Origin of the sequence: Natrinema sp. HArc-T2, assembly GCF_041821085.1 — an archaeon.
GTDB lineage: Archaea > Halobacteriota > Halobacteria > Halobacteriales > Natrialbaceae > Natrinema.
On record NZ_JBGUAZ010000001.1, the window covers coordinates 724,999 to 837,244 of the forward strand.

A 112,246-nucleotide genomic window follows, 5' to 3' on the forward strand; every position below is an offset into this window, starting at 1 on the left:
GAGTCACGGAGCCTGTGTCATAGGGGTGTGCCAATCAGAGTATTGCCGGCTACTCAGGGTCTACGCACCGTACGTCACCTCGTCACTGGGTACGCCATGCCACACAAAGAGAGAAATCCTCACGTTTATCTATCAGGCTGGTGGTGGTTTATGTGTATGTCTGAAACCGGGACGGAGTCTCGTCCGCTGGTCCGGCAACTTCCCGATCCAGCGGCAGCGTCGAACGTCCGGTACAACCCGTCGCTTGAGGAGCTGCGTGAACTTGCCAAACCCGACGAGACGACGACCGAGTTCGGGTCGCCGTCGTACGTCAGCGAGTTTCGGTCGCGGAGTTCCGATCGGACGAAAAACGCCATCGACCACGAGTTCACCGACCACGATCAGGAACTGATCGACGACGCCGTCGATCTGGCTTCCGACGTCGAACTGGTCTGTGTCGACCGGCTGATGGGCCGCCATCCGGACGCGTCCTTCTGCTGTCGTCTGTTCGTTCCCGTCGAGCACGCTCGGATCGCCTACGCGTGGGCGAACCTCTTCGAGCCCGCCGACGGGGCGGACCCCGATCTCTACACCGTCCAGCTGCCCGACTACGACGAGACTGCGATTCGCGTCCTGCCCGACACCGGCTTTACCGCCGTGCTGGGCAGCGACTACACCGGTGAGGCCAAGAAATCGTTCCTGCGGCTGTTCATGTATCGGATCAAACAGCAGGGCGGCCTCGGTCTCCACGCGGGCAGCAAGCGCGTCCGCGTCCGCAACGAAAACGACGAGCTCCAGACCGTCGGTCAGGTGTTCATGGGCCTGTCCGCGACCGGCAAGTCCACGCTGACCTCCCACGGCTGCTGGCTCGAGGACCCCGAAGACGCGTCCATGCTCCAGGACGACGTCTGTGGGCTGCTCTCGGACGGCTCCGTCGCCGGCAGCGAGGGACAGGGACTGTTCATCAAGACGATCGGCCTCGGCGAGGACGAACAGCCCGAACTCTACGAAGCTGCAACCGACGAGTCGGCCATCCTCGAGAACGTCGCGGTCGACGACGACGGCACCGTCCACTTCGACGAGGACCGCTATACCTCGAACTCTCGGGCGATCATCCAGCGTGACGAACTCGAGAGCGCCGACGAGGAGATCGACCTCGGCAGCATGGATCAGGTCTTCTTCATTACGCGCAACCCCCTGATGCCGCCGGTCGCCAAGCTCAACGAAGAGCAGGCCGCCGTCGCATTCATGCTCGGCGAGTCGATCGAGACCAGTGCGGGCGATCCGTCGCGGGCCGGCGAGTCGATCCGCGTCGTCGGGACCAACCCCTTCATCATCGGCTCTGAAGGTGAAGAGGGCAACATCTTCCACGAACTGATCGACATTCTCGACGTCGACTGTTACGTGATCAACACGGGATATCTCGGCCAGAAGTCCCAGGACATCGGTGTCACCGAGTCCGTGACGATTCTCACCGAGACCGCTCGCGGCACCATCGAGTGGACCGACGACGAGGAGATGGGGCTGACGATCCCCGAAACCGTACCTGGCATCGACATCGAGGAGTTCTACGTGCCGGACCACGTCGAGGACTACGACGAGGCGCTTTCGGACCTCCGCGCCGAACGGCGGGAGTATCTCGAGCAGTTCGAGCAACTCCGCGACGAGATCAAAGACGCCGTGTACTGAACTGCCGGACGCTCGGTTGTCCGACCGGAGACGCGTACGTGATGTCTTCTGGCGTGCGCGATCGCATGAGCTCTGATTCCTGCTACAATTACCAAGCGCGAGCGACGGGGCTTCGCTTGCCGCACACGAATACTGTTATATGTGTCGAGTTCCCACGGGTGGGTAATGAGCGCACAGGTACGAACACCGACCGCGCGAGTCTGTGAAGTATGCGACCGCGCCGAAGTCTGGGACGAAGAGCTCGAAGCGTGGCAACTTGCCCGCGAAGACGGCGAGAAACAGGTTGGTAATCCACACTGCCTCCACGAGTGGGACATCAACGGCACGTTCAATCCGGTCGACGAATCCGATAGCTAACGATCGGGCCACGCGACGGTCGTCGCCCGCACGTCGTGGTAGTATCCTTTTTCCCGGCTCGAGCGTAGCCGCTGTTATGCCAACGGTCTACATTACAGCCCCACTCGAGGCAGCCGACGAGCTCGCCGAAACGCTCGTCGCGGAGCGACTCGCCGCCTGCGTCAACCGGGTCGAGACGACCTCGACGTACCGCTGAGAGGGTGAGGTCCACCACGATGACGAAGTGATCCTCTTCGTGAAGACGACCGACGACGTCTACGACGACCTCGTCGCATACGTCGAAGAACAGCATCCCTACGACGTGCCCTGCATCGAGCGGTTCGACGAGGACGACGTCCTCGAGTCGTTCGCGACGTGGCGAGCCGACAGCGTCGAGTAGCCGAGCGGGTACGACAGACGGTCACAGGCGATGATTGGCTGAATTAGCAACCCTTAAAACTCGCGCACGGGTTGTGACGGGTATGGCTGGAACCATCGAAGTGCTCGTTCCGGGTGGCCAGGCCAACCCTGGCCCGCCGCTCGGTCCCGAGCTCGGACCGACCCCCGTCGACGTGCAGGCTGTCGTACAGGAGATCAACGATCAGACCGAGGCGTTCGACGGGACCGAAGTCCCCGTCACCGTCGACTACGAGGACGACGGCTCCTTCGAGATCGACGTCGGTGTGCCACCGACGGCGGCGCTTGTCAAGGACGAAGCCGGCTTCGAAACCGGCAGCGGCGAGCCCCAAGAGGACTTCGTCGCGGACCTCTCCGTCGATCAAGTCAAGAAGATCGCCGAGCAGAAACACCCCGATCTGCTCGCGTACGACACGATCAACGCCGCGAAGGAAGTCGTCGGCACCTGTGCCTCGATGGGCGTCACCATCGAAGGCAACGACGCTCGCGAGTTCAAAGAGCGCGTCGACAGCGGTGAGTACGACGACGTGCTTGCAGCCGACGCATAATCTGAGATACCGTTTCGGTACGCGGGTGCCCGCGTCTTCTTTGTGATGGCACCCTCATTCGATGCCGCTATCAGCGTTGGTACCGGGACAGTTTCTTCCACCGTACTGACAATATTGTAGCCACCCCTCGTCAGTGCAGGTTCAGGGAGGCCGATCGCAGCTCGAGCGCGCCAGAACTAGATCTTGTTCGCAGGTGGAACGGTTCGCTCGTCAGGTCGTGCCGTCCCAGCGCCGCCAAACAGCACGCGAACCCCCGCACCGAGACCGAGCGCACCGGCGAGCCCAGCAATGGCGACGGTCGCCGGTAGCGCCAGCCCGGCGAGCCCGCTCACGAGCGCGCCGACGACGATGCCGACCCACAGCCGGTCGCTTCCGAGCCGTGAGGCGATCGTACAGCCGATCGCGGTGAGCCCGATCGCCAGCACCACTGGAATGACTGTCGCTCCGAGAATGACCAGCGGGATACCGAAGAACACCCCGACACTGGTGTCGACGATGAGATAGCCCGTTCCCGCGAGCGCGCTGACGACGAGCAGACTCGGGAACCCGATCCCGACCGAGATCACCGGACTCTGGCGCGATTTTCGGACCGCTTTGCTCCCATGGCTATGGAGCAATCCGAGCACGATCATCGTGACGAGCACGGCGACGACGAACTGGATACCAACCCGGACGAACGGCTCGAGTGATCGATACGCCGCGAGCGCGCCGTCGGCGACGGACAGCGTGCCGGTCGAATCCGAAGCCGGCTGCCCAACCCTAGTATATAATTCTAATGGCCACATCGACGTATATTACACGAGATCTTATAATAGAACTTTTGATAATCAGGGTGACATACCATTCGGTGTTGTGAGGAGCGACCGTGTTGTGGTGAGACGCGCGGTCACATACCAGGATCGCGGGTAGTTCGACGGGTTTAAGTCTGCGATGACACTTGGTTCAACGGAGACAGGCATCGCCTGTTTCACTGACCCGTAGGAGCACTCCTGCGTACTACGGAGGTGAACGATGGCAGATTCGGATATTGAAACAGCAGTAGCCCGCGCACTCGAGGATTCGCCCAATCGGAACTTTACCGAGACGGTCGACCTCGCGATCAATCTGCGCGACTTAGACCTGAACGAACCGTCGAACCGCGTTGACGAGTCGATCGTCCTTCCGTCCGGAACCGGACAGGAAACTCGCATCGTCGTCATCGCCGAGGGAGAAACCGCAGTCCGTGCCGAAGAGGCAGCGGACGAGGTCCTCTCGGGCGACGACGTAGCCGATCTGGACGACGACGAGGCCAAGGACATGGCCGACGAGACGGACTTCTTCATCGCCGAAGAGGCGATGATGCAAGACATCGCCCGGCACCTGGGTACCATTCTCGGTCCCCGAGGGAAGATGCCGGACCCGCTCGCACCCGACGACGACGTCGTCGAAACCGTCAACCGGCTCAAAAACACCGTGCAGCTTCGCTCCGGCGACCGACGAACATTCCACACCCTCGTCGGCGCCGAAGACATGGATGCCGAGTCGATCGCCGACAATATCGACGTCATCCTGCGTCGCCTGCACGCCGACCTCGAGAAGGGGCCCCAGAACATCGACGCCGTCTACGTGAAGACGACGATGGGGCCGTCCGTGGAGGTGGCCTAGAATGAGCGCACAGGCTGAACGCAAAACCGAGAACCTTCCCCAGTGGAAGAAAGAGGAAGTCGACGAACTCGCCGAGATCATCAGCGAGTACGAGAGCGTCGGCATCGTCGGCATCGCCGGCATTCCTTCGAAGCAGCTTCAGGACATGCGCCGCGACCTGCACGGCACCGCCGAGTTGCGCGTCAGCCGCAACACCCTGCAGACGCGCGCGCTCGAGGACGCCGGCCTCGGCGACCTCGTCGAGCACATCGAGGGACAGGTCGGCATCGTCGGCACGAACGAGAACCCGTTCTCGCTGTACAAGGAGCTCGAGGCGTCGAAGACGCCCGCTCCGATCAACGAGGGCGAGGTCGCGCCCAACGACATCGTGATCCCTGAAGGGGACACCGGTGTCGACCCGGGACCGTTCGTCGGCGAACTCCAGAGCATCGGCGCGAACGCACGCATCGAAGAGGGTTCGATCCAGGTTATGGAGGACTCGACGGTCTTAGAGGCCGGCGAGGAAGTCTCTGCGGATCTGTCGAACGTCCTCAACGAGTTGGGCATCGAGCCCAAGGAAGTCGGACTCGACCTGCGCGCCGTCATCGCTGACGGCGTCCTGTTCGACCCCGCAGACCTCGACATCGACGTCGAGGCCTACCGGAGCGACGTGTCGACGGCCGCTGCTCGCGCCCAGAACCTCTCGATCAACGCGACGTTCCCGACCGCGGCGACCGCACCGACGCTCATCGCCAAGGCCACGGGCGAGGCCAAGAGCCTCGGCCTGCAGGCCGCGATCGAGGACGAAGCCCTCATGCCCGACCTCGTCAGCAAGGCCGACGCACAGCTGCGTGCGCTCGCGACCCAGATCGACGACGAGGAGGCACTCCCTGAGGAGCTTCAGGGCGTCGAGGCGGCCGCTCCGGCGGCAGCCGACGACGAGGACGAATCGGCAGACGACCAGACCGAAGACGAGGCTGAGACCGACGAGGCCGACGCCGACGATGATGACGACGAAGACGACGGCGACGGCGCGGCAGGTCTCGGCGAAATGTTCGGATAACGACTCACGGAGGATACACCAATGGAATACGTATACGCTGCACTCATCCTGAACGAATCGGACGAAGAGATCAACGAAGACAACCTCACGAACGTGCTCGACGCCGCCGGCGTCGACGTCGAAGAGTCCCGCGTCAAGGCGCTCGTCGCCGCGCTCGAGGACGTCGACATCGACGAGGCCGTCGAAGAAGCCGCTGCCGTCCCCGCTGGCGGAGCCGCCGCAGGCGGTGCCGCAGCTGCGGAAGGTGGCGACGACGACGACGACGACGCTGAAGAGACCAGCGACGTGCCGGACACGACGGACGAAGACGAGGAAGAAGAGGAAGACGCCAGCGGTGAAGGCCTCGGCGAACTCTTCGGATAACCGCTCCGTCGATCCGGTTTCGACGAGTTGCACACCCCGATTTTTCTTGCGCTCGCGGATGAGTGGCGACGCCGCAGTGGAGCGGCGCCGACGGCTCACGCTCCACGGCGAGCCGAGAGTATATGAGTGAAGGCGCGGCCAGAGCCGCCAATGGCTGCCCCAGTGGAGGTCGTCGTTGAGCCGGCGCTGACGCTGCAGTTGCTCGCGTGGGTCCTCGCCGGCTCGCTGTGTGGGACCTGTAGCGGGCTCGTCCCGGGACTACACGCCAACAACTTCGCACTCGTGCTGGCAGGAATCGCTCCGTCAGTCCCCGGCCCGCCGCTGTTCGTCGGCTGTGCGATGCTCGCCGCCGGCGTCGTCCACACCTTCCTGAACGCCGTCCCGGCGATGGCGCTCGGCGTTCCCGACGCGGAGATGGCCGTCACCGCGTTGCCGGGTCACCGACTGGTCCTCGAGGGACGTGGCCCCGAAGCGATCAGACTCTCCGCACTCGGGAGCGTCCTCGCCGTCCTCGCTGCGGTCCCGCTTGCTGTCCCTGTGACTCGCGCCGTGACCGTCGTCTACCCGACGCTGCGGGCCCATCTATCGGTGCTCCTCGCAACGATCGTGGTCGCGTTACTCGCCTCGGAGCCGACGTGGCGAAGCCGCCTGGGTGGCCTGCTCTCGTTCGGGCTGGCCACCGGACTCGGCGCACTCACCCTGGATCTCTCGCCGGCAGCGCCGCTCGAGGTGGGCGGCACCCTCGCGCCGCTGTTTGCCGGCCTCTTCGGGGCACCGGTGTTGATCGACGCGGTTCGCGGGAGCGGGATCCCCCGGCAGGACGGCCTCGAGATCACAATGTCGCGCGGACTCCTCGGGGGGACGGCGGTCGCCGGCACGCTCGCGGGTGCTGCAGTCGGCTACCTGCCCGGTATCACGGCTGCGATCGCCGCCGTCGCGGTGCTGGTCGTCGTCCCGGCGGAAGCCAGTGACCGGGGGTACATCGTCGCGACCAGCGGCGTCGACACGGCCAACACGGTTTTCGCGCTTTTCGCGCTGGTCGCCATCGGCCAGCCCCGAACCGGCGTGCTGGTCGCCGTCGACAGTCTGGGCGTGCCACTCGAGATACCGATCCTGCTTGCTGCCGTCTTGCTCGCGGGACTCGTCGGCTTCGCGCTCATCCTGGTCGTCGGGGACGCCTATCTCGAGTTCGTCGGGCGGCTCCCCTACTGGCAGGTGTCGGCTGCCGTTCTCGCAGTGCTTCTCGTGCTCTCGTTCCTGTTTACCGGCGTGGTCGGCATTGCGATCTTTCTCGTCGCGACCGCGATCGGGCTGGTTCCGGTTCGGCTGCGAGCTCGGCGCGTCCATCTGATGGGTGTCTTGATCGGGCCGCTGATGCTTGGGATCTGACGTTTCAGTATCAGCGGTCATCCGGACCTGCCGCTCGAGCGGCTGCCACGAGGTCTGCGACGCGCTCGCTGGCGACTGGCGCGGTCGTCTCCCCGCCGTCTTTAAGCGCAGTGCCGACGATGACGCCGTCTGCACCCGCTTCGAGACAGTCGCCGACGGTCTCGGTCGTCACCCCGCTGCCGACAAACACCGGAGTCCGATCGTGGCCGTGTGCTGTCAGCTCATCGGAAACGCGCTCGACATCTGCAAGCGGCGTTTCGACGCCCGTTCCTGGTCCGGAGACGATCACGCCGTCTGCCCGACCGCGCTCGACCGTCTCGAGCGCTGTCCGGTCGATCGGTCGCTCGCCGACTGGCGTCGCGTGTTTGACGTGGACGTCCGCGAGGATTGCGACATCGGTTGCAAGCCGATCACGGAGCCGAAGCGTTTCGTGGGCGCGGCCCTCGAGCACACCCTGATCCGTCGCGGCGGTACCGACGTGGACGTTGACGCGGACGAACGCGGCATCGACGGCTGCGGCGATCGACAGCGCTGCCTCGGCGTCGTTACGAAGCACGTTGATGCCGACCGGCACGTCGACGGCGTCGGTCACGGTCGTCGCAATCGCTGTCATCTCTGCAACGACGTGTTTCGATACGTCATCCGGATAGAACGGGGAATCTCCGAAGTTCTCGAGGATGATCCCGTCGATTCCGCCGTCGGAAAGCCGGCGTGCGTCCGCGAGCGCACGAGCGCGGACGGCGTCGCGGTCGCCGTCGAATTCAGGCGCGCCGGGCAGCGCCGGGAGGTGGACCATGCCGACGACGGGCCGGTCGGCGCCGAAGCGCTCGAGCAGTGCTGTCCTCGTGGTCATACCAGTGCTGGGAGCGCGAGCGGGATAACGTGATGTGGTGGCGAGATAGGGGCTCGAGCCGGCAATCCCCTCCCCCACCAGGGCTGTTTTCTCTCTGCCGAGGGTATTTCCAGCCGATGGCCGACTTGCTCTCCCCGTTGTCGCTGCGCGAAACGGAGATTCCGAATCGCATCGCCGTCTCACCGATGTGTCAGTACTCCTGTGAGCCCGACGGCCTGGCGACCGACTGGCATCGGGTTCACCTCGGGAGCCGTGCCGTCGGCGGTGCTGGCATCGTCATGACCGAGGCAACCGCCGTTGAGCCACGCGGTCGTATCACACCCCACGACCTCGGGATCTGGAGCGACGAGCACGCGGCAGCGCTCGAGCCGATTACCGAGTTTATCCGCGAGCAGGGGTCCGTGCCGGGAATCCAACTCGCTCACGCGGGTCACAAGGCGAGCAAAACGCGGCCGTGGGACGGCAACGTGCCGAAACAGCCCGACGAAGGAGGGTGGGAAGTGCTCTCACCGTCTCCGAATGCCTATCCGCCGTTCGACGGCGACCGACCGGCACTGTGCAAGGCCGACGCGGACGACATACAGGGCGTGATCGACGCCTACCGTGCCGCGGCCGAGCGCTCGCTTGCAGCCGGCTTCGAGATTGCCGAGGTGCACGCGGCCCACGGCTATCTGCTCCACGAGTTCCTTTCGCCGGTCACGAACCGCCGGACGGACGACTACGGCGGCAGTTTCGAGGACCGCACGCGACTGCTCCGCGAGGTCGTCACCGCAGTCCGTTCGGTCTGGCCCGACGACAAGCCGCTTTTCGTCCGCATTTCCGGCACCGACTGGCTCGCAGACCGCGAATCGTGGACTATCGAACACTCCATGCGGCTGGCCGACGACCTCGCACCCCTCGGTGTCGATCTGGTCGACGTCAGCTCCGGCGGCCTCCACCCCGAACAGGCCGTCCCCGGCGGTCCGAACTTCCAGGTGCCACTGGCCGAACGCGTCCGCAGGGGGGCCGACGTCGCCGTCGGCGCGGTCGGCGGCATCACCGAACCCGAACAGGCCGACGCGCTGGTTCGCAACGGTCGCGCCGACATCGTGCTCGTCGGCCGGGAGTTCTTGCGCGATCCGTACTTCGGGCTCCGCGCTGCTGGCGAACTCGAGCGCGATCCGGACGACATCACAGCACAGTGGCCAGTTCAGTACCGCCGAGCCGCCAATCGGTAATCGAATCAGGTCAGGTTAGCCGCCCTCTCAAGCGCTCATCTACCGTCGTAGTCGTCTAACCACCCCGTCACTGCCGACTGCAACGCGCCCGTGGTCGTGCCGATGTTCAGCAACTGATACCCCTGCTGTGCCTTCTCGTTGACGTCGTCCATTCCGAATCCGAGCCCGCCGACCGGGACATCCGCCTCGAGGGCTGCCGATCGGATCGTCTCGACGGCTTCCTCGACCTCGGGATGATCGAACTCGCCTGGATGCCCCAGTGAGACCGAGAGGTCGAGCGGCCCGATGAAGACGAAACCGAGTTCCGGTACTTCGAGAATGTCCTCGAGGTCGTCGAGCGCTGATTGGGTCTCGACTGTCACGCCGACGACGACCGACTCGTCTTCGGTCGTCACGTAGTCGTCGGCGAGCCCCCAGCGGCTCGCACGGGGGTTCGCGAGCCCGCGCCGGCCGGGATCGCCGTCGTACTCGAACCGACCCGCACGGACCGCGCGCTCGAGTTCCTCGGCGCTGCCGACACGTGGAAGGAACACGTTCCGGACGCCGGCGTCCAGTGCCTTGCGGACGAGCGCCGGATCGGTGTCGGGGACGCGAACCAGTAGTTCCGTCTCGGTACCGTCGACCGCCCGAAGCAGCCCCTCGAGCCGGTCGGCGTCCCACGGACTCGGCCCGCCGTGCTCGAGGTCGATCCAGACGAAGTCGACGCCGAGCGCTGCGTAGAGTTCGACGATCGTCGGACTGTACGTGCTCTCGAGGACGCCGAGCGCGACGTCGCCGGCCTCGAGCGTCTCGCGGAGTTGGTTTCCGCGTGGCTGATGGCTCACGACTCGGGCTCCCACGGCCACCATTAAAATCGATCTGCCGACCGGTTGCCCGTCGAGACAGTCAGCTCGTCTCTACTCGTCTTTCCACTTGATCGAACAGCCCTGCGAGGGCTGCCACTCGAGATCGACCGCTTCGCCGGCCAGGACGGCGTCGATCGCCTCGCGAATGTGGAACCGGGTCGGCTCGTCGTCGGGGTTCAGCGCGTCGTCGAGGCGACCGTGATAGACCAGTCGGAACTCGCCGTCCGACCGGGCAAAGAGGAACGGATCTGGCGTGCAGACCGCACCATACGCCCGGGCAACATCCTGGCTCTCGTCGCGGAGATAGGCGTCGTACTCGATCGTTCCGTCGTCGACGTACGTCTGCATCGCCTCGAACGAGTCGTCGGGATATTCGTCGGCGTCGTTCGGATTGATCCCGACGACCGCGACATCGTCGTACTCCGCCGAGAGGTCGTTCAGCAGGTCGAACTTCGCCTGTGCGTACGGACAGTGATTGCACGTAAAGACGACTAACAGCGCCTCGTTGTCGGCAAACGACGCGAGCGAGTGGGTGTTCTCGTCGACACCCTCGAGTTCGAACTCGGGGGCGACGTCGCCGGCCTCGAGTTCCGATTCGGATTCCTTCAGGACCATGCCAGATCGTTCGGGTCGTTCGTCCTTAACGCTCCCGCTCGGTGTGGCTGGCTCGAGCGACCGCTGACGGAGAGCAGGGCGTGACTGGCTGGCTGCTCATCGCTGGTCGTGCCCGTCATCTGGTTTGGCAGCCAGATAGACAGCCTGTGCTGACAGTCAGGGTCGTCGTGACAGCGTATTTTTTGCGCTCGGCTCGTCAACCGGGATATGCAAGGGTTGCGCTGGCTCCAGATGAGCGACGACGAGATCGCAGACTTCCTCGGTCGCGGTGGGACGGGCGTCCTCTCGTTTGCCACCGGGTCAGACGAGCCGCCGGTTTCGATACCGGTGTCCTACGGCTACAACGCGGATGAGAAACTGTTGTACTATCAGCTGTCGACGCCCGAAGACAGCCGGAAGAGCGACCTCATCGACCAGCCCGTCTCGTTCGTCGTCTACGGGAGATCCGATGGCAAGTGGGAAAGCGTCATTGCAACGGGTACGCTCGATGATATCGAGGACAAACCGTACGAATCCAGTGCGGTTCAGGGGATGTGGGCGATTGAGATCCCGCACGTCGACATCTTCGAACGACCGCGAGACGAGGTCACGTTCCACTTTTTCAGCCACGATCCCGACACGCTGACGGGACGAAAAGAGGTCCCCTCTCGTTCCTGACAGTCCTGCGACATCTCCCCAACCGTAAATCGGCGCATAGCCGACGGGTCGGCGGACCTGTGCTAGCCGAACAGTTCAGCGATCGAGAGGAGAACGCTTGGAACGACGAGCAGGGCGATCCCGACGACGATCAGGACAAGCGGCAAGACGAGTATCCCCATGTCGGTCAGCAACCAGAGTCCAAGGCCGGCCACCACCGCGACCACCCCGACCAGCCGAAGCAGCCAGACGAATACGCCTTCGAGCTCCGAATCGGCGACGAGATCGACGAGTTCGAGCACATCGTCCATAGCTGACTGAATATGTCAACCCACAGCACTTGAATTCGGTGCTCGACCATTCCGGCTCGTCTCAACGGATCCATCGCCTCGAGACCGGCCTCCTGCCACCGAGCCACAGGGTGCGACGACTCACATATTTGTACCTTCAGGATCATCGACGAGGTATGAAGACGCTCGAGGTCACCGACGAACAGTACGCCTTCATCCAGCACCTCCGCGAGGAGATCTCCGAATCCGTCGTCGGCAAATACGGCTTCGTCCGCGAACGCGATGCCGTCCAGTTTCTGATCGACAATCTCGACGGCGAGGTCGAACTCGACGCCGACGAGTTCGACTCCTCGGCGACCGACGACGTCGCGGCCTCCGTCGGCGCTGCCATCGACGGCGACGACGATCCACACGAACTCGCGGAAGTCTCGTACATCGAAGACGAGACGGCAACGGCAGCGACCGACGATCGACTGGACGACGATGCCGACGCCGACCGCGAGCCAACGGTGACTGAGCCGGAGACGGCCGACGGCGAATCCGCAGGGAGCGACTCGGAGACGGATGACGTGGACGACGGATCGGCTGACGAGTCGGGCGCACCCGACGAGACCGTGCCGGGGACGGGTGGAGACGCCGATTCGGACAGTGACGACGACAGCAACAGCGGGGATGGCTCGGCCGACGACGACGACATGTTAGACGAGATGATGAGCCTGCTCGAGACCCACGACGACAAGTGGCAAGAGTCGAGTTCGGCTGACTACCGATATGCCGTCGACCTCCCCGACGGCTCGACCGAACAGGTCCAGACGAAAGACGACGTGCGGGCGTTGCTGTTCAAGAACTACCGCTGATCCCTCGGCAACGAGTACTGTCCTATTTTTGTCTCATCAAGGCGAGCAGTGACGCGGGAACGCAACCTCTCGTCGGTGCAACGAACGCGACAAGAACGTTAGACCTTTACTCGCGCTCGCGCTTCGAAGGGATATGAGCGAACGCGAGGTGCTCGAGTTGCTTCGTGAGAACGCGCGATACTCGGCGGCCGATATCGCGCGAATGACCGACCTCGAGGAAGACGAGGTCGAGGCAGCCATCGAGGAACTCGAGGCAGCAGGTCTGGTACGTGGCTACCAGGCGGTCGTCGACTGGGATCGGCTCGAGGACGAGCGCGTCCGCGCCGAGGTCGAGTTGAACGTCCGTCTCGACCGCGAGACGGGCTACGACGACATCGCAGAGCGCCTCGCACGGTTCCCGCAAGTCACGGCGTTGCGACTGGTCAGCGGTGACTACGACTTCGACATGGAAGTCGAGGGCGACTCTATCCGCGAGGTTTCCCAGTTCATCAGCGAAAAGGTCGCGCCTGTCCCCGAGATCACCCAGACGGTCACCCACTACGTGATGACTTCCTACAAGGAAAACGGGATCGAACTCGGTGACGGCGAGGACGACGACCGCCTCTCCTATTCACCCTGACAATGACGTTCGAACTGTCAGACCGGGTGCAGGCGGTCCCGCCGTCGGGCATCCGCCGGTTCTTCGAAATCGCCGAGGAACGCGACGAGGTCATTTCGCTTGGTGTCGGCGAACCCGACTTCGCGACGCCGTGGGCAGCCCGCGACGCCGCGATCACGTCCTTAGAGCAGGGTAAGACCTCGTATACGGCAAACCGGGGCAAGCGCGAACTCCGCGAGGCGATCGCCGACTACGTCGCCGACCGGTTTGACCTGGGCTACGATCCCGACGAGGAGATCATCGTCACCGCCGGCGCCAGCGAGGCTGTCGATCTGGCTTTCCGGGCGTTCGTCAACCCCGGCGACACGGTCGCGATCGCCCAGCCGGCGTACATCTCCTACGAGCCCGGCGTGATCTTCGCCGGCGGCGAGGTGTTGCCGGTCCCAACCAGAGAGGAAGACGACTTTCGGCTCACCGTCGAGGGGCTCGAGGAGGCCGGCGCGGCCGACGCCGACGTGCTCGTCCTCTGTTATCCCAACAACCCGACGGGGGCGATCATGCCCGAGGAGGACTTAGAGCCGATCGCCGAGTTCGCCCGCGAACACGACCTGACGGTCTTCTCGGACGAGATCTACGCCGAACTCACCTACGACGGCGAGCACACCTCTATCGCGAGCCTCGAGGGGATGCGCGAACGCACCATCGTCTTCAACGGCTTCTCGAAGGCCCACGCGATGACCGGCCTCCGACTGGGCTACGCACTCGGACCGGCAGACGCGATCGGTGCGATGAACAAGATCCACCAGTACACGATGCTCTCGGCCCCGACGACGGCCCAGTACGCCGCACTCGAGGCGCTCGACTCCTGTGACAACGACGTCGAAGAGATGGTCGAGGAATACGACCGCCGGCGGCGGTTCGTCCTCTCGCGGTTTCGTGAGATCGGGATGGACGTCTTCGAGGCCAAGGGTGCGTTCTACTGCTTCCCCGAGGTGCCCGAAGGGTTCACCGCCGAGGAGTTCGCCGAGGAAGTCCTTCGCGAACAGGGCGTCGCGGTCGTCCCCGGCGATGTCTTCGGCGATGTCGGCGAGGGTCACCTGCGGGTCTCCTATGCGACCGGCCTCGAAGACCTCCGGAGAGCACTGAATCGGATCGAGGCGTTCGTCGCGGACCACGCCTGATACGGTCTGCTGTCACGATGTCCCGGTGGGCCCGCAGTACGGGTCGCGGTCCCACTGGCACCCACTGACAGGAGCCCGTATGAATCGGACGCGAAGCATTCGTCGCGCCCGTTCTCAGAAAGCACAGCGCTGACTCGCTATTATATTCGAACAGACCTGTTGGACACAGTACAGAGCGCCCTGCAGCCACGACACTAAAATAGGGGGTTCACAAACAATGGGCTGACTGTCCGTCGATGGTATCAACGACTGTGGGAGAAGGGCGTCTCGAGCGCGGGACGGGGCCGAATCGAACGGGTGCCGGAGGTGTCGCGCCGTGACGACGCGCTCCGTCCCGATCGTCGATCGCGTCACCGACGCATTCTTCGCGCTCGATACCGGCTTTCGGTTCACGTATCTCAACGAGCGGGCCGAGACGCTGCTGAAACGCTCCCGCGAGGAGTTGATCGGTCGGGTCATGTGGGACGAGTTCCCCCAGACCGTCGAGACGCAGTTCCCCGACGGGTTCCACCGCGCGATGGACGAACAGGTGCCGGTTTCCTTCGAGATCTATCACACCCACCTCGAGACGTGGTTCGAAGCCCGTGCCTACCCCTCCGAGACCGGCCTCTCGGTCTATATGCGCGACGTCAGCGAGCGCAAGGCTCAAGAGACGACGCTGGCCCAACACGCCGCGGTCGTTGAGGCGATCCGCGATGCCGTCGTCACGCTCGATCGCAACCGCGAAATCGTCACCGTCAACGGCGCGACTGAATCGGTCATCGGCGCGGACCGCTCACAGCTCGTCGGCGAGCACGTCGAGACGCTGACCGAGCTGGCTGGAATCGACGACGACCACGCCGTCGAGATCGGGCGGGCGATCACCGACGTCGACATCGGCACCGCCGACCGCCGCCAGCTCGAGTTGCCCTACACCGGACCCGACGGTGACGACCGGATGGGCGAGGTTCGGTTCGTTCCCATCGAAGACAACACGGCGACCGTCGCCGCCGTCATCCGCGATATCACCGAGCAACACGAGTACGACCGCGTCGTCACGTCGCTTCACGAGGTCACCCGGTGGCTTCTCGGCTCCGACGACCCCGAGGAGATCTGTGCGATCGCCGTTCACTCGGGCAGCGACCTGCTCGATCTGCCCATCAGCGGCATCTGGCTGCTCGAGGGGGAACACGGCTATCTCGAGCCGGTCGCCGGCACTGCCGGTGCCCACGACGAGTTCGGCGGTCTCCCCCGGTTCAATCCCGGCGAGAGTGTCGTCTGGGATGTCTTCGAGGCCGGCGACATCGAACTGTTCGACGACCTCGATGCGACGGACGAACTCTACGATCCCGACACGCCGCTTCGCTCGGAGATCATCGCGCCCATCGGCACCCACGGCGTGCTCATGACCGGCTCGTTCGATCCCCACCGGTTCGACGAGACCGACGTCGATCTCATCTCAACGCTCGTCGAGAACACGCGCGCCGCCCTCGACCGGGCCGACCGGGAACGGGTTCTCAGAGACCGGACCGCCGAACTCGAGCGCCAGACCGAACGCCTCGAAGCCGTCGCGGACATCCTCTCGAGCGACCTCCAGCACCAACTCGACGCGGTCGCCGACGCGATCGAGGACGACGATGCCGACGAGTGGGAGTTTCCCCTCGCGGAGAACACCGTCGAAACCACGCTCGATCGGGCCGAACGCCTCGTCGACGACGTCCGCGAGTTCGCCCGAAACGCGACCGCCGTCGGCCCCCGAAGCCGGATCGACCTCGCGTCGGCGATCGCCGACGCCGTCAGCGACTCTCGCGTCGACGAGGACGCGCTCGTCGTCGACGCGACAGCCACGCTCCGGGCCGACTCTGACCGATTCGTCCACCTCCTCGAGACAGCCTTCGACAGCGCCGCCGCGCGGGCCGACGACGACGTGACGATTCAGATCGGGTTGGTCGGCTTCGACGACGACGGCACGCGCGGCTTTTTTATGCTCGATGACGCCGCTGAAATCCCGCCAACCGCACACGACCGTGTTCTCGATCCGACCGCCGACGACGAGACCGCGATCGACGGGCTCGGCCTCGCACTCGTCCGTGCCATCGCCGAAGCCCACGACTGGACGTCTACCGTCACGAACGGCCACAACGGCGGCACGCGGATCGAAATCCGAGATATCACGACCCTCGAGCGCCGTCTCTCGTAGCCTCTACTTGTCGACGAGAGAATCGCGGGCGATGTCCTGACAGACCTGTCGGTATCCGTCCCGTTCCAGCAGTTCCGTCACCGTCTCGTCGACCCGGGCACGGCGGACGGCCAATCGATCCGTGAGTTCGGCGTACCCCTGGCTGGACTGCCGCTCGGCCTCCGTCTTTCGCTCGTCGAGCAGCGCTTTCTTCGACGCGAGCATGAACAACTCCTGGAGCTGCTCGTCGTAAGTCGCACGAAGGCGGAGTTGCTCGATAACGTCGGTGAGTTCGCCCTGGGAGACCGGTTTGACGAGGTAGTCGTCGAACCCCAGCTCGACGATGTCGAAATCTGGCTCGATCGCCGTCACCATCGCGACCTGACAGCCGAGCGATCGCTCTCGGACGGTCTCGAGGACAGTATCGCCCGACAGATCTGGCATCCGCCGATCGAGCAAGACGATATCGATCGTGTCGTCGATCGCATCGAGCGCAGCAGTGCCACGGGTCGCAGTCTCGACATCGTACTCATCCTCGAGCCACGCGGTATAGAGGGCCGCGAGGTCGGGTTCGTCTTCGACGATCAGAATGGACGGTGTCTCAGTAGTCATCGAACGTGCTCCGGAACTGTCCGTTCGATGAACGAATCGTCCCGCCAGTATATCAATATTCCGGGCAATCGACGGAACGCCCGGGCCTGCCGATCTCGACCGTTACTCGAGTTCGCGTCCGATCGTCGCGCGTTGCTCGCTGATCTCGGTTGCGTCGGTTTCGATCGTTCGGTCGCCAACGTCGATCGTGAGTCGCCCGTCGTCGGTCGCAGCGCCGAGTTTGACGACCGGCGCGACGCCGTCGAACGCCTCGCGGACTGTCTCGACCGAGTCGGTCTGGATCAGTGCGCGACCGGGCTGCTCGTAGAAGAGTTCGCTCGCGGGGTCCTCCCCCGGAAGCGAGACCTCGAGGCCGGCGTCGTCGGTGACCATCTCGGCGAGGGAAACGGCGAGACCGCCGTGGCTGACGTCGTGGACGGCCAGCGTCGTGTCGTCGTCTGCGACTGCGGCCAGCGTTTCGACGAAGCTGGTGGGTTCGTCGGGCAGTTCGGGGAACCCGTCGCTGCCGTCGAACTGTGCGAGATACTCGGAGCCGCCGAGGCCGAGGTCGCCTGCCTCGAGTCCGAGGTCGCCGACGAGCACCAGGTCGCCGTCGGCGTCGACCGACAGCGGCGGCGCGTCGTAGCCGTCTTTGGCACCGACCATCGCCAGCGTCGGCGTCGGCGGAATCGGCCCCGCGACGGAGTCGTTGTACAGCGAGACGTTGCCGCCGACGATCGGCGTCGACAGCGTCTCACACATCTCTGCGAGGCCATCGACGATACCAGTAAAGCCACCGTAGACGTCAGGCTTCTCCGGATTACCGCCGTTGAGGCAGTTCACTGCGGCCAGTGGCGTCGCGCCTTTGGCCGCGATGTTCGTCGCGTTCTCGAGTGCGACCGCGCGGGCACCCTCGTAGGGCGCGACGTCGGTCCAGTTGGGTGCCGCACCCGAGGAGATCGCCAGGCCCTGTTCGGCTTCGCGGACGGCGATGATAGCCGCGTCGTCGCCCGGCCCCACGCTCGTGCGGACGCCGACTTCGTGGTCGTACTGGCGGTAGACCCACCGCTTCGAGGCCGTGTTCGGACTCGAGACGACGGCATCGAACGCGTCCTCGAGGTCGACATCCGGCAGCTCAGTCTCTGGCTCCTCGAGGTCCTCGGTCGGGAGGTCGTTCATCGGCGCGCCCTCGCCGAGGAAGTAGGCGTCGACGTCGACGACCGTCTCGCCCTCAAACGTACAGACGTAGTTGCCGTCGGTGACCTCGCCGATGACCGAACAGCCGAGATCGAACCGCTCGACGATCTCGCGTACGCGGTCGACGTTGTCCGGCTCGACCTCGTAGCACATTCGCTCCTGCGATTCGGCGAGCAGGATCTCCATGGCGTTCATGTTCGGCTCGCGCTGGTGGACACGCTCGAGTTCGATCCGTGCGCCGAGGTCGGCTTTGGCGACCATTTCGCTCGAGGCACCGCCGAGGCCGGCGGCACCGAGGTCGCGGGCCGATTCGATCAGGTTCTCGTCGACGAGCGCCTCGTTAGCCTCGATGAGCAGCTTCTCGGCGTAGGGGTCTCCAACCTGCACTGCAGGGCGGTCTTCAGTTTCGGCGTCTTCGGCGAGGTCCTCGCTGGCGAAGCTCGCGCCGCCGAGTCCGTCGCGACCGGTGGCGTTACCGACGAGGACGAGCTTGTTACCCGGCTCCTGTGCCTCGGCGGTGACGAGTCGCTCTTCGTTCGTCAGCCCAACACAGGCGACGTTGACTAACGGATTGCCCTCGTATTTGGAGTGGAAGTCGACGCTGCCGGCGACGGTGGGGACGCCGATACAGTTGCCGTAGTGGCTGATCCCCTCGACGACGCCCTCGAAGAGGTACTTCGAGTGGTCGTCGTCGAACTCGCCGAAGTACAGCGAGTCCGCGAGCGCGATCGGGTACGCGCCCATCGAGAGCGTGTCCCGAACGATGCCGCCGACACCGGTCGCCGCGCCGTCGAACGGGTCGACGTAGGAGGGGTGGTTGTGGCTTTCGATCCCCATCGTGATGTACGTGTCACCGGCCTCGTCGTCGCCGCTGTCGGGGAGTGCGACGACTGCCGCGTCGTCGCCCGGCCCGATGACGACGTTCTCGCCCTCGCTGTCGAAGGCCGACAGCAGCGGTCGCGAGGAGCGGTACGCACAGTGCTCGCTCCAGAGGTTCTCGAACAGCGCCGCCTCCGCCCGTGTCGGCTCCCGGTCCAGTTCGGAAACGACGAGTTCGCGGTCCGAATCGGCAAGACTCATTCATCTAGGTGATGAAAGTGGGCCGGTAAAGGGGTTTCTATATGCACGTTTGTGGATATCGGTTTCGGTCGCTCGAGCGGCTGGTTCGCAGTCGAGCGATCGACGATAGGAAAACGAAGCAGGAGCTTGCTGCTATCCGATACCGACGCGCCGCGATGTCCTTATTCGAAGTCGAGATCGAACTCGAGGGACACCTGGTTCGTCACGTTGTCGTACAGCGGCGACGTCTCGAGGACTTCCTCGTGTAACGCCTCGAGTTCCTCGTCCGACGCGTCGGCGTCGATGTGGGTCGTCGCACGAATCTCCTCGTATCCTGCCCGAACCTCGTCGCTCAGCCCGAGGAAGCCCCGGAGGTCGATGTCGCCCTCGAACTCGAAGCGCATGTCGTCGATTTCGATTCCCTTCGCCGCGGCGTGGCCCGCGTAGGTCACGCTGAGACACGAGCCGATGGCAGCCAGGAGGTGTTCGACCGCGTTCGGGCCGGTCCGTTCGCCGAGCAACGCCGCTGGTTCGTCGCCGGTTACGGTGAACTCCGGCGATTCGATCGTCGTCTCGTTCTGTTCGAAGTCGCTAATGCGTGTCTCGCTGGCGAAGCCACCCGTCCACTCCGTCTCGGCACGGAACGTGAACGACGCTTGCTCCGACTCTGCAGAGACGCCTTCGATGAGCGACTCGAGTTCGTCGACATCGAGTCCGTTTGTTCTGGTCATGAGTGATTTGTGCAATATTCCGTCCCCTGCAGACTCTGATAACCCTTTCGAAGTAGTCACAACATATGGTATCAGATTAGGAAGAACTAGCAATATTCGTATCTAATTAACACCAAATATTTTGCGTTCCTGGATAGAGTCGCAGTCGGCACTAGTTATCGAACTCCATTGAACGAACAGTACTGCCCGTATAACGTCTGTTTTCGAGACCAATATGCTCAACAGCACATCTCAGAACTAGCTGCACGTCGGGTATAGTTACCTCATCTCATTCGGAAATAATGTCTATTTCCGCCGGGTTTACAACCGGGACAGCGCTACCTGGTATTGGATAGTATCTGCATGACTCTGAAGAACGGAATCGATATGGAGAAGTTCGAACAGCTCACTGCCGCTGCCGAGGACGACCCGGAAAACGCCGACTTCCGGTTTTTTGCGGAAACGGAGTGGACCGGCGATACGACGTGTGAAACCACCGTCAGTGAGATCGAAAAAGGGGACACGCTCGTCGACTCGCCCGAGTTCACCATGGAAGGTGCGTTGTTCGGCCACCGTGACGCACCGAACGCACTCGAGCAGTTGCTGTCCTCGCTTGGGACCTGTCTGACGATCACCTACGCCGCCCACGGCGCAAAGCGGGATATCGAGATCTCCGAGATCCGCCTCGAGTTCGAGGGCCGGGCCGACATGCGCGGCCTCCTCGGGCTCGCCGACGACGTCCGCCCTGGCTTCGATCACATCGAGTGTACCGCACACGTCGAGTCACCCGCATCGACAGCCGAACTCGAGGAAGTACAGGAGGCCGCGCACGCGAGTTCACCCATCCTCGATAACCTCGAGAACGAAGTGACGGTCGACATTCACCACGCGACAGCGGAGTAACCCGACGTCGCGTTCGATCCTGCAGACACACTCTGGCCTCGACTGATCGAACGCTCGATTTTCGCTTTCACTCGGCTTCGAGACCACTCGGTTTCCGTCCCACCGTGTGACCGTGATCGCGACGCGAGTTGCACGGCTAATCGAGGCGCTTTTGATCAGGCCGTCTAAACGTACGTTCGTGCTGTCGGTCGAACTCCACACGCACTCGGCGCTGTCGTACGACGGCCGGGATCCGGTCGAGCTCATCTTGGAGCAGGCCGAGGCGATCGGTCTCGACGCGATCGCGGTGACCGATCACGACGAGATCGACGCAAGCCTCGAGGCCGCAGAGCGCGCGCCAGACTACGGTCTCGTGGGCATTCCGGGGATGGAAATCTCGAGTCAAGCGGGCCACATACTGGGACTTGGCCTCGAGGAGGCGGTACCGCCCGGCTTGTCCTTCGAGTCGACGCTCGAGGCAATCCACGATCAGGACGGGCTGGCGGTTATTCCACATCCCTTTCAGGAGGCCCGCCACGGCGTGATGGCCCGCATCTCCCGCGAGCAACTCGCGGCGGGCGACGCCATCGAGGTCTATAATTCGCGGCTGTTTACCGGTCGGGCGAACCGACAGGCAGAACGCTACGCGCGCTCTCGAGGACTGCCGATGACCGCCGGCAGCGACGCCCACATCAGCGAGATGGTCGGGCAAGCGGTCACGCGCGTCGACGCCGAGGAACGCTCCGCCGAGGCGATCCTCGCAGCGATCGCGGACGGACGAACCACAGTCGAGGGAAAGCGCACGCCCTGGCGGATCAGCGTCCAGCAGTTCGCCGGCGGCGTCACGAGACGACTGGGCCGCGTGTTGAATCTCCTCCGATGACCGAGCCAACGCTTCACGGTGCCGACCCGGCAACCGTTCGCGACGCACTCGCCGACGCTGACCCGCTCCCGGGAACGACTGGTTTCGCGGGCGAACTCGACGATCGTCTCGTTCGCGACGTCCTCGGACGAGTGCCCCTGTACGTCGACACCGACCCTGACGCCTCGAGTGCGACCCCAGCGTGGGCGTTCGAGCCGAGTGCACTCGAGGATCCGACGCTTTTCCCAGCCGGCGTGGCCGCTCCCATCGACGAGCCGCTGCCGCTGCCGGAGCCGGAATCACACTGGGCGCTGCCTGAGCCGGCCCCCGAGACGGACCACGAGGCCGCTACCGACGCCCTCGAGCGTGCTATCCGTCAAGCGACCGCAGCCGTCAAACGTGAGGATCAGGACATCGCTGTCGCCTTCTCCGGCGGGGTCGACTCGGCGCTGGTGGCCGAACTGCTCGACGCGCCGCTGTATGTCGTCGGCTTCCCCGACAGCCACGATGTCGAAGCCGCGCGGACGGCTGCCGACGCGATGGGCCGCGAGCTTACGGTCGTCGACCTCGAGCCAGCCGACCTCGAGCGGGCCGTCCCCGAGGTCGCACGGGCGATCGGGCGAACGAACGCGATGGACGTTCAAATCGCCCTGCCGCTGTATCTGGTCGGCGAACGCGTCGCCGCCGACGGATTCGACGCGCTCGCGGTCGGGCAGGGAGCCGACGAACTGTTCGGCGGCTACGAGAAGGTCGTCCGACTCGACCACCGGGTCGCAGCAGAGACGACCCGCGGGGCCGTCCGCGAGGGAATCCGGAGCCTCCCCGAGCAACTGCCGCGGGACGTGCTGACGATCGAAGCGACGGGACTCGAGCCGGTCGCGCCGCTGCTGCACGACGCCGTCGTCGCGGCGGCGCTTCGCCTGCCGGACGAGTTGCTGGCCGACGAGGACGAACGAAAACGTGGCTTCCGACGCGTGGCGGCCCGCTATCTGCCCGCCGAGGTCGCCAACAGGGACAAGAAGGCCGTCCAGTACGGCAGCCTCGTCGCCCGCGAACTGGATCGACTCGCCCGGCAGGCCGGCTACAAACGCCGGATGGACGACCACGTCACCAAGTATGTCGCGTCGTTGCTCGAGGATGCGGAGACGACGGCTGAGTAGATACGTGCCTCGTCTCAGGACGGCATCGGACAGAGACTCGCCGTAAAGACCACCGTCTCGTCGGTGTCGTTTCTCGCGCCATGGACGACGCCGCGCTGGTGGTGGACCACCCCGGGCGCATCGATCTCCTCGCGCTCATCGCCCTGGATGACTGTCACTGTCCCCTCGAGCACGTGGAAGACGTTCGTACTATCGCCGTGTTCGTGGGCCTCGAGTTCTGCGTCCGGCCCGAGGGCGAACGCTTTCACGAGGACATCGTCGCTGACGACCAGTTCCGTGGTTTCGATCTCGCCATCGGCTGGCTCGAGGGCGGCGATCGCGTCGGCGTATTCGTCGCGCATATCGAGTCGGTTCGACGGACGGGATTATAACAGCAGGGGGAGAGAAACGAGGGAGTCGGCCGCCGGTATGGGGGAGGCGCTTAGTCTTCCGTCTCGGTCGGCAGCTTGTTCGCGGGCTCTTGCGTAATGTTTTCCGAGACCGTCCGGCGGTTGGTCTCGCCTACCCGATCGGCGACCTCGCCGACGACGTCCTCGAGGTGGCTCTGGACCTCGCTGTCGTCGTTTTTGACCAGGGCCCCTTTGCTGCCGTCGGCCCCGAAGTCGGGATGGATCGGAATCCGGCCCAGCAGTGGGATGTCGTACTTGTCGACGATGGTGTCAGCGCCGCCGGTGCCGAACAGACCGTGCTGGTCACCACAGGACGGACAAATGAAGGAGCTCATGTTCTCGACGACGCCCAGGACCGGGGTGTCGTGTTTGTTGAACATCTGGATCCCCTTGCGGGTGTCGTCGAGTGCCATTTCCTGTGGCGTCGTGACGACGACGGCACCGGTGACGGGCATCGACTGCAGCAGGTTCAGCGTCGCGTCGCCCGTTCCCGGCGGCAGGTCGACGATCAGGTAGTCGAGTCGGCCCCACTCGACGCCCTCTAAGAACTTCATCATGAACTTGTTGACCATCGGCCCACGGAGGATCGCGGGGTCGTCCTCGTTTTCCATCATCATTCCCATGCTGATGATGCGGACGCCGTCCGAACGCGGCGGGACGATTTCCTCGTTGGGCGTGACGCCGGGATCGCTCTCGGCCGGGAGGATCTGGGGAACGTTCGGCCCGTGAATGTCGGCGTCGAGCAGTCCGACCATCGCGCCGCGTTTCTCGAGCCCGGCCGCAAGGTTGGCCGCAACCGTCGTCTTGCCGACCCCACCTTTTCCGGAGGAGACGGCGATGACGTTGCGAACGCGTGGCAGGACTTCGTCGTCGAAGCCGTGTTCCTCGTCGACGTGTGCTCGCAGGTCGGCCTCGAGACCGGCGTCTTCGATGACGTCGCGGATCTGGTTGCCGATCTCCATCTCGGAGGGTGCATACGGCGCGTTAAACGCAAGCGAGATGCGAGCCGTCTCGTCGTCGATCGTGACGTCGTTGACCAGTCCGAGCGAGACGATGTCCTCGCCGATGTCCGGATCCTCGACCTCCTCGAGTTTGATTTCGAGCTCGTGTGCTGTGATGGTCATAGTGTCGGTGTGCTAGCCGTATGGAGGATCCGGAACGGGATACGTGTGATGGTTCGAGCGTCGAGAGCGACACACGGAGTCGGGACTGGCGAGTTCGACTGTGGCGCTGCGAAAAATGAAATCGATCGGTTGATTGTGAGACGGCTGTCGGTTATGGCGGGCCGACGCTGCTGATCGGCTCCGGTGGGCCGCCGTAGAAGACGACGCCGATCAGGACGGTCAGGATGAACATCCCGACCCACATCGAGGTCGTCAGGCCGACGAGATAGCCGACGCCGAGCAGTCCACTCGACGTGTCACGGGGCTTCCCGAGGAACCATGCTGCGAGCATGATGTAGACCGGGACCAGGATGATCGCGAAGATGACCCAGGTCCCCTCGTTGGGGAAGCCGGTGAAGCCGCCGGTGCCGTCGTAGCCGTGATACAGGAGTTCCGACGCGAATGTTGTCAGTGCTGGACTCATGCTTCCACCTCCGGTTCGGTCGCCTCGTCACCGTGTGCGTGGTCGCCACGCATGTGTTCGACCGCGTGGAGCTCGACCACTGGGACGAGCTTCGAGACGTTGAGGAATAAAAGTGCCACCAGTCCAGCAGTCCCAGCGAGCGACAGCCACTCGATCAGGCTCGGGAAGTAGGTCCCGGGCGTGTTGGCGTAGATGTCGAACACCGGGTGCTTGAATCCTTCGACGACGAACAGGACCTTCTCGGTCAGCGTCCCCGTAAGGATGACCCCGCTGGCGAGGAGCGCTCGCTTCTTGCTGAACAGCGACGGACGGATCGCCTGCAGGAAGATGTACACGAGCGTACTGAAGATCAGGAACATCGCAAGCTGATAGAGCGGGTGAGCGAGCTTCGCTTCGGCAGAGATTGCCTTCGCATTTGGTCCGAGGAAGACGCCGTTGAGAACGAACTGGAGCTGGAACCAGAGGAACAGCAGGGTGAAGAATCCGAGCCACAGGAGCAGCCCGCGGAAGATGTCGTCAGTGATGATGTGGTCCCAGTCGTAGGCGCGGCGGAACGCATACGAGATGATGGTCACACCGCCGATCGCCGACATCAGTGCGATGCTCAGGAACATCGGGCCCTGAATGCCGCCGGTCCAGGCGGGCATCGCCGGGAGCAGTGCGAACAGCCACGGGATGACGCCACCGTGGAGCAAGAGCGGGGCCATGATGATAACTGCCGCCGCGAGCCACCAGACCATCCGCTCGATGATCTCGTCTTCTTCCTCGGTGTAGCCAAGCGTCATCAGCTTGTAGACCGGCTCGAAGCGATCGGGAAGCTGATCACGCAGTCGGCTGATGTCGTATCGGAGCGTGAGCGCGAGATAGGTCGCCGACAGCACGAAGTAGGCCGTAATGACCGTCACGTCCCACACCAGCGGCGAGTTGTTGACCGTGATATGGTAGTGACCGATGACGCTCGTGACCATCCGGTCCGGTCGACCCATGTGGACCAGAATGTAGAAGCCGGCGGCCGAGAGGCCACCGATGGTCGTCATCTCCGCGAGTCGGGCGATCGGCATGTATCGATCCATCCCGAGCAGTCGGACAGCAGCCGAGAGGATGATACCGCCGTGTGCGACACCGACCCACCAGATGAATGCGCCGATGTACAGACCCCAGGTCGAGCCACCACCGGAGCCCCAGTCACCGAGCCCGGTGACGACTAGCCCCTTCTGGAGCTGGTAGGCCCAGCCCACGAGGAAGGCCACGAGGGCCAGGGCTGCGATGCCGTACAGGATGAAGTACTTCTTCGTGAGCGTGTTGATGGGACGAAGGATGTCCGCTTCGGTTGGCTCCTTCGTGCTCATAGCGACACCCCATCAATGTGGCCGACAGTACCTTTATCGAGTTCTTCCTGCCGCTTGTCGAGGAGACCGACGTCTTCGTACTTCGTCGGGCCCTCGACCTGACGGGCGTTCGTTCCGGGCTCCGCACCGAGGTACGTGACGTTCGGGTTCGTCCCGATGTCGTCGAGCAGGTTGAACGCGCTCGACTCGCCCACGTACTGCTGGAGTTGGAACCGTGCTTCCTGCTCGCTGCCGTCGCCGAGGTCCAGCGTATCGAGGGCCTCCTCGGTCTCGAGGTTGACGTACGATTCGATGGCGTCGAGGGACTCGAGAAGGGCCGCCTCGCTCTCGATCAGAGTGGTGTTGGCGTTGCCCTCGGGCTCGAGCCCTTCGCTGATGATGTCGATCGCTTTCATCATCGACAGCACCTCCTCGTCGAAGGTATCGCTCTCGCCGGCGGTGTCGAGCGCTTCGATCGCAGACTGGAGATCGTCACCATCGCTGAGCGTGCTGTCGACCGTCTCCGGATCGGGAACGTACCGACCACTACTGACGTGGTCGCCGCTCAGGTGGGCGATCGCCCGGCTCTTGACCGGGTGCTCGCGGTGCTGGTACGAGTCGCTCTTCTCGTCGTTGACGTCACCGAACTGGATCGCATTCGGCGGACAGGCCGATTCACAGGCGGTCGTCCCGACCTTCTCCTCGCCCTGTTTGCCGTCCTGCATGGTCGGACAGAACGTACACTTGCTCATGACGCCACGTGGGGCACGACTGTCGACCCACCGCGTGCCGTGTTCGTACTCGGCGTGCGTGATCTGGTCGGGGTCTTCGGGGCTCTCGAGGCCGTCGATGTCATCGTAGGCCACGCTGGGCTCGTCCCACTGGAAGTAGTTGACGCCGTACGGGCAGGCGACCTGACAGTATCGGCAACCGATACAGACGTCGTAGTCGGTCAACACGATACCGTCCTTGTCACGGGTGTGACGGGCGGTCGTCGGGCACACCTTCTCACAGGGGGCGTCCGTGCAGTGCTGGCACGGTCGCACGAGCATGTTGAAGTCGCTCCCCATGTTGAAGTCGGTGTAGGTACCGGATTCTCTCACACCCTGGCCACCCTCGGGAGAAGTATGGTTGCGGTCCTCCCAAGCCATGACGTACATCCAGTTGACGCCCGCGTCGAGGTCGTTCTCCTGCTTGCAGGCCTGCATGCAGGTCAGACAGCCGTCACAGCGTTCCAGGTCGATCGTCATGCCCCACTGGGTATCGGGTTTCTCGTGGGTCTCTGTACTACTACCGTGGCCGCCTTCGGCAACGCTGGCCTCGGGACCGTCGTCGACGGTGCCCCACGCACCGACGCCGACGGCTGCCGCGCCGACACCCATCTTCTTCATCGTTTCGCGACGGGTCTGCTCGCCGTCACCGTCGAACTTATCGAGCATTCGGGAGACCGTTCCCTTGGTCTCTTCCTGGGCCGCTTCGTAGGCCTCCTTCGTCGGACGCTCGTCCTCGCCGAACTCCTCCATCACGTCGTCGTGATATTTCTCGTGGAATTCGGCCTCAGAAAGTTCGCCGTTGGTGACTCGCATCGCGTCGCGAGCCATGTCCATACCGAGTTGGCTATCGTACTCGGTATCGTCGAGCATCGACTCGAGTTCGCCTTCCCACTCATTTCCGAGTGGATGGAATGATTCGTCGTCCGTACTCATCAGATCAGAACACCTCTGTATATGACACTGGTGTCATGCCGAGAGTACTCGACGGCATGCACTTGAAATCGTTCATTTGTGGTTCCTCATCCCTCGCTCATAACCCGACTTGGATGAAATATAGAGCCGATTTCCAGCGCGTGAGAATCTACCCGACTATGTTCGTCTATATAAGTCACTCCTCCCAACAGTGGACCAACGCGTCCGCTCGAGCGCATCTATTTATTACGTACCCGCGGGCTGATCCTCGAGATCGGCGTGCTCGGCAACACCTGGTAGCTCCGCGACGAACCGCTTGATCATCGCCTCTTCAGCCCGGTGAAGCGTCTCACTGCACGTCGATTTGGCGATGTCGAGGCGGGCCGCGAGTTCAGTCAGTGAACAGCGCCGTGGGGTGTCGTAGTAGCCCGCTTCGACGGCGGCGACTACCACTTCGAGTTGGCGCTCCGAGAGGAGCTGGCTCTCGTGAAGTCGCTCACTGACGTTCTCGATCCGATACTGGAACCCGAACCGCTCGAGCTGTTTGGCGAGGTCTGCCAGCCGTTCGCGGGAGCCGGTGACCTCGACAGTCGCCTCGCCGTCGACGATTTCCACTGGGAGTTCGATCGGGACACCCGACTCCTGCGAGGATACCAACAGCAACGGTGCCGTCGTCTCGAAGTGAACCGTCGCTTCGCTGTCCGCTTGCTGTACGATCGTGAGTTCAGTGAGCTGTGAATGGTCGGCCATCGCTTCGATCACCGCCGTGACTGTCTGCCCGGTGATCCGAACGAGCGCAAACCCGGACTCGGGCCCGGGAACAGCCGCGAGCACCCGAAATGTCGACTCGGGATAGGCTGTCGATAGCTGCTGAATCCAGATCTCCTCGGGCATCGTAATCGTGAGTGTCGCGTGGGCCATACGAGCGAATTCCGTCTGTCCCTCGGCCCCGTGGATACGAATATGTTCGTTCCTTCTCGAGGCAGTGGACGATTGGTTGTGAACGGGGGCGACGACCCGTGTAACGGCTGACGGGCAAGCCGGAACCGCGTGACGAGTATAGTAGCCACTGAAACGGTTTACACACTAATCGCAATGCTGCCGTGCGATCAGGCGTGCACTGACTGTCAGTGACTACGATATCCTGCGTCGAGATGCCCGAGCAGGAGATCGCACAGTCGGTCGGGCGCTTCGTGGGCCACCCAGTGACTCGTCGCCGGCAGGAGCTCGAGGCGACTCGTCGCACAGAACCCCGCGCTATCGACCGCCAGCGAGGGGACGAGCGCCGCGTCGTCCTCGCCCCAGACGACGAGCGTCGGTGCATCAACCCGGTCGGTCGGGAGCTGAGGTGGATACCGCAGCGCCGCCCGGTACCAGTTTAGCATCCCGGAGACCGCCCCATCCCGGCTCCAGGCCCGCCGGTAACGGGCCAGTTCGGCGTCGGTGAACGTTCCCGGCGCGGCGGTCCCCCGGAGCGCTCGCTCGAGGAGACGATAGTCGTCGGACCGACAGGCGAGTTCGGGGATCCACGGAGGCTGAAAACAGATGGCATACCAGCTCCGACGCAGTTGCTCGGGGTTTGAAAGCAGTTGTCGCCGGTAGGCGGTCGGATGGGGCGCGTTGACGATGGCGAGCCGATCGACGACCGCGGGGAACCGACACGCCAGGTCCCAGGCGACGACGCCACCCCAGTCGTGGCCGACGACGTGTGCGGTGTCGCGGCCTTCAGTCGCGATCAGGTCGACGATATCCTGCGACAGTACGCTCGTTCGGTATGCCCGAACACCGTCGGGCTTCTCGCTGCGGTTGTAGCCGCGCTGGTCGGGAACGAGGACCCGATAGCCGGCCTCGACGAGCGGGGCGACCACGCCTCGCCAGCCATACCAGTACTCGGGAAAGCCGTGAAGCAAGACGACCAGCGGGTCGGTTTCGTCGCCAGCAGCGACGACGTGCAACTCGGTTCCGTTGACCCTTCGGCGGGACGATATCGCGTCGACGGTCGACAGAACGGCGGTCGCAAGTTCGTCGTCCGAAACGGTCGGTTCCCGATTCGATCTCATTCCTGTTGTCCTGTATCCTGGTTCGACATATAGTAGCCACTGAACGTCATTCACACCCCGCTGGCTGACCCGATTTATCCAGCAGTATGAGACTCACAGACTGTGTGACCAGCTGTCACTCGGTTCAGTTGTTACGATAGCAGTTGAATCCTGTTCTCGAGTCGCCAGGTCGACTGAGACGGGCTGCTGTCACGATGTCCCGGCCCGACCGTAGGACGGTCGCGGGTGCATCGGGACTGACTGACAGGAGTCCGTATGAACGTGGCAGCGTCACGTCCAGACCCGAAGACACTCGCTCGAGCAGAAGTGGAGGTCAACGGACGCCCCGCTGCCGGAGTCGGAGTGGGTCGTGAGCGTGTACGCGATCTCGTCGGAGTCACAGTTATCGCAGCCCATACGCTCCGTTCCGGGACAGCATGCTTGAGTATACACCTATTAATCGATGAGTTTCACGAGAGAAAAGATATTAGAACTCGAGACTGTCTCGGTGAGCGTTTCATTCCCGGCAGTGACCTGTCGCGGTGCGTTCGCAGCGAGAGCTGCCAGCCGGACACGACACCGGTATCGAAACCCTTACTCTCCGGAAGCCGGTGCGAACACGTATGAGCGACGACGCCGTCAGTCCCGAGGAGGTCCGCCACGTCGCGGATCTGGCTCGCGTCGATCTCGCCGACGACGAGGTCGACCGGTTCGCCGGACAGTTCGCGGACATCCTCGAGTACTTCGAGACGTTAGACGAGGTGCCGGAGGTCGACCGCGAGGCCGATCTCGCGAACGTGATGCGACCGGACGAGGAACACGACTCCCTCGACAGCGAGGAGGCGCTCCGGAACGCGCCGGAAACGGAGGACGGCTACTTCAAAGGGCCGAACGTCTCGTAACCATGTCGGAGAATATTTTCATCACCGAGGAGCGGATCGAGGGTGCCGACGACGGCCCGCTGGCTGGCAAAACGGTCGCGGTCAAGGACAACATTTCGACCGAGGGCGTCCGGACGACCTGTGGCTCGAAGATGCTCGAGGAGTACGTCCCGCCCTACGACGCGACGGTCGTCAGCCGGCTCAAAGAGGCTGGCGCGACCATCGTCGGCAAGGCCAACATGGACGAGTTCGGGATGGGGACGACCACCGAGACCTCCTACTTCGGGGAGACGGACAACCCCGCTGCACCCGGCCACGTCCCCGGTGGCTCCTCCGGTGGCTCGGCGGCAGCCGTCGCCGCCGGCGAGGCCGATCTCGCGCTCGGTTCCGACACCGGCGGTTCGGTCCGCTGTCCGGCTGCCTTCTGTGGCGTCGTCGGGATCAAGCCCACCTACGGGCTGGTCTCTCGGTACGGCCTCGTCGCCTACGGCAACAGCTTAGAGCAGATCGGCCCCTTCGGCGATACCGTCGAAGACGCCGCCGCGTTGCTCGACGTGATCGCCGGCAGCGACGAACGCGACGCGACCACGCGCAGCGAGGGCGACGACGCGAACTACGCCGACGCTGCGACCGGCGACGTCGACGGGCTCCAGATCGGCGTTCCCACCGAGTTGCTCGAGGGGGCCGACGAGGGCGTCGTCGAAACGTTCTGGGACGCCATCGATGCCCTCGAGGATAAAGGCGCGTCGTACCACGAAGTCAGCCTCCCGTCGGTCGAACACGCCGTCGAGGCCTACTACGTGATCGCGATGTCGGAAGCGTCGTCGAATCTCGCGCGGTTCGACGGCGTCCGCTACGGTCACTCGGGTGGCTACGACGGCAACTGGAACGAGACGTTCGCGAAAGCCCGCGAAGAAGGGTTCGGTGACGAGGTCAAGCGTCGCATCCTGCTTGGCACGTACGCGCTCTCGGCGGGCTACCACGACAAGTACTACAAGAAGGCCCAGGACGCTCGCGCGTGGGTCAAACAGGACTTCGACGAGGCGCTTACGGAAGCTGACGTGCTCGCGAGCCCGACGATGCCGGTGCCGCCGTTCGAACTCGGCGAGAGTCTCGACGACCCGCTGAAGATGTACCTCGCCGACGCCAACACCACACCGGTCAATCTCGCGGACCTGCCGGCAATTTCGGTCCCAGCGGGCGAAACCGATGGGCTCCCCGTCGGCCTCCAGCTCGTCGGCCCGGCATTCGGCGAGGAACTGTTGATTCGGGCTGCGAGCGCGCTCGCCTGAACGGAACGAGCCGTCGCGGTCGTTCGTCTTCGTCGATCGAGTCGAGTCACGGCGTATTCAAGTCCGCTCCTTATCTGTCAACGATCGGTAGAATAGGTGTGCCCATCGCTCCGGATCCCACGGACATATTCGACCGGGCCGTCGACGAAGGCGAACGGCGACTCGAGCAGTCGCCGCTCGAACTCGCAGCGACCAGCTTCATTGCGGGGTTTACGATCGTTTTCGGTATCGCTGCACTGGGAGTCGTCGACGGGCTGGTTCAACCGCGGTTCGGAGACATCGCACATATCGCGGGTGCGCTCGCCTTCGGCGTCGGCGTCGTGTTCCTGGTCGTCGGTCGAACGGAACTCTTCAATGAGAACTTCGTTGCTCCGGCCGCCAAGGCGGTCGATCAGGACGGCTCGTGGATGCTCCGATCGCTCGGCCGCCTGTGGACTGTTACCCTCGTCTTCAATCTCATCGGTGGATTCCTCTTCGCGTTCGTCTTCGCCGTCGATGGCGTCCTTCCGTCAGGATCGGCGCATGCGTTGGCGCGGACCGCCGAGGGAATCGTTCATCGACCGATAAGAGGGATGTTCGCGAGTGCTATCGTCGGGGGCGCACTCGTGAGCCTCCTGTCGTACCTCCTCGAGGCAGTCAACAGCGTCCGGAGCCGAATCACGCTGGCGTACATCGTCGGCTTCCTGCTCGCGCTCGGTCCCTTCGATCACGTCATCGTCACTGCGGTCCACGTCTTCTTTGGCTTCCTCTTCGATGCCGCGATCGGCTACGGCGCGCTGCTCGAGACGGTCGTCGTCGCTACCGCGGGGAACGTCGTCGGGGGACTCGGGTTAGTGACGTTCACCCACGTTGCGCAGGTTCGAGGTGCGAGAAAAGCGGAGTAGTTTGCCCCGGACGGTCGATCAGAGCGACTCCGCGGGGCCGAAAACGGGGTCGCGATCTCGAGCAGTGATCGCGCCGATTACTCCTCGTACGCGAGGTTCATGATCCACTGCGAGAAGGCGTCGCTGTTGGGATCGACCTCTTCTTCGCCGATAAACGGCGAGAGCATGTCGCCGGCCATCAGCAGTCTGAAATCGAGGTCGCGTGCGGTCGGCGAGATGTAGTAGGTGTTATGACCGTCGTAGACGGTCTCCTCACGATCGACCAGATCCTTTTCAACGAGTGATTCGACGATCCGACTGCCCTTTCGCGAGGAAACATCCAGTTCCTTCCAGAAGTCGCTCTGGTGAATGCCGCCGGTTTCGCGGACGAGTTCGAGGCCAGCGCGCTCGTCCTCGGTGAGCTCGGCTTCGGCTTCGGAAACGCTCACGGTGACCACCTCGCCGTGCGCGTCGCTACAGGCAGGAGTGCGTCCATACTACAGCCAAGGGAGGGCGAGCCGCTTAAATGTGCCCTTCGTCGTCGACTGTCGATTCGACCACAGTCTCGAGCCCCTCGAACCCGTCGCCGATCGCGAGATCGACCTCGTCGTAGCTCGTTCGACAGGGCGGCCCCGGCGCGAAGGCGTGGTATTCCATCTCGGGACCGAGCGCGAGCAGCGACGACGACTGGGTGCCGTATCCGTTCTCGTGGACGCAGGCCCCGTACTCGTGGTCGCCCAACACGTCGCTCGCCCGATCGAGCCAGTCCATCGTCGTCTCGTCCGGCTCGGCCGTCAGCGCCTCGCGAAGCGCGTTCGCGTCGTCGGCCTGCTCGCGTCCGATCTCGGCCCGATGCTCGGGGATGTCGACGTCGTCGTCGACGGCGACGTTGACGACGACGTGGACGCCCGGCTCGAACGCGGTCAGCGAGAGCGTGCCGTCCCACTGGTAACAGAACGCGTCCGTCGCGTCGGCGGCGACGAGGTAGAAGCCGCTGTACTCGTCGGCGTCGGTCGCCGCGTCGACGATCGCTTTCGCGTCCGCGGCGGATCGGGCCTCGAGGACGTCCGCGACGAGCTGGCCACGCGAGCGCTCGCCGGCCAGCTCGGCGTCGGTCCACTTGTTCGTCAGACCGACGAAGACGCCGAACTCGTTGTAGCCGATCCACGTGCCGCCTGCTTCGGCATCCTGTGGCGCGATGACCAGCGGTTCTTCGTTGTAGACGGCAGGCGGAATCGACTCCCGGTCGACCATTTCGTCACGGTTGGCGGCGACCGTGACCGGCGCGTCCTCGAAGACCTGCCAGGCGAGCGTGAGCGTACACACGCCTCCGGCTAGGCACGCCAGTGGCTTAACTTCGAGTCCGGCGGCAATCCGGTTCGGTCGACCGGTCTGGCAGTCTGGTCCGTCGCCGCTCGAGCGAATGGCGAGCACGACCACCCCTTGTGTGTAACTATCACTGTATCGGGTCCTGAGACAAAGAGCACTTGAGTGGCCAGAAGTGGTGTCCGAGACACATCCGATGGTGACTCACAGAACCGTGAGTAGCAACGGCGCGCGATCGAACGGCTGGGATCGAGACGACACGCTTGGTCGGTGCGAACGATGAACGGTGCGAAACTCTTCGGCCTCGAGGACGCCACACGAGCCGAACGCGTCCTCTTCGTCGTGACGATGGCCGTGATGCTCGCACTCGGTGGACTCGGACTGGCGCGGCCGTCGCTGTTGAGTAGCGCACTCACTGGCGCGAAGGGGTGGATCCTCACCTACTTCGGCTGGTGGTTCATCCTGCTTGGATTCGTCTTGCTCGCGGCCGTGTTCGCCTTCACGGCCTCGCAATACGGGCGGCTCCGGATCGGCGGGCCCGACGCCGAACCGGAGTTCGATCTGTTCTCGTGGCTGGCGATGGTGTTTACCGTCGGGTTCGGTGCCTCCGTGCTCATTTGGGGCGTCGCGGAGCCAATCTCGATCGTCCAGCATCCGCCGCCGGAGCCGGCTCCCGTTCAGGGGGCGTCACTCGAGTCGATGGCACTGGCGTTCATGTTCATTCACGAGGTGTTTCCAGGGCTGGCGATGTGGTATCTCCCCGTCGCGATTGCCTTCGGGATCGTCGTCTACACCGACGGCGTCGGTGACTACAAGATCAGCTCGATGCTCGCCGGCGTCGTCGACGAGGATCGGATCCCCGGCCTCTACTGGCTGGTCGATCTGGCGGCGCTGATCGCGACGATCGGCGGCATTTCGACCACACTCGGCTTCAGTGCACAGACGATGTCGGCGATCCTCGGTCGCGTGTTTGGGCTCGACGCGGCGCTTCTGACCTACGTCGTGTTCACACTCATCGGTATCGTCTTCCTCGGTGACGTCTGGCTCGGGTTGCGGAAGGGTATCCGCAACGCAGCCCGCGCGACGGTGGTCCTCATCGGCGTCGCGATGGCCGTGCTCGTGGTCGTCGGGCCGAGCCTCTACATGCTCGAGTTGAGCCTGGACGCGACGGGCGTCTGGCTCAGTGAGATGTTTCGGCTGACGCTGTATACAGCGCCGAACGCAGATGGCAACTGGGCAGCCAACTGGACTGGCTTCTGGTGGGCCTGGTGGGCCGCCTGGAGCATCTTCGTCGGGAGCTTCGTCGCTCGCGTCTCGAAAGGCCGGACCATACGGGAGATGTTCGCCGTGCTCGTCGTGGTCCCGACGGTCTTCACCTGGATCCAACACGGCCTCATCGGTGGCTGGGTGCTCGCGCCGGGCTACCAGGGACCGGTCGCCGAGGCGATGGCGTCGGCGGGTAATCCAGCAGCCATCGCGAAAGCGCTCCAGATCACGCCCTTTGGCACGGTGCTCGCAGTGTTGTTCGTCTTCATCATCGCCGGCTACATCATCACGTCGCTGGACTCGGCGGTCTTTATGATCTCGGCGATTACGCTCGGCGACGAGAACCCGAACCCGCGAAACCGCGCGTGGTGGGGTGGCCTGCTGGCAGTCTTCGGGATGATGTCGCTCCGACTCGAGGAGTTCAGCGCCATCGAGTCGCTCTCGGTGACGATGGCACTTCCGTTCTCGCTGTTCCTGTTGCTCGTCCTCTATGGCAGTTACGTCGTCGCTCGAGAGTACGTCCGTGACGACGAGACGGCGCAACCGGATCCCCAACCGTCTCGCCCGCAGCCGGCGACCCGGAGCGTCACTGACGACGACTAATCGAGCATTCGGGTTCCGGTCGTCCTGCGTGCGAAACGACGACCGGATTACGAAGCTTCGCTCACGTCGACCCCGTCCGCGAGCAGCCGATCCCGAACTGCCTCGCGATCGACAGTACTCGAGGCCGTCCGAGGCAACGCGTCGACGATCCCGATCGTCTTCGGCTGTTTGAATCCCGCGAGGTGGTCGTCGCAGTGGGCGAGGAGCGCTCGAGGCTCGAGCGTGCTATCGTCCGAACTCGAGTCCGTGTCTGGAACGACGAGCGCCGCGACCCGTTCGCCCCACTCCGCGTCCGCCAGCCCGACGACGGCGGCGTCCTCGACGCGAGGATGGTCCCGCAGGGCCGCGACCACCTCGCCGGGGTCGACGTTTTCGCCGCCGGTGACGATGCGGTCGCTGCGGCGATTGAGGATCCAGAGCCGGTCGTCCGCATCGCGATAGCCGACGTCGCCAGTATGGAGGCCGCGCTCGCCGAACGCCGCTTCGGTATGAGAATTATCGAGATAGCCCGGCGTCACCGTCGGCCCCGAGACGACGAGTTCGCCCTGTTCGCCCGGCTCGATCGCCGCGCCGGTCTCGTCGACGACAGTGACATCTGTGAACATGAGCGGCTGGCCAACAGTCCCCTCGTGGGCGGCGGCCTCCTCGGGCAGTGCCGTCGCGATCTGAGAGGCCGTCTCGGTCATGCCGTAGGTCGGACAGACCGGCACGTCACGCTCCCGGCAGCGCTCGAGCAACTCGCTCGAGGCCGGCGCGCCACCGAGCAAGACGAACCGCAACGCGTCTGCTGGCTCCCAGCCGGCGTCGAGTAGGCGCTTGCACATCGTCGGGACGAGCGAGACGCCGGTTATACTATAGTCTTCGAGCACGCGCGCGGTCGCATCCGGATCGAATGCGCGCTGAATCACGACCGGCGTGCCGTACAGCGCCGACCGGACGACGGGTGCCAGTCCACCCATGTGATACATCGGGAGACAACACAGCCACCGGTCATCGGGGCCGACACCGAGCCGGAACGCGGAGGCGGTCGCGCTCGCGACGAGGTTGCCGACCGTCAGTCGGACGGCCTTCGGCTCGCCGGAGGTCCCCGAGGTGAACATGACGAGTTGTGTGTCGTCGCGCTCGAGTTCGACTGGCTCGATCGAGTGGGCGCTCGTGTCGACTTTCTCGAGCGTCCCCGTCCGACCTCGCTGTGGCTCGTCGACCGAGTACACGTCGACCGAGTCGGCTTCAGCTGCGACCTCGAGCGCGGTCGCCTTGGTCTCGCGTTCGCAGACGACGGCGGTGAGGTCGGCCCGTGCGACTTTCGCGGCGAGTTCGTCGGGCGTCTCGCGGACGTTCAACGCGACCACGGTCGTCCCGGTTCGCATCGCGGCGAAAAAGAGCGTCGCGAACGCGGGGCGCGTGTCCATGAGAACGCCGATGCGCTCGCCAGCGAGGGCCGCCGACTGGAGTGCCGCCGCGAGGCGGTCGACCCGGCGGTCGTACTCGCGAAACGTCCAGTTGGTGTCCGTTTCGACGTCGATCAGTGCCGTCCGCTGGGGTGTCGCCGCGATGCGGTGGGCGACCGGGTCGCGCGTTGGCCAGTCTATCGGGGTAGTCATCACTCGGTCCACACGTCGGTGACGCCGAGCCCTTTCGCTTGCGGAACGACTGCCGACCCTTTCTCGAGCAAGACTGGATCGCGCCCCAGATCCTCCGCGAGCAGGTCGCCGGTCGCGAGCCCGCAAGCCGGGACGTCGGGGACCGCCGCTGCCAGGTGGACCGCGCCGGTCCGTGCGACGACCCCGTCGATCGTCGTCGTCACCAGCGACGTGATGTCGAGTTCGGCCAGCCACGCCGCGACCTTCCGCGCGACGTCGATCCCACCGAGCGCCATCGGTTTCAAAACGACGACGTCCGCCGCATCGGCGTCACAGATCGTGTCGACGCCGTGCTCGAGTAGACCTTCATCGAGTGCGATCGAAACGCCCGTGTTCTGAGCCCGCAGGTCGGCGTGACCCTCGAGGGCACCCGCGGGCAGCGGTTGCTCGAGCATCGAGACATCCAGGTCCGCAAAGGCTTCGAGCGCCGACTGGGCCTGTTCGTAGGTCCAGGCCTCGTTGGCGTCGGCCCGGAGTTCCACGTCGGGGCCGACAGCCTCACGCACGCGGCGAACGCGCTCGATGTCGTCCTCGACGGTTCGAAGCCCGACCTTCAGCTTGCAGCAGTCGAAACCGCGATCGGCTGCACGCTGCGCCTGACGTGTGGTTTCGGCCGGCGAGCCGTCGCCGATCGTCGCGTTGACCGGTACTCGACCGACCATCGGACCCTGTCCGAGATAGCGATACAGCGGCGTCGCCTCGCGAGTCGCCTGCAGATCGGCAAGCGCCAACGAGAGCGCATGTCTCGCCGCGACCTGGCGGTCGACGGTCTCGAGGGCCTCGCTCGGGCCACCCGTCCGAAGCGTCTCCTGAGCGCGCTCGAGGGCGCGTTCGCAGTTCGCAAGCGACTCCGTCCAGCCCGTAAGCGGCGTCGCCTCGCCGTAGCCGACGGCAGGATCGTCGCCGGCCTCGTCGACGAGTCGCACGAGAAAGCCCTCACGGGAGCTTATCGTGCCGTCGGCTGTCTCGAGTGGCTCCGCAAGCGCAAGCGAAAACGGTCGGTACGCGAGCGAGAGGTCGGCGTCGGTCATAGCACCACCAGCCCACCGGCGAAACAGACGGCATAGAGCGCAAGCAGTTTCCCCGTCTGCTCGAGTGCGGGATTGAGCGCCTCGCCGTCGGTCCGCGTCACGACGGTCCGGGCGACCATCGCGGCGTAGGGCAGCGTAAGCAGCGACAGCAACACGCCGGGGCCGTAGTCGGTCTCGAGCCAGAACCAGACGGGAACGACGTAGGCCAGTGCGAGCATGGCGACGTACTCGACGCGACTCCACCGGTAGCCGAGTCGCACTGCCAGGGTTCGTTTGCCAGTCTCGGCGTCGGTCTCGAGGTCGCGGATGTTGTTCACGACGATGATCGCCGTCGAGATCGCGGCGATCGACAGGCTCGCGACGATAGCCGCGGTCGTGATCGTTCCCGCGGGGAGCGTCGTCGTCAGCGGCTCGGCGAGGACGGCGGCGGCCTGCACGTAGTAGGTCCCCGTGACGGCGACGAGACCGAAGAAGACGAACACGAAGAGATCGCCCAGGCCGTGATAGCCGAGCGGGTAGGGGCCGCCGGTGTAGGCCCACCCGCAGACGACGCTCACGAGTCCGATGACGAGGATCGGCAGCCCGCCGACGTAGACGAGATAGGTCCCCGAGAGGATCGCCAGCCCGAAGGTCACGACGGTTGCGAGCTTGACCTGCTCGGGCGAGATCAGCCCTGACTGGGTGACCCGGGTAAAGCCCTCGCGGTCCTCGGTGTCGGCACCGTTGATCGCGTCGTAGTAGTCGTTCGCGAAATTCGTCCCGATCTGTATCAGCGCCGCCCCCACGAACGCCAACAGCGCCGGCAGCGGCGCGAACACGCCGTCGGCGACTGCCAGCCCCGTCCCAACGATCACCGGAGCCGCAGCCGCGGGCAAGGTCTGGGGACGAGCTGCCATCAGCCACGCCTTCGTCCGTGAAATGTCGACCTCGGCCGAACTCATTACTCGCATATCCGACTCGAAAGAGTGTCAACGTTGGCATTGCGAGCCGACAGCTCGACCGAGTTTCACTCCGCGGGGACTGCACACTCTATGGACTCCAGCTCGAAAAACGCCGTCTCATAGCCCTGATGGCGGGTCACTTGGGGCGGGGACTCGACCGTGATCGTTACCGAATCACCCGGCTGGACGTCCGTGAGTGAGTGGCCGTAATGGAAGCCGACCTCGCCGTCAAGCGTCCCGACGAGGTCGTGGTCGACGACCGTCGAGCCGTCGCGGTCGACGGTGGCCCGCAGCGACATGTTCGGCAGCGGCACCCGATTGTACGGCGTCCGCGGCGAGACGAGCAGATACCGGTCGTCGCCGTCGGCCAGTCGCGATCCCGACTCGAGTAGCGTGACCACGAACGCCGCGTCGCCGATCCGTGGCAGGCCGTTCCGTGATTCGGGGTCGGACTCACCTAACAGAGTGCCAGGATACTCGTCGGCAGATGGAAGCGCGGAATAGGGTATCCCGGAATGCATCCTGCCAGCTCCGTCATCGCCGTGGGTCATCGGCTCGAGTGCGCCGCGTTCGCCCCATCGTTCCCGATCGAGCAACTCGATTCCCTCGACGACCGTCTCGCGGAACGCCTGATCGTACGTGAATTCGAACGTCGCGGTTGCGCCGTCGCCGAAACGTCCCGCGAACGCCCCCGTTCGCCGCGTCGTGACCGGCGGCAGGTCGATCTCGACGATGTAGGTGCCGTCTCCCGGGAGCGTAATGTTGTCTCCGAAGTGAAGCCCCATCTCCTGGGAAAGCATCGGCCACAGCGACCGGCGTCGCTGCCAGCCGTCGTCGCCCTCGACCGTCGCTCGCGGGCTAACGTCGATGGGAAGCACATGTCCCGTCACGACGTCCCATACGACGAGCATCAGGTGGATGCCGCGACCGGCTTCCGGTTCGACGAGCTGGCTGTCGGTCCTAGTGACGAGCCAGAACGGATGTGGGTACGTGAGCATCGGTGCCAGCCGATACTCTCCGGCGGCGACTGGCTCGAGCATCCGCATCGATTTTCGGTGGCCGGGGAGATACACCGCGTCCGGCGGATTCTCGAGCATCGGGATCGGCGCAGTGCCCGTAACGTTCCCACCGCTTCCGGCCCCGCTCTCGCTTTCATTTTCGTTCCGAGCGTCGGTGCCATCCTCCGGAGCCGCACAGCCCGCGAGGGCGATCGCAGCCGGAAGCGGGGCCGTCCGATGGAGGAACGTCCGTCGGTTCATCAGTGGTGGACTCGAGTCGTGTCGCCGTCGACGTCCTGGCTCAGTAGTGCCACGGGAACTCGTCGAACTCGGGATCGCGCCCTTCGACGAAGGCGTCCCGGCCTTCCTTCGCCTCGTCGGTCATGTAGCCCAGCCGCGTCGCCTCGCCGGCAAAGACTTGCTGGCCGATCATCCCGTCGTCGGTCATATTGAAAGCGTACTTGAGCATCCGCATCGCCGTCGGGCTCTTCGAATTGATTCGCTGCCCCCACTCGAGGGCCGTCTCCTCTAACTCCTCGTGGGGGACGACCTCGTTGACCATTCCCATCTCTTCGGCTTCCGCGGCGGAGTAGGTCTTCCCGAGGAAGAACACCTCGCGGGCCTTCTTCTGGCCGATCTGCTTGGCGAGGTAGGCCGAACCGAAGCCGGCGTCGTAACTGGCCACGTCGGGGTCGGTCTGGAGGAACTTCGCGTGTTCTTCGCTCGCGAGAGTCAGATCACAGACGACGTGCAGCGAGTGACCGCCGCCGACGGCCCAGCCAGGGACGACGCAGACGACGACCTTCGGAATGTGACGGATCAACCGCTGGACCTCGAGGATATGCAGTCGGCCCTGCTCCGAGGCCCGTTCTTCGTCGCCTTCGTACTGGTAGCCATCTTCGCCGCGGATCGTCTGGTCGCCCCCCGAACAGAAGGCCCAGCCGCCGTCTTTCGAGGAGGGGCCGTTGCCGGTCAGCAGGATACAGCCCACGTCAGTCTGCCGTTTCGCGTGATCCAGGGCGTCGTACAGCTCGTCGACCGTTCCGGGCCGGAAGGCGTTGCGAACGTCAGGCCGGTCAAACGCGATCCGCACCGTTCCGGAGTCGACCGCGCGGTGGTAGGTAATGTCTCTGAACTCGTCGTTCAGGTCCGTCGGCTCCCACTGTGCCGGATCGAAGAGGTCCGAAACCATTTGCTCGAGTGTCGTCGGCGATACCAGAAATAGGTTCGCGTCGCGATCTCTCGAGTTGCATATAGCACGCTGTGATTTATTTGGTGGAGAGAAACCGCGACACGTGCTAACACGCCCGTGGTGAGGAGAGACAGTCCGCTGCGATCGTAAGGAACGAAGCGCCTCTCGGGCGACCCTCTCAACGGGCCGTCCGGTCGACACCGTCGAGATCAGTCCGACCCGTCGAGCGCATCGTCCGAGAGTGCGCTCGTCACAGCATCAGAGACGCGATCCGCGAGCGCTTCGCGTCGCCGGTGGCTCTCTTCGGACTCGAACTCGACGGCGAGAACCTGCGTGCCCGGCGTCTCGAGCGAGTCGCGATACGCGGCTGCGAAGTCAGCGGGCACAACGCGCTCGAAGGGAAGGTCGTAGAAGTCGGCGAGCGCGTCGAACTCGAGGCCGTGGGGCGTTTTGAACTGCTGAGTAAAGGGTGGGTCGAACTCCTCGATCGGGAGTTTGTGGAAGATACCACCACCGTCGTTGTCCAGCAGCACGATCGTCGCGTCCACGTCACAGCGATCGACCGCGAGCAGCCCGTTCGAATCGTGATAGAAGGCCAGATCGCCGGTGACCAGTACGAGCGGGTCGTCGGTCGCGCTGCCGGCGCCGAGCGCCGTGCTCGCGATGCCGTCGATGCCGCTGGCGCCGCGATTGGCGAGCACCGTCAGGTCGGTCGCCTGCGGCCGACCGAATCGGTCTGCGTCCCGGATCGGCATACTATTTGAAACGAACACCGTCGCCGGATCTGGCGCGTTCGCGATCACCGCGGCGAGGATCGCACCCTCGAACGGGTTGGACTCGAGTGCGTCCGCAGCCAGTGCCTCGTCGCAAAGTTCCCAGTGACAGCGTTCGGCCACGTCGAACCGGGCGCGCCACGCGTCGTCAACGGACGGAATCGTGGCCGACGCGGCGTGCTCGCGCTCGTCGAGCGCCTCGAGCAGCCCGTCGATCACGGCACCGGGTTCGGCAGCGAGCAGGTCAGTCGCGGTGAACGTCGCCTCTCGCCACGCGCCCGCAGGGTCGATCAAGAACTGCCGGGCATCGGCGTCTCGAAGCCAGTGGCGGAGCCGCTTCGACGTTGGGGACGCGCCAACCCGGAGGACGACGTCCGGCGCTGGCAGCGCGTCGATGTAGGCGTCGTAGCCGCCGTAGACCGTCCGCGGTTCGCCGCTGTCCTCATCGGGTCGTTCGACGTGTGGACCGTATCGTAGCCCCGAAAGCGGGTCCGCGAGGACCGGCGCGCCGAGCCGATCGGCAAGGTCGGTGACTGCGCCGGGTTCGAGGGAGGCGAGAGCCGTCGGATCGGCGGGACCGACGGCGATCAGCGGGCGGTCAGCGCCCTCAAGCTCCCCCAGTAGCCGTTGCTGGTCGTCGTCCGCGAGTGTCTGCGTTCCGCCAGTGGTCTCGACAAACGGCCCGTCTCGACCTGTTGCTGCCAGCGTGTCGGTGAACGATTCGGGGACGTCACCGGGCACGTCGATCGGCTCGAGGGGCTTGCGGAACGGACAATTCAGGTGGACGGGGCCGGGCGGGACGCCGGTCGTCTCCGCGAGCGCACGGGCAGCGGTCGTCCGGAGACTGCGCACCTTCCGCTCGTCGGCTTCGGGTTCGGGCAGTTCGGTGTACCACCGAACCGCATCGCCGTAGAGTTTGACCTGATCGACGGTCTGGTTCGCGCCGCTGTCGCGTAACTCGGGCGGACGGTCAGCGGTGAGCACGAGCAGCGGCACGCGAGCCTGATCGGCTTCCATCACGGCGGGATGGAAGTTCGCGGCTGCCGTCCCGGAGGTACAGACCAGCGCCGTCGGCTCCCCGGTCCGGCGGGCGCGACCGAGCGCGAAATAGGCCGCCGAGCGCTCGTCTAAGTGCGAATAAACGTCGATCTCAGGGTGCTCGGCGAACGCGACCGTCAACGGCGTCGACCGGCTGCCGGGAGCGATACAGACGGCCTCGAGGCCGCCTTTTGCGAGTTCGTCGGCAAGGACGCGACCCCAGAGGGTCGCACGGTTGGGTGCAGACATTGGATACTACCGCAGTTCGTCGAGAATCGGTCGGAACTTCAGCTGGACTTCGTCCCACTCCTCGTCGGGGTCGCTGTCGGCGACGATCCCGTTGCCCGCAAACAGCGTCACCGTTGCGTCGGTTGCGACGCCAGAGCGGAGTCCGACCGCGAACTCGCCGTCGCCGGCGGTGTCGAACCAGCCGACCGGCGCGGCGTACCAGCCACGGTCGAACGGCTCCGTGTCGCGGATTGTCTCCCAGGCTGCATCGGGTGGGACGCCGCCGACCGCGGGCGTCGGGTGCAACGCCTCGACGAGCTCGAGGACGTGACGATCACCCTCGAGCGTGGCTTCGATCGGCGTCCGCAGATGTTGAATGGTCGCCAACCGGCGGATCGTCTGCTCGCTCACGGTGAGTTCGCGTGCGAGCGGTGCGAGTTGCTCGCGGATCGCGTCGACGACGAGGCCGTGTTCCTGCTGGAATTTCGCGTCGGCGCGCATCCGTTCGACGTGTGCCTCGTCTTCGGTCGACGTGTCCCCCCGGGGAACCGACCCGGCCAGCGCCTCCGTCTCGACGTGTGCGCCGCGTTTCGAAACCAGTCGCTCGGGTGGCGCGCCGAAGAACGTGCCACCGACATCGTGATCGACCAAGAAGCGATAACAGTTCGGATACCGCCGGTGGAGCCGCTCGAGCGTCGCCGGCACGTCGATCGGCTGCTCGAGGTCGACTGAGAGTGACTGTGCGAGGACGACTTTCATGAGTCGACCGTCGTCGATCCGCTCGAGAGCGGTGTCGACCTGTTCGGTCCAGGCGGCCTGCGAGGTCGTCCGCCGTGTCGCGTCGACGCCGGGGGTCGCGTTGGCTGATCGCGTCGCCGGCTGGTTCATCAGGCGATCGTGCCAGCGCTCGAGACGGTCAGCAACCGTCTCGCTGTGTTCTCCGACGGCGGTCAGCCACGTCTCGCCGTCGCTGCGGGTCACGAACAGTTTCGGGACGACAAAGGAGGCCGCGTCGAAGCCGGTCCAGGGTGGGCCGGCTTCGTGGCCGTCGTGAAAGGAGAAGCCGCCGAACGCCCGCGGTCGCGCGTGTTCGGGGCCATCGTGTGCGAGTCCGTCGAAGGCACGGCTCGCCTGCGTTCGAATCCGATCGAATCGGTCGGTGCCGGCAGCGGTAAAGCGGGCGGCAACGCCGCGACCGACGATCTCGAGGCCGTCGGGTGTGGCCCACTGAATTCTCGACGCGGTCTCATCCTCGAGCACCGCACCGAGCGCGGCGGTCTCGAGTTCGCGACTCCGGCTGACGAGGTCGACGGTGCCGTCAACCGACTCGGTCTCCCCCGTTAGTCGACCCTCGCCCGACGATCGGTCCATCGACACAGTCTCAGGACCGGCCCGCCTTCAGCCTAACTATTCGCTCACCTGGTGTATCCGTCTAGCTGTAGCGTTCTTCCTGCCACGGGTCCGCAGTCAGCGAGTAGCCCCGCCGTTCCCAGTAGCCCCGCTGGGGTTCGGTGAGAAACTCGATGCCATCGACCCATTTCGCGCCCTTGTAGGCGTATTTGTGTGGCGTCACTACCCGAAGCGGGCCGCCGTGGTCTGCGGGCAGTTCCTCGCCGTCGAACGCCCACGTAAACAGGACCTCCTCGCGCATGCAGTCCTCGAGCGGCAGATCCGTGGTGTAGTCGTCCAGTGCGGAAAACAGCACATGGACGACATCGTCGTGGACGCCGGCCCGTTCGGCGAGCGTGGGAAAGGAGACTCCCGTGAACTCACAGTCGAACTTGCTCCAGCCAGTGACGCAGTGAAAGTCCTGGCGCTGGGTGACACTCGGCAGCGATCGGAACTCCTCCCACGAAAACGTCAGTTCCTCGTCGACCGCTCCAGTGACGGTAAACTCCCACGTCTCGGGATCCCAGTCGGGCGTCGCACTCTTCGAGAGGACGGGGAACGCGTCCGTCTCACGCTGTCCCGGCGGCAGTCGCTCGTCGCCGAACTCCTGGTAGAGGTCCGTGACGTCAGTCGTCTCCATACGCGTGAGTTCGTGCCGAGCGACGTAGGTGTGACGCCATCGCCTGCCACTCCTCGAGAAACGTCGAATTTGGCAGCGGACACAGGGGCAGAAACGAACCGAAACAGTTCCAAGACGAGCACAAGCGGCAGTTTCCATTGAAACCCTCGCTACGCCTTAGTACAGTCTCCCCAAGGCTATCGATGCATGGCGAGCAGACAACAACTCACGGAGCAGGACGTCACCGAGAAGCAACCGGAAGCGATCAGCGACGAGGCGATGGGCCCCGCCGTCCTTGCATCGGCTGCGTCAGTCGGGCTCTCGCTGTACTACTACTTCATTCGCGGCGATCGTCAGCTCGGGACGTTCGTCGGCCTCTGGCCGCCGACGATCCTCGCGTTCGCGAGTTACTTCAACCAGCGGAAAATGCGCCGGCAACTCGAGACGCTGACCCAGCCGGGAACCAAAATACGGGAGGCGTTCGACTCCATGATGGGCAACCGATAGGGCAGCGCCTACCGGTTCGACGCCACCGTTCGCAGCATCGGCAGTCGATCGGCGCTCGAGCGGCAACTGTCCTTTCGCACGACTGAATTTTTTCTTTCCACTCCGTGTAGATTCCCCGTCAAACCTAAATACCCCCTCGCCGAAAGCCGAATCAGATGCCGAAAGTAGAGATCACTATCCCGGAGCACCTCGAGATGCAGATCGCGCAGATGGTCGAACGCGGTGAGTTCGTCAACCGCGAGGAAGCGATCGAGGACCTCCTATCGACGGGTATCAAGGCCTACAAGACGAGTGGACCGATGGACGAAGACGAGGGCGCAACTGGCGGAACCGGCCTCGAAGACGACGGCATGATGGGCCACGACGACGAATACGTCTTCTAACGTCTATCTTTTCGGCAGTTCGTTCGGGCGTCCGGCAGCGCGTCTGCCCGTCTGCCGTCGATAGCAGGCGGATTCGGCCTGCCGGACGACGATCAGTGCCTACTCGAGTGTCTTCTGTAGCAACTCATCACCGACGCGGTCACGTGTGATCGGTGTATACGTTGTTAGCCGCCGGTTCACACGCCGACCGTGAGCAACGGAACCCCGAACGCGACCGCGACGCCGACGAGCATGACGACGAAGCCGATCGCCACGTCTCGTGCCGAGTACGCGCTCATCGGGGCAGTCGTTCGCTCGTCCTCGAGGTCGTGACCGACGTCGGCTCCGGATTCGTCGGAAGTTTCGGTGTCGTCTGCCATACGCGCCCGTTTTTGGCTCTGACACTTAATCTCTCCTACACCGGCGCGAGACTGCTCGAGTCCCCGGCAAGATTGGACTGTCGTGGCCCTGGCAGACACCGCCCGATCCAGACGCCTTTACTACTCGCGGTTCAAACTATCCAGTAGTTACCACATGGTCCTGACCAAACGAATTATCCCCTGTATCGACGTGGACCTCGATGACGACGGGAATCCAGCGGTCTACACCGGCGTCAACTTCGAGGATCTGAAATACACCGGCGATCCGGTCGAGATGGCGCGTGCATACAATCAGGCTGGCGCGGACGAGTTCGTCTTCCTCGACATCACCGCTTCCGCGGAGGGCCGCGAGACGATGCTCGACGTCGTCCGTGACGTCGCCGACGAGGTCTTCATCCCGCTGACGGTCGGCGGCGGCATCCGTACCACCGACGACATCAAAGAGACCCTGCGGGCCGGCGCGGACAAGGTCTCGATCACCACCGGCGCGCTCGAGCGCCCCGAACTCATCAACGAAGGCGCACAAGCCTTCGGCAACCAGTGTATCGTCATCAGCGTCGACGCCAAACGGCGCTTCGACGAACAGGGCGAACATTACGTCGAGATCGACGGCGAGTCCTGCTGGTTCGAGTGCACGAAGAAAGGTGGCCGCGAAGGGACCGGGATCGACGTCCTCGAGTGGGCCGCCGAGGCCGAGTCCCGGGGTGCGGGCGAACTCTTCGTCAACTCGATCGACAAAGACGGCACGAAAGACGGCTACGACCTGCCGCTGACGAACGCAGTCACCGACACCGTCGACACGCCGGTGATCGCCTCCTCGGGCTGTGGCAGTCCCGAAGACATGTACGACGTGTTCACCGAGGCCGGTGCCGACGCCGGCCTCGCGGCCTCGATCTTCCACTTCGACGAGTACTCGATCGAGGAGACGAAAGCCTATCTCGACGAGCACGGCGTCCCGGTGCGACGCTGAGTCCGGCAGTCGCTACGCTCCCGTCCAATACGCTTATCTCGTCGCAGTCGTGCTTTTCTAGCAGTGAAATGGCGGTGTACGTGGTGTGGCAAACCACACGCGGAGAACGACCCTCCCTGTGACAACTGTGGGCACAATACCTTCGAGAAGGCGGTCGTCCGGGCCGACGAGAACCCCGATCCCAATCGCCACCGCAACGCGGCTGGCAGCGGTGCGCCTGACAGCGATCCGACGCCAACCGGTACCGTCGACACCGGCCCCGACTACGTCTGGGCCTGCACGAACTGTGGCCGCGAGCACGTCCGGAACTCCCCGCCGTGTTCTCGCTGTGGCAATCCCGATCTCGAGAAGGTCGAACAGACCTACGAGGGGCTCGAGCGCGATCTCGAGACACCGAGCTGGCTCGCGGTCGCCAAACCCTACCTCCCGGTTCTTGCCGTAATCGGGCTCGTCATCGCGCTGTTCGCGACGGGGATCATCCCACCGTCGGTGCTGCCGGGAGTCGGACAACCGTCGCCGCCGGACGCACCCGGTGAGGGAGTCGAGGCCGCGGGCATCGATCTCGAGGCGACGGAGCAGGCGGTCCACGACCGGCTCGAGGCTGACCGGAATCAGTCCGAGTCACGAACGTACGACGACGGACTCGGGGAGTACACCGAATACATGAACCGCGCGTTCGTGGCGATCGAGTACGAGGAGTCGAGGCCCGAGCCGGTAGAGGCGAGTGACTTCGGCGTCGACTGCCGGAATGAGCCGTACGCCGGACGGCTCGCGGGGACGCTATCGATCGCCGACTACGACGACGAGGCGGCACTCGCCGACGACGTCGCCACAGCACTCAGCGAGGAGACCGGCGACAGCGATTTCGACAGGGAGGGACTCGATCTTCACGTTGTCGACGGCTCTGTCTACGTGTTTTACGCGACGTGTAACTCCACCAACTGATCCACGTGGCCACGTTACGTGGCTGCCGTCTCCGTGGATCTCCCGTGGTGTCGGTGCGACGTTCGTCACCGATCACGTCTCGACTCACGTCCGCGGCCCGCGCTGCCATCGATCGACGGTTGCGCTCCTCACGCCCGAATGCGAGAGGAAAACGAGGAGAAACGATGGAGCACAGCCCGAGACTGACGACTACCAGTGCTTATGCAGCCGCTTCGAACGCGTCGCGAAACGATGTCGCCTTCTCGCGGACGGTCACAGCCGCGTCTTCGAGACACCCGAGGGGGTCGGCCCCACTTTCGGTCTTGATCGTCAGGATGGGCTCGGTCTGGCCACCCGACTGTTCGGGGTTGACGTCGTAGGTTGCTGCGCTCACGTCGTCGTGCTCGAGCAGCGCACCCTTGAGCACGTTCATGAACGTGTGGTCCTCGCCGGCGATCTCGATCGAGAGTTCGTCCTCGGTGCTCTCGGTGACCCGCAGTTCCATGTCAATCAGTGCGGCCGTCGACCGCTTGTACCTTTCGAAGCCAGCCCTCGGTGGGGATCGGGTAGCGACCCCCCGGCGCGTCTCCACGACGGCACGGCGAGGGCGCCGAGACCGAACGGCTTCGGTGAAGGCAAATCACTATACGGCCCCGTTCGAACCACGGCATATGCGCACCCTCGGGGTCCTGCTCGCGGTCGTCGTCGCCGCGTCGCTGATCGGGTCGATCGCGGTCGTCAGGTGGGTTCATCGACCGGCGCGAGACTGGTACGACGTGGCTCGAGCGCGACTCGTCTACGGGATTCCGTGGGGCTCGCTCGTCGTGATCGCGTTCGTCCTCGCTGTCTACCTGTTCGTCCAGAGCGGGCTGGCAGACTTCGACGATCCCGTGACGATTCCCTTCCGCACCTGGTCGTACTTCTATCCGCTCGGGATGGCGACGGCGTCGTTTTCCCACGCCGGGCCGGGCCATCTCATCGGGAACCTCGCTGGAACCGCCGTCGTCGCGCCGATCGCCGAGTACGCCTGGGGCCACTATCCGGACGAGCGCGATCCGGTACGAACCGATTCGTGGGCCGTCGATCCGCGCGTCCGGGCGGTCGTCGTCTTCCCGCTTGCCGTCATCGGGGTCGGACTCGTGATGAGCCTGTTCGCGCTCGGCCCCGTGATCGGCTTTTCGGGCGTCGTCTTCGCACTCGCCGGCTTCGCGATCGTCCACTACCCGATCGCGACGATTATCGCGACGCTCGGCGTCCAGAGCGCCGTCTTGCGCCTTTACTACGCGCTGCAAGAGCCCATCCGCGTCTACACGGCAGAGCCCAGCCCACCGTCGGCACCCTCCTGGGCCGGCATCGCCATCCAGGGCCACGCGCTCGGGCTCTTCGTCGGCTTCGTCCTCGGAATCGCCCTCCTCAAGCGCCGCCACAGCCGTCCCGATCCGCTACGGCTCTGGCTCGCCGTCCTGTTGTTTGGCTTCTCGAAGGGGCTGTGGGCGATCTACTGGTTCGGTGCCGAGAACACGTTCGTGCTCTACCAGGGACCCGGCGTCGCTGTCGTCGCGGTGCTCGCACTCGTGGTCACGCTGTCGATGACCGCCTCCGACACACCCCTGCTCCCGCCGCGACTCCAGAGGCTGGTCTCGCAGTCGCCCAACGATAGCGATTTGCCATCGGTCGCCAGATCGCTCGAGCTCGCCGGCACTGCCCGCGATCGCGTCGTTACGGCCCGTATCGATCGCGTGCGCGAGCTTGTCCGCGGAACCGGCGATCACGAGCCGAGTTTGTCGAAACTAACTCGCAGGCGAGCCGCCCTTCTTGCAGTCGTCGTCGTGCTCGCGATTCTCGCCGGCATGGCTGTCCCCGCGAATTTCCTCGTCGTCGACGACGCGACGGCATCGTCGGATTCAGCCCTTCAGATCCGGGACTACACGGTCGAGTACGTCGAAGGCGTCCCGAACGAGCTCGTCACTGGGATCGGCATCGAGGCCATCGAGAGCGACGACGGCCTCGAGTCGAGCGGGGTGGTCGTCGCCAGCGAGCGCCGCGAGATCTGGCTCGAGGTGATCAGCACCCAGCGTCTCGCCTTTACCGGCGAGGAAACGGTCACTGTCGGCGGCCCCGGCTGGCGCGAGGACGTCCACGTCGAGCGCGCCGGCTGGGAGCCGGTCGGCAACGACACTGTCTATCAGGTCTGGCTGTGGGAAGACGGCGACGATCGCCAACTCGCGTACGAATCCAACGATTCGCGGGCCGAGGCGCGGATTGCCGGTCGAAACGTAACCGTCAGCTCCGACGGCGGGACGTTCGCCCTCGCGGTCACCTCGAGCGACGGGAACGAAACTGACGCTGTCGCGACGACGCCGATTCCGGCAGCAAACGAGACGGCAACGGCAGGCGGGCTGACCTTCGAGCGCGACGAGAAGACGATCTACGCGGCCGCCGACGGAACGCGGGTCGCGATCGCAAGCAAGGAGACGTACAACGGGTCGTGACCGCGACTCCGCGTCGCGGATTACGCTCGTGTCGGCCACTCGATGCGGAAGACCTCCGCCTCGAGCGTCGTCTCGGCTTCGGTATGAAAGTCGAACTGCTTGGGCAGCGGGAACGCCGCCCGGAACGCGTGGGTCACCGTCCCGCCTTCGTCGGCGGCGAACGACTCGACGAACGACTGGCTGCCCTCGTTATGGATCGTATAGGAGACCGCCCCGATCTCACGTGCCGTCTCCAGAAAGTCCCGATCCGCGTGTCGATTCCCGCGCTGTGCACCGAAGGGCGGGTTCGAGAGAACGGTGGCGTCGGTACACGAAAACGGATGGCGGGTGACATCGCCGCGGAGCCACGCGATCGGACTGCCGTTGTCCTCACTGGCGTCTTCGACGACCGACCGCTCGTTTCGCCGGGCGACCGCGAGCGCATCGGCGTCGACGTCGATCGCCGCGACGTCGTCGCTCCCGGCCAGTGTCGCTGCGATCGCGAGCATTCCCGTGCCGGTCCCGAGGTCGACGACTCGTCTCTCGAGGTCGCCCTGTAACCCTGCCAGATGGCAGAGATGGGCGGCCAGTTCCGGCGGGGTGAGATACTGCTCGAGGTGAGCCGACGGCTCCGCGAAGTCCGCGACCGACTCGAGTCGACGGGCGAGCGTGCGCCGAGAGGGACTGGACATAGTCGGTCGTCAGTGCTCGAGCGTAATGGATCCCCCGAGGTCGCCGGCGTGTTGCTGGTCGTGTTCGTGTGAAGCGGGACGTTTCCGTTTCACGATATGTTCGAATAGAGTTAAGGACACTCCGCGGAAGTTACAGGTATGGAGGAGTGTCCACGGTGTGGAGGTGCCATCGAAGAACTCTCGCTCGGCGAGGTATCGACGGTCATATGTTCTCGCTGTGGGTTCGCTGACATTCCTGTCGAACATCAGCCGACCGGCGAGGAGCACGAGTCGTGGCGCGATGCACTCAACCGATTTTACGAGCAGTCGACCGATCGCTGACCCCACTCGAGTCGCTACCGATACCTGAAAACGCGAGAAAGGACCGCTACAGCGGCGACGGCTTACTCGTTTGCAGGCGCTGCTTCCGCCTCGTCCGCTTCCTCCTCGTGGTCGACGTCCTCGTCGGAGCGAGCCGCAACGAGCCCACCGCGAGCGACGCTGTACAGTGGCTCGTTCGCGTGCGAGACGCCGCTGATCGAGAACGGAATGTTCGCCTCCTGCAGGTGGTCGCGGAACAGTGCTTCGAAGCCATTTGGACTCGAGGTCCCGCCGGTGACGACGACGGGGATGTCCAGTCCTTCTTCGACGTCTTCCTCGTCGACTTCCGTGACGATATTCTCGATGACGTAGTCCAGCAGGTTCTCGTAGTAGATCGACAGCGCACCCTCGACGCCGCCGACGTCGGTCGTGAAGTCGAGCTCGAAGTCGTCTTCCTTGATCGAGGTGACCTTGTCGACGGGCGTGCCGGTTGCGCGAGCGGCCTGTTCGTCGACCCAGTCGCCACCGCGGGCGACGGAGAACTTCATGACGGGCACTGCGTAGTAGGCCAGACAGACGTTGGTCATGCCGGCACCGAACGAGATCCCCAGGCCGGTGAAGTTGTTGTCCGCGAGTTCGGAGTAAATGACGGACATCCCCTCGTTGATCGGCTCGGCGTCGTAGCCCATGTCGTCGAGGAAGGATTCGATCGTCTTCTGGTGGTACAGCGTCGAGAGTTCAGAGTCGATCGGATCCGCTGGCGTCGAGAAATAGAGCTTCTCGTCCGGATAGGCGGGCTCGCCGACGACCTGTTCGATGATGAGCTTCATCATCGGGATCGCGCTCTGTTCATCATTTGAAAGGATCCCGTGTTTCATCGGTCGCCGGGTTTCCTTGTTGAAGATGTTCGCGAAGTTGAGTGCGTCGTCGCCGACGACGTAGACCTTGTCGTCTTTGCGAATATGCAGGACTTCGCTTCGCGAGAGCATCTGCTCGGCCATATCCGAGTACTCGATCTCGACGAATGAGTTACGCTGTTGCACGAATACCGTGTCGGTTCCATCCTGCTGTGCAGACAGGATGTTCATCGTCCCGACGTCTAGGCCTTTGGCCATGTGTGGGGAAGGAAACCGACGGATTATAAATCTATGTGCGCCACTTACAGATCTGATACTATGAAAGACGACGCTATTTCTTTCCGGCCACCTGGATTAATTTCGCTTCATCAGGTCGCGGATCCGTCCGAATAGCTTCGAGACCGGAGACGTCACCGTCTCGACGGCACTACTCTCGTCTGCCGTCGCCAGTTCTTCAGCTCGCTGTTGCTCGCGGAGCTCTTTGAGTTTCGCCGTCTGGTCGTCGACCGTCGAACTCGAGGTCGTCTGCTTCGTTTCGCCGCCTTTCAGTCCTTTGAGGCCGGCGACTTGCGCGTCGACGCCCGACGACCGCGTCGTCGTAGTGCCGGCGTTGGTGTCGACGCTGACATCGTCGAAATCGTCCTCGGAGAAGCTCAGCCGTTTGTGTTCGGTCTTCTCGACGCCGCCCCACGAGAGTTCGACGCCGTCCATCGCGTCGTCGATGTCCTGTTGGACCTCTGTATCGGTTACGTCGGGGTCGTCGTCTTCCTCGTCGGACACCACCACGTCGGCTTGCTGTGCCATATCGAGATAGTGGGCGATCAGTGCTGCACCCGTCGAGGCGGTGATGCCGGCGAGTCCGACGGCGTACACCGCAACTACCTGAACGGTGTAGTCGTTTCCGTAGCCGTTCCAGTGGTGTGGATAGACGGAGAGGAAACCGGCGACCGCAGCGAGAGTGATCGTTGCACCGCCGATCGACGTATACAGTACCCGTCGTTCCGCCGGCAGGAGCGTGACGATCCCGAGCATCAAGACGGGGACGGCCACCATCGCGAGTCCGTACGCGGGACCGACCCACGCGAAGTAGCTGGCGGATCTGGCCGGGTTCGTATTGCCCCAGAGAAAGAGCAACAGTGCGACGACTGCCAGCCCGATCCCGCCCAGGAACAGACCGAAGCCGACGTAGACGTCGGTTCGATCCTCCGGTTCACCGATGTATCGACGATAGAGGTCGAAGAGATACCCGTCAGGGGCCTGTTCCGCTGCCATTGACCACCCGTTTACGCTCCAGTACTATGACTGTTGGGACGGAAAACGAACCGAACGAGCGGCTGAATCTTACCGTGATCGAGCGGTCACGGATTCACTCCAACACACGTCTGGTGGGCTCGAGGGATCCGAGAATCCGGACCACGGCTCGTGGTCAGACAGCCGGTTCTATCGACCGACACCTGTAGCTCAAACAATATAATTCCATAGTTTGATAGTAATCGGGCCGTGAGATACTACCATCCCGAATTATGGCTGGTGATACGAACACCGTTCTCGTCGCAGACGACGACCCCGCCGTCGCTGCTCGGTTGCGATCGTGGCTCGCCGAGGACTACCGAGTTGTGACGACGACTGATGGCGACGAGACGCTCGCACTTCTCGAGGATGCTGACGCAGTGCTGGTCGACCCCGCTCTCCGGACGGAGTCGGGCTCGGTCGTCGCAGCCGAACTCGAACGCCGCGCGACAGCACAGACGGTCGCAGTGCTCCGTGACGACCAGCACCAGCACGGCTCGGACTATCAGCCCACTGCCGGCGATTCGCTCACCAAACCCGTCGACGAGACACAGCTTCTCGAGACTGTCGACAGCCTGGTTCGTCGTGCCCGATACGACGAACTGATCGCGGAGTGTACGTCGCTTGCGACCAAACACGGCGCGCTCGAAACCGGAGACGATCTCACAGACGAAGACCACGAAACGGTCCAACAGCAACTCGACGACGTGTTTTCGGAACTCGACGAACTGGTCGACTCGTTCGACAGCGACGACTTTCGGGCCGCGTTCGCGACATGTGAGTTCTCGACGACGACACAGCCACGGCGGGCAAGCGAGCAATCCTGAGGCGGTTTGAGACGGCGACACGACGGGGTCGCACGGACTATTGCTGACTGCGGTCGATATTCTCCGCTCTCGACAGCGTGCAGTATATACGTTCGTGGCAGCAAAGGCTGTCAATGAGTCAGGAGTCGGAGTACAGCGAGGGCGACCTCCGAAACACCGGGATGAGTCTCAAACACGACCGTGAGTGGGACTACGAACTCGAGCAGATCGTCGAGGAGATCGAGGAACGAGACGCAAACAAAGTCGGGCTCCAGTTTCCTGAAGGACTGAAGCGACGCGGTCCAGCCGTCGCCGACGACCTCAGAGAACTGACCGACGACGACGTGACGTTCATGCTGTCGGGCCAGCCCTGTTATGGGGCCTGTGACCTAGACACCTATCTGATGAAACGCACCGACGTGTTCGTTCACTTCGGCCACTCGCCGATGAAGAACACGGACAAGGTCATCTACGTGCCGCTGTTCTCGAACGTCGAAGTCAAACCGATCATGGAGGAAGCGCTCGAGACCCTCGAGCCGCCCGAAGAGACCGAGGGCGTCGGCCTCGTCACGACGGCCCAGCACATGAATCGCTACGAGGAGATGACGGAGTTCTTAGAGGAGCGTGGCTACGAGGTCCACAGCCGTCGCGGCGACGACCGGCTGACCCACGAGGGGCAGGTACTCGGCTGCAATTATGCGAGTGCAGACGTGCCCGCCGATCAGGTGCTCTACGTCGGCGGTGGCAAGTTCCACCCGCTCGGGTTGGCGATGGAACATCCCGACAAGCACGTGGTCATCGCGGATCCGGTCAATAACGTCGTCACCGTCGCCGATACGGAGAAGTTCATGAAACAGCGCTACGGCGCGATCCATCGCGCGATGGACGCCGAGAAGTGGGGCGTCATCTTCTGTACCAAGATCGGACAGGGTCGCTGGGAGCAGGCTCAGGAGATCTTGGACGACAACGACGACGCGTACCTCATCACGATGGACGAAGTGACGCCGGATCGCCTGCGCAACTTCGACATGGACGCGTTCGTCAACACCGGCTGTCCACGGATCACGACCGACGACGGCCCGCAGTTCCACAAGCCGATGCTCACCCCCGGCGAGTACCGGATCGCCGTCGGTGACGAGCCGCTTGATAGCCTCTCGTTCGATACCTTCCACGGCACCTGGTAACGCCCTCTTTTTTCTCGCTATCGCGTTCGGGTTGTCGTCGCCGTCACGACTCCCGTTTCGGCGATCCGTTCCGCTCGGTGACGGCTGCGGAGAACAGAACGCTCGGCGACCACCCCAAAATAGGGTGTTACTTTCTCCAGAGTATAACCGTGTAGAGTCTAGTATAGTATGGAAATTATGGACCAAGGTGGAGATTCCAACGCAATTTGGGAGTGCCCTTTTGCATACTAGTCACCGACCAGTAGTCGATGAGTAATACAGGACCGAGCGGATCGACGACCGCTGTCCGTGACGAGTTCTTCGACGCCTTCGCTGACTGCCGTCGACGAACCGTTCTCCGGGTCGTGTATCAGCGATCGCCGGACGAACTCGAGAAAGACGAGCTTGCGCGCCACCTCGCAGCAGTAACAATGGATAAACGACCCGCCGAAATGACCGACGACGACTATCGAGGGGCGCTCGTCGATGTCCATCACCGGCTGGTGCCGTCGCTGACCGACGCTGGTCTCCTCGAGCCGGTCGATGACGAGACGATCGTACTGGGCGATCATCCAGCCTTCGACGACGCCCTCCTCGAGGGCATCGTGTCGGCCCGCCACGACGCCGACGACGCCACACTCGATGCAGTGTTCCGCGCGCTCGCCGCCGACCGTCGACGGACGATCCTGTCGATACTTGCCGAGGAGGATCGCCCGCTCGAGACCGAAACGCTGGCTCGTCGCGTCGCGGCTCGCGAGGCGGAGACGACCGAGCGTGAGGTCGCCCGAGAGCGTGTCGACGAGGTGGCGACCGCGTTCGTGCACGTTCACGGACCCATGCTGGCAGATGCATCGCTCGTCGACTACGACGCCGAGGCGGGGCGGGTCGCCGACGCGGACCACCCGGTTGTCGACCCCGAGTGGATCCGGCCCGGCGACGCAGCAGCGACAGCGACCGACAAGTCGGTGACCGTCGAACGACATGTCGACGACGCCGCGCCAACGACACACCAGCTGATCTATCGCGCCCAGCCACGCTCTCCGTGATCGAGTCGGGGTCAGGCGACGGCGAAGACAAGCGCCGGTCAGGTCACGGTACCGGGCAACGCGGTAGGTCAAGCCACGACCGGCGCCGGTCCTTGTCGGGGTTCGCCCCACTTCGCGGAGACGACAACACTTACTCAGTCGGTCCCCACAGCCTCGAGTATGATCGAAAGCGACTGGGACGATTGGCTCGTCCGCGACGTCGAAGACGCGACGCCGGAGGGTGTCGCGATCTGGTATCTCGGCTGTAACGGCTTCGTCCTGAAGGGGACCGACGGAACGACGATCTACATCGATCCGTATCTCGGACTGGGCGATCCACCGCGGACGGTCCGGATGATTCCCGTGCCGTTCAACCCGGGCGACGTTGCCGAGGCCGACGCCGTCCTCGCGACCCACGAACACACCGACCACGTCCACGGGCCGAGTCAGGCCCCGATTCTCGCGAACACGGATGCGACCTTCTATGCACCCGACGACAGCGTTGCGAAAGCCCGCGACGAGGAGGCGTGGACCGACGAGTGGGACGTCACCGACGACCAGCTGACCGAAGTCGCCGAAGGAGACTCCCTCGAGATCGGCGAGTTCACCGTCCACGTCGAGCCCGCCAACGATCCCGACGCGACCCATCCCGTCAGCTACGTGTTCGAACACGACGCCGGCACCTTCTTCCACGGCGGCGATACGAAACCGACCGACGAGTTCGAACGGATCGGCAACGAGTACGATATCGATCTCGCGGTGTTTGCTTTCGGCACCGTCGGACAGATTCCCGACAAACAGACCCGCGAGCCCAAGCGAACCCGCTGGTACAACGACGAGAATCAAGCCGTCGAGTGTGCCAGCGCCCTCGAGTGTGACCGACTCTTGCCGAGTCACTGGGACATGTGGAAAGGTCTGACCGCCGATCCGACGGCACTGCACCACCACACGGCCAGTTTCGAGTATCCACAACGGCTCGAGCTCGTCGAGATCGGCGACCGCGTCGATTTGTAACGATTCCCAAACTGTCCGCACATTTTATAATAATGGTATGGTAACGTTGGTTCCATATGACCAGCACCGCCGATACGGACGACGTAATCGAGGTCAGCGCCGATGGGATCTCCGTCCAGAAGACGTTCGAAGCGGACGAGTTTCCCGTTCCAGCGATCCGATTCGAGATCGAATCGGACCGTGACGAGTCGGTCACGATCCAACTCTCAGAAGACATTCCCGACTCGTTCCCGATGGACAAAGTCGGCTTTCACCCCGACTATCACAGCGACGACTGGACCGCCTATCAGGACAACCACGTCGAGTTCACGGCGACACTCGAGGCCGGCAGCGCGCTCGAGACCGTCTACGGGATCCAGATCGACGACGACAGTCGAGCCGCGGCGTTTCTCACTGAGCCGGCGATCCTCGAACTCGAGGCCGGCGACGACGACCCGTCAGATGCCGACGAACTCGACGACGATGTCATCGGCAACATCGTCTCCGAGGACGGCAATCAGGCCGTCAAGGACATGATCTCCGGCGAATCGGACGCCGTTCCCGGCCTCGAGGAAGACGAAGACGACTCCGACGACGAAACTGACGAAGACGACACCTCGGGCCTCGATCTCGATCTCGGGGATGTCGACACCGACCCCGATCCGGTCGACGACGAGACGGCTGACGACGACGAGACGCCGGACATCGATCTCGGCTTCGGCGACGAAGAGTTCCCAGAAGACGACGAGCCGGATATCGATCTCGGATTTGACGAGGATGACGACCTGTCCGTCGAGGACGACGACCTGTCCGTCGAGGACGACGAGCCGGATATCGACCTTGGGTTCGACGAGGACGACGACCTGTCCGTCGAGGACGACGAACCGGCGGCTGATGTGGATGACGAACCAGCCGTCGAAGCAGACGACGAATCGACTGTCGAGGATGACGACGAACCGGTGTCTGATGAGGACGATGAACCAGCCGTCGAAGCAGACACCGAGTCGACTGTCGAGGACGATACCGAACACGACGTGACGATCGACACCGACGCGGACGAGACAGCCACCGAGGACGAATCGGCGAGTGCAGACGCCGAACCGACCAGCGGCGATGCCGAACCGGCGACTGACGACTCCTCGGACGAACCAGTCGAAGCGAGCGCCGACGACACCGAAACGCCGGCCCTCGAAGTCGAGTCCGACGCAGCCGACGGTGCTGCAGAGCCAGACGAGCCAGACAGTGACAGTGACGACACAGCCGAACCGGCAGCCGAGCAGACGGAAGACCCTGCCGAGACGGTCGATGCCGACACACCGACTGCAGATGCCGATGCCGACGCGGTCGATTCGCCGGCTGAAGCCGAAACCGCCACTGTCGAGTTCGACGGCTCGGTTGCGGCTCGCCTCGCGACCGAGATCCGAGACGGAACGGTCGACGACGACGATCTCGAGACGATTCAGGCCGAACTCGACCTCGAGCCTTCGGGGCCGGAAATCGCGAAAGTCGAGCACCTCCAGTCTCGCGTCGAGGAGGTCGCCGCCTACACCGACGCACTCGAGACGTTCCTCGAGGACAACGGCACCGGCGCACAGCTCATCGAGGAGGTCCAGGACGATCTCGAGGCGCTGGAAGACGACCTCGCGTCGATGGACGAGCGACTCGGGGGAACGTCGTCACAGGTCGAGGAACTCGACGCTGACGTTGCGGACCTCACGGACTGGAACGCCGATCTCGAGACGGATCTGAGCGACGTCACAGACGACGTCGACGACCTGGACGAGACCGTCACGGAGATCGACGACGACGTTTCGGACCTTACGGATACCGTCGACGACGTAGAAGACACCCTCGAGGATGTGGAAGCTGACCTCGAAACCGTCGCGGACGACCTCGAGACGGTTCGGGCGGACGTGACGGACATCCAGGACTGGCGCGACCAACTCGGCTCGATGTTCTCTAACTGAGCGGCGCGATTGTCGGCCATCGATTTCGGACTGTGCCGGAAACGCAACTCGTTTATCCGTTGCCGATTGAGAACCGGTCGATGGGCGAGACGATACCGATCGCTGTTCCACGAAAGGGGCGACCGCTCGAGTCAGTACTCGATCGGATCGCAGGTCGCCTCGGCGTCCCCGACCTCGCCGACGACATTACATCGACGCTTCGTCACGAAAAGGCACTCACGAAAGGGTCCATCGAGCCCGACGAGGAGGACGTCTACCATCGTCTCGCAGACTACAGTACCGTCGACGATCCGACCGCACCCGAGTACACGCTGTTGCGCGACGACCGCGCCGGCAAACCGCGGCGGATCGTCTTCGACAGCGTCACGATCCCGCTGTCGAACGTCGAAGGCGCACCCGACGACGCGGCGGTCCAGCTCGTCGGTCGTGAGGAGCCGTTTCGAGCACTCCGAACCCACGAGTTCGCGCTCGGGTTCGACAGCGCAGACCTCGTTCTCGAGGAAGTCGTCGAACTCCGACCGGAGCCGCTCGACCGGATCGCCGACGTGAACGCTCGAATTAATCCCGCCGACACCGACGTGCAGGTCGTCACCGGGCTCGGCGATACCGTCTACCACACGCTGCTTGCCACGCCCGAGGTCGCGCCGTCCGCCGAATCGATCGATCGGGACTTCCTCGAGACCTACGAGGGACCGCTCTGTATCGAGCCCAGATACGAACGGCTCGTTCAGGCCGTGCTCGGCACGCAGCTCCTCGATGGCATCGACTTCCAGTATCCGACCGACGGTCGCGAGGAAGAAGCAGCGATCGCCGACGCGGGGCTGGGCGTCTATCTGACCGTCACGGGTTCGACCGCCCGTGATCACGGTCTGCTGCTCGGTGAACAGCTGTTCCCGAGCGAAACCGTCCTGCTCGAGAACACGGCAGAAACGACCGACACGGTCGACTGCGTCCGCGCGCTGCTGAACGGCCCCGATCTCGAGACGGAGCTCGCGGTCGGCCACTAACGCACGATCGCTGCTGTCTTACTCCCAGTTGTGCAGCGAGTCGCGGAAGATTTCCGCGACATCTGCTTTCGTCACCGGGCGCGGATTACATCGCAGCAGCCGTTGCTGGGTGTCGACAGTCTGTTCGGCCAGCCAGTCGATCTCGTCGTCAGTGATGCCGGCGAGATCGTGGAGCCCGCTCGGGAGGACGTTCAGATCACGCTGGAGTGAGACGAACTCCTCACGTGCGCGATCGGCTGCGGTTCGCGTGCTCAGTCCGTCGGTGTCCGCGCCGAGCAACTCGGCGATGGTCGCAAAACGGTCTGGATCGCTGGCGACGTTGTACCCCAACGTGCTCGCCGGCGTGAGCACGGCGATCGTTTCACCGTGATAGGTGTGGTACTTATTGCCGACCGGATACGCCATCGCGTGACAGAGGCTTGCACCGGCCGTGAGACCGGCGATCGCGCCGTACAGTGCGCCCTTCAACATTGCCTCACGAGCCTCGAGGTCGTCACCGTTGTTGACCGCCCGTCGCACGTTACTCGAGAGGAGGTCGATCGCCTTCTCGCTGAACAGTTCGGTAAAGCCAGTGCGGCCGGCGTAGACCGGTCGGTCGGCGGGGTCCTCGGGACGGAGTAAGTTGTCGTATCGATGTGTCGTATACCCTTCGATGGCATGGCCGAGCGCGTCCATTGCGGTTTTCGCGGTGAGATCAGGCGGGAGCGACGTGGTCAGCGTCGGATCGAGTACCGCGGCGTCGGCTCGCACGTTGTTACTCGAGATGCCCTCTTTGATCTCTTTCTCGGCGACGGAGAGGATCGCAACCGGCGAGATTTCGGAGCCGGTGCCAGCCGTCGTCGGGAGCAAGACAAGGGGTGGGCCGGATTCGGTGAGCGCCTCACCGGAGCCGGTCGGTTCGGCGACGTAGTCGAGTATTTCGCCGCCGTTGGCGACGACCGCGCGCGTCGTCTTCGCGGTGTCGAGACAGCTGCCGCCGCCGAGTCCGATGTAGAAATCGTAGCCGTCCGGCCCCATCTCGTCGCGAACGAACGAGATACACTCCTCGACGGCCTCGATCGAGGGTTCGCGCTCGGAGCCGTCGTAGACATCGACATCGAATCCCGCGTCCTCGACGTGGTCGGCAACCCGGCCTGCGTGGCCGATCTCGGCCAGCGTCTCGTCGGTCACGATCAGCCCGCGTGCATCGTCGTTGACGCCCAGATCCTCGAGTTGGAAGCCGAGTTCTCTGACCGCGCCACGACCCACACGGATCTGTGGCATCTGAATGTGCCAGACGGTCTCGGGCGTGAGTTCGTGCGGGCTAGCAGAGACGGAGCGCTCGTAGCTCACAGCCCCCACCCCGGCTGCATTGCCTCGAACTGCTCGGGGTCGTGTCCGTAGACGATTTCGGCGTCGTGACGCCGCTCGAGTGCTTGGATGCGACGGAGGCTGTCGAACCACTCGGTCTTGCCCCAGAGAAGATGCGCTCCGAGCGGAATCTCGTCCTCGAAGTTGTCGGCCATGTAGACCTGATCACCCGTCAAGACGAGCGTCCCCTCGTCGTCTATGTGGATCACCGTCCCGGTGAGCCCTGGTGTGTGGCCGGGGAAGCGGACGAACTCTACGTCCTCGAAGTGTTGCTCGCGGTCCCGGTGTAACACGTGCCAGTTCAGGTCGTGGTCGAAGTCCTCGAGGATATATGCGCCACTTCCCTCGTCGGTCTTCGCGCTGTAATAGGCGAACTTGAGCTCGCGCTCGTGAACGAAGACGGGGACGTCAGTCCCATCGAAGAACTCGAGTCCGCCGGCATGATCGAGGTGCAGGTGGGTCTGGAAGACGTAATCGATGTCGTCGATACCGAATCCGGCCTCGTTGAGGTCGTCGTCGAGCCGATGCTCGTGGGCATCGTGTGGATAGAACGCCTGTACGAGTCCCTCGGGCCAGTGGCCCTCGAGTGCGTCGTGATGCGAGCCGGTATCCCAGAGGATCGTTCCCTCGGGATGGTCGATCACGAGGCTCCAGACCGGAATTTCACCGTAATCGATGTCGGGGTTGGGCTCGTCGTGTGTGCCGAGCACGTGCCCTTCCATCATGTAGTTCATGTCGACCTCGAGGCCACCGCGGTCGAGAACGTGTATGGTAGCATCAACCATGGTACAACACCACAACTAGGTGACCAGAACCTGGCTAATAATCATTCGGGAGAAAGAACCTGCCACCGGTACGCACCGAGACACCCCGCTGGTGCAAGCCTGGTTGGCGAACCCCTTCTCTAGTTGATCGCGAACGAGCGAGAATTAGTCATTATGCGGGCACGACTGCCAGAGAACGGGTAACACCGCTTGAACGCACGTAGTGGTTCGTCCAACGTGACCGACGACAGGGAGTCTCGAGCCGCAAATTGATATAGCTATATTTGATTTATTAGTCCAGTCCAAGACAGACACTCTGACTACGATCATAGTTATGATCTGTCCACTGTTCATCCCAGAACCGGACTATGCCAGTGTAAGGATCGGCCACCACGTAGTCGTCTGTACTGTCGAAACTGCTGGACATCTCCCAGTCCACTGTGTCTCTCATCAGCGAAATCCCCGTGGGCCGACACCTATTACCAGGTGACAGCGTAGATCGACTCGAGATAGGTCTCCCGGACGCGATCGCCCCAGTTGTGTGTGTAGGTATCGATCACGTCGCCGGCGACGTCACCCCGGAGGTACTGGACGATTCCCCGATCACCGGTCCGGTCCCGCAGATGTGTGGTGAAGAAGTGCCGAAAGTAGTGGGGCGTAACGTTCTCCTGGGTCCCGCCGCCGGTACGGTACCAGCCGTGATCGCGAGCGTGTTTTTCGACGATATAGCGGACGTCCGACGGCGTGAGCCGCTTGCCCCACGAGTCGCGGGTATCGAGAAAGAGCGGTTGCGCTGTCGATATCGAATCCGGACGGATCGCCAGCCACTCGCATACCGCCTGCCGAAGTTCGCCGTCGACGGGGACAACCGTGTCCCGCTTTCGCTTGTTCGAGGCTGTCCGTTCTTCGCCGTTGATGGTCGTTCCGCGGGCTGGCTCGGCAGAGACGAACACCGATTCGGGTCGCTGCTCGAGCCCAACGCGAGGCGTCCACGTAAGATCGAGTGCCGGCGTCTCGAGGTGGAGATCGCGCAGATCGAGGTTGCAGAGTTCGCCAACGCGCATCCCCGTCTTGAGGAAGGTGACGACGACGGCTCGCTCGAGGGGGTGAGAAATCGAGTCAACGAACGACTGCATTTCCGGCACCGAAATGTCACGTCGCGTCGGATTCGTCTCGATCGATTCGGACAGCTCCTCCATGACGAGTGCCATCGGGTTATCGTCGAAGACGCCGACGCGAGTCATGTAGTCGTAGAACCGGTTGAGATAGGAGGCGTAGGTCGCGATCGTGCTGTCTTCGAACTCCCCGCGCAGCGAGTGCACCCAGGCCATACACTCTCGCCGTTGGGCCGCGCCGACCGCGTCGACATCGAAGCGTGTGTCGAGAAACGCCTCGAAGCGCCGCAGCACTCGCTCGTAGGCCTCGAGCGTCCGCTCGCTCTTGCCGTGATACCGCTGGTCGTCGAGGAAGTACGCGATCGGATCCGCCACGTCCGCCGGCGCGTCGCCGGTTGGTTCAGTCGCCATCGCCACCACCGTCGACGGTCGTATACCCACCGTGGCGACCGCTGTATCGAATCCGGTTGGTCGCCTGGAGTTCCTCAAGTGTCTCATCCAGTCGCGACTCGATGTCGTCGGAGACCGCCTCGAGCAGTTCGTCCCACGAATATGTGTCAGAAGATAGTAGTTCGAGAACCTGTCTTTCGAGGGCGTTACCCCCAGGGTCTACGTCCGAAGAATCGGGTTCCGCTACGTCGGGATCGAACCCCTTGCGACCGGCTTGGACCATCGTTCGGACGAACTCGCTCTGGCTCATGTCGAGGTCGTCGGCGTGAGATTGCCACTCCGCTTTTTGATAGGCCGGAACGTACGTTTTGACAGTTACTCGAGAAGTATCGGTCGAATCGCTCATACAGCGTTCATCAAACGCGATGATATTCAATCTACCCATTACTCGAGCTAAGTATATTTATCTCAGTTAATAGTGCCTGAGCAGCGTCAAATATAGTACTACCAGTCCAGATGTGCTTCATATCTGGTCCTACATAATCAGATATAATATATGGAGAGCTAGTCCCATAGTTCCAGATATGTTGAAGGGGCGCGGCCTCGACAAAGCAACACGTGGTCGACAGTCGTGTGGCCGATCTGTTTCGTCGTGGCCAAAAGCAGGTTGCATGCTATCGCTCGAGCAAGATCGATTCGCTTGTGTGAATGCACACCGCGACTGAGGACAGCGAGATTCGGTGACCGACTCGAACTGCCAGAGGAGCAGGATCGCAACGGATGTCGATCCAGTCGTCGAACCCCACACCCCTGTCTCCCCGACTTCCAGCAGTGTGTCGTGTCCCCTCGCTCGAGTCGAGTCACGCCGATAGGATACGCTCGCTGGTGTGACGAATCGAAACGGCGGACATGAGGTATCACCGGAACGCCTCGAGTTGTAACCACGAATCGATCCGGATGGTGGCGGAAATCTGTACTATCCGGCTACTGAGGGCGCTTTCGCAGTCGTATACTGTCGGACAACAGTCTGTGAACACTCGATCGGGTCTTGACGCCTGTCGTCGCTGGCGACAGCGTCTCGAGTACGATCGATGTGTGATCCGTGTTGTCCGACAGTAAAGTACGATCATCGTCAGCAATCTTGACCATGGTGCGACTGTTGTATACGAACCGCGTGCGACGAGCGAACCCGTTTTTCGACACACTTCTAGCGAGTGTTCGTATCCCTCTGTTTCGATTGGCAGTCAGAGCACGTCAGTTAGATCGTTGAGACAGCTACTCGAGTCATCGACTTGTACGGTTCAGGGGAGAAAGAATCGTTTGAGAACGAATCTGAGACGCCGCTACCACAGTCGCAGTGGTCTGCACGCATCAGCGGTTCTCGGACCCGCTTCCGGCGGCTGCTACCGGACACCAATCGACGCGAGCGCGTCTGTCAAGCAAACCAGCTCGTACCGATCACACTCGGACGTAGTCGGCTAATCGCGGACCGTCGTCCGGCACTCGAGTGAGCACGACGATCATCAGGCAACTTCGTCATACGGACTGCTGTCAGTGGGCGTCGGTTGACCCACGACCGCCTCGCGGACCCACACCGTGAGAGAGTGAGAGCAGATCTACACGTGACGGATCCCGCTCGAGCAGGCGCAGCGTTAACATCGTTTCCAAGCGTGGGCGTCGTTTCCGTCCGGAACCTGTACAGAAAGAGTACAGTCGATCGAAGCGCATAGCGGTTTGAAAGAGCGACAACAGCTGCACTGTCCGTTTCCAACCCGAGAGTACAGCTGTCGTGGTCGGGTGTGTTCTGCCGATGTGATGCCTCTCGGTCTGTGCACTCCCAGTATTGGGACCTGAGTACTGTCTATTCTCGACCTCATAAATTGCATGCGGCTATACGAAGTTCGGGGGTGGCGACACACAGAAACAGTCAGATATCGTCTTCGTCGACCACCGACGTGTCGTCTGTCGCTTCCCTCGAGTCCCGAAACAATTGATCGGTCGGTTGCTGGCGCTTTCGTACCCGAAGCCGCTCCTGTAGCTGTTCTTCGATAGCGGTCTGTACCTCGAGTCCCCGATCGGCGTCGATGTCGTACGCCGTTGCGGCCCGACCGAAAAACGAGGCCGAACTGGCAGTGTCGGCGGTCACGCTGGCGAGATGGCGACGGCGCTGAAAGATCGTCGCCTCGTGGATGACAGCCTGCACCCGGTAGTGGGGTACGATCTTCGTCGTTCGTCGCCAGAATCCCGTCCGCGTGAGGAAGAATCGCTCGCCGACGCGAAAGCCCCGGTTCGTCCATTTGAGGTGGGCGGCGACGGGGACGACCGCGACGAGGACGGCGGCGACGTACCAGCGGTCGAACACCGTGAAGCGCGCGACGAGGTACGCAACGGCGACGAGGGCGGCGACGACCAGCAGGTAGCGAACCATGTACCGCTCTCGAGCGCGCTTGGGCGGCGACTCGAGATCGACCGGGCCGAAGGGCTCGATCGCACGGGCGAGCGCGGCGACGCGGTCGGCATCAGCGAGGGGAATCGCGGATTCGGTCCCGCGAGAATTAGATTGGCCAGGGGCGTAGCCGGCAGTCTCGACACTCAACGCGGCGTAACCGAACCAGCGGAAGGGGATCGCTTCCGAGATCGTCAACGCCTGGACCTTTGCGAGCGGGATCGTCCCGCTGTAGCGCTGGAGGAGGCCGCGCTCGTAGTAGAGTTCGTCGCCGGTGCGAGTGAGCCGGAAGCCGTAGTAGCGGGTGAACGTGAGGAGCGCACTGATAACCCAGGCGGCGAGCAGAAAGAGCAAGAGCCCCCATGCGAGCGCGAATATCCCGGTTGCTGGTCCGGGGAGGCCGCCGACACGATCGGCGGGGACCAGCGTGGCGGGATCGAATCCGCTGGCAAACGAGAGCGCGATCCCACCCAGCACGCTCGCACCCGGATCGATGGTGAAGACGCTCAAGATCGCGAGTTCGCGGGGCTGGATCTCGAAGAGGAGTTCTTCCTCCTCGACCGCCGCTGCTGGGGATTCAGCAGTGGCTTCCTCACCCTCGAGTGATTCTTCGTCTTCGGCCTCGGTACGTGCCCCCTGTCGCAGTTGCTGTCTGAGGCGACGAGCCTCCGCTTCGGAGACGTACCGAAGGCTGACCTCGGTTTCGCCACCGCCGGCGGTTTCGATGTGGACGGCGGCGATGCCGAGGAGTCGGTCAGCTATGTTCTGTCTGATGTCGACGTTTTGGATCCGTCCCAGCGGAAGTTCGCGAGTGCGACGTGAAAGGACGCCGGAGGTGACATCGAACGTGTCCGCGGTGAGTTCGTATCTGAATCGCTGGTAGTAGGCGAACTCGTAGACGATTCCCATGATTATCCCGAGGACGACGAGGGCGACGATCGACAGCAGGTCCATCCCGTTGCCGCCCGGCGAGACGACGACGCCGATAATGAAGAAGACGAAGCCGGTGTTGAGGCTGCGCGAGAGCGACCGAACGGCGACCGACGCTGGATGGAGTTTCGTCATACCGCGTCTTCACCCTCGCTCTCGATCGCAAGTTGACGAAGCGACTCTTGCAGCGCCTCGGCACGTGCCGGCGTCAGGCCTGGAATCGCGACGTCCGAACTCCGCGAACCAGCCGTGTAGACGACGACCGTCGCGAGACCGACCGACCGCTCGAGCGGCGAGCGCCGGGAGTCGACGTGCTGGACGCGGACGAAGGGGACGACCGTCTTGGTTCGCGTGAAGACGCCCCTGCGGATGTACAGGTCGTCGTCGCGAAGCTCGAACCGCCAGACACCATAGCGTCGCCAGGCAATGAAGATGCGGACGACGGCGAGCGAGACAGCGATTCCCGCGGCAGTCGGGACGAGAGGGACCGGCACGGCGTCCGAGAAGGGAGTCTGTGAAAGGGCAATCGCCCCGCCGATGAGGAGCCCGCCAAGCACCACGGCTCGAGCGAGTGCAAGCGCGAGCCAGACGACTCGGACGCGCGGCGTGAGCCGTTCCATATGTGTCGTGACGGAACTGACTCGATTAAAGGGTGGGAAAGCGGCGGTCGTTCGCATCGCGTGAGAGAGTCCCCTCGAGACCGACAAGAGCGTCGTCACTCGGGCCAGCGGTGCCAAAAAATACTGCAGCGTAGCTGCTCAGTGGGTCGTCGCTCGAACGTCCTCGACGCGATAGAGATCTTCCTGCAGTCCGTCGCCGTCACACTCGTCGTTCGGGCACTCGTAGTGCCAGCCATCCTGGGTGGCATCCCCCTCTCGGAATCGATCCCCACATACCTGACAGAAGAGTTGTCCCTTTTTGCACGTATCGCGGTGTAACTCGAGTGCGAGCTCGGTCTGGAACGACTGGTTGCAGTTACGACAGGTGTGCATATTTCATCTGACGCGAGCATTCGTCAAAACTGCTTGGGTTCTTTTATTCCGCTAGATTCGGGTGTGATTCGGCGTCACTGCCCCGATTTAGGACCGACGGTCAGGCAAAAAAGAACGCTCGAAATTCGTGTTTACTCGACACCGAGTGGTTCATCTACTGGTGAATCGACCATCTCGTGTTCTATGTGTGCACGCACCATTGCTGAGTGTCGAAATAGTGGCAGGTAGGGTCACGAGACTGGGTCAAACCGGCAATAGTCTCCCCGACTAATTTCCGTCTGGCGACACAACCGCTCGGCAATGAACTCGCTCGTCATCGGCGGTCGGCTGTTCGCAGGGGTGTTACTCATTCTGGCGAACGCCTTCTTCGTCGCGATCGAGTTCGCGTTAACCCGCGCTCGGCAGTTCACCAGAGAGGAGTTCGTCGGGGACACGCCCGCACTCGAGCGGGCATGGGCAATGACCGACAACCTCGAGCTCTACCTCACCACGTGCCAGGTCGGCATTACGGCCTCGAGTATTGCCGTCGGGATCGTCGCGGAGCCGGCGCTGGCCGCGATATTCGAACCGCTGTTCGTGAACACGCCGCTGGCTGCGATCGGCAGCGGAGCGATCATCGCCTTTCTCATCATCAACCTTGTTCACCTGACCCACGGCGAGCAGACACCGACGTATCTCGGCGTCGAGCGCTCGCGGCTGGTCTGTCGGTACGGCGCGACACCGCTGTACTGGTTCCACTGGCTCATTTCGCCGATCATCACCCTCGGCGACGGCATCGCGAAGTTCACCCTCAAGCTCTTCGGGATCGAGATGACCGGCGCGTGGCTCGAGACCGAGGAGGGCGTCATCGAGTCCCGGGCAGATCTCCGGAACAAGCTCGGTTCGGTCCTCAAGGAGGGAGAGCTCCCGGAAGAACGGCGCGAAGAGGTGATGAACGCGTTTCAGATCGGCGAACAGCCGATCAGCGAACTGATGGTACCGCCCGAGGAGATCGTCGCGCTCTCGACGACGGACGATCCTGCGGAGAACTTCCGGAAGATGGAGGAGCGCCCACAGACGCGGTATCCCCTGATCGGCGACAGACTGACCGATTTCCGTGGAATCGTCTACACGCCGGTCCTCGTCAGACATCGCGAGGAACTGGCGAGCGGCGACATCGACTTCGCGGAACTGGCGGCACCGCCGATGACGCTCTCTCCCGATACGGACGTCAGCGACGCGGTCGACCAGTTCCAGGCGGAAAACCAGGAACTCGCACTGGTGATCGAAGACAGCGAGGAACGAAGTTCCTCGAGCAGTCGGACCCAGTCCGACGACGGTGCGGTCGTCGGCCTCGTCACCGTAACCGACCTGCTCGAGGCGGTGATGGGCGACATCGAGGACCCGCTCGACCAGAGACAGGTCGAAGCGGTCGATCGGTAATCGGATCGAAACGATGAACGGATCACGCGATGTCGAGAGCGGACCACGCGACTGCGCACCTCCGGCTTTTCCGCGTTGCGGTGGAACGGACACCCATGTATCACGACGTTCTGGTACCGACCGACGGCAGCGACTCGAGCACGGCGGCGGTCGACGAGGCCGTCGCGATCGCCGACGGGGAGGCGGCGACAGTTCACCTTCTCCACGTTATCGACGAGGGAACGGAGATGTCCGCGAGTGCGCCGGGAATGATCGCGCCGCAGGTCACGGAAACGCTCAAGGAGGAAGCGGAGTCGGCCCTCGACGATGCCGAAAGACGGGCCGAGGATGCCGGCGTGACCTACGACCGGACGATCCGCGAGGGCGACCCCCACGAGGTGATCGCGGCCTACTGCGACGATGCGAACATCGATCTCGTCGTCATGGGTGCGAGCGGTCGTTCGGGATTAAAAGAACAGCTCCTCGGGAGCACGACCGAGCGCGTCATGCGAACGGTCGAGACGTCGGTGCTGATCGCACGACCTTAAACGAGTGGCTCACCGGTTAGTCGAGACGAAAAATCACATTCGGTCGTCGTATGGGCTACTGTGAGTCAGGTCCGGTGGGCCCGCCGGACGGTCGCGGTCCCATCGGAACACGTGACAGGAGACCGTATCAGTCGTCCTGGCCGAGAATGCCGCGCTCGGTCATCTTGCGGGGGTCGAGAACCTCGTCGGCCTCGTCCTCGTCGAGGTAGCCTTTCTCGAGGACGACCTCACGAACCGTCTTGTCCTCCTTGAGCGCGGTCTTGGCGACTTCGCTCGCCTTGTCGTAGCCGATGTGAACGTTGAGCGAGGTAGCCATCGCCATCGACTGCTCGACGCGGTCTGCACAGTACTCCTCGTTAGCCTCGAGTTTGCGGACGAACCGGTCGCCGAACACCTGGCTCGCGTTCGAGATGAGTTCGGCCGACTCGAGGAAGTTGTGCGCCAGCACGGGCTTGTAGAGGTTGAGGTCGATCTGGCCCTCGGCAGCGCCGGCGGAGACGGCGGCGTCGTTGCCGACGACCTGCTTGTGGACCTGGTTGACGGCCTCGGCGACGACCGGGTTGATCTTGCCGGGCATGATCGAGGAGCCGGGCTGATTCTCGGGCTGCTCGATCTCGCCGAGTCCGTTGCGCGGTCCGGAGGCGAGCAGGCGCAGGTCGTTGGCGATCTTGTTCAGCGAGCCGGCGACGGTTCGGAGCGCCCCGTGGGCCTCGCTCATGGCGTCGTGGGCAGCCTGGGCCTCGAAGTGGTTGTCGGCCTCGCGGAACTGGACGCCGGTTTCCTTCGTGATGTACTCGGCTGCGCGACCGGGGAACTCGGGGTGAGTGTTCAGGCCAGTGCCGGTCGCCGTGCCGCCCAGCGCGAGTTCCGCAAGGTGGTCGCGGACCTGGTCGACGCGGGCCAGACCCTTCTCGACCTGCGTGCGGTAGCCGCCGAACTCCTGGCCGAGTGTGACCGGGGTCGCGTCCTGGAGGTGGGTGCGACCGGTCTTGACGACGTCGTCGAACTCGTCTTCTTTCTCCTCGAGCGCTTCACGAAGCGTATCGAGTGCCGGGATGACGTCTTTCTCGACGGCCTCGAGGGAGGCAACGTGCATCGCGGTCGGGATGACGTCGTTGCTCGACTGGCCGTAGTTGACGTGGTCGTTGGGGTGGACGACGCGGTCGCCGATCTCTGCGCCCATGATCTCGGCGGCGCGGTTGGCGATGACCTCGTTGGCGTTCATGTTCGAGGACGTGCCGGAGCCGGTCTGGAAAACGTCGACGGGGAACTGATCGTCGTGTTCGCCGGCGATGACCTCGTCTGCGGCCTCGATGATCGCCTCGGCGACGTCCTCATCGACGAGGCTGAGGTCGCGGTTGGCCTGTGCCGCGCCTTTCTTGACGACGCCGAGTGCGCGGATGAACCGGCGGCTGAACGAGATTCCCGAGATGGGGAAGTTCTGGATCGCGCGCTGGGTCTGTGCGCCCCAGTAAGCATCCGCGGGCACCTGCATCTCGCCGAGACTGTCCTCCTCGATTCGGTATTCGTCTTCGTCTCCCATACGCGAGAACTCACAGTCAGTCAGGTAAAATCCACCGAAAGCCCGGTCTCGCTCGCGCGGGCGCGCTCTCGAATGGCCGACTGGAGTCGTTCCCGCCCGACGCCATGAAGTTCGCGGGCCGTCTCGCACTCGAGGTCCGGGATTGTCGGCGTTCCCCACGAAAAGGTTCGCGAACTGGCGGTGTCGACGGCGAGCGACGCCAGCCCGAGCCGACGCTGGAAGATCGACCGGCGCGTCGAGACCGTCTGGATCCGATAGTAGGGAATCACGGTCGTCCGGCGGTTCCAGAACCCCGAGCGAATCACGAGCTGCTCCTCGCCGATGTAGTAGCCCAGGTTGACGTATTTGAGGTGGGCCGCAGGGGGAACGGTGGCGAAGACGACTGCAGCGAGATACCAGCGCTCGAGACTCGTGACCTGCGCGAGCCCGAAGACGACGGCGACGATCCCGACCGCGAGCAGCGTGTAGCGAGCGAGATAGCGTCCTCGCGCACGTGGCGACGGTCGCTGGAACTGTGGTGTCTCGACGCCGGTGAGGTTCTCGGCGAAGCGATAGATGCGGTCGGTCTCGGCAAGCGGGACGGCCGATTGGCTGCCGCCGCTACTCTCGGGTCCGTAGCCGGCGGTTTCGACCCAGAGGCCGGCGTAGCCGACCAGCCGCTGGAGTGGGTTCTCGGTGATGGTCACCGACTGGACCTTTTCGACAGGGATCGAGCCGCTGTAGCGCTGTATCAGGCCCCGTTCGTAGACGAAGTCGTCACCCGCTCGTCCGAGGCGGAACCCGTAGTAGTTCGCGACCGTGTAGATCGCACTCGCGACGTACGTCGCGACCGACCACTGGAGTGCAGTGACCGCGACCAAGACGAGCAGCGATCCCACGGTGGCACCGTCGAGCGACGCCGGCCCGCCGACGGGACGTGCGATCTCGAGGACGAACGCGGGGACCAGCCCCGAGCCGGAGTCGGCGCTCGTGAGGAAGATCACCAGCGCGATCGGGAAAACCGCCGCGCCCCACCGGAACGACGTCAGGGCATACACCAGCAGTTCCGTCGGCTCGAGTTCGAACAGGAGCGTCGGCCCGCGATCAGAGCGCGAGCGCTCGTGGCGTGTCGTCTCGTCGACGCCGGCGGATGTCGCGCGCTCGTCGCTGGTCGCGTCGTCCGTTCGAGCGGTTTGCCGACGGATCTCGGCGCGAAGCCGCTCGGCTTCGGCCCCGCTGACGAAGTTCAGCGTCGCTTCGGTCTCGCCGCCGCCGGCAGTCTCGAGGGAGACGACGGCAAGCCCGAAAATGCGGTACAAGACGCCCTGGGAGACGTCGACGTTCTGGATGCGGCGATACGGAATCTCGCGTGAGCGCCGGGAGAGCACGCCCGAGGAAACGTCGAACGTCCGCGACGTGATCGCGTACGTGAACCGATAGTAGTACGCGATGCCGTAGCCGATGCCGACGACGAACCCGACCGGGGCGAGCATGAAGAGCCAGTCGATGTCGACGCCGTCGAAAACCGTCGAGAGGATCATCACGGCAAAAAACGGCATCGACAGCCCGGTGAGGCCACGCTGAAGCGCCATCATCACCGCGCTGAGCGGATGCAAGCGGTTCGTCTCAGACGGCATCGTCGGCCTCGCTCTCGACGGCCAGTTCGCGAAGCGTATTCTGCAACTTCCGCGCGCGATCCGGCGTCAGCCCCGGAATTCGCACGTCCGCGTTTCGGGAGCCCGCTGTGTAGACCACGACGCTCGAGAGGCCGAGGGCACGCTCGATGGGGCCAAACTGCGTGTCGACGTGCTGGACGCGGACGAAGGGGACGGCAGTTTCGACGAACGTGACGACGCCGCGCTCGAGGTAGAGCGCGTCGTCCTGGAGTTCGAACTGCCAGACCTGGTAGAGTCGGAGAGCGTAGCCGGTCCCGATGACGAGCCCGAGTGCGACGACGCCACCGATCGCCACCACCGGGACGGTGACCTGCAACTGGTCGACGACGGCGAGGACGACGCCCAGGACGACCGCGGCGAGCGCCCCACGGGCGATCCAGAGGAGTCTAATGCGGGGATGGAGGGTTTCCATAGGAATTAAATGTCATTTCTAATGGATAAAGCTACGGTTCCACGCGAGTGGTCACGCTCACGGTATCGACGGCCAACCCGCAAGACCGGGAGACTGCGAGTCGTCCGTCGCGGAGTCACGATCGTCGTCCCGATTCGCTCGTGGGTGGGCCTTGCGAGTGTGCAGTGAGTAATGACATCATTTATCACATCATATGGTCAAGTAGCTCACATGGCTTCCGAGACAGCGACGAGCGATCAGTGGGAGACTGTCGATTGCAGCCGTAACGATCACGTCGGGCGGATCACGCTTGCCCGTCCCGAGGCGATGAATACGTTCAGCACCGACCTCGCGCAAGATCTCGACGCGGCGCTACACGCACTCGACGAGGACGACGACGTGCGGGCGATCGTCGTCGACGGCGCGGGCAAGAGCTTCTCGGCCGGTATCGACCTCTCCGAACACGGCGACCACGAGACCGAGTCGGAATACGAAGCGTGGGTCACACGGATGGAAGAACCGTTTCACACGCTAACCGAGATGCGAACACCTGTGATCGCTGCGGCCCACGGCCACGCAGCCGCCAACGGGATCGGGCTGGTCGCAGCCTGCGATCTTGCCGTCGCCGCCGAGGGAACCAAGTTCGGTGCGACAGCTCCCAAGGTCGGCCTGTTCTGTATGGGGCCAGCCGTCCCGTTAATGAAAGCACTCACCAGAAAACGGTGTCTCGAGCTCATCTTGACCGGCGAGTTGATCGACGCCGAGACAGCCCTCGAGTGGGGCCTCATCAATCGCGTCGCACCCGAGGGAGACCACCTGACGGCAGCAATGGAGCTGGCCGAAACAATCGCCTCCAAGAGCCCGATGGGCGTCCAAATGGGGAAACAAGCGTTCTACGAGATGGTCGAACTGGACTACGACGAGGCGCTTGACTACTCGAACGAGCAGTTCGCGGCGCTCTGTACGACGGAGGATGCGAACGAAGGTATCGCGGCCTTCCTCGAGGGAGAGCCACTCGCCGCCGACGAGTGGCCCGGCGAGTAACGACCGCGCGGCCCGGTTTTGGATCGACTACTGCTCGGCTTCGAGCTCGGCGTACTCGTCGGGCGTGTACGTCGACAGCTCGAGCGCGTGGATGTCGGTCGTCATGTGCTCCTCGAGTGCGTCGTAGACCTGCTGGTGTTGCTGGACCAGCGACAAGCCCTCGAAGACCGGCGAGATGACCGTCGCGGCGAGGTGGTCCTCGTCGTGTTTGTCGCGGGCGTGGGTGACCGTCGCCTCGGCGTCCTCGAGATTCGATTCGATGCGTTCCTCGACGGCTGCTGGCTTCATACTCGAAGATACGTGGCTCGAGCCAAAAACGCCGCGGTCGCGGCTAGCGAAACAGCACCTGCGGTGCTCAGAACGGGACGTCCGGCGGCACGTCCGGGCCCGACGACCCTTGCTCGGCCAGGCCGTCGAAACCGGTGGTGACGGTGACGTGATCGATCGCGTCGATTTCGGTCGGGAGTCGCCGCTGGATCGCTTGCGTCGTCATCGGACTGACCCCGCAGCCGCTGCACGCGCCGCTTAAGTTGATTCCGACGTGGCGCTCCTCGAGATCGAGTTCGGTGATCGAGGAGTCGCCGCCGTGGCCCTCAATCTGGGGGAAATTGCGTCGGAGGAACAGCGAGACCTCCTCGCGAACGGCGTCCTCGGGTGACTGGTCCGACTCGGACTCGCTCATAACTGTGGCGAGGGACTGGAGCGGTATATACTGTCGGGCATCACCCGTAACCAGGCCGGCGACTTTATTACAGTTCGAGACACCGTCCCCGATATGTCACTGGCAGCCGAGACGCGCCGGGCGGTCGATCGCCGACCGTTCCTCCGGACCGCGTTACGCGCCGGCGTCGTCAACTACACCGCCGCCGCTCGCTCACTCGCAGTCGACGGCGAGACCGACGCGATCGCGACGGCGCTGCGCCGCTATGCCGACGAATTACCGGCCCACGAGACCGACTCGCGAGACGTTCGCGTCCGGATGGAAAGCGGGATCGGCCCGCTCGAGGGAGCGACCGACGACGCCGACGCACTCGTGACGGTCGGCGGACAGGCCTTCGGCCCTGTCGGCAGCGATCGGACCGCCATCGTCGCCGCCGGCGATGTCGACGCGGTTGCACTTGCGACCGTGCTCGCGCGCCTCACCGTCGAGGAGCTGTCGCCGACTGCAGCCGGCGTCGCGGGGGATGCGATGGTGATCGTCGTCGAGCGACGCGAGGGCGCGAACGCGCTGCGGGCGGTCGAGGATGCACTCGAGCGTGTGGGTGGCCGGCCCGAGTGAGCGCGCACCGACCGAGAAGCGACGTAGCGGGCGGCTACTTTTGTTGGTTATGGGTTTTTATAGTCACACTTTCTGAGAGTATCTATGGGAAGTTCTCAGGGCGCGTCGTTACCGGCAGCCTTCGACGATCTCGAGATCGGCATCGTCTTACGAGACCCGGAAACCGGCGCGGCCCTCGACGTCAACCACCGAATCGAGGAGTTATACGGGTATTCTCGATCGGAACTTCTCGAGATGGACATCGAGCAGTTCACAGCACCATCGACGAAGTTTTCCCAGGACGAGGCAGTCCGCCGACTGCGCGCTGCTTCCGCCGGCGAGTCGCAGGCGTTCGAGTGGCGGATCGAACGGCCCACGGGGGAACTGGTCTGGATTCGCGTTCGACTCAATCGGACGACGATCGACGACGCCACGTGTATCATCGCCGAAGTTCGGGAGATTACCGAGTACAAGGCGCGGGAGCGGCGATTGCGCCTCCTCAATCGCGTCGTCCGACACAACCTCCGAAACGAGACGAACGTACTCATGGGATATGCCGATCGCCTCAAACAAGCGATCAAGGAAAAGACGCTCGAGGAGGAAGTCGAAACGATCCTCGAGATCGCGTCCGAGATCGGGACGTTGAGCGATTCGATCCGCCAGATCGAGGAGATCGCAACGCCCGACGCGACGCAGCGGTCGCCCACGGACATCGGCGAACTGGTCGAAGAGATCGTCTCGGAGGTGCGAGCGGACGCGACGGCGACCGAGATAACCGTCGATATTCAGGACGACGTCTGTGTGAATGCCGATACGGGCCTCCGCCACGCGATCACCCACGCCATCGACAACGCGATCGAGCACAACGACCGCGGGGTCCCGTCCGTTGAGGTGTCGGTCACCATCGATTCGGCGACGGGACAGGCCGAGATCGACGTCAGCGACAATGGCCCACCGATCCCGGACGTCGAGATCGACGTTCTCAGAGAGGACGTCGAAGCGAGTGCCACCTACCACGGCTCCGGCATCGGGCTGTGGGTGATTCAGTGGTGTGTTAACTCGCTGGGCGGCGAACTCGTCTTCGAGGAGAACACCCCCCGTGGAAACGTCGTTCGGTTCTTGCTACCACGGGTCGATCGCTCCGAGCCGTAGCGACGGCAGCATGCCTCGCTGCCGGTCCTGGTCGACCGTCGTGTCCGGAGGGCATCACACGCTTTAACTTTCGGCCGGGGGAAATGAGCGTAATGACCCTGCACGTGACGAACACGTTGACGGGCGAAAAAGAGCCGTTCGAGCCACAGGACCCCGAGAACGTCTTGCTCTACTACTGTGGCCTGACGGTCTCGGATCCGCCACACCTGGGCCACGCACGCTCGTGGGTCCACGTCGACGTCATGCACCGCTGGCTCGAGCACAGAGGCTACGACGTGCGTCACGTCGAGAACTTCACCGACGTCAACGAGAAGATCGTCGCCCGGATCGGCGAGGACGACCTCGGTGAGAGCGAAGCCGAGGTGGCCGAGACCTACATCCAGCGGACGATCGACGATATGCGCTCGCTGAACCTCCTACGTGCGGAAGTCTACCCACGGGTGTCCGAGCACGTCCCGGAGATCATCGACCTCGTCGAGACGCTGATCGAGAAGGACTACGCCTACGAGTCCAACGGCTCGGTCTACTTCGACGTGACCAGCTTCGAGGAGTACGGCAAACTCTCGAACCAGGAACTCGACGAGATCGAGTCCCAGGGCGACCCCGACGAGCGCACCGAGAAGCGGAACCCGGCGGATTTCGCGCTTTGGAAGGCCGACGGCGTCGATCCCGACGCGATCGACGAACACAGCCACGAGGGCGTCGACCACGGGGACACCCCGCCCGAGGGATTGACCTGGGACTCGCCGTGGGGCGATGGACGGCCCGGCTGGCACATCGAGTGCTCGGCGATGAGTATGGCCCATCTGGGCGAGACGCTCGACCTCCACGTCGGCGGTCGGGATCTGGTCTTCCCACATCACGAAAACGAGATCGCCCAGTCCGAGGCCGCGACCGACCAGCAGTTCGCCAACTACTGGCTCCACTGCGAGCTGTTCCAGATGGACGAAGAGAAGATGTCCTCGAGTCTGGGCAACTTCGTCACCGTCGAGGAAGCAATCGACCGCTGGGGGACGAACGTCATGCGGACGTTCCTGACCGCGGGGTCGTACAACAGCAAACAGCTGTACTCTGACGAGACGATCGCCGAGGCCCAGGAGCGCTGGGACCAGCTCGAGCGCGCCTACGAGGCTGCCGTCGACGCACTCGACTCGCCGCAGGCGAGTTCGAAGGTCGACGACGCGACGTTGCGCGACGAGATCGACGACGCACGCGCGGCGTTTACGACCGCGATGAACGACGACTTCAACACCCGCGAGGCCCAGTCCGCGCTGCTGTCGGTCGCGACGGCGATCAACCGTCATCTCGAGGAGGTCGACGACGACTACGATTACCGCGGGCTTCGACGCGCCGTCGAGACCCTCGAGGAACTGGGCAGCGTCCTCGGCCTCTCCTTTACGGGTGAAACGACGGGCTCGGCGACGCTCGCCGGCGACGTCGTCGAACTCGTCCTCGACGTGCGCGAGGCCGAACGCGACGCCGGCAACTACGACCGCGCCGACGAGTTGCGCGACGAACTCGAGGCGCTCGGGATCGAAGTGCAGGATACCGACGAGGGGGCGAGCTACCGGCTTCCGTCGGGCGAGTGAGCCAGTCCCGTCACGAATAGTGACAGTATTTTTACCAGTAGCCAGCCTGCTCAAGTAGGTCGCGCGTCTCTAGACGATAATGACTAATTCTCGCTCGGTCGTCACCGCCGGGTTCGATGCTCAGCCAGCACACGTGGCGATCCTCGACGACGAGGGAGAGATCGTCTACACGAACGAGTCGTGGAACGCATTCGGCGACGAACAAGGCTTGCCCAAAGACGCGGGACGGGTCGGCGCGAACTATCTTGCAGCCTGTGAGACGAGCAAGGACAACACGGCCACGGAGACGGCGGCAGAGATTCAAGCAGTTATCGACGGCGACCGCGAAGAATTCTCGCTCGAGTATCCCTGTCATACGCCCGAGCGCGACCGCTGGTTCATGATGCGGGCGGCGCCGTACGACCACGCGGGCGAGCAGTTCGTGCTCGTCATGCACGTCGACATCACCGAGCGACACCGACTCGAGCAGCGAACCCGCGAGCAGGCCGCGCGTATGGAGGGGTTCGCGAAACTACTCTCACACGATCTACGCAACCCGCTCTCGGTTGCATTGGCAGAGGCTGAAGCCCTCGAACACGACGACGAGGTCGATCTCGGGACCGATGCCGGGAGTCGGAGTACGTTGCGCTCGTCGCTCGAGCGCATGGCGTCGATCATCGACGACGCACTGGCACTCGTGACGATCGACGAGGTCGCAGAGAGCGAGCGGTCGCTACTTTCGCTCGAGAGGGCAGTCGAGGATGCCTGGGAACACGTCCACACGGAGTCGGCGACCATCGCGATCGTTGGCACCGTCTCGATTCACGCGAACGAGTCCCTGGTGAGTCATCTCTTCGAGAACCTCTTTCGGAACGCGGTCGAACACGGTGGCCACGACGTGACCGTCGAAGTCGGGCCGCTCACCGATGGCACGGACGATCGGACTGTCCTCGAGGGATTCTACATCGAAGACGACGGGCTGGGGATTCCGCCCGACCGCCGCGAGCGAGTGTTCGAATCGGGGTATTCGGTCGACAGCAGTGGGGCGGACAACTCGGGACAGACGCAATCGGCGCAGAACACCGAGAGTGGCTCCGGCTTCGGGCTTGCGATCGTTCGGGAAGTCGCCGATGCACACGGCTGGTCGGTGTCGGTAACTGAAGGGGAAGACGGCGGTGCCAGATTCGAGATTCGGGGCGTCTCGATGTGCGACCTCTATAGAAACAACTGAAACGATTTACACACCGATCGCACAGCCCTCGTTCGATCGGGTGTGCATTGACTTTCAGTGGGCTACGATAGTTCTAGAACCCGAGTGCGGTCGCGACCGAGAGCCCGCTTGCAAGCGCACCGAGCAGATAGCCGCCGATCGCACCGCCGTTGAGCAGCGGCAAGCCTGCGTGGGGTCGGCCTTTGAGGACCATGTACATGAGCACGAGCAGGCCGGCGATCGTTCCCACCAGCGCGCCGAGTGCGGGCAGGTTCAGCGCGATCAGCGGCACTGCAATCGCTCTGGCCTCGAGGAAGTATGCGGCGCTGGCGACGAGAACCGACGGGATAACGGCGTCGCCGAGACCGATAAACAGCGCGTCGCGCTCGAGGGCACCCGCGTCGTCAGCAGCACTATCGTCGGTGTCGGGGTCGGTGCCGCCGTCGGCAGCGCTCGCGTCGGTCTCGCGGTCGTCCTCGAGCACGTCGTCGGTGCTGCCGTCGGCGAGGTAGGAATAGGACAGCGTCATCGGGACGACGAGGACGACGGGGATCTTGAGGTCCATGACGCCTTCGGCGAGATCGAGCATGTGTTCGGTGCCGTAGACGCTGATAGCGTCGTAGACGGCAAGCACCGCGAGTAACAGCAGCGCTGGCAGCAAGCCGAAGCTGATTCCAAACAAGGCAGCGGCACCGGCACCCATCACGACACCCGTCGTATCGATAACGTACCACTCGGGATATAACAGGAGCGCCGCGCCGACGGCGAGCGCGACGACAATCGCGAGCGCGTCGGCCACACCCGCAGCGAGCGGCGGCACGAGCAGTGCCGGCACGAGTTCGGCGAAGACGTACCACGAGATCATCACGCTGACGCCGACGATCAGCAGTCGGATGAGCCACTCGAGGTCGTACTTGAACGCCGCGAGCATCAGCCCGGTCGCGACGAGCATCACCCCGAAGTAGAGAACGCTGTTCGTCGGGTTCTGAGGGTCTTCGACGGCTTGCCGACCCGATTCGTTGAAGGGCTCGACCAGCGCCAGCGCACCGAGCTGGACGCCGAGAAAGAGCAGGACCGTCGTGCCGACGGCGACGAGGACCCGCGTCCGATCGTTCATGTCGCGGCGTTTGCACCCCGCTCCTATTGGCTTTTCCACTCCGCGGTCACGAGACGCGACCACGGCTGACGGAGTCGATGAGAAGAGGCCGACACCGCCGGAAACGTGGCTACCGCGCGTACAGCGTCGAACTCACCAGCGACGGCAGGTGGACGTCGTCGTCCGTCGTCACCGCCAGATACGGTCGCGAGACGGGTCCGAAAACGTCGACGACGCGACCGACCTCCTCGAGCGAGTCGTTGAGGACGGTCGTCCCGATCTCGTCACGGTACGTCTCGGCCGTGTCGTCGTCGACGGCGTCCGCGCGGAGCACCGCAAGCCCCTGTGCCGTGCGGACGACCGCGCCGATCCGGCGCATCTCACTCGCGCATCGCGACGACGTACGCCGCGACGGCTTGCACGAGGTCGTTTTTCGTCGAGTCGTCGGCCCCGCGGACGACGACCCGGCCCCGGTCTGCCCAGTGCTCCCGGGAGTAGGCCTTGTCCCGCTCGATCGTGGCGTCGTACCCGATCTGTTGGACGGCCTTTGCGATCTCGTCGACCGTCGGTTCCTCGACCGCCAACTCCTGTGAGACGCGGCGACCGTCGCTCCGTGAGAGGTCCGCATCGAGATAAGCGGGCCAGATGACGTTCTCGACCATGCGCTCCTCTGTGCGGTCCGGCGAGTAAACCCTTTTCAAAACGATACGTCAGCCATCGCTGTGAGGACGACTCGAGCGATCAAAAAACGCGATCCCGACTGTCCGTGTTATCGTCGCCGCGCGATGAAACCGGCGGCAGCGAGCATGGCGATGAGAGCGGCGGGAACGCCGAATCCGGGAATACTATCGTTGCTTTGGTCGTCCGTTTGGTCGTCCGATGTGTTTCCTCCCTCGGGTGCGTCGTCGAGTTCCTCGCTCGCTTCTGCGTAGGCCTCGGGGTGGACCGTCTCGACGATATCAGTAATCGCGTAGACGACCCGTGGCGCGGGCTGGCTGATGTGATTTGCGTTCACGGCGAGGACGTTGTCGTTCTGGTAGGCGGACGTTGCCTCGACCGATTCGTGGATCGGGGCCGTCTCTCGGTCGTCCGGATAGATTATCCAGTCTGGATCCTCGTTGACGACTGTTTCGGGATTGATCTGGTTGTACGACTGGACGCCTGCCTCGGCTGCGAGGTTCGTCATCCCAGCAGTCGTCAGGGCCTCGTTGATGAACGTTCCCGAGCCGGCGGTATAGCCGTCGCCCATCGCGTAGTACGCCGTCGGGCGTTCTGTCCCGTTGAGCGTTCGTTCGACGATCTCGAGTTGGTCGTCCATCCAGGTGATCGTCTCTTCGGCACCGTCACACTCGCCGGTGAGTTTGCCGACCGTTTTCACGTTCTCACGAACGTCCTCGAGCGACTGTGCTTCCTCGAGGTGATAGACGGTGAGACCGGCGTCGCGAAGTTGCTCGATGTCGGCTTGCTTCGTCGCGTTCGCTGCCAGCACGATGTCTGGGTTCAGCGAAACGACTCGTTCGTGATTGACCGTCCAGCCGTCACCGATGTTCACGCGGTCGCCACGGTCGAACTCACTGGTTGCAGGGCTGTAGGGCATCCCCACGAGCCGGTCTTCGGCTCCGATCTCGAACACCGTCTGGGTGTCGCTGGCCTGCAGCGCGACGATCGATTCGGGTCGCTCCTCGAGCGTGATGGTCTGTCCCGTCGCGTCGGTCAGCTCGAGGGGGTACTCACACGAAACGTCGACGGTCGATTCTGGTTCGGCGTTCGACTGCCCAGCCGCGGTGGGCGCAAACGCGGAAACGACAATTAGTACGGCTAACAGGACGGCTATGTGTCGTTGCATCGCTCCCACCTCACTCCTACTTCAACAAATATTTGCCTACTGCAAGATTGGTTGTTGCATATGTACCGATCGGTCCGAACGACAGTGTGGTCGACAGGGCTGTTCGTCCTGCTCGTCGCGGTCGTTCTCGTCAGTGCCACACTCGGACCGGTCAAGATCGACATCGCGACCGTTGCGATGGCAGTGTTGAACGCGGTCGTGGTCCCTGTGGGCGTGACAGTCGGCAGCACGTCGCTTCCCGTCCTTGGCGTCTCCGTGCCGGTTCCCGGCCTCGAGTACGCTGCGGTCTTTTCGTTCGACGTACCGGTGACACACCAGATCATCGTCAAAGACATTCGACTGCCACGGATCGCGCTCGCAGCGACCGTCGGGCTCGCACTCGGCGCTGCTGGGACGGTGATGCAGGGGTTCTTCCGGAATCCGCTGGCGGATCCGTCGATTATCGGCGTCTCCTCGGGTGCTGCGGCAGGTGCGGTCGCAGCGATCGTCTTTCCGGGGCTCATCCCGTTTGGCGGCCTCCACATCTCGGCCTTTGTCGGCGCGCTCGCGACGGCGTTTCTCGTCTATGCGATCGCGACCGACGGTGGTCGAACGCCGGTTGCGACGCTGTTGCTCGCCGGCGTTGCGATCCAGACGTTTCTCGGTGCGATGATCTCGTATATGCTCGTTCACAGCGGTGACTCGCTGCGACAGGCCGTCTACTGGATGATGGGCCATCTCAACAACAGCCAGTGGGGCGATGTTCTGTTTGCCCTGCCGATCACACTGGTGGGCATCCTCGCCCTCTGTGCGTTTCGCCGGGAGCTGAACGTCCTGTTGCTCGGAGAGGAAGACGCCCACCACCTCGGCGTGGAAGTCGAGCGGACCAAACTCCTCTTGCTCGTGCTCGCGAGCATCGTGACAGCCGCCGGCGTCGCAGTTGCAGGCGTTATCGGCTTCGTCGGCCTCGTCGTGCCACACATCATGCGGCTGATCGTGGGCCCGGACCACCGGATCCTGTTGCCGACCAGCGCACTCGCCGGCGCGTCGTTTCTGGTCGCGACCGATACGCTCGCTCGGATCGGCCCGGCTGTCGTCCCGGTCGGGATCATCACGGCGGCGCTCGGCGCACCCTTCTTCCTGTTCCTGCTCAGCCGCCGAGAGGTGCAGTCACTATGACCGAGCCCAGACGACCACCCGAGACGACAGATGGCGACCTCGAGAGCGACGAACAGTCGCGACCGGATCCAGCGACGATCTCCGTCGAAGATGTCTCGCTGTCCTTCAGCGAGCTCTCGGTGCTCGAGGACGTCTCACTGACGATCGAGCCCGGTGAGTTCGTCGGGTTCGTCGGCCCGAACGGGGCCGGCAAGACCACCCTTTTGCGGCTGATCAGCGGCGCGCTCGAGCCCGATTCGGGGTCGATCGAGATCGACGGGACCGACGTTCACGGGCTCTCCTCACGGGCCTCGAGTCGGCTCGTCTCGGTCGTGCCCCAGGACACGACGCTGTCGTTTTCGTTCCCCGTCCGTGACGTCGTCGAGATGGGGCGACACCCGCATCGCTCCCGGTTCTCGTCGGCGACGCCCGACGACCGGGCGGCGGTCGAGCGCGCGTTAGAACGGACCCGAACGGTCGAGTTGGCCGACCGACCGATCGACGAGGTCAGCGGCGGCCAGCGCCAGCGGGTCGTCCTCGCGCGGGCGATCGCCCAGGCGACGCCGGTCATGCTGTTAGACGAGCCGACGGCGAGTCTCGACGTCAACCACCAGGTCGAGACGCTCGAGCTCGTCCGCGAACTGGTCGACGAGGGTCGGACCGTGATCGCAGCGATCCACGATCTCGATCTCGCGGCACGCTACTGTGACCGACTGGTGCTGCTGTCGGATGGGGCGGTCGCCAGAGACGGCCCACCGTCAACAGTGCTGACCGGCGACGCGCTGGCCGACTCCTTCGACGCGAACGCAGTCGTCACACAGAATCCGGTGACGGGAACCGAGACGGTGACCGCGCTGGCGGATGCCCGCGAACCGGAGCCAGCGTCGCGCCCGGACCGGGTTCACGTCCTTGGCACGGGAACCGCCGCGGGCGGCGTCGTCGCCAGACTCGAGTCCGCGGGGATCGACGTGACGCTCGGCCCCGTCTCGAGTGGCGACGCTGCAGCCGAGACGGCCCGCTCGCTGGGCGTCGAAACGGTTGAGACCGAGCCGTTCGCGCGCCTGACCGCCGACGACCGTTCTGCCGCCGCGGGGCTGATTCGCGAGGCCGACGTGACGGTGCTTGCGGATCTGGTTCTCGGTGCTGGCACGCAGCCCCTGCTCGAGACACTCGCGACCACAGCCGGAGTGGTGGTCGTCGAAACACGACCTCTCTCCGAGCGCGATTTCGCGGATGCGGACGCTCGAGCGCGGTACAACGCCTGTTGCGAGCGAGCAGTGGACGCGACGCTCGAGGGGATCCGTGATGCGGTCGTCGAGGCAGCGACGAGTAGTTCGAATCCGCGGTCGACAGTCGACTCGATCGACGCCGACGATTGAGTGGGGTGCTGTCGAGAGTTCCTGGCACGTCTCACAGGTCGTCGGTGGGGATGGGACGGCACTGACTACTCAGTCGATAGTATCGCAGTTCCTGTATTCAGACGAACGGCTGACTCGCGGTAAGTACAGCAACCTCTTTTACCGGGGTCCTCCCTCGTTCGCGTTGCTCACTCGGTCGAACCCCGGCAAAACCCGTTGATGCAAAAAGACCGCCGTCGCGAGGTGAAACCCCGCTCCGGCGGCGAACCGCTCGCTTCGCTCGCGGATGCTTGTTTACCGCCTGCCGTTCAATAAGCATCTGTAGTTCCGAATCGGACGTTCAACGATACCCAGCGGTATGTCACCGACGACCCGCGAGCGGACTGGACGGTTTTTTACCCCTCCGCCACCGAGTGGCCGCCAATGACTGAGTACGATTACGAGGCCCTCGGACTCGTCGCCGGGCTGGAGATCCACCAGCAACTCGATACGGCGACGAAGCTGTTCTGCCAGTGTCCGACCGACCTCCGCGAACCCGACGCGGCGACGCGGTCGTTCACGCGCTATCTCCACCCCACCCGGAGCGAACTGGGCGAACTCGACGACGCCGCCGTCGAGGAGAGCATGGTCGAACGAGAGTTTGAGTATCTCGCCTACGATTCGACGTGTCTCGTTGAGGAAGACGACGAGCCACCACACGAACTCGACGACGAGGCCCTCGAGACGGTGCTCGAGATCGCCCAGCTGATGGACATGAACCCGGTCGATCAGGCCCACGTCATGCGCAAGATCGTCGTCGACGGCTCGAACACGAGTGGCTTCCAGCGCTCGTCGCTGATCGCCACCGACGGCGAAATCGAGACGAGCGACGGGGCCGTCGGGATCGAGGATCTCATGCTCGAGGAAGAGAGCGCCCAGCGCGTCGAAGAAACCGACGACGGCGTCCGCTACAGCCTCGACCGATTGGGAATCCCGCTTGTCGAGATCGGGACCCAGCCTGACATCTCCTCGCCCGAACAGGCCCTCGAGGCCGCCGAGCGGATCGGGATGCTGCTGCGCTCGACGGGCAAGGTCAAACGCGGCCTGGGAACGATCCGCCAGGACGTCAACGTCTCCATCGAGGAGGGCGCACGCGTCGAGATCAAGGGCGTCCAGAGCTTAGACGACATCGACGACATCGTCCGCAACGAGGTCGGTCGGCAGGCCGAACTCGTCGAGATTCGTGACGAACTCGAGGCACGCGAGGCGTCGGTCGGCGAGACGCAGGACGTGACCGCGGTCTTCGAAGACACCGACAGCGGCGTCATCCGCGGCGCGCTGAACGCAGGTGGCTCCGTGATGGCGGTGCCACTGTATGGCTTCGACGGCCTCGTTGGCCGTGAAATCGCGCCCGACCGACGGCTCGGCACCGAGTTCTCGGATCACGCCAAGCGCCACGGCGCGGGCGGGATTTTCCACACCGACGAACTCCCTGCCTACGGCGTCACCGACGAGGAAGTGGCGGCGCTGCGCGACGCAGTCGGCGTCGATCCCGCAGACGCCGTCGCGATCGTCGCCGACGAGACTGACATCGCCGAGAATGCCATCGACGCCGTCGCCGACCGGGCTGCGACCGCGCTCGAGGGCGTCCCCGAGGAGACCCGCGGCGCGAACGACGACGGGACCACCCGCTACCTCCGTCCCCTTCCGGGGGCGGCGCGGATGTACCCCGAGACGGACGTGCCGCCGGTCGAACCGGACCCGAGCGACGTGCCCGAACCCGAACTCCTCACCGCAAAGGTCGAGCGCTATCAGGACGAGTACGATCTCGGCGAAGGGCTAGCCGAACAGGTCGCCTACGGGAAGTACATGCCGCTATTCGAGGATGTAGTTGCCGACAGTGTCGATCCGACGCTGGCTGCGACGACGCTCGAGTCGACGCTGACCGAGCTCCGGCGCGACGACGTTCCCGTCGAGGCGCTCACCCGCGAGCACATCGAGGACGTCCTCGAGATGGTCGACGACGGCGACCTGCCAAACGAGGGCGTGCCGGACCTGCTGACGGTGCTGGCCGAAGCGCCGGCCCAGACAGCCGAAGCGGCAGCCGAAGACGCCGGACTTGGCGGTGCCGACGAGGACGAGGTCCGCGAGGCCGTCGTCGAGGTCGTCGAGCGCAACGCGTCGCAGGTCGAAGCCGAGGGGATGCAGGCGTTCTCCGGGCTCATGGGTGAGTGTATGGGTGCGCTCCGCGGGAAAGCGGACGGTGACCTCGTGAGCCAGCTGCTCCGTGAGGAAATCCAGAAGCGAGCCTAAGTCAGCCCTCGACTAACTCCTCGAGCAGCGTCTCGAGACTGTAACTCTGCAAAGCGTCTCGTTCTTCGACCGCTGAGATGACGAACGTCGAGACAGTTCGGTCGACGCCCTCGAGTTCCTCGAACTCGGCGATCAGCCGCTCGACCATCTCGCTGCCGCTCAGTCGCGCGACGACGATGAAGTCCGTCTCGCCCATCGTGAAGTAGACGTTCGTGACACCCTCGACGGTCAGGAGCCGATCCGCGAACTCCTCGTAGGAGCCCTGGTAATCGGCGTGAATCTCGACTAAGACGGTGACGCCGAGGCCGAGTTCCTCGAGATCGATGTCGTAGCGGTCGTTTGCGATGATTCCCTCCTCACGAAGGTTGTTGAGCCGATAGTGGATCGTCGAGACCGGAATCCCGGTCGCTTCGTGGAGTCGCTCGGGGCTCCCTGTCTCGAGTTCGGCGATCGCCTTGAGCAGGCGCACGTCGCGGTCGTCCATACGACCGCGTCGGACGGCAGCGCGTATGTGTCTTCCGACCGACGTAATTGGAGTGATCTACAATATACTGCCTGACTGTGAACCCATCTTCGGATAGTATTCGTATGTGTGATTTGTAATTCGGGAATATACGGTCGCTTGTAGAAGGGTCTAAGTATCGCAGTCGGTTCCGAATCGAATATGAATCTACTTGGATCAATGCCAGATGGATATCGCGAGGCGACACTCTTTTCGATCCTCGCGCTCTGCTGGGGGAGTTCGTTCGTCGCGATCGAGATCGGCCTCGAGTACGTGCCACCACTGCTGTTCGCCGGGCTTCGCTACGCGCTCGCGGGCGTAATCGTCCTCGGGTACGCGATCGTCGTGGCCGATCGCACGCGACCACGAGGGAAGGCGGAGTGGCTTGCCGTCACGGTTGCTGGCGTCTTCGTCATCGCGCTCTATCACGGGCTCTTGTACCTCGGAGAACTGTACGTCTCGGGGGCCGTCGCAGCGACCGTCGTCAGTACGGCGCCGATCCTGACAGCAGCGTTCGCCGGCATCGTCCTCCCGTCGGAACGAATCGCGCCCGCTGGCATCGTTGGCTTCGTGCTTGGACTCGTCGGTGTAATCGCGATCGTCCAGCCCTCACCCGATGCGCTCGCTGGTGAGGTCACCGTCGGCGCTGTCCTCGTGTTCGCCTCCGCCGTCGCGTTCGCTCTCGGCAGCGTCCTCGTTCGACCGATCGACGCGGCGGCGTTGCCACTCGAGACGCTGCAGGCCTGGGCGATGCTCATCGGCGCGGGTGTGTTGTTGGGGTGGTCGTTCCTCCGCGGCGAGTCGGTCGCGGCAGTCGAACTGACCACCGAAATGCTGCTCTCGTTTGGCTACCTGACGATCATTTCCGGCGTGTTCGCCTTTTTGCTCTACTTCGAACTGCTCGAGCGAAGCGGTGCAACGCAGGTTACCCTCGTCAGTTACGCCGAGCCAGTCGTTGCGATGGGTGTTAGCTGGCTTGTGCTGGGACACGTCGTCGACTCGCTGACGCTCGTCGGGCTGGTGACGATCCTCGCAGGCTTCGTCGTCATCAAACGCCGAGCGCTCCGATCGTTGCTCCGCTCGCTCCTCGAGGGACGGTCGGCTGCGACCTCGTGAGTAGGTTCGGTGTGTACACAGACACACCGTCCACCAGTCTTTGTGGTTTGTCACCATTTGTCAATTACGGGGCGAGAATCCCCGAATATCTGCACCGGCGGAAACATTTATCAGCACGCACGTTGGCCGATTGCATGACCAATGTCCGAGACGCGAGATTCCGAGACAACGGCGCTTACAGCGGTTTGTCACGTGCGCGCACCGTTACTGCTCGAGCCGATCGACGAGCAGGTCGAGACGCTGCGGGCCTGTGAATCCGAGAGCGCGATCGACGAGTTGCTGCTTCGAAGCTGGCCCCAAGAGGTCGCGCTGTCCGATGAAAGCCCCTATCAGGAAGTCATCGACACCTACGAACGGTTCACCCAGTGGGCCGACGAGCGCGGCGTCAGCGTCCAGCCGCCGTTCCGCGAGCGATCGACGACCTCGCAGGTGACCGGTAAGACGCGAGACCGGCTGGTGACACCGCTTTTGTGTCTCGAGGTGTACGCCGACGACGAACTGGTCGGCGTCTTCCCCCACACGGACGAGCGAACCGAGGAGACGTACACGACCGACGAGGCGATTGCCACGCTCAGAACCGATGAGGTGCCGGAACCGCTCGGCTCGGTCGCACGCGAGGCAGAGACGGCTGCGACATCGAATACGTGTCCTGACTGTGGCGGGACGCTGGTCGACGGCCAAGGGCTGTTCGCCTGCAGTGACTGTGGCTGGATCGGCACCGTCACCGAGACCGGTCGGTACGAACCACAGCCGGATGAACTCACGAGCGAGCGCGAACCGACACTGATCGCGACTCGATAATCAGCGACCCAAGACGACCGCCGCGCCTACTCGCGTGCGAACTCCTCGCCGTACTCGGCATCGACCGTCACGGTCGTCTCGGCGCGGTCGAACGTGGCCGAATTTGCTTCCGTTCCCAGCGATGACTCGAGTCCGTCTTCGTCGACCAACTCGTCACTGCTGTAGCTGACAGTGACGCGTGCGGTTGCGGTATCGCTACTGGTGACCGACAGGGTTTGATAGACGCCGTACGCGCCCTCGAACGCACCAAATTCGAACTGCAATCCGTTCCCGTCGTTTGTCTGATCGTCCGAGAGCGTCCCCGACGCGAACGCGTCGTTGTCAGTGTAGAGACAGCAGGCGATCCCGCTGTTTTCACCGGCTCGAAGCAGTCGCTCGAACTCGGCGTCGGCCTCGTGTTTCGGTAGTCGGTCGCCGGCTGCCGTCGCGACCGTTCGCTCGACGGCAGTCATTGGATCGAACGACGAGTCGTCCCCGTTCGGATACGAGTACGCGTACACGTCGTCTGCAACGCCGACGATCTCGTCGCTGGCGCTGTCGGCGTAGACGGCGTAGCCGTCGGCCTCGGCCTCGAGACGGTAGCCTGCGGCCTCGAGAGCGGACGTGATGCCGTCACGGTCGTACGAGCCGACGAGTGCGTACACGCCGTTGGCGTAGACGAACTGTTCCTCGCCGGTTTCGGTCTCGTTGTTGTCGTCGTACGCACTGACTCCGGCGGAGTTGGCGAGCTGTCCGAGCCCGTACGAACAGAGGAGTGCAACGACGACGGGATTACCGACGAGTGGATCCGTCGGTTCCTCGCCCGCCTCGGCACCCTGATCTTTGATCAGGGTAGACATCGTTCGGATGTCGATCGCCCCGTAGAAGTACTTCGGGCGGTCGGTCGTCGACAGCATCGAGGCGTACGGTGGTAAGTCGCCACCAGCCGCGTCGGTGGATCCATCGGTGGCGGGATCCGTGCTATTCCCGTTTCCGTCGGACGATTCCGAGCAGCCGGCGAGAAACGCCATTCCGCCGGCCAGCAGTCCCAGCGCGTTCCGTCGACGAAGATTAGTCATCTCGTGGTGATGGTCACTGAACCCGTATTATTGTACTGGCCTGCGGGCGATGACCCGTCCACGTGTCCCGTTATGATCGACTCGCGGTCCTGTTACGACTGATCCGCGTTCTCGGCCGGTCGTTCGGTCGCCCGGCGAAGTATTCCGAGTAACGTGTTTGCCTCGCGTTCGGTCAGGTCTGCCCGACCGAACACCCGTCGGACCATCCGCATCGTCTTGTCGTGCTTTTCGTCGGGATGGTTGAGTTCCTCGAGTAAGGCACCCCACTGATCGTAAAGCCGATCGACGGTCGGTTCGGGGGCACGGACGCGCTCGAGGTCGGGCAACTGCGTCTCGTCGCCGAGGGTCAGCGATCGGAGTTCGTAGAGCGTGATCGTGGCTGCCTGTCCCAGGTTGAGCACGGGGTAGTCGGTGTTTGCCGGGATCGAGCAGATTTCGTCGATCCGGGCGAGTTCCTCGTTCGTCAGGCCGACGCGTTCGCGCCCGAAGACGAGGGCGGTCGGTGCCTCGACGGTCGGCAACCGGTCGGCGAGGTCTGCGGGCGTCGAGTAGGGAAATCGCATGTGGCTGTTGTCGTCTTCGTTCGTCACCGCCGTACAGCCGATCGTGTGATAGTGTTCTACGAGATAGTCGAAACTGATCTCGTCGGCGTTCGGGAGGATATCCTCGCGAGCGTGGCCCGCGAAGCCGTAGGCCTCGCCGTCGGGGTCGAGTTCGGGCGGATCGACGAGCAGGAGGTCCTCGAAGCCGAAGTTCTTCATCGCGCGGGCGATCGTCCCGACGTTGCCGGGCGACTGTGCGTCGACGACCGCAACCGACGGCGGTGTTCGACTCGCAGGTGGGTCGGCTGGTGACGACTTGTCGGTCATTGGCTCGAGGATGTGACGTGCTCGAGACAGGGCAGTGCTGTCAGGTCGCCGTCCGCTTCGGTCGCAAACGGCGGTCGCGACTGAAACGCTGTAACCATCGGATTCATAGCTAGGTTTCAGCGCGGGACCGTCAAAAGAGACGCGTTCACGGTTCGATGGCGTTGGCGAGGAGCGGGTGAACCGTCTGTCACTGATTGCTTGGCTGTGTGTCGTTTCGACACCGGTAGTGGGCCAGTAAACGATGGTCGCAGGACTGATCTGTCGTTCACTGTATCTATTCTAGCTTTCTCTAGATTCTAGTCTAGAGATTCTACTAGATATAGACATTCGTGATCTAGATACTAGATATTCTAGGGAACGGTACGATAGTGACTGCTAGTGAGCGAGGTAGAGCATAGAGGTCTATAGAGACGCTACCGAGCAGGTCTGTCTCCAAAAACCGAACGATAGGAAAGCAGACGGGGGACACTAGCGGATGTATTTTCGGCTCGAGAGACGTCAGAACGGGTTGTGACACGGATATTCGGCCTAAGTGCCGAGTGTGAGAGGGACACACCCCCCTCGCGTTTGTAACACTATCTACGTCTGGGGACCCTGATTTGGAACACACCAGTATCGCGGATGTAAAATCGGTGCAAAATCGGGATTTCACTGCCGAAATCTGGTGATTCATCTCGACCACCCCCTCCCTCTCGCCGTTACAAACGCGAGGGGGGTGTGTCCCCGGTCGCTGATCGGCAAATCGTTTGTTCGACTCTCCCTCGAGAGGGTTTGTGGCAGTCTCGAGGGTATTCTGTCCGTGGCTGTTGGACGTGATCGCCGGTCCGAAACCCCGGACAACGGGTTGCTGACCGGGTCATGCCTCCGAGCTTTACACCCGCGACGGGGGTGGGGGTGTCCATCGCGGTCGATTAGAAGCGCGAGGCCGGCGTTTCGGGAGATTTTCGGTCAGGCGGCCACGACCTGCCTGTTGAGTCGCTCTGACGGCGAATTTACACCCGCGATCGATCTCCACAGGTTTATTTCAATCCAGTTGAAAGGGGCGGAGTAGTGCAATGTCCGCCAACGACGATCGAGACCCGCTCTTTCGGTACGACGATCCGGTCTTTGCCGACGAGCGTCTGCTCGAGATCACGCACCTGCCCGGTCCGGATCGGATCGTCGGGCGCGACGAGCAGATGCAACGGGTTGCGGACGCCCTGAATCCGGCGATCTTCGGGAGCGAGCCCAACCACCTGTTCATTTTCGGGAAGACCGGCACCGGCAAGTCACTTATTTCGCGATCGGTCACCCAGCGCGTCATTACGGAAGCCGAACACGACGACGTCACCGTGAAGTACGCCTTCATCGACTGTGGCGAACAGAACACAGAAGCGTCGATCGTCAAGACGATCGCCCAACTCGTCAACGAACCCGACGAGAGCGGGGTCACCGTCCCCGACCGTGGCCTGGGCACCGGCGATTACTACAAGCGCCTCTGGCAGGCCGTCGACCACTGTACCGACGTCACCATCGTCATTTTAGACGAAATCGACATGCTCGAGGACGACGAAGTCCTCCGCAAACTGTCGCGAGCTGGGGAGAACCGACGCATCTCTGACTCGAGCATCGGCATCATCGGCATCTCGAACAAGATCGATTTCCCCGATCACCTCTCCGAACGCGTCAAGTCGAGTCTCTCGCGGGACGAACTCGTCTTTTCGCCGTACGATGCGAATCAACTCGTCGAGATCTTGGAGAAACGCCGCGACGCCTTCCACGACGGCGTGCTCTCCGACGATGTGATTCCACTGACCGCCGCGCTCGCAGCCCAGGAACACGGCGACGCGCGCAAGGCGATCGACATCCTTCGGAACGCTGGCCGGATCGCCAAGAAGCGAAACGAGTCCCAGGTCACGGCCGACCACGTCCGCGACGCCAAAGAGAAGACCGAGGCCGACCGCTTTAACGAACTCATCGAAGGCTCGCCCCAGCAGGCCAAGGCGATCCTCTACTCGCTGACGCTGCTGACCGAAAACAGCTCGGAAAAGGAGTTCCCGACGAAGATCATCTACAACCAGTACAAGGAAGTCGCCCGCCAGCTCGACTTCGACGTCCTCTCCGAACGCCGGGTCCAGGAGATCCTCCAGGAACAGAACTTCCTCAACGTCATCCAGTCCGAACGCGAAGGCCGCGGGCGCGGCCGCGGCGCACACGCGAAACACCGCTTGCTCGAGAATCCCTCGATCGTCAAGAAAGTCCTCCTGCGGGATTCGCGGCTGGCCGTCTTGGAAGACGACGAGTAGCGGGCCCGCTGCTGGTTGCGCCTGGGTTTGGTCTGTCGACAACTCTCATCCTACCTGGAACGGTTACATTTTCCAATCAGTCTCCCTAGACGACTACTGGTCCTTATATATTGGCCGCGTGGTGGTAGAAATCACTATAATATGAACAAACGAGTGGTAATTCAGATTGTGATGAAATCTTATAGCACTATAGTCCAATATCGGCCTACAACTGATGACGAACTTCGTTACCGAACTCCAATCGTCTGTGATGGCAAACCGGACGGCGGTCGCACTCGAGCGCGACGGCTCGATGACGTTTTCACAGCTGTGGTCCGCGACGAATTCGTTTGCGGGTGGGCTCACGAACCGGGAAATCACGGCTGGCGACCGCGTGGTGATCCACGCGGCGAACTCTCGAGCCGTGCTGATCGGCGTCTACGGGGCGCTTAGAGCCGGTTGCGTCCCCGTTACCCTCCCTCAGTCGTACGAAAGCTGGGACGTCAGACACGTCTTGAACGAGACCGAGGCGAAGGCGCTCGTCACCGACTCGAGCCCGATCATGGGCCTGCTCGCGAGCAGCGAACCGTTGCGCGTCGCGGTCACTGTCGACAGCGACGCACGGATGGGGATCGACCTTCCCGACCTCCTCGACAACGGCGGGATGAACGGCGCGAACTCGCGGACCGGGATCGATATCGTGCGACGGGCGGACGACGCGCCGGGGCTGATCGCGTACCTCGAGCGGGATACCGACGAGCCGATCGCCGTCGTCTACACGCACGCTACTCTCAGCGCTAGTGCCGCTGCCGGGGCGACGATCTGTCGAGACGAGGAGAGCGCCACGCTCGAGGCACATCTCGGCGCGTGCCGACTGTCAAACCCGATCGAACTGTTGTTCGGCGTGAACGCGACGCTCGTCAGCGGCGGGCGATACCGACCGGTCGCGAGCCCGGACTCGGACACGATTCGGTCGTTGCTCGTCGCCACCGATGTCGATCGTGCCTTCGTTACACCCGCGCAGTACGATGGGCTCCGGGCGAGCGGGACGAGCATGGCCAGACGCGGACTCGCGATCGTCGACGCGACACCCACGACGACCCCCGAACAGGTGGCCGAGACCGACGACGCCGTCCGCCTCGTCGGTCGTCCGGAGACCGGGATCACCCACGTTCGCACGCGAGCCGATATCGACACCGGCTGGCTCGGTCGACCGCTGTCCGGCGCTCGAGCGCGCGTCGTCAGCGGCCCGACGGATGGGGAACTCGCGGTCGGAGGGCCGGGTGCCATGGACGAATACTACAACCGACCGGCGCTGACCGACGACGCGACCGTCACCATCGACGGCACGCGCTGGCTCAGAACCGGCGTTCCCGCAACCGCCCGCGATGGGACGGTCTTTCTCAGCGAGGACGCCGACACTGCCCGTGAGACGGCGGCGACGTGAGCGAGCACCGTTCGCCGGAACCACGATACCTTTTGGCGTCGCTTCCACAGACGGGATATGGACAGCGTCGACGCCGCCGGACTGGGGATCGGTGACGAGTATCCGCCCCGGATCATGGGTGTGTTGAACATCAGCGAAGAGTCGCCGTACGATCCGAGCGTCTACGACGACCCCGGCGAGGCGGCCCAGTACGTCGACGAGGAACTGATCGACGAGGGAGCCGATATCGTCGATATCGGCCTCGAGTCGGCGAACAAACGCTTCGACGTGCTCTCGGCCGAAGAGGAACTTGACCAGCTTCACCTCGCGCTCGAGACGATCGAGAGCGTCTCCGGAGATGCGATCTTCTCGATCGAGACCCGCTATGCGGCAGTCGCCGACGAGGCCCTCTCACAGGGCTTCGACATGGTCAACGACATCTGTGGCTTCGCCGACCCGGAGCTGCCCGCGGTCTGTGAGGACCACGACGCGGCGGTCGCGAAGATGGCGAGTCCGCCGGATATCGAGCGACCGGGTGCCGTCGAGGAGACCGACTGGGCTGCCCGGAAATCGACCGCGTGGGCCGCCGAAGCCGACTACGTCGATCAGGTCTCCGAGGCACTGAAACAGAACGGCTTGACCGACAAGACGATCATCGACCCTGCCTTTGGCGGCTGGAGCGAGGCCCAGACGCTCGCCGACGACCGTGAGACGTTCCGCCGACTGCGAGAGTTCCGGGCGCTCGAGCGCCCGATGCTGGTCTCGATCAACCGGAAGAACTTCCTCGGCGAGATCGCCGGTCGCGAGACCGACGAGCGACTGCCAGTCAGCCTCGCGGCGACCTCGATGGCCGTCGAACGCGGCGCACACGTGATCCGGACCCACGACGTGGCCGAGACGCGGGACGCGGCCCTGATCGGCAAGGCGTTTACCGAGCGTGCGAGCGCGACCGCAGACGGTATCACGATCTCACAACTGGACGTCACCTCCACTCGCGAGTTCCGAACGCAGCTCCGCGAGCGCGGCATCGATCCCGCGATTGCCGACGACTGGCAGGGTCAACTGCTCGAGCTCGATGGCCTCGATCCCGAGGCGATAGATCGGCTTGTTGCCATCGCGACCGAGCAGGGAGTAGTCGTCAGACGCACGGCTGACGGGGCGTGCTTGCTCGTGGGATCGACAGCCAACGTTTCCGCCGTTGCTGGCGCGCTCTCGTCTGAAACCGATTGTCTTGGAAAGCTCGGCGAGAAGCTGTCAGGGGTGCTGCGTTAAGAGAAAGCTTATGCCGGATGATTCAAAATGGTGGAGTGGACGCCGGGCGGCCTCCCGGGTAGGGGTACTTTGGAGGCGACCCCCGGCCCACAACACGGAATTATTGTGGTACTACACCGATCAGTGACAACTGTGGCAAGCCGTGTATACCGCCAGTTGACAGTCGCGGATACTGAGACGGGCTCCTATCAGTGGGTGTCGGTGGGCCCGCGACTGTCCTGCGGTCGGGCCGGGACATCGGGACAGCAGACCGTCTGAGACCGAACACACAAAGCGATCGCCCGACGAGATCGTCTATGGAGTTCGACGAGTGGGAACCGGTCTACGAGACGATCCTGGACGATTTCGGCTACGACCGCGCTGGCGACGAACGCGGGCGCGATCTCCTCGCGTCGTTGCTCGAGACGTCGTTCGACCCCGCCGACCTCTCGATCATCCGTGACGCGACCGTCGCTGTTGCCGGTGCCGGTCCCTCACTCGAGACCGAGCAGGCTCTCGAACGAGCACGCGCAGCCGATGTCGTCGTCGCCGCGTCGACTGCCGTCGATACCCTCGCGAGCGACGGGATCGACGTCGATTGTATGGTGACCGACCTCGACAAGAACCCCGACACCGTCGTCCGACTCACCCAGCGCGGCGTGCCGGTTGCAGTCCACGCCCACGGCGACAATCTCGAGTCGATCCGCGAGGTCGTTCCCGACTGTGACGCTGCATTCGTCCTGCCCACGACCCAGGCCGCACCCCGCGGCCCGGTCCGAAACTACGGTGGCTTCACCGACGGCGATCGCGCGGCCTTTCTCGCCGACCACCTCGGCGCCGCGAGCCTTACGTTCGTCGGCTGGGACTTCGACGACCCCGCGGTCGACCCCGTGAAAGCGCACAAACTCGAGTGGGCCGAGCGGCTGCTTATCTGGCTCGAGTCGCGCCGCGACGAGCGCTTTGCGGTCCTCGACGGTCGGCGAGACGCGATCGAGACAGACGCGATTCCCGTCACGGAGCCGTAGCGCCACGCTACCGGGTCCGTTCTACGCACTGTCGGCTGCGTGTGGCTCACCGGATTCGATATTCGACGATGTCGCTGCTGCCACAGGCCGGACACGTCGACACGGACTCGAGCGTGGTCCCACACCGCCGACACTCCTCGATGACTGTTCGCTCGTCCGTCCGAAACAGGACCGTCTCGAGCGCTTTCCGCACTGTCGACCGCGTCGTAGTACCGTTCTCTCGACTCCGCATGACTGGTCCGTTGCGAATATCACAATTCGTTATTGTCTCGTTAGACAGACTGACATGAGATTCGATATCGATACGACGCGGTAATCGGCTCCTACGGCCTCGAGATCGCGACCCGCTCGCCGACGAGACGAATCGCTTTTCGCTTAAAATAGTGCGTCGAGTTCGCCGCCGGTGTCCATCAGCGACGCGAACTCTTCGTCGGCGCTGGTCTGGACCTCCGTGGTCGTCTCCTGTGTCTCGATCGCGACCTGCTGGAGCCGGTCGATCCGCGGCACGTCGGTCACGCCCGACAGCAGGACGATCGCACCGACTTCGTCGCGATCGGGGAGGGGGTAGTCGCCGCCGCGGATCTCCATGCTTCCGGTCTCATCCTCGAGCCACTGGCGACCGCGCTCGACGCCCTTGCGATTTAAGTGGGACGGCGGGCCGGTGGCGACGACGAGCCCACGATCTGCGCTGGCGACCTCACAGGGAAGCGTCAACCGCCCGAGAGTGGCCTTCCGGACGAGGCTGGTTAGCCGGTTGGTCGCTTCCCCTTCATCGAACGTCTCGTCGCTGCTGGTCAGCGAGGAGAGGAGTCCGTCGTTCGTCTCGACGGTTTCGCTCGCGTAGCCGATCGTGGAGACGCCGCTGCTCGAGAGCGTGTTGATGATCTCCGAGGAGTCGACGACGCTCTCGGCAACGTGGTCGCCCTGCTGGACCTCGCCGGCGGCAAAGAGGAGGCCGAACCGCTCGGCGATTTCGCGGTTGATGCGGTCGTAGCCGCTGCCGACGGACTCGCCGGCGCTGCGCCAGGCGTCGTTATCGAAGACGAGCAGGTTGTCGACCTCGTCGACGAACGTCCGGAACGACCGGGCGGCGTTGAGTGTGTAGATGCTGCCCTCGTCCGTTCCGGGGAGGAGACCCAGTCCGTAGACTGGCTGGGTGTAGATCCGCCGCAGCTGTCTCGCGAGGACCGGTGCGCCGCCGCTGCCGGTGCCGCCGCCCATACCGGCGACGACGAGGAACGCGTCGATCTCGTGGGCCGGAACCCGGTCGATCGCAGCCTGAATCTCGTCGCTGTCCGATTTAGCGATTTCTGCGCCGAGTTCGTTGTCCGCACCGACGCCGTGGCCCTTGACGCGAGCCTGCCCGATGAGGACGCGGTTTGCCATCGGAACGTGCTCGAGTCCTTTGAGATCCGTCGTCGCGGAATTGATCGCGATCGCCGATTCGACGAAGCCGCCGTCGATCCGAGCGTCGAACGCCAGGAACTCGTCGACGACCTTTCCGCCCGCTTGACCGAAGCCGATGAGTGCGAGTTTCATAGCTGTCTCTCGTGGCCGTTCCCTGGAGTGGCTGCGGTCGACCGGTGAGGGTCGGCGCGCCCCGTTGTCATGGGAACGGGTTCCACACCACGACGGTCCGGGGACGCAGGCATTGTTATGACCGGCATACAAATGGAGTAAAGACAGTCATGGACTCATTATACTCATCGAACAGCGACTTTCATCGATCAACGATCAGTGGTGAGTTGCTCGAGCCCTGCCGTCGCTCACGGATCGCCGGAAACACGATGTTTTCCCCGCTCGAGTCGTCACGTCACGTGTGATCGTACACTGGCACCGTCGGGATCTCCGCCCGAGCGACAATCGCGGGCTCGCACGCGCCGCGAGCGATGGGCCGGTCGTCCCGCTTTTCGTTCTCGATCCGACCGTCCTCGAGTACGCCTCGCCGATCCGGGTTGCGTGTCTGCTCGAGGCCCTCGACGACCTGCGGGCGTGGTACCGCGAGCACGGAAGTGACCTGCTCGTCGTCCGAGGTGAGGCGAGTGCGGTCGTCCCCGAGGTCGCAGCCGAGTACGACGCGACGCGCGTCGTCTGGAACGAGGACTACAGCGGGCTCGCGCAGGACCGCGATCGGGCGGTTCGGGCGGCGCTCGAGGATGCCGACACTCCGTGTGAGTCGATCCACGACGCGATCCACCACGAACCGGGGTCGATCACGCCGAATCAGGGCGCACACTACTCGGTGTTTTCGTACTTCTGGAAGAAGTGGCGCGATCGCGAAAAACGGGACCCGGTCGACGAACCCGATCCGGGCAACCTCGCTGCCGTCTCGGGTAACCCGATCCCGTCGCTCGCGGACCTGGGGTTCGACGCCCCCGAGGCGACGCCGCCGACGGTGACGACGGCAGCGGCTCGAGAGCGCGTCGCGGCGTTCTGTGCGGGGCCGATCTACGACTACGCGGCGCGACGCGACTACCCCGCCGAGAGTGGAACCTCGCGGCTCTCTCCCCATCTCAAGTGGGGGACGATCGGCCCGCGAGAACTGTACGCGGCGACCGACCGAGCCGCCCGGCGGGCGGAGACGGACGACGACCGCGAGAGCGTCCGTGCGTTCCAGCGCCAACTCGCCTGGCGGGAGTTCTACGCCCACGTGCTGGCGTTCAATCCCGAGACCGTCACCGAGAATTTCAGCGGCTACGAGAACGAGATCGAGTGGCAGAACGATCCGGTCGAACTCGAGGCCTGGCAAGCCGGCGAGACGGGGTATCCGATCGTCGACGCGGGGATGCGCCAGCTTCTCGCGGAGGGGTGGATGCACAACCGCGTGCGGATGCTCGTCGCCTCCTTTTTGACCAAGGATCTCCTGACCGACTGGCGAGTAGGATACGACTGGTTCCGGCAGCAACTCGCGGATCACGACACGGCAAACGACGTCGGCGGCTGGCAGTGGGCGGGCTCGACCGGCACCGACGCTCAGCCGTACTTCCGGGTGTTCAACCCGATGAAACAGGGCCGAGAGTACGATCCCGACGGCGAGTACATCCGTGAGTACGTCCCCGAACTTGCCGATGCGACCGCCGACGAGATCCACAGCTGGCACGAGTTAGCGCCGGCTGAACGAGAGGAGGCCGCCCCCGCGTATCCGGCACCGATCGTCGACCACGCCGACCGTCGGGAGCGGGCGATCGACCTGTTCGAACGGGCGCGCGGTGAATGATCGGCGTCGCGGGTGTACAACCTGCTGTCGCCGTCGATCCGGCACGTGATTCTCGAGCAGTTACCACCGGACATCGAGGATAGATAATCACTCCCAGTCAGTAAATTACTGTATTCGCCATTATCCTTATCAACGTGAATCCCTACAGGACTAGTATGTCCACTCCGGACGAGACGTCGATGCTCGATGGGGGGTGGTCGCCGTCACAGGCGATCATTGAAGCCATCGCTGCCGAGGAGGGCATCGACGTCACCGATGTCGAGCCCCCGGAGTACGACCCGCTGTTTACGGTGGTCAATCCCGAGGCGCTCGACGACCTGTTTACCACCACTGGCGGCGGTGCCAGCACTGTGGTTGTCCATCTCGAGTACGAGGGCTACGAGATCGTCGTCCGCTCTGACTGCAACGTCGAGGTCCGAGATCGTTCGGCGAACGAGTCGGTTGGTCGGCCGATCGAGGAGTAGTCTCGCTGGCTCATACGGTCTGCTGTCACTGGGTTGCGGGTGCGTCGGCACTGACTGACAGGTGTCCGTATCACTCCGCCCAGTATGCCTCACCAGGCTGGGTCTCGAAGATCGCTCGCCCGAGCAGATCAATCGCTTTCTCGAGACCCTCCCGCGAACTGGTCAGGGAGTCCTCGTGTTCGATGCTCAGCGTGCCGTCGTAGCCGATCATCCGCAGCGTGGAGACGATGTCCTTCCAGTGGGCTTCACCGTGACCGTAGCCCACCGAGCGAAACAGCCACGACCGGTTGGGTTCGTCGTCGTACGGGGTCGTATCGAGCACACCCTTTTCGCGGGCCTGTGCGTCGTAGATCTGCGTGTCCTTGGCATGGACGTGGTGGATCGCGTCGTGCTCGCCCAGATATCGGATCGCGTCGGTGATCGTGATCCCCTGCCAGTAGAGGTGTGAGGGATCGAAGTTCGCCCCGATCCGCTCGCCGGTCGCCTCGCGCAGTCGGGCCAGCCCGTGGGGTTCGTAGACCAGCATGTTCGGGTGCATCTCGATCGCCACATCGACCTCGTGGTCGGCGGCGAAGTCGGCGAGCTCGCCCCAGTACTCGATGGCATGCTCCCACTGGTACTCGAGCGCGTCGGCGTGTTGTGGCGGCCAGGGTGCGGTGATCCAGTTGGGCGTCTCGTCGGCTGGACTGCCCGCTGGCAGCCCCGAGAAGCAGGTGACGGCGTCGACCTCGAGCTGGGCGGCCAGTCGGATCGCCTCGCGAAGTTCTGTGTCGGCGTGTGCGGCGCGCTCGTCGTCGGGATGCAAGGGGTTGTTGTGCGTCGCGAGCGCGCTGATCTGCATATCGTACTCCGCGAGCAGGTTGGCGAGTTCGGCCTGTGCACGCTCGTCGTCGAGATACGCCGATCGGGTGAGGTGGGCTTGTCCCGGGTGGCCGCCGACGCCGGGTTCGATCGCGCCGACGCCGAGGCCGTCGAGATACGGCAGGGCTTCCTCGAGCGATTCGTCGGCCAGCGGCGGAGTGTGGACGCCGATCTCCATGGGGGCAGCGACCACACCTGGCGAGATAAAACGACGGCTGGCAGGCACTCGGTAGCGGGCGGCGGGGGTCGACTCCGGTCGCGGTGTCGGACCTAACGGCGTCATACGGACGGCTGTCAGTCAGTGCCGGCGCACCTCCGTTCTGCGGGTGCGCCGGGACCCAGTGACAGCAGCCCGTATCAGCCGCTGATCGTCAGAATCCCGTCGTTGACGGTCACGTCGCTGGCGTTCTCGGGGACGGCAAACTCGAACTGCTCGTCGCCGACGACGACGATCGCCGTGTCGTCGACGATGTCGACCGTCGGCGTCTCGCCGGTGGGGCCGAAATCGACGGCGATGACGCTCTCGTCCTCGTATTCACGGTTGGTGATCGTGATATCTGTCGTCTCGCCGGCTGCAGCTTCCAGTTCGGGTGGTGTTTCCATACGATAGCTTGGTGGCTCAGTACCGTAAATATCGTGCCCGATACTGCTCGGCAGCGCCCCTCTCCGGCATCAGTTCTCGAGCGTGACTGTCTGCCCTTTTTCGCTCGAGTCGTAGATTCCATGGATGACCCGCTGGACTTCGAGTGCCTCGTCGACGGTGTTTTCGCGCTTCCCGTCGTTGATGATCCGGTCGAAAAAGGCCTTCTGCTCGTCCGAATGGGTGTCGTTCTGGCGCGTCTCGACCGACGTGTCCTCGAGGTGGTCGGGGCCGACGCTACTCGCCGAGTAGAGAGAGAGATCCCCTTCGAGGAGGTCGAAGCGGGCGGCGGCGTCGGTGCCGCGGGCGATGAACTCGTGGGTGGCCGGTCGGTTGGTCGCCCACGCGACCTCGAGCGAGATCGTTCGGTTGCCCGCACAGCGAATGAAGGCACTGGCGGAGTCGTCGACGTCGAAGCCACCGGGACCCGCGTCGTCGGCCCACATGTCGAGATAGGCATACTCCTCACGGGAGCCGAACTCGCTGCGAGCCACGCCGCTTACCTCCTCGACGTCGGGGTATCCGAGCAGGTATAACGCCAGATCGATGGCGTGGACGCCCAGATCGATGAGCGCGCCACCGCCAGCGATCTGTCGGTGGGTGAACCACGTCCCTCGACCCGGTATCCCACGTCGCCGGACGTAGTTGGCCTCGACGTGCGACACGTCGCCGAGCTCACCCCGGTCGATACGGCTTTTGACGATTCGAACCGTGTTCGCAAACCGGTTGTTGAACCCCACCATGGCGTACCCCTCCGAGTCCGTTGCCGCCTCGGCGATCCGTTCTGCACTCTCGAGGGAGTGCCCCAGTGGCTTCTCGAGTAAGACGTGCAGGTTGCGCTCGAAGGCATCGACCGCGTACTCCTCGTGGTACTTATTCGGTGTCGTGATGATGACGGCGTCGACGGTCTCGTACAACTCGTGGTGATCGTCGTAGACGTCGACATCGTACCGACGGGCAAAGCGTGTCCGCGCCTCGGCGGAGACGTCCATGCCACCGGCGAGTGTCACGCCGTGCTCGACGAGTCGTTCAGCGTGATACTGGCCGATGTTGCCGAGCCCGATGATCCCAGCGTTGATGTCAGAGCGATTCCGTGTCATTTCGATGTCGTTGGTGTGCTGTCCGCGGTCGTTTCGTTTCAGTCCGATACACCCAGTTCCGCTATATCAAATCATTTGGCTCGAGCGACTTCCATCCATCGCCAAACTGAATGTTGGCCATCGCTTACCCCGTCTGGCCGCCGTTGCGAGACCAGCCACTCGTACGGTCTGCTGTCCCGAGTTCCCGGTGGGCCCGCAGGACGGTCGCGGTTCCACCGACACCGACTGACAGAAGTCCGTCTCGGAGCTGTATTTCGGTCGTACGCGGGGTGACGAGCCACGAGCCGTGTGACACACTCGAGCAGCGCGTGTGGTCTGCCGACCACGTTAGCTATCTGCTTCCGTCGGCGTCGTGCCGGATTCTTGCTCTTCGAGGCCGCTGATGCCGTGGACCAGCGCGTCGCCGGTGGTCGCATCGAAGAGATGGATCTTCGAGCGGTCGAGCACGACGTCGACGTCCTGGTCCGCTTCGATCTCCGTGTCGGGGGTGACGCTCATCAGCAACTGGTTCGGCGACGTGGCGGGGTCTTCCTCCATCGACCCCGCTGCGCCCTCGGCCAGCAGGAGGTAGACGAACACCTCGTCGCCCATCGGCTCGAGCACGTCGGTCCTGGCGTCGATCCGGTCCGTCGGCGCGGCAAGCGAGTCCGCATATTGGGCCATGTGGACGTCTTCCGGTCGAACACCCATCGTGACGGCGTCACCGACCGTCACCCCTGGCAGCCGTGCGGCGTCCAGATCGACGGTGAAGTTGTCCGTCTCGAGGCCACCGTCGATGACTTCGCCGTCGGCGAAGTTCATCGAGGGTGAGCCGATGAAGCCGGCGACGAACCGGTTTGCGGGCTCGTTGTAGCAGGTCAGTGGCGGTGCGAGCTGCTGGAGTTGACCCTCGTTCAGGACGGCGATCCGGTTCGACATCGTCATCGCCTCGGCCTGATCGTGGGTGACGTAGATGATCGTCGTCCCGAGTTCGCGGTGGAGCCGCTGGAGTTCGGTCCGCATGTGGACGCGCAGCTTCGCGTCCAGGTTGGCCAGCGGTTCGTCCATCAGGAAGACGTCGGGGTTGCGCACGATCGCGCGGGCGATCGCCACCCGCTGGCGCTGACCACCAGACAGTTCATCGGGCATCCGATCTAACATCCCCTCGAGTTGCACGATGTCGGCGGCCTGCTCGACGCGACGGTGGACCTCCTCGTCGTCGTACGTCCGGAGCCGCAGCCCGAAGGAGATGTTCTCGAAGACGTCCATATGGGGAAACAGCGCGATGTTCTGGAAGACCATCGCGACGCCTCGATCCTTGGGTGCGAGGGTCGTCACGTCGTCGTCACCGATGTACACCTGCCCTTCAGTCGGCTGTGTGAGTCCAGCGACAGTCTCCATCGTCGTCGATTTTCCACAGCCTGATGGGCCGACGAAGGTGACGAACTCGCCGTCTTCGATCTCCATACTGACGTCGTCGACCGCGGTGACGTCGTCGTAGCGTTTCGTGATGTGTTCGAGTCGTACTCGTGCCATTGGCTTACTCCTTGAGTGCGCCCGCGGTGAGTCCGCTGACGATCTTTTCCTGTGCGATGACCACGAGAATCGCGACGGGGATCACCCCGAGGATGCTCGACGCGGCCATGAGGTTGTACAACACCTGATACTGCCCCTGATAGGCGAGGATGCCGTCGAGGATCGGGGCCCAGTTCTCGGGCTGGCCGTCGGTCATCAGGAACGAGAAGAAGAACTCGTTGTAGACGGCGATAAAGGTCAACACGCCGGCGGTCGCGACGCCGGGTGCCGACAGCGGGATGATGACCCGGAAGAGCGCGCCCAGCCGGGTCGTCCCCTCGACGCGGGCTGCGTCCTCGAGTCCATCGGGGATTTGCGAGTAGAACGTCGTGAGAATGAAGATCGCCAGCGGCATGAAGATCGCCGACAGCGGCGTCACCAGCGCGAAGGGCGTGTTGTAGAGGGTGCCGTCGCCGGTGATCGGCCTGAGAAACGCAAACGAGGTGTTAAAGAGATCGTTCAGCGGGATGAAGAAGGCCGCTGGCGGGAAAAACGAGATGACCAACACCAGCAGCATCAGTGGTGTTCGACCGGGGAACTCGAGGCGACCGAAGGCATACCCCGCGAGGCTGGCGATGACGAGGACGACGATCGTCGAGGCCAGCGCGATCACGAAGCTGTTGAACATGTAGATGTGGAAGGGGATGACTTCGAAGACCTCGACGAACGCGCCGGGGTTGAAGCCGTTGGGCGTAAAGACGATGTCCTGAAGCTGGCCCTCCGGCGTCAGCGCGACCATGAGCAGCCAGTAGAACGGGAATAGCGTGGTAAACAGGAAGAAGATCGCTGCGACGTAGAACATCGCCCGGTAGACCCGCTCGGGGTGTGAGATGGACTTGGAGACCCACTGCTGGAACGGGCCGCGGTCGAGTTCCGCATCGCGGTCGTCCTCGAGGACCGCCCCGCCGTCGGGACGGCGAAGCGTCGGATCATGCGGCTGGCCGCCGTTGCTGTCAGTGTCGCTCGAGTCGGTTGCGGTCGTCGGATCGGTGGAGTCTCTCGGATCAGTCATCAGTACATCCCTCCCTCGGTGTCGCGGAAGAGCAGCACGTACGCGCCGATAATCAGGCCGATGACCAGCGCCGTCGCAAAGGCCACGGCGGCTGCCGTCGCGTAGATGCGCGTGCCGCCGAACATCGCTTCGACGACGAGACAGCTCAGCGACGGCACGGTCGTACAGCCGGCGGTCGATTCGATCAGGCCGTACACTCGCATCGCGTCCATGGTTCGGAACAACATCGCGACCAGCAGGGCCGGCATCACGAGCGGGAGCGTGATCAGTTTGAACCGCTGCCACGGCGAGGCCCCAGCGACGCGGGCGACGTCGTACAGGCTCCGGTCGACGCTCTGGAGCCCCGCGAGGATCAGCAGGGCCATAAACGCCGACGACTTCCAGATATCGGCCACGAGGATGATGATGAACGCGTCCTGACTGTTGGCCAGTGGCGTCCCGCTGAAGATACCGAGACTCTGCATGAGATCGGAGCCGAACCCGACCGTCGGCTGGAACAGCAGGAAGAAGATCATCCCCTGGATGACGATCGGCACCGCCCACGGGAGGATGATCGCCACGCGCACCCAGCGCCGCCCCGTAAACTCCTGATCGAGCACGTAGGCCTGCCCGAACCCGATCACCGTCTCGACGACGACGCTGATGACCGCAAAGGCGAGCGTGACGAACAGCGCCTGCTGGAAGAACGGGGTCCCGAGTTCGATGAAGGGGAACGACGATGTCAGCCCGACGTCGAGGAACTGTCGTGCCAGCCGCGCGTTCCCAGTGAGAATGTCGACGTAGTTCTCGAGGCCGACGAAGCCGCCGAGCGGATCCAGTCCTCGCGTCTGGTTGGCGCGCAGCGACATGACGAACGTCCTGATCATGGGATAGAACGCGACCAGCGTCAGCAACGCGAAGGCCGGCAGCAACAGCAGGTACGCGTAGGCTGCTTCGCTCAGATTCTCCATCCAGTTGACGGCGGCGTTCCCGGTCCGCTCGTGTTCGTGGCTCGTCCCCGTCTCGCCGCCGGTCACCGTTCCGCCGTCAGTCACGGGCTCGGTGTCGGTCGTCGCACCGTCGTCGGTTTCAGTTGCCATTCATGATACCTCCGATTCGCTCTGCTCGAGTTCGTTCGCGAGGTCGTTCATCGCCGCCTCGGGCGCTTGTGCGCCGCGGTAGGCCGCGTTGACCGCCTGATAGATCAGTGCGGACTGTTCCGGCCAGAGGTCGGTCGCCGGTCGTGGGATCGCGTTCTCGCTGGCCGACGTGACTACGTCGGCGTAGCGAGCGACGGGACCGACGTCGCTTGCATCGGCTTCCGCGACCAGATCGAGGTTCGGTGGCAGAAATCCGCCGAGCCGGAAGACGGTGAGCATGACCTCCCTGTTGGCGAAGGCCTCGAGAACCTGCAGCGCCTCCTCCTCGCGGTTCGAAAACGGGCTGACCGCGAGATTCCAGCCGCCAAGTGCCGCAGCGGTGCCGCCGACGTCCGAATATTGGGCCTCCTGTCGGGAGACCGCGTACGGCCTCGTCATCACCCCGAGGTTCTCGCCAAACCCGTCCTCCGTCCCTGTCTCCGCGATCGCGTACGACCAGTTGCGGTTCGAGACGGCCTCGCCGGCAGCGAACGGGCTGAGGGACTGCTGTTCCGTCCACTGGACGACCGCTGACGGGCAAATCTGTGGATACCCATCGAGGGTATTCTCCTCTTCTCCCGCAATGAACGAGCGCATCATCCGGATCGAGTCGATGACCCGCTGATCGTCGACGGTGATCGGCCGGTCACCGGCGGTAAACAGGTTGTCTACCCCGCCGTAGTACGCCCCGCCCCACGACGTCATCACCTCGTTGAAGGTACAGCAGGACAGCCCCTCGTAGGCGGCCGCCTGCGTCGTGAACCCGTAGTCGAGGCCAGCCTGGTCTCTCGCGTCGCGGACCGCAGCCGAAAACTCCTCCCACCGCGGTGGATCTGTCGCCCACCCACCGGTATCGTAGCCGGCGTCCTCGATGAGGTCCTGTCGATACAGGGTAAATCCGAGGTCCGGAAACAGCGGCAGGGCGTGGAGATCGCCACCCTGGGGGTCGCGCGCCGTCTCGAGGATCGCCTCGAGGTAGTTGTCGGTGACGTACTGCAGCGTCTCGTCCGGGAGTTGTTCGGTCAGGTTGACCGTCTGATTCCGAAGGATGAACGGAACCGTCCAGCCGCTGTCCATCATGTGGATGTCGGGTGGGGCACGGCCCGCCTCGAGTGCCGACTGGGTGGTCTGCATCCGTGCTGCGGAGTCGCTGACGACGGTCTGGATCTCGACGCGGATATCCTCGTCGAGGCCGGCGTCCCACAGCGCCTGCTGGATCGACGGCTCGTCGCCATCGCTGTGCATGATCCCCGCGACGTCCGAGGCGGCGGTCATCACCACCGTTCCCGGCTGGCGACCACGCCCGAGACAGCCAGTAACCGCGACGGCTCCGGTCGCGGTCGCTCCTGACGCGACCTTCAGAAACGACCGTCGCTTCAGGCGCGATCGGTCGCGCCCACCGGCAGTATCGCGTCCCATGACCAGTGGTCCGTCCACGGCATCGAACTTAGTTGTTGGTTATAAATACTGTAATAAAATATGACTGTCGAGGTGTCGTGTCGGTTCCGACGAGCCGGGCAACATATCGACAGTGCCGGAGGCGTACGTTCCTGCTCGACAGCGATATTGAACGTTCTAATCGCTCATTGTCACTCGGCGGTCGGCAGATGCCAGCAGACGACGGATATGTCACCGGAGAAAGGGAGTACGGGCTTCTTCTCCGACACCGGTGACGATCGAGCGCTCCCACGACTGGGTCCGTCTGATCGAGGGTGTACTATCACTGGATACCGGCGCACCAGCACGACGGATTGCGGGTGCACCAGCACGACGGATTGCGGGTGCACCAGCACGACGGATTGCGGGTGCACCAGCACTGACTGACAGGAGTCCGTATCAGGCGTCCTCGAGCGCTGGCGGCTCGTTCCGACCGATGTGGATCTCGTGGGCCTCGACGTCCTCGAGGGCAGCGACGCGGCCGCCGACGGAGACTTCCTCGCCGTCTTCGGTTTCGATCGTGAGGCTGGCGACTTCCTCGCTGACCTCGAAGCCGATATCGCGGACCTGTCCGCGGACGATCCGCTGGCCGCCGACTTCGACGTCCCGGCCGTCGATGGTCGCGTAGAACTCGCCACCCTCGTCGAGCAGATCCTTCACGCACCGGCGGATCGATGCGTATTTGCGCGGGTAGGAGCGGGCGGTGTCGTCCTCACCGAGCGTTCGATCGGCGGTCGTCCAGAGGACGGTTCCGAAGAAACTCGAGACGAGGAAGCCAAGCGCAGACCGGTTGAAGATGACGCCGTAGCGGTCCTGATCGTCTCGCAGGGCGTCCTGTGTCGCGTAGACCGAGTAGTTGCCGTCGGCGACGGCGACGACCGGCGTCGTGATCCCGCGCCGGGCGCGTGCGGTCGAGGCGATCGCGCCGTAGTCGAACGCGTCCGGGTCGGGGGCCTCACTGGCCGGCGTCACGATCAGGTCGACGCTCACGCCCGCCTCGATCGCATCGCGCAGGTCCGCCTCGAATCTGGTCAGCAGATCCGGCGTCAGCGAGAGTGCGAGCTCGAACTCCGCGTCGTCGATGACCTCCTCGAGATAGCGC

At 63.7% G+C, this 112,246-nt stretch carries 110 protein-coding genes and 1 pseudogene (1 of these 111 cut by a window edge); 51 read left to right on the plus strand and 60 right to left on the minus strand.

The window, feature by feature from the left end:
* The first annotated feature begins 156 nt into the window (after window positions 1–156).
* From ACERI1_RS03685 to ACERI1_RS03700, 4 genes and pseudogenes are all read left to right on the plus strand, one after another.
* Window positions 157–1,668 (plus strand): phosphoenolpyruvate carboxykinase (ATP), encoded by a 1,512-nt coding sequence (locus tag ACERI1_RS03685; RefSeq protein WP_373616680.1) that lies wholly within the window; start codon window positions 157–159, stop codon window positions 1,666–1,668.
* A 165-nt stretch (window positions 1,669–1,833) separates the two neighbouring features.
* Window positions 1,834–2,025 (plus strand): HEWD family protein, encoded by a 192-nt coding sequence (locus ACERI1_RS03690; protein WP_373616681.1) that lies wholly within the window; start codon window positions 1,834–1,836, stop codon window positions 2,023–2,025.
* Window positions 2,026–2,101: 76 nt separating this feature from the next.
* Window positions 2,102–2,404: pseudogene (cutA, locus tag ACERI1_RS03695) on the plus strand (divalent-cation tolerance protein CutA).
* Window positions 2,405–2,486: 82 nt separating this feature from the next.
* Window positions 2,487–2,969 (plus strand): 50S ribosomal protein L11, encoded by a 483-nt coding sequence (locus tag ACERI1_RS03700; RefSeq protein ID WP_092933124.1) that lies wholly within the window; start codon window positions 2,487–2,489, stop codon window positions 2,967–2,969.
* Between the two features lie 176 nt (window positions 2,970–3,145).
* Here ACERI1_RS03700 and ACERI1_RS03705 read toward each other — a convergent pair whose 3' ends face one another.
* The gene (locus ACERI1_RS03705) at window positions 3,146–3,754 is read right to left on the minus strand and encodes a hypothetical protein (protein ID WP_373616682.1); all 609 of its coding nucleotides are present in this window, start codon (window positions 3,752–3,754) and stop codon (window positions 3,146–3,148) included.
* 226 nt (window positions 3,755–3,980) lie between these two features.
* Here ACERI1_RS03705 and ACERI1_RS03710 point away from each other — a divergent pair, with 226 nt between their 5' ends.
* From ACERI1_RS03710 to ACERI1_RS03725, 4 genes are all read left to right on the plus strand, one after another.
* A complete protein-coding gene (locus ACERI1_RS03710; protein ID WP_373616683.1) occupies window positions 3,981–4,613 on the plus strand; it encodes a 50S ribosomal protein L1 in 633 nt (210 codons plus the stop codon).
* 1 nt (window position 4,614) lies between these two features.
* A complete protein-coding gene (locus tag ACERI1_RS03715) occupies window positions 4,615–5,655 on the plus strand; it encodes a 50S ribosomal protein L10 (RefSeq protein WP_373616684.1) in 1,041 nt (346 codons plus the stop codon).
* A 21-nt stretch (window positions 5,656–5,676) separates the two neighbouring features.
* Complete coding sequence (gene rpl12p, locus ACERI1_RS03720) at window positions 5,677–6,018, plus strand: 50S ribosomal protein P1 (RefSeq protein WP_373616685.1); 342 nt, start codon at window positions 5,677–5,679, stop codon at window positions 6,016–6,018.
* Between the two features lie 150 nt (window positions 6,019–6,168).
* Entirely contained in the window at window positions 6,169–7,407 is a 1,239-nt protein-coding gene (locus tag ACERI1_RS03725) for a tripartite tricarboxylate transporter permease (RefSeq protein ID WP_373616686.1), read from the plus strand.
* A 10-nt stretch (window positions 7,408–7,417) separates the two neighbouring features.
* Here the strand turns inward: ACERI1_RS03725 and ACERI1_RS03730 are convergent, their stop codons facing one another.
* Window positions 7,418–8,260, minus strand: coding sequence for a BtpA/SgcQ family protein (locus ACERI1_RS03730; RefSeq protein WP_373616687.1), 843 nt, complete (start codon window positions 8,258–8,260; stop codon window positions 7,418–7,420).
* 116 nt (window positions 8,261–8,376) lie between these two features.
* Between ACERI1_RS03730 and ACERI1_RS03735 the strand changes: the two genes are divergently transcribed.
* On the plus strand, window positions 8,377–9,477 hold the full coding sequence (locus ACERI1_RS03735) for an NADH:flavin oxidoreductase/NADH oxidase (RefSeq protein ID WP_373616688.1): 1,101 nt from the start codon (window positions 8,377–8,379) through the stop codon (window positions 9,475–9,477).
* A 35-nt stretch (window positions 9,478–9,512) separates the two neighbouring features.
* Here the strand turns inward: ACERI1_RS03735 and ACERI1_RS03740 are convergent, their stop codons facing one another.
* Both ACERI1_RS03740 and ACERI1_RS03745 read right to left on the minus strand, forming a co-directional pair.
* Window positions 9,513–10,301 carry an HpcH/HpaI aldolase/citrate lyase family protein gene (locus tag ACERI1_RS03740; protein WP_373616689.1) on the minus strand — a complete coding sequence of 263 codons (789 nt, stop codon included), beginning with the start codon at window positions 10,299–10,301 and terminating at the stop codon, window positions 9,513–9,515.
* A 72-nt stretch (window positions 10,302–10,373) separates the two neighbouring features.
* A complete protein-coding gene (locus tag ACERI1_RS03745) occupies window positions 10,374–10,937 on the minus strand; it encodes a thioredoxin family protein (protein WP_373616690.1) in 564 nt (187 codons plus the stop codon).
* A gap of 207 nt (window positions 10,938–11,144) precedes the next feature.
* Here ACERI1_RS03745 and ACERI1_RS03750 point away from each other — a divergent pair, with 207 nt between their 5' ends.
* Complete coding sequence (locus ACERI1_RS03750; protein WP_373616691.1) at window positions 11,145–11,594, plus strand: pyridoxamine 5'-phosphate oxidase family protein; 450 nt, start codon at window positions 11,145–11,147, stop codon at window positions 11,592–11,594.
* 62 nt (window positions 11,595–11,656) lie between these two features.
* Here the strand turns inward: ACERI1_RS03750 and ACERI1_RS03755 are convergent, their stop codons facing one another.
* Window positions 11,657–11,884 (minus strand): hypothetical protein, encoded by a 228-nt coding sequence (locus ACERI1_RS03755; protein ID WP_373616692.1) that lies wholly within the window; start codon window positions 11,882–11,884, stop codon window positions 11,657–11,659.
* Between the two features lie 155 nt (window positions 11,885–12,039).
* Between ACERI1_RS03755 and ACERI1_RS03760 the strand changes: the two genes are divergently transcribed.
* The 4 genes from ACERI1_RS03760 to ACERI1_RS03775 all read left to right on the plus strand — a co-directional run bounded on the left by ACERI1_RS03760 (window position 12,040) and on the right by ACERI1_RS03775 (window position 16,678).
* Window positions 12,040–12,720 (plus strand): hypothetical protein, encoded by a 681-nt coding sequence (locus tag ACERI1_RS03760; protein ID WP_373616693.1) that lies wholly within the window; start codon window positions 12,040–12,042, stop codon window positions 12,718–12,720.
* Window positions 12,721–12,853: 133 nt separating this feature from the next.
* Window positions 12,854–13,339: an Lrp/AsnC family transcriptional regulator gene (locus ACERI1_RS03765; protein WP_373616694.1), complete on the plus strand. Its 486-nt coding sequence runs from the start codon at window positions 12,854–12,856 to the stop codon at window positions 13,337–13,339.
* A gap of 2 nt (window positions 13,340–13,341) precedes the next feature.
* Window positions 13,342–14,499, plus strand: coding sequence for a pyridoxal phosphate-dependent aminotransferase (locus tag ACERI1_RS03770; RefSeq protein WP_373616695.1), 1,158 nt, complete (start codon window positions 13,342–13,344; stop codon window positions 14,497–14,499).
* A gap of 316 nt (window positions 14,500–14,815) precedes the next feature.
* On the plus strand, window positions 14,816–16,678 hold the full coding sequence (locus tag ACERI1_RS03775; protein WP_373616696.1) for a PAS domain-containing protein: 1,863 nt from the start codon (window positions 14,816–14,818) through the stop codon (window positions 16,676–16,678).
* 3 nt (window positions 16,679–16,681) lie between these two features.
* Here ACERI1_RS03775 and ACERI1_RS03780 read toward each other — a convergent pair whose 3' ends face one another.
* From ACERI1_RS03780 to ACERI1_RS03790, 3 genes are all read right to left on the minus strand, one after another.
* Window positions 16,682–17,269 (minus strand): response regulator, encoded by a 588-nt coding sequence (locus tag ACERI1_RS03780; protein WP_373616697.1) that lies wholly within the window; start codon window positions 17,267–17,269, stop codon window positions 16,682–16,684.
* Between the two features lie 102 nt (window positions 17,270–17,371).
* A complete protein-coding gene (purL, locus tag ACERI1_RS03785) occupies window positions 17,372–19,525 on the minus strand; it encodes a phosphoribosylformylglycinamidine synthase subunit PurL (RefSeq protein WP_373616698.1) in 2,154 nt (717 codons plus the stop codon).
* Window positions 19,526–19,686: 161 nt separating this feature from the next.
* Window positions 19,687–20,235 (minus strand): OsmC family protein, encoded by a 549-nt coding sequence (locus ACERI1_RS03790; RefSeq protein WP_373616699.1) that lies wholly within the window; start codon window positions 20,233–20,235, stop codon window positions 19,687–19,689.
* Between the two features lie 342 nt (window positions 20,236–20,577).
* Here ACERI1_RS03790 and ACERI1_RS03795 point away from each other — a divergent pair, with 342 nt between their 5' ends.
* From ACERI1_RS03795 to ACERI1_RS03805, 3 genes are all read left to right on the plus strand, one after another.
* Window positions 20,578–21,117, plus strand: coding sequence for an OsmC family protein (locus ACERI1_RS03795; protein ID WP_373616700.1), 540 nt, complete (start codon window positions 20,578–20,580; stop codon window positions 21,115–21,117).
* A 178-nt stretch (window positions 21,118–21,295) separates the two neighbouring features.
* On the plus strand, window positions 21,296–21,979 hold the full coding sequence (locus ACERI1_RS03800; protein WP_373616701.1) for a CehA/McbA family metallohydrolase: 684 nt from the start codon (window positions 21,296–21,298) through the stop codon (window positions 21,977–21,979).
* Window positions 21,976–23,118 (plus strand): asparagine synthase C-terminal domain-containing protein, encoded by a 1,143-nt coding sequence (locus tag ACERI1_RS03805; RefSeq protein ID WP_373616702.1) that lies wholly within the window; start codon window positions 21,976–21,978, stop codon window positions 23,116–23,118. Before ACERI1_RS03800 ends, ACERI1_RS03805 begins: the two co-directional genes overlap by 4 nt.
* Window positions 23,119–23,132: 14 nt before the next feature.
* On the opposite strand, the gene ACERI1_RS03810 is transcribed toward ACERI1_RS03805, so the two are convergent.
* The 8 genes from ACERI1_RS03810 to ACERI1_RS03845 all read right to left on the minus strand — a co-directional run bounded on the left by ACERI1_RS03810 (window position 23,133) and on the right by ACERI1_RS03845 (window position 30,563).
* Window positions 23,133–23,459 (minus strand): cupin domain-containing protein, encoded by a 327-nt coding sequence (locus ACERI1_RS03810; RefSeq protein WP_373616703.1) that lies wholly within the window; start codon window positions 23,457–23,459, stop codon window positions 23,133–23,135.
* A gap of 80 nt (window positions 23,460–23,539) precedes the next feature.
* Complete coding sequence (locus tag ACERI1_RS03815) at window positions 23,540–24,631, minus strand: P-loop NTPase (RefSeq protein ID WP_373616704.1); 1,092 nt, start codon at window positions 24,629–24,631, stop codon at window positions 23,540–23,542.
* Window positions 24,632–24,782: 151 nt separating this feature from the next.
* On the minus strand, window positions 24,783–25,094 hold the full coding sequence (locus ACERI1_RS03820; protein WP_008010444.1) for a hypothetical protein: 312 nt from the start codon (window positions 25,092–25,094) through the stop codon (window positions 24,783–24,785).
* Entirely contained in the window at window positions 25,091–26,443 is a 1,353-nt protein-coding gene (nrfD, locus tag ACERI1_RS03825) for an NrfD/PsrC family molybdoenzyme membrane anchor subunit (RefSeq protein WP_373616706.1), read from the minus strand. Before nrfD ends, ACERI1_RS03820 begins: the two co-directional genes overlap by 4 nt.
* Window positions 26,440–28,128 carry a 4Fe-4S ferredoxin N-terminal domain-containing protein gene (locus ACERI1_RS03830; protein WP_373616708.1) on the minus strand — a complete coding sequence of 563 codons (1,689 nt, stop codon included), beginning with the start codon at window positions 28,126–28,128 and terminating at the stop codon, window positions 26,440–26,442. Before ACERI1_RS03830 ends, nrfD begins: the two co-directional genes overlap by 4 nt.
* 225 nt (window positions 28,129–28,353) lie before the next feature.
* Entirely contained in the window at window positions 28,354–29,028 is a 675-nt protein-coding gene (locus ACERI1_RS03835; RefSeq protein WP_373616709.1) for a helix-turn-helix domain-containing protein, read from the minus strand.
* Window positions 29,029–29,234: 206 nt separating this feature from the next.
* Entirely contained in the window at window positions 29,235–30,167 is a 933-nt protein-coding gene (locus ACERI1_RS03840) for an alpha/beta fold hydrolase (RefSeq protein WP_373616710.1), read from the minus strand.
* 270 nt (window positions 30,168–30,437) lie between these two features.
* Window positions 30,438–30,563 (minus strand): hypothetical protein, encoded by a 126-nt coding sequence (locus tag ACERI1_RS03845; protein ID WP_373616711.1) that lies wholly within the window; start codon window positions 30,561–30,563, stop codon window positions 30,438–30,440.
* 206 nt (window positions 30,564–30,769) lie between these two features.
* Here ACERI1_RS03845 and gatC point away from each other — a divergent pair, with 206 nt between their 5' ends.
* From gatC to ACERI1_RS03860, 3 genes are all read left to right on the plus strand, one after another.
* On the plus strand, window positions 30,770–31,048 hold the full coding sequence (gene gatC, locus ACERI1_RS03850; protein ID WP_373616712.1) for an Asp-tRNA(Asn)/Glu-tRNA(Gln) amidotransferase subunit GatC: 279 nt from the start codon (window positions 30,770–30,772) through the stop codon (window positions 31,046–31,048).
* Window positions 31,049–31,050: 2 nt separating this feature from the next.
* Complete coding sequence (gatA, locus tag ACERI1_RS03855; RefSeq protein WP_373616713.1) at window positions 31,051–32,319, plus strand: Asp-tRNA(Asn)/Glu-tRNA(Gln) amidotransferase subunit GatA; 1,269 nt, start codon at window positions 31,051–31,053, stop codon at window positions 32,317–32,319.
* Between the two features lie 98 nt (window positions 32,320–32,417).
* Window positions 32,418–33,203, plus strand: a complete 786-nt coding sequence (locus ACERI1_RS03860; RefSeq protein WP_373616714.1) for a formate/nitrite transporter family protein — start codon at window positions 32,418–32,420, stop codon at window positions 33,201–33,203.
* A gap of 77 nt (window positions 33,204–33,280) precedes the next feature.
* Here ACERI1_RS03860 and ACERI1_RS03865 read toward each other — a convergent pair whose 3' ends face one another.
* Window positions 33,281–33,631: a helix-turn-helix transcriptional regulator gene (locus tag ACERI1_RS03865; RefSeq protein WP_373616715.1), complete on the minus strand. Its 351-nt coding sequence runs from the start codon at window positions 33,629–33,631 to the stop codon at window positions 33,281–33,283.
* A 73-nt stretch (window positions 33,632–33,704) separates the two neighbouring features.
* A complete protein-coding gene (locus tag ACERI1_RS03870; RefSeq protein ID WP_373616716.1) occupies window positions 33,705–34,508 on the minus strand; it encodes an NRDE family protein in 804 nt (267 codons plus the stop codon).
* A 279-nt stretch (window positions 34,509–34,787) separates the two neighbouring features.
* On the opposite strand from ACERI1_RS03870, the gene ACERI1_RS03875 reads away from it, so the two are divergent.
* Window positions 34,788–36,377, plus strand: coding sequence for a BCCT family transporter (locus tag ACERI1_RS03875; protein WP_373616717.1), 1,590 nt, complete (start codon window positions 34,788–34,790; stop codon window positions 36,375–36,377).
* Between the two features lie 47 nt (window positions 36,378–36,424).
* On the opposite strand, the gene ACERI1_RS03880 is transcribed toward ACERI1_RS03875, so the two are convergent.
* From ACERI1_RS03880 to ACERI1_RS03915, 8 genes are all read right to left on the minus strand, one after another.
* The gene (locus ACERI1_RS03880; protein ID WP_373616718.1) at window positions 36,425–37,981 is read right to left on the minus strand and encodes a class I adenylate-forming enzyme family protein; all 1,557 of its coding nucleotides are present in this window, start codon (window positions 37,979–37,981) and stop codon (window positions 36,425–36,427) included.
* The gene (locus ACERI1_RS03885; protein ID WP_373616719.1) at window positions 37,981–39,051 is read right to left on the minus strand and encodes a mandelate racemase/muconate lactonizing enzyme family protein; all 1,071 of its coding nucleotides are present in this window, start codon (window positions 39,049–39,051) and stop codon (window positions 37,981–37,983) included. Before ACERI1_RS03885 ends, ACERI1_RS03880 begins: the two co-directional genes overlap by 1 nt.
* Window positions 39,048–39,992 carry a 1,4-dihydroxy-2-naphthoate polyprenyltransferase gene (locus ACERI1_RS03890; protein WP_373616720.1) on the minus strand — a complete coding sequence of 315 codons (945 nt, stop codon included), beginning with the start codon at window positions 39,990–39,992 and terminating at the stop codon, window positions 39,048–39,050. The genes ACERI1_RS03885 and ACERI1_RS03890 overlap by 4 nt, the downstream gene beginning before the upstream one ends.
* 65 nt (window positions 39,993–40,057) lie before the next feature.
* Entirely contained in the window at window positions 40,058–41,251 is a 1,194-nt protein-coding gene (locus tag ACERI1_RS03895; RefSeq protein ID WP_373616721.1) for an iron transporter, read from the minus strand.
* A gap of 40 nt (window positions 41,252–41,291) precedes the next feature.
* Entirely contained in the window at window positions 41,292–42,182 is an 891-nt protein-coding gene (locus ACERI1_RS03900; RefSeq protein WP_373616722.1) for a 1,4-dihydroxy-2-naphthoyl-CoA synthase, read from the minus strand.
* 209 nt (window positions 42,183–42,391) lie between these two features.
* Entirely contained in the window at window positions 42,392–44,242 is a 1,851-nt protein-coding gene (gene menD / locus ACERI1_RS03905; RefSeq protein WP_373616723.1) for a 2-succinyl-5-enolpyruvyl-6-hydroxy-3-cyclohexene-1-carboxylic-acid synthase, read from the minus strand.
* A 6-nt stretch (window positions 44,243–44,248) separates the two neighbouring features.
* Window positions 44,249–45,592, minus strand: a complete 1,344-nt coding sequence (locus ACERI1_RS03910) for an isochorismate synthase MenF (protein ID WP_373616724.1) — start codon at window positions 45,590–45,592, stop codon at window positions 44,249–44,251.
* Between the two features lie 61 nt (window positions 45,593–45,653).
* A complete protein-coding gene (locus ACERI1_RS03915; RefSeq protein ID WP_373616725.1) occupies window positions 45,654–46,250 on the minus strand; it encodes a sulfite oxidase-like oxidoreductase in 597 nt (198 codons plus the stop codon).
* 186 nt (window positions 46,251–46,436) lie between these two features.
* Here ACERI1_RS03915 and ACERI1_RS03920 point away from each other — a divergent pair, with 186 nt between their 5' ends.
* Window positions 46,437–46,736 (plus strand): hypothetical protein, encoded by a 300-nt coding sequence (locus ACERI1_RS03920; protein WP_373616726.1) that lies wholly within the window; start codon window positions 46,437–46,439, stop codon window positions 46,734–46,736.
* A 155-nt stretch (window positions 46,737–46,891) separates the two neighbouring features.
* Window positions 46,892–47,119 carry a ribbon-helix-helix domain-containing protein gene (locus ACERI1_RS03925; RefSeq protein ID WP_008014354.1) on the plus strand — a complete coding sequence of 76 codons (228 nt, stop codon included), beginning with the start codon at window positions 46,892–46,894 and terminating at the stop codon, window positions 47,117–47,119.
* Window positions 47,120–47,295: 176 nt separating this feature from the next.
* Here ACERI1_RS03925 and ACERI1_RS03930 read toward each other — a convergent pair whose 3' ends face one another.
* Entirely contained in the window at window positions 47,296–47,478 is a 183-nt protein-coding gene (locus ACERI1_RS03930; RefSeq protein ID WP_373616727.1) for a hypothetical protein, read from the minus strand.
* A 154-nt stretch (window positions 47,479–47,632) separates the two neighbouring features.
* Between ACERI1_RS03930 and hisF the strand changes: the two genes are divergently transcribed.
* A complete protein-coding gene (gene hisF, locus ACERI1_RS03935) occupies window positions 47,633–48,448 on the plus strand; it encodes an imidazole glycerol phosphate synthase subunit HisF (RefSeq protein WP_373616729.1) in 816 nt (271 codons plus the stop codon).
* Window positions 48,449–48,511: 63 nt separating this feature from the next.
* Window positions 48,512–49,393: a hypothetical protein gene (locus ACERI1_RS03940; RefSeq protein ID WP_373616731.1), complete on the plus strand. Its 882-nt coding sequence runs from the start codon at window positions 48,512–48,514 to the stop codon at window positions 49,391–49,393.
* A gap of 199 nt (window positions 49,394–49,592) precedes the next feature.
* Here ACERI1_RS03940 and ACERI1_RS03945 read toward each other — a convergent pair whose 3' ends face one another.
* Entirely contained in the window at window positions 49,593–49,877 is a 285-nt protein-coding gene (locus tag ACERI1_RS03945; RefSeq protein ID WP_373616733.1) for a DNA-directed RNA polymerase subunit L, read from the minus strand.
* A 166-nt stretch (window positions 49,878–50,043) separates the two neighbouring features.
* Here ACERI1_RS03945 and ACERI1_RS03950 point away from each other — a divergent pair, with 166 nt between their 5' ends.
* Window positions 50,044–51,864, plus strand: coding sequence for a rhomboid family intramembrane serine protease (locus ACERI1_RS03950; RefSeq protein ID WP_373616735.1), 1,821 nt, complete (start codon window positions 50,044–50,046; stop codon window positions 51,862–51,864).
* A 20-nt stretch (window positions 51,865–51,884) separates the two neighbouring features.
* On the opposite strand, the gene ACERI1_RS03955 is transcribed toward ACERI1_RS03950, so the two are convergent.
* The gene (locus ACERI1_RS03955; RefSeq protein ID WP_373616737.1) at window positions 51,885–52,535 is read right to left on the minus strand and encodes an METTL5 family protein; all 651 of its coding nucleotides are present in this window, start codon (window positions 52,533–52,535) and stop codon (window positions 51,885–51,887) included.
* Between the two features lie 138 nt (window positions 52,536–52,673).
* On the opposite strand from ACERI1_RS03955, the gene ACERI1_RS03960 reads away from it, so the two are divergent.
* Window positions 52,674–52,856, plus strand: a complete 183-nt coding sequence (locus ACERI1_RS03960; protein WP_373616739.1) for a zinc finger domain-containing protein — start codon at window positions 52,674–52,676, stop codon at window positions 52,854–52,856.
* A gap of 62 nt (window positions 52,857–52,918) precedes the next feature.
* Here the strand turns inward: ACERI1_RS03960 and ACERI1_RS03965 are convergent, their stop codons facing one another.
* Together ACERI1_RS03965 and ACERI1_RS03970 are read right to left on the minus strand one after the other, a co-directional pair.
* Entirely contained in the window at window positions 52,919–53,950 is a 1,032-nt protein-coding gene (locus ACERI1_RS03965) for a hypothetical protein (protein WP_373616741.1), read from the minus strand.
* 96 nt (window positions 53,951–54,046) lie between these two features.
* The gene (locus ACERI1_RS03970) at window positions 54,047–54,964 is read right to left on the minus strand and encodes a permease (RefSeq protein ID WP_373616743.1); all 918 of its coding nucleotides are present in this window, start codon (window positions 54,962–54,964) and stop codon (window positions 54,047–54,049) included.
* A 251-nt stretch (window positions 54,965–55,215) separates the two neighbouring features.
* Between ACERI1_RS03970 and ACERI1_RS03975 the strand changes: the two genes are divergently transcribed.
* The 6 genes from ACERI1_RS03975 to ACERI1_RS04000 all read left to right on the plus strand — a co-directional run bounded on the left by ACERI1_RS03975 (window position 55,216) and on the right by ACERI1_RS04000 (window position 61,943).
* Window positions 55,216–55,809, plus strand: a complete 594-nt coding sequence (locus ACERI1_RS03975) for a response regulator (RefSeq protein WP_373616744.1) — start codon at window positions 55,216–55,218, stop codon at window positions 55,807–55,809.
* A 113-nt stretch (window positions 55,810–55,922) separates the two neighbouring features.
* Complete coding sequence (dph2, locus tag ACERI1_RS03980) at window positions 55,923–56,972, plus strand: diphthamide biosynthesis enzyme Dph2 (RefSeq protein ID WP_373616746.1); 1,050 nt, start codon at window positions 55,923–55,925, stop codon at window positions 56,970–56,972.
* A 248-nt stretch (window positions 56,973–57,220) separates the two neighbouring features.
* Entirely contained in the window at window positions 57,221–57,997 is a 777-nt protein-coding gene (locus ACERI1_RS03985) for a hypothetical protein (RefSeq protein ID WP_373616747.1), read from the plus strand.
* A 159-nt stretch (window positions 57,998–58,156) separates the two neighbouring features.
* Window positions 58,157–58,990 carry an MBL fold metallo-hydrolase gene (locus ACERI1_RS03990; RefSeq protein WP_373616748.1) on the plus strand — a complete coding sequence of 278 codons (834 nt, stop codon included), beginning with the start codon at window positions 58,157–58,159 and terminating at the stop codon, window positions 58,988–58,990.
* Window positions 58,991–59,046: 56 nt separating this feature from the next.
* Window positions 59,047–60,936, plus strand: a complete 1,890-nt coding sequence (locus ACERI1_RS03995; RefSeq protein ID WP_373616749.1) for an AAA family ATPase — start codon at window positions 59,047–59,049, stop codon at window positions 60,934–60,936.
* An 80-nt stretch (window positions 60,937–61,016) separates the two neighbouring features.
* Entirely contained in the window at window positions 61,017–61,943 is a 927-nt protein-coding gene (locus ACERI1_RS04000; protein ID WP_373616750.1) for a hypothetical protein, read from the plus strand.
* Window positions 61,944–61,961: 18 nt separating this feature from the next.
* On the opposite strand, the gene ACERI1_RS04005 is transcribed toward ACERI1_RS04000, so the two are convergent.
* From ACERI1_RS04005 to ACERI1_RS04035, 7 genes are all read right to left on the minus strand, one after another.
* Window positions 61,962–63,275: a hydroxyacid-oxoacid transhydrogenase gene (locus tag ACERI1_RS04005; RefSeq protein WP_373616751.1), complete on the minus strand. Its 1,314-nt coding sequence runs from the start codon at window positions 63,273–63,275 to the stop codon at window positions 61,962–61,964.
* Window positions 63,272–64,078, minus strand: a complete 807-nt coding sequence (locus ACERI1_RS04010; RefSeq protein WP_373616752.1) for an N-acyl homoserine lactonase family protein — start codon at window positions 64,076–64,078, stop codon at window positions 63,272–63,274. Before ACERI1_RS04010 ends, ACERI1_RS04005 begins: the two co-directional genes overlap by 4 nt.
* Before the next feature lie 458 nt (window positions 64,079–64,536).
* Entirely contained in the window at window positions 64,537–65,583 is a 1,047-nt protein-coding gene (locus ACERI1_RS04015; protein WP_373616753.1) for a tyrosine-type recombinase/integrase, read from the minus strand.
* On the minus strand, window positions 65,573–65,968 hold the full coding sequence (locus tag ACERI1_RS04020) for a DUF5805 domain-containing protein (RefSeq protein ID WP_373616754.1): 396 nt from the start codon (window positions 65,966–65,968) through the stop codon (window positions 65,573–65,575). Before ACERI1_RS04020 ends, ACERI1_RS04015 begins: the two co-directional genes overlap by 11 nt.
* Window positions 65,969–67,489: 1,521 nt before the next feature.
* Window positions 67,490–69,073, minus strand: a complete 1,584-nt coding sequence (locus ACERI1_RS04025) for a PH domain-containing protein (protein ID WP_373616755.1) — start codon at window positions 69,071–69,073, stop codon at window positions 67,490–67,492.
* The gene (locus ACERI1_RS04030) at window positions 69,070–69,558 is read right to left on the minus strand and encodes a PH domain-containing protein (protein ID WP_373616756.1); all 489 of its coding nucleotides are present in this window, start codon (window positions 69,556–69,558) and stop codon (window positions 69,070–69,072) included. Before ACERI1_RS04030 ends, ACERI1_RS04025 begins: the two co-directional genes overlap by 4 nt.
* A gap of 138 nt (window positions 69,559–69,696) precedes the next feature.
* Window positions 69,697–69,930, minus strand: coding sequence for an HVO_2901 family zinc finger protein (locus ACERI1_RS04035; RefSeq protein WP_373616757.1), 234 nt, complete (start codon window positions 69,928–69,930; stop codon window positions 69,697–69,699).
* Between the two features lie 300 nt (window positions 69,931–70,230).
* Between ACERI1_RS04035 and ACERI1_RS04040 the strand changes: the two genes are divergently transcribed.
* Window positions 70,231–71,352 (plus strand): CNNM domain-containing protein, encoded by a 1,122-nt coding sequence (locus tag ACERI1_RS04040; protein ID WP_373616758.1) that lies wholly within the window; start codon window positions 70,231–70,233, stop codon window positions 71,350–71,352.
* A gap of 95 nt (window positions 71,353–71,447) precedes the next feature.
* Window positions 71,448–71,879 (plus strand): universal stress protein, encoded by a 432-nt coding sequence (locus ACERI1_RS04045; RefSeq protein WP_373616759.1) that lies wholly within the window; start codon window positions 71,448–71,450, stop codon window positions 71,877–71,879.
* 127 nt (window positions 71,880–72,006) lie between these two features.
* On the opposite strand, the gene ACERI1_RS04050 is transcribed toward ACERI1_RS04045, so the two are convergent.
* Genes ACERI1_RS04050 through ACERI1_RS04060 form a run of 3 tightly spaced genes read right to left on the minus strand, consistent with a single transcriptional unit; the run spans window position 72,007 to window position 75,489 of the window.
* Window positions 72,007–73,422 (minus strand): class II fumarate hydratase, encoded by a 1,416-nt coding sequence (locus ACERI1_RS04050; protein ID WP_373616760.1) that lies wholly within the window; start codon window positions 73,420–73,422, stop codon window positions 72,007–72,009.
* Window positions 73,423–73,442: 20 nt separating this feature from the next.
* A complete protein-coding gene (locus ACERI1_RS04055; protein WP_373616761.1) occupies window positions 73,443–75,038 on the minus strand; it encodes a PH domain-containing protein in 1,596 nt (531 codons plus the stop codon).
* A complete protein-coding gene (locus ACERI1_RS04060; RefSeq protein ID WP_373616762.1) occupies window positions 75,028–75,489 on the minus strand; it encodes a PH domain-containing protein in 462 nt (153 codons plus the stop codon). The genes ACERI1_RS04055 and ACERI1_RS04060 overlap by 11 nt, the downstream gene beginning before the upstream one ends.
* Before the next feature lie 210 nt (window positions 75,490–75,699).
* Between ACERI1_RS04060 and ACERI1_RS04065 the strand changes: the two genes are divergently transcribed.
* On the plus strand, window positions 75,700–76,512 hold the full coding sequence (locus ACERI1_RS04065; protein ID WP_373616763.1) for an enoyl-CoA hydratase/isomerase family protein: 813 nt from the start codon (window positions 75,700–75,702) through the stop codon (window positions 76,510–76,512).
* Between the two features lie 27 nt (window positions 76,513–76,539).
* Here ACERI1_RS04065 and ACERI1_RS04070 read toward each other — a convergent pair whose 3' ends face one another.
* Together ACERI1_RS04070 and ACERI1_RS04075 are read right to left on the minus strand one after the other, a co-directional pair.
* On the minus strand, window positions 76,540–76,800 hold the full coding sequence (locus tag ACERI1_RS04070; protein WP_373616764.1) for a BolA family protein: 261 nt from the start codon (window positions 76,798–76,800) through the stop codon (window positions 76,540–76,542).
* Between the two features lie 67 nt (window positions 76,801–76,867).
* Window positions 76,868–77,194, minus strand: coding sequence for a NifU family protein (locus tag ACERI1_RS04075; RefSeq protein WP_373616765.1), 327 nt, complete (start codon window positions 77,192–77,194; stop codon window positions 76,868–76,870).
* 93 nt (window positions 77,195–77,287) lie between these two features.
* On the opposite strand from ACERI1_RS04075, the gene ACERI1_RS04080 reads away from it, so the two are divergent.
* From ACERI1_RS04080 to ACERI1_RS04095, 4 genes are all read left to right on the plus strand, one after another.
* A complete protein-coding gene (locus ACERI1_RS04080) occupies window positions 77,288–77,791 on the plus strand; it encodes a hypothetical protein (RefSeq protein ID WP_373616766.1) in 504 nt (167 codons plus the stop codon).
* 84 nt (window positions 77,792–77,875) lie between these two features.
* Complete coding sequence (locus tag ACERI1_RS04085) at window positions 77,876–78,922, plus strand: ATP-binding protein (RefSeq protein WP_373616767.1); 1,047 nt, start codon at window positions 77,876–77,878, stop codon at window positions 78,920–78,922.
* 92 nt (window positions 78,923–79,014) lie between these two features.
* Window positions 79,015–80,511: a cysteine--tRNA ligase gene (gene cysS / locus ACERI1_RS04090; protein WP_373616768.1), complete on the plus strand. Its 1,497-nt coding sequence runs from the start codon at window positions 79,015–79,017 to the stop codon at window positions 80,509–80,511.
* A 79-nt stretch (window positions 80,512–80,590) separates the two neighbouring features.
* Entirely contained in the window at window positions 80,591–81,721 is a 1,131-nt protein-coding gene (locus ACERI1_RS04095; RefSeq protein ID WP_373616769.1) for an ATP-binding protein, read from the plus strand.
* Between the two features lie 73 nt (window positions 81,722–81,794).
* Here ACERI1_RS04095 and ACERI1_RS04100 read toward each other — a convergent pair whose 3' ends face one another.
* The 4 genes from ACERI1_RS04100 to ACERI1_RS04115 all read right to left on the minus strand — a co-directional run bounded on the left by ACERI1_RS04100 (window position 81,795) and on the right by ACERI1_RS04115 (window position 84,642).
* On the minus strand, window positions 81,795–82,817 hold the full coding sequence (locus ACERI1_RS04100) for a presenilin family intramembrane aspartyl protease PSH (RefSeq protein ID WP_373616770.1): 1,023 nt from the start codon (window positions 82,815–82,817) through the stop codon (window positions 81,795–81,797).
* A 109-nt stretch (window positions 82,818–82,926) separates the two neighbouring features.
* A complete protein-coding gene (locus tag ACERI1_RS04105) occupies window positions 82,927–83,175 on the minus strand; it encodes an H/ACA ribonucleoprotein complex subunit GAR1 (RefSeq protein ID WP_373616771.1) in 249 nt (82 codons plus the stop codon).
* Window position 83,176: 1 nt separating this feature from the next.
* On the minus strand, window positions 83,177–83,458 hold the full coding sequence (gene srp19 / locus ACERI1_RS04110) for a signal recognition particle subunit SRP19 (RefSeq protein WP_373616772.1): 282 nt from the start codon (window positions 83,456–83,458) through the stop codon (window positions 83,177–83,179).
* Between the two features lie 107 nt (window positions 83,459–83,565).
* Complete coding sequence (locus tag ACERI1_RS04115) at window positions 83,566–84,642, minus strand: PGF-CTERM-anchored ABC transporter substrate-binding protein (protein WP_373616773.1); 1,077 nt, start codon at window positions 84,640–84,642, stop codon at window positions 83,566–83,568.
* A gap of 60 nt (window positions 84,643–84,702) precedes the next feature.
* Here ACERI1_RS04115 and btuC point away from each other — a divergent pair, with 60 nt between their 5' ends.
* The 3 genes from btuC (at window position 84,703) to gatE (ending at window position 89,429) form a co-directional block, all read left to right on the plus strand.
* Complete coding sequence (gene btuC / locus ACERI1_RS04120; RefSeq protein WP_373616774.1) at window positions 84,703–85,800, plus strand: vitamin B12 ABC transporter permease BtuC; 1,098 nt, start codon at window positions 84,703–84,705, stop codon at window positions 85,798–85,800.
* Window positions 85,797–87,158, plus strand: a complete 1,362-nt coding sequence (locus tag ACERI1_RS04125) for a heme ABC transporter ATP-binding protein (RefSeq protein WP_373616775.1) — start codon at window positions 85,797–85,799, stop codon at window positions 87,156–87,158. The genes btuC and ACERI1_RS04125 overlap by 4 nt, the downstream gene beginning before the upstream one ends.
* A 402-nt stretch (window positions 87,159–87,560) precedes the next feature.
* Window positions 87,561–89,429, plus strand: a complete 1,869-nt coding sequence (gene gatE / locus ACERI1_RS04130; RefSeq protein ID WP_373616776.1) for a Glu-tRNA(Gln) amidotransferase subunit GatE — start codon at window positions 87,561–87,563, stop codon at window positions 89,427–89,429.
* Window position 89,430: 1 nt separating this feature from the next.
* On the opposite strand, the gene ACERI1_RS04135 is transcribed toward gatE, so the two are convergent.
* Window positions 89,431–89,913, minus strand: a complete 483-nt coding sequence (locus ACERI1_RS04135; RefSeq protein WP_373616777.1) for an Lrp/AsnC family transcriptional regulator — start codon at window positions 89,911–89,913, stop codon at window positions 89,431–89,433.
* 180 nt (window positions 89,914–90,093) lie between these two features.
* On the opposite strand from ACERI1_RS04135, the gene ACERI1_RS04140 reads away from it, so the two are divergent.
* Window positions 90,094–91,047 (plus strand): DMT family transporter, encoded by a 954-nt coding sequence (locus tag ACERI1_RS04140; RefSeq protein WP_373616778.1) that lies wholly within the window; start codon window positions 90,094–90,096, stop codon window positions 91,045–91,047.
* A gap of 141 nt (window positions 91,048–91,188) precedes the next feature.
* Complete coding sequence (locus ACERI1_RS04145) at window positions 91,189–91,848, plus strand: HTH domain-containing protein (protein WP_373616779.1); 660 nt, start codon at window positions 91,189–91,191, stop codon at window positions 91,846–91,848.
* 26 nt (window positions 91,849–91,874) lie between these two features.
* Here the strand turns inward: ACERI1_RS04145 and ACERI1_RS04150 are convergent, their stop codons facing one another.
* Entirely contained in the window at window positions 91,875–92,906 is a 1,032-nt protein-coding gene (locus tag ACERI1_RS04150; RefSeq protein ID WP_373616780.1) for a hypothetical protein, read from the minus strand.
* 92 nt (window positions 92,907–92,998) lie between these two features.
* On the minus strand, window positions 92,999–93,775 hold the full coding sequence (locus ACERI1_RS04155; protein WP_373616781.1) for an RNA methyltransferase: 777 nt from the start codon (window positions 93,773–93,775) through the stop codon (window positions 92,999–93,001).
* 1,055 nt (window positions 93,776–94,830) lie between these two features.
* On the opposite strand from ACERI1_RS04155, the gene ACERI1_RS04160 reads away from it, so the two are divergent.
* From ACERI1_RS04160 to ACERI1_RS04175, 4 genes are all read left to right on the plus strand, one after another.
* Window positions 94,831–96,060 (plus strand): Cdc6/Cdc18 family protein, encoded by a 1,230-nt coding sequence (locus ACERI1_RS04160; protein ID WP_373616782.1) that lies wholly within the window; start codon window positions 94,831–94,833, stop codon window positions 96,058–96,060.
* Window positions 96,061–96,274: 214 nt separating this feature from the next.
* Window positions 96,275–97,486, plus strand: a complete 1,212-nt coding sequence (locus tag ACERI1_RS04165) for an AMP-binding protein (protein ID WP_373616783.1) — start codon at window positions 96,275–96,277, stop codon at window positions 97,484–97,486.
* Between the two features lie 57 nt (window positions 97,487–97,543).
* Entirely contained in the window at window positions 97,544–98,737 is a 1,194-nt protein-coding gene (folP, locus tag ACERI1_RS04170; protein WP_373616784.1) for a dihydropteroate synthase, read from the plus strand.
* Window positions 98,738–99,033: 296 nt separating this feature from the next.
* Window positions 99,034–99,741, plus strand: a complete 708-nt coding sequence (locus ACERI1_RS04175; RefSeq protein ID WP_373616785.1) for a 6-hydroxymethylpterin diphosphokinase MptE-like protein — start codon at window positions 99,034–99,036, stop codon at window positions 99,739–99,741.
* A gap of 46 nt (window positions 99,742–99,787) precedes the next feature.
* Here ACERI1_RS04175 and ACERI1_RS04180 read toward each other — a convergent pair whose 3' ends face one another.
* A complete protein-coding gene (locus ACERI1_RS04180) occupies window positions 99,788–99,934 on the minus strand; it encodes a hypothetical protein (RefSeq protein WP_373616786.1) in 147 nt (48 codons plus the stop codon).
* A 182-nt stretch (window positions 99,935–100,116) separates the two neighbouring features.
* A complete protein-coding gene (locus ACERI1_RS04185; RefSeq protein ID WP_373616787.1) occupies window positions 100,117–101,280 on the minus strand; it encodes a tubulin/FtsZ family protein in 1,164 nt (387 codons plus the stop codon).
* Window positions 101,281–101,560: 280 nt separating this feature from the next.
* Between ACERI1_RS04185 and ACERI1_RS04190 the strand changes: the two genes are divergently transcribed.
* On the plus strand, window positions 101,561–102,958 hold the full coding sequence (locus ACERI1_RS04190; RefSeq protein WP_373616788.1) for a deoxyribodipyrimidine photo-lyase: 1,398 nt from the start codon (window positions 101,561–101,563) through the stop codon (window positions 102,956–102,958).
* Between the two features lie 155 nt (window positions 102,959–103,113).
* Window positions 103,114–103,422 carry a HalOD1 output domain-containing protein gene (locus tag ACERI1_RS04195; RefSeq protein ID WP_373616789.1) on the plus strand — a complete coding sequence of 103 codons (309 nt, stop codon included), beginning with the start codon at window positions 103,114–103,116 and terminating at the stop codon, window positions 103,420–103,422.
* Window positions 103,423–103,492: 70 nt separating this feature from the next.
* Here ACERI1_RS04195 and ACERI1_RS04200 read toward each other — a convergent pair whose 3' ends face one another.
* The 8 genes from ACERI1_RS04200 to trmB all read right to left on the minus strand — a co-directional run.
* Window positions 103,493–104,461, minus strand: a complete 969-nt coding sequence (locus ACERI1_RS04200) for a sugar phosphate isomerase/epimerase family protein (protein ID WP_373616790.1) — start codon at window positions 104,459–104,461, stop codon at window positions 103,493–103,495.
* 179 nt (window positions 104,462–104,640) lie between these two features.
* Complete coding sequence (locus ACERI1_RS04205) at window positions 104,641–104,886, minus strand: hypothetical protein (RefSeq protein WP_373616791.1); 246 nt, start codon at window positions 104,884–104,886, stop codon at window positions 104,641–104,643.
* Window positions 104,887–104,955: 69 nt separating this feature from the next.
* A complete protein-coding gene (locus tag ACERI1_RS04210; RefSeq protein WP_373616792.1) occupies window positions 104,956–106,023 on the minus strand; it encodes a Gfo/Idh/MocA family protein in 1,068 nt (355 codons plus the stop codon).
* Between the two features lie 327 nt (window positions 106,024–106,350).
* Window positions 106,351–107,538, minus strand: a complete 1,188-nt coding sequence (locus ACERI1_RS04215) for an ABC transporter ATP-binding protein (RefSeq protein ID WP_373616793.1) — start codon at window positions 107,536–107,538, stop codon at window positions 106,351–106,353.
* Between the two features lie 4 nt (window positions 107,539–107,542).
* Window positions 107,543–108,589: a carbohydrate ABC transporter permease gene (locus ACERI1_RS04220; protein ID WP_373616794.1), complete on the minus strand. Its 1,047-nt coding sequence runs from the start codon at window positions 108,587–108,589 to the stop codon at window positions 107,543–107,545.
* On the minus strand, window positions 108,589–109,668 hold the full coding sequence (locus ACERI1_RS04225; protein ID WP_373616795.1) for a carbohydrate ABC transporter permease: 1,080 nt from the start codon (window positions 109,666–109,668) through the stop codon (window positions 108,589–108,591). The genes ACERI1_RS04220 and ACERI1_RS04225 overlap by 1 nt, the downstream gene beginning before the upstream one ends.
* Window positions 109,669–111,126 carry an extracellular solute-binding protein gene (locus tag ACERI1_RS04230; protein WP_373616796.1) on the minus strand — a complete coding sequence of 486 codons (1,458 nt, stop codon included), beginning with the start codon at window positions 111,124–111,126 and terminating at the stop codon, window positions 109,669–109,671.
* Between the two features lie 417 nt (window positions 111,127–111,543).
* Window positions 111,544–112,246 carry the 3' portion of an HTH-type sugar sensing transcriptional regulator TrmB gene (gene trmB, locus ACERI1_RS04235; RefSeq protein WP_373616797.1) on the minus strand. The gene runs 365 nt beyond the window's last position, so 703 of the gene's 1,068 nt are visible here — the last part of the coding sequence; its start codon lies off the right edge, out of view; its stop codon occupies window positions 111,544–111,546.

Coding starts and splice junctions, on each gene's coding strand:
- ACERI1_RS03685 (WP_373616680.1), top strand. CDS start 157: ATGTCTGAAACCGGGACGGAGTCTCGTCCGCTGGTCCGGCAACTTCCC.
- ACERI1_RS03690 (WP_373616681.1), top strand. CDS start 1,834: ATGAGCGCACAGGTACGAACACCGACCGCGCGAGTCTGTGAAGTATGC.
- ACERI1_RS03700 (WP_092933124.1), top strand. CDS start 2,487: ATGGCTGGAACCATCGAAGTGCTCGTTCCGGGTGGCCAGGCCAACCCT.
- ACERI1_RS03705 (WP_373616682.1), bottom strand. CDS start 3,754: ATGTGGCCATTAGAATTATATACTAGGGTTGGGCAGCCGGCTTCGGAT.
- ACERI1_RS03710 (WP_373616683.1), top strand. CDS start 3,981: ATGGCAGATTCGGATATTGAAACAGCAGTAGCCCGCGCACTCGAGGAT.
- ACERI1_RS03715 (WP_373616684.1), top strand. CDS start 4,615: ATGAGCGCACAGGCTGAACGCAAAACCGAGAACCTTCCCCAGTGGAAG.
- rpl12p (WP_373616685.1), top strand. CDS start 5,677: ATGGAATACGTATACGCTGCACTCATCCTGAACGAATCGGACGAAGAG.
- ACERI1_RS03725 (WP_373616686.1), top strand. CDS start 6,169: ATGGCTGCCCCAGTGGAGGTCGTCGTTGAGCCGGCGCTGACGCTGCAG.
- ACERI1_RS03730 (WP_373616687.1), bottom strand. CDS start 8,260: ATGACCACGAGGACAGCACTGCTCGAGCGCTTCGGCGCCGACCGGCCC.
- ACERI1_RS03735 (WP_373616688.1), top strand. CDS start 8,377: ATGGCCGACTTGCTCTCCCCGTTGTCGCTGCGCGAAACGGAGATTCCG.
- ACERI1_RS03745 (WP_373616690.1), bottom strand. CDS start 10,937: ATGGTCCTGAAGGAATCCGAATCGGAACTCGAGGCCGGCGACGTCGCC.
- ACERI1_RS03750 (WP_373616691.1), top strand. CDS start 11,145: ATGCAAGGGTTGCGCTGGCTCCAGATGAGCGACGACGAGATCGCAGAC.
- ACERI1_RS03755 (WP_373616692.1), bottom strand. CDS start 11,884: ATGGACGATGTGCTCGAACTCGTCGATCTCGTCGCCGATTCGGAGCTC.
- ACERI1_RS03760 (WP_373616693.1), top strand. CDS start 12,040: ATGAAGACGCTCGAGGTCACCGACGAACAGTACGCCTTCATCCAGCAC.
- ACERI1_RS03765 (WP_373616694.1), top strand. CDS start 12,854: ATGAGCGAACGCGAGGTGCTCGAGTTGCTTCGTGAGAACGCGCGATAC.
- ACERI1_RS03770 (WP_373616695.1), top strand. CDS start 13,342: ATGACGTTCGAACTGTCAGACCGGGTGCAGGCGGTCCCGCCGTCGGGC.
- ACERI1_RS03780 (WP_373616697.1), bottom strand. CDS start 17,269: ATGACTACTGAGACACCGTCCATTCTGATCGTCGAAGACGAACCCGAC.
- purL (WP_373616698.1), bottom strand. CDS start 19,525: ATGAGTCTTGCCGATTCGGACCGCGAACTCGTCGTTTCCGAACTGGAC.
- ACERI1_RS03790 (WP_373616699.1), bottom strand. CDS start 20,235: ATGACCAGAACAAACGGACTCGATGTCGACGAACTCGAGTCGCTCATC.
- ACERI1_RS03795 (WP_373616700.1), top strand. CDS start 20,578: ATGACTCTGAAGAACGGAATCGATATGGAGAAGTTCGAACAGCTCACT.
- ACERI1_RS03805 (WP_373616702.1), top strand. CDS start 21,976: ATGACCGAGCCAACGCTTCACGGTGCCGACCCGGCAACCGTTCGCGAC.
- ACERI1_RS03810 (WP_373616703.1), bottom strand. CDS start 23,459: ATGCGCGACGAATACGCCGACGCGATCGCCGCCCTCGAGCCAGCCGAT.
- ACERI1_RS03815 (WP_373616704.1), bottom strand. CDS start 24,631: ATGACCATCACAGCACACGAGCTCGAAATCAAACTCGAGGAGGTCGAG.
- ACERI1_RS03820 (WP_008010444.1), bottom strand. CDS start 25,094: ATGAGTCCAGCACTGACAACATTCGCGTCGGAACTCCTGTATCACGGC.
- nrfD (WP_373616706.1), bottom strand. CDS start 26,443: ATGAGCACGAAGGAGCCAACCGAAGCGGACATCCTTCGTCCCATCAAC.
- ACERI1_RS03830 (WP_373616708.1), bottom strand. CDS start 28,128: ATGAGTACGGACGACGAATCATTCCATCCACTCGGAAATGAGTGGGAA.
- ACERI1_RS03835 (WP_373616709.1), bottom strand. CDS start 29,028: ATGGCCCACGCGACACTCACGATTACGATGCCCGAGGAGATCTGGATT.
- ACERI1_RS03840 (WP_373616710.1), bottom strand. CDS start 30,167: ATGAGATCGAATCGGGAACCGACCGTTTCGGACGACGAACTTGCGACC.
- ACERI1_RS03845 (WP_373616711.1), bottom strand. CDS start 30,563: ATGGGCTGCGATAACTGTGACTCCGACGAGATCGCGTACACGCTCACG.
- gatC (WP_373616712.1), top strand. CDS start 30,770: ATGAGCGACGACGCCGTCAGTCCCGAGGAGGTCCGCCACGTCGCGGAT.
- gatA (WP_373616713.1), top strand. CDS start 31,051: ATGTCGGAGAATATTTTCATCACCGAGGAGCGGATCGAGGGTGCCGAC.
- ACERI1_RS03875 (WP_373616717.1), top strand. CDS start 34,788: ATGAACGGTGCGAAACTCTTCGGCCTCGAGGACGCCACACGAGCCGAA.
- ACERI1_RS03880 (WP_373616718.1), bottom strand. CDS start 37,981: ATGACTACCCCGATAGACTGGCCAACGCGCGACCCGGTCGCCCACCGC.
- ACERI1_RS03885 (WP_373616719.1), bottom strand. CDS start 39,051: ATGACCGACGCCGACCTCTCGCTCGCGTACCGACCGTTTTCGCTTGCG.
- ACERI1_RS03890 (WP_373616720.1), bottom strand. CDS start 39,992: ATGAGTTCGGCCGAGGTCGACATTTCACGGACGAAGGCGTGGCTGATG.
- ACERI1_RS03895 (WP_373616721.1), bottom strand. CDS start 41,251: ATGAACCGACGGACGTTCCTCCATCGGACGGCCCCGCTTCCGGCTGCG.
- ACERI1_RS03900 (WP_373616722.1), bottom strand. CDS start 42,182: ATGGTTTCGGACCTCTTCGATCCGGCACAGTGGGAGCCGACGGACCTG.
- menD (WP_373616723.1), bottom strand. CDS start 44,242: ATGTCTGCACCCAACCGTGCGACCCTCTGGGGTCGCGTCCTTGCCGAC.
- ACERI1_RS03910 (WP_373616724.1), bottom strand. CDS start 45,592: ATGGACCGATCGTCGGGCGAGGGTCGACTAACGGGGGAGACCGAGTCG.
- ACERI1_RS03915 (WP_373616725.1), bottom strand. CDS start 46,250: ATGGAGACGACTGACGTCACGGACCTCTACCAGGAGTTCGGCGACGAG.
- ACERI1_RS03920 (WP_373616726.1), top strand. CDS start 46,437: ATGGCGAGCAGACAACAACTCACGGAGCAGGACGTCACCGAGAAGCAA.
- ACERI1_RS03925 (WP_008014354.1), top strand. CDS start 46,892: ATGCCGAAAGTAGAGATCACTATCCCGGAGCACCTCGAGATGCAGATC.
- ACERI1_RS03930 (WP_373616727.1), bottom strand. CDS start 47,478: ATGGCAGACGACACCGAAACTTCCGACGAATCCGGAGCCGACGTCGGT.
- hisF (WP_373616729.1), top strand. CDS start 47,633: ATGGTCCTGACCAAACGAATTATCCCCTGTATCGACGTGGACCTCGAT.
- ACERI1_RS03945 (WP_373616733.1), bottom strand. CDS start 49,877: ATGGAACTGCGGGTCACCGAGAGCACCGAGGACGAACTCTCGATCGAG.
- ACERI1_RS03950 (WP_373616735.1), top strand. CDS start 50,044: ATGCGCACCCTCGGGGTCCTGCTCGCGGTCGTCGTCGCCGCGTCGCTG.
- ACERI1_RS03955 (WP_373616737.1), bottom strand. CDS start 52,535: ATGTCCAGTCCCTCTCGGCGCACGCTCGCCCGTCGACTCGAGTCGGTC.
- ACERI1_RS03960 (WP_373616739.1), top strand. CDS start 52,674: ATGGAGGAGTGTCCACGGTGTGGAGGTGCCATCGAAGAACTCTCGCTC.
- ACERI1_RS03965 (WP_373616741.1), bottom strand. CDS start 53,950: ATGGCCAAAGGCCTAGACGTCGGGACGATGAACATCCTGTCTGCACAG.
- ACERI1_RS03970 (WP_373616743.1), bottom strand. CDS start 54,964: ATGGCAGCGGAACAGGCCCCTGACGGGTATCTCTTCGACCTCTATCGT.
- ACERI1_RS03975 (WP_373616744.1), top strand. CDS start 55,216: ATGGCTGGTGATACGAACACCGTTCTCGTCGCAGACGACGACCCCGCC.
- dph2 (WP_373616746.1), top strand. CDS start 55,923: ATGAGTCAGGAGTCGGAGTACAGCGAGGGCGACCTCCGAAACACCGGG.
- ACERI1_RS03985 (WP_373616747.1), top strand. CDS start 57,221: ATGAGTAATACAGGACCGAGCGGATCGACGACCGCTGTCCGTGACGAG.
- ACERI1_RS03990 (WP_373616748.1), top strand. CDS start 58,157: ATGATCGAAAGCGACTGGGACGATTGGCTCGTCCGCGACGTCGAAGAC.
- ACERI1_RS03995 (WP_373616749.1), top strand. CDS start 59,047: ATGACCAGCACCGCCGATACGGACGACGTAATCGAGGTCAGCGCCGAT.
- ACERI1_RS04000 (WP_373616750.1), top strand. CDS start 61,017: ATGGGCGAGACGATACCGATCGCTGTTCCACGAAAGGGGCGACCGCTC.
- ACERI1_RS04010 (WP_373616752.1), bottom strand. CDS start 64,078: ATGGTTGATGCTACCATACACGTTCTCGACCGCGGTGGCCTCGAGGTC.
- ACERI1_RS04015 (WP_373616753.1), bottom strand. CDS start 65,583: ATGGCGACTGAACCAACCGGCGACGCGCCGGCGGACGTGGCGGATCCG.
- ACERI1_RS04020 (WP_373616754.1), bottom strand. CDS start 65,968: ATGAGCGATTCGACCGATACTTCTCGAGTAACTGTCAAAACGTACGTT.
- ACERI1_RS04025 (WP_373616755.1), bottom strand. CDS start 69,073: ATGACGAAACTCCATCCAGCGTCGGTCGCCGTTCGGTCGCTCTCGCGC.
- ACERI1_RS04030 (WP_373616756.1), bottom strand. CDS start 69,558: ATGGAACGGCTCACGCCGCGCGTCCGAGTCGTCTGGCTCGCGCTTGCA.
- ACERI1_RS04035 (WP_373616757.1), bottom strand. CDS start 69,930: ATGCACACCTGTCGTAACTGCAACCAGTCGTTCCAGACCGAGCTCGCA.
- ACERI1_RS04040 (WP_373616758.1), top strand. CDS start 70,231: ATGAACTCGCTCGTCATCGGCGGTCGGCTGTTCGCAGGGGTGTTACTC.
- ACERI1_RS04045 (WP_373616759.1), top strand. CDS start 71,448: ATGTATCACGACGTTCTGGTACCGACCGACGGCAGCGACTCGAGCACG.
- ACERI1_RS04050 (WP_373616760.1), bottom strand. CDS start 73,422: ATGGGAGACGAAGACGAATACCGAATCGAGGAGGACAGTCTCGGCGAG.
- ACERI1_RS04055 (WP_373616761.1), bottom strand. CDS start 75,038: ATGCCGTCTGAGACGAACCGCTTGCATCCGCTCAGCGCGGTGATGATG.
- ACERI1_RS04060 (WP_373616762.1), bottom strand. CDS start 75,489: ATGGAAACCCTCCATCCCCGCATTAGACTCCTCTGGATCGCCCGTGGG.
- ACERI1_RS04065 (WP_373616763.1), top strand. CDS start 75,700: ATGGCTTCCGAGACAGCGACGAGCGATCAGTGGGAGACTGTCGATTGC.
- ACERI1_RS04070 (WP_373616764.1), bottom strand. CDS start 76,800: ATGAAGCCAGCAGCCGTCGAGGAACGCATCGAATCGAATCTCGAGGAC.
- ACERI1_RS04075 (WP_373616765.1), bottom strand. CDS start 77,194: ATGAGCGAGTCCGAGTCGGACCAGTCACCCGAGGACGCCGTTCGCGAG.
- ACERI1_RS04080 (WP_373616766.1), top strand. CDS start 77,288: ATGTCACTGGCAGCCGAGACGCGCCGGGCGGTCGATCGCCGACCGTTC.
- ACERI1_RS04085 (WP_373616767.1), top strand. CDS start 77,876: ATGGGAAGTTCTCAGGGCGCGTCGTTACCGGCAGCCTTCGACGATCTC.
- cysS (WP_373616768.1), top strand. CDS start 79,015: ATGACCCTGCACGTGACGAACACGTTGACGGGCGAAAAAGAGCCGTTC.
- ACERI1_RS04095 (WP_373616769.1), top strand. CDS start 80,591: ATGACTAATTCTCGCTCGGTCGTCACCGCCGGGTTCGATGCTCAGCCA.
- ACERI1_RS04100 (WP_373616770.1), bottom strand. CDS start 82,817: ATGAACGATCGGACGCGGGTCCTCGTCGCCGTCGGCACGACGGTCCTG.
- ACERI1_RS04105 (WP_373616771.1), bottom strand. CDS start 83,175: ATGCGCCGGATCGGCGCGGTCGTCCGCACGGCACAGGGGCTTGCGGTG.
- srp19 (WP_373616772.1), bottom strand. CDS start 83,458: ATGGTCGAGAACGTCATCTGGCCCGCTTATCTCGATGCGGACCTCTCA.
- ACERI1_RS04115 (WP_373616773.1), bottom strand. CDS start 84,642: ATGCAACGACACATAGCCGTCCTGTTAGCCGTACTAATTGTCGTTTCC.
- btuC (WP_373616774.1), top strand. CDS start 84,703: ATGTACCGATCGGTCCGAACGACAGTGTGGTCGACAGGGCTGTTCGTC.
- ACERI1_RS04125 (WP_373616775.1), top strand. CDS start 85,797: ATGACCGAGCCCAGACGACCACCCGAGACGACAGATGGCGACCTCGAG.
- gatE (WP_373616776.1), top strand. CDS start 87,561: ATGACTGAGTACGATTACGAGGCCCTCGGACTCGTCGCCGGGCTGGAG.
- ACERI1_RS04135 (WP_373616777.1), bottom strand. CDS start 89,913: ATGGACGACCGCGACGTGCGCCTGCTCAAGGCGATCGCCGAACTCGAG.
- ACERI1_RS04140 (WP_373616778.1), top strand. CDS start 90,094: ATGAATCTACTTGGATCAATGCCAGATGGATATCGCGAGGCGACACTC.
- ACERI1_RS04145 (WP_373616779.1), top strand. CDS start 91,189: ATGTCCGAGACGCGAGATTCCGAGACAACGGCGCTTACAGCGGTTTGT.
- ACERI1_RS04150 (WP_373616780.1), bottom strand. CDS start 92,906: ATGACTAATCTTCGTCGACGGAACGCGCTGGGACTGCTGGCCGGCGGA.
- ACERI1_RS04155 (WP_373616781.1), bottom strand. CDS start 93,775: ATGACCGACAAGTCGTCACCAGCCGACCCACCTGCGAGTCGAACACCG.
- ACERI1_RS04160 (WP_373616782.1), top strand. CDS start 94,831: ATGTCCGCCAACGACGATCGAGACCCGCTCTTTCGGTACGACGATCCG.
- ACERI1_RS04165 (WP_373616783.1), top strand. CDS start 96,275: ATGACGAACTTCGTTACCGAACTCCAATCGTCTGTGATGGCAAACCGG.
- folP (WP_373616784.1), top strand. CDS start 97,544: ATGGACAGCGTCGACGCCGCCGGACTGGGGATCGGTGACGAGTATCCG.
- ACERI1_RS04175 (WP_373616785.1), top strand. CDS start 99,034: ATGGAGTTCGACGAGTGGGAACCGGTCTACGAGACGATCCTGGACGAT.
- ACERI1_RS04185 (WP_373616787.1), bottom strand. CDS start 101,280: ATGAAACTCGCACTCATCGGCTTCGGTCAAGCGGGCGGAAAGGTCGTC.
- ACERI1_RS04195 (WP_373616789.1), top strand. CDS start 103,114: ATGTCCACTCCGGACGAGACGTCGATGCTCGATGGGGGGTGGTCGCCG.
- ACERI1_RS04200 (WP_373616790.1), bottom strand. CDS start 104,461: ATGGAGATCGGCGTCCACACTCCGCCGCTGGCCGACGAATCGCTCGAG.
- ACERI1_RS04205 (WP_373616791.1), bottom strand. CDS start 104,886: ATGGAAACACCACCCGAACTGGAAGCTGCAGCCGGCGAGACGACAGAT.
- ACERI1_RS04210 (WP_373616792.1), bottom strand. CDS start 106,023: ATGACACGGAATCGCTCTGACATCAACGCTGGGATCATCGGGCTCGGC.
- ACERI1_RS04215 (WP_373616793.1), bottom strand. CDS start 107,538: ATGGCACGAGTACGACTCGAACACATCACGAAACGCTACGACGACGTC.
- ACERI1_RS04220 (WP_373616794.1), bottom strand. CDS start 108,589: ATGACTGATCCGAGAGACTCCACCGATCCGACGACCGCAACCGACTCG.
- ACERI1_RS04225 (WP_373616795.1), bottom strand. CDS start 109,668: ATGGCAACTGAAACCGACGACGGTGCGACGACCGACACCGAGCCCGTG.
- ACERI1_RS04230 (WP_373616796.1), bottom strand. CDS start 111,126: ATGGGACGCGATACTGCCGGTGGGCGCGACCGATCGCGCCTGAAGCGA.